Annotated in this window: 77 protein-coding genes, 1 tRNA gene and 1 pseudogene; 36 read left to right on the forward strand and 43 right to left on the reverse strand. The window is 71.6% G+C overall.

Annotation, left to right across the window (positions count from 1 at the left end):
- The 18 genes from SMA5143A_RS33570 to SMA5143A_RS33655 all read right to left on the reverse strand — a co-directional run.
- On the reverse strand, nucleotides 1-648 hold a 648-nt coding region (locus SMA5143A_RS33570), incomplete at its 3' end, for a F0F1 ATP synthase subunit A (RefSeq protein WP_107466678.1).
- A gap of 225 nt (nucleotides 649-873) precedes the next feature.
- On the reverse strand, nucleotides 874-1,311 hold the full coding sequence (locus tag SMA5143A_RS33575) for a hypothetical protein (protein WP_107466622.1): 438 nt from the start codon (nucleotides 1,309-1,311) through the stop codon (nucleotides 874-876).
- A gap of 408 nt (nucleotides 1,312-1,719) precedes the next feature.
- The gene (locus SMA5143A_RS33580; RefSeq protein ID WP_107466623.1) at nucleotides 1,720-3,018 is read right to left on the reverse strand and encodes an MraY family glycosyltransferase; all 1,299 of its coding nucleotides are present in this window, start codon (nucleotides 3,016-3,018) and stop codon (nucleotides 1,720-1,722) included.
- A 129-nt stretch (nucleotides 3,019-3,147) separates the two neighbouring features.
- Nucleotides 3,148-4,386 (reverse strand): serine hydroxymethyltransferase, encoded by a 1,239-nt coding sequence (glyA, locus tag SMA5143A_RS33585; RefSeq protein ID WP_107466624.1) that lies wholly within the window; start codon nucleotides 4,384-4,386, stop codon nucleotides 3,148-3,150.
- A gap of 78 nt (nucleotides 4,387-4,464) precedes the next feature.
- Nucleotides 4,465-5,136 (reverse strand): arsenate reductase/protein-tyrosine-phosphatase family protein, encoded by a 672-nt coding sequence (locus SMA5143A_RS33590; protein WP_055514842.1) that lies wholly within the window; start codon nucleotides 5,134-5,136, stop codon nucleotides 4,465-4,467.
- Nucleotides 5,133-5,780, reverse strand: a complete 648-nt coding sequence (locus tag SMA5143A_RS33595; protein WP_055514844.1) for an L-threonylcarbamoyladenylate synthase — start codon at nucleotides 5,778-5,780, stop codon at nucleotides 5,133-5,135. The genes SMA5143A_RS33590 and SMA5143A_RS33595 overlap by 4 nt, the downstream gene beginning before the upstream one ends.
- A 53-nt stretch (nucleotides 5,781-5,833) precedes the next feature.
- Entirely contained in the window at nucleotides 5,834-6,673 is an 840-nt protein-coding gene (gene prmC / locus SMA5143A_RS33600; RefSeq protein WP_107466625.1) for a peptide chain release factor N(5)-glutamine methyltransferase, read from the reverse strand.
- Between the two features lie 80 nt (nucleotides 6,674-6,753).
- Entirely contained in the window at nucleotides 6,754-7,830 is a 1,077-nt protein-coding gene (gene prfA, locus SMA5143A_RS33605; RefSeq protein ID WP_099967487.1) for a peptide chain release factor 1, read from the reverse strand.
- A 98-nt stretch (nucleotides 7,831-7,928) separates the two neighbouring features.
- Nucleotides 7,929-8,150, reverse strand: a complete 222-nt coding sequence (rpmE, locus tag SMA5143A_RS33610; protein WP_055514850.1) for a 50S ribosomal protein L31 — start codon at nucleotides 8,148-8,150, stop codon at nucleotides 7,929-7,931.
- A 212-nt stretch (nucleotides 8,151-8,362) separates the two neighbouring features.
- The gene (locus SMA5143A_RS33615) at nucleotides 8,363-9,505 is read right to left on the reverse strand and encodes an LCP family protein (protein ID WP_107466626.1); all 1,143 of its coding nucleotides are present in this window, start codon (nucleotides 9,503-9,505) and stop codon (nucleotides 8,363-8,365) included.
- A gap of 212 nt (nucleotides 9,506-9,717) precedes the next feature.
- Nucleotides 9,718-11,475, reverse strand: coding sequence for a trypsin-like serine protease (locus tag SMA5143A_RS33620; RefSeq protein ID WP_181362127.1), 1,758 nt, complete (start codon nucleotides 11,473-11,475; stop codon nucleotides 9,718-9,720).
- A gap of 161 nt (nucleotides 11,476-11,636) precedes the next feature.
- On the reverse strand, nucleotides 11,637-13,655 hold the full coding sequence (gene rho / locus SMA5143A_RS33625) for a transcription termination factor Rho (protein WP_107466680.1): 2,019 nt from the start codon (nucleotides 13,653-13,655) through the stop codon (nucleotides 11,637-11,639).
- A gap of 407 nt (nucleotides 13,656-14,062) precedes the next feature.
- Nucleotides 14,063-15,016, reverse strand: coding sequence for a homoserine kinase (thrB, locus tag SMA5143A_RS33630; protein WP_107466627.1), 954 nt, complete (start codon nucleotides 15,014-15,016; stop codon nucleotides 14,063-14,065).
- A gap of 359 nt (nucleotides 15,017-15,375) precedes the next feature.
- Nucleotides 15,376-16,434: a threonine synthase gene (gene thrC, locus SMA5143A_RS33635; RefSeq protein ID WP_055514857.1), complete on the reverse strand. Its 1,059-nt coding sequence runs from the start codon at nucleotides 16,432-16,434 to the stop codon at nucleotides 15,376-15,378.
- A gap of 6 nt (nucleotides 16,435-16,440) precedes the next feature.
- On the reverse strand, nucleotides 16,441-17,730 hold the full coding sequence (locus SMA5143A_RS33640) for a homoserine dehydrogenase (RefSeq protein ID WP_055538232.1): 1,290 nt from the start codon (nucleotides 17,728-17,730) through the stop codon (nucleotides 16,441-16,443).
- Nucleotides 17,731-17,969: 239 nt separating this feature from the next.
- On the reverse strand, nucleotides 17,970-19,361 hold the full coding sequence (gene lysA, locus SMA5143A_RS33645) for a diaminopimelate decarboxylase (RefSeq protein WP_107466628.1): 1,392 nt from the start codon (nucleotides 19,359-19,361) through the stop codon (nucleotides 17,970-17,972).
- Nucleotides 19,362-19,652: 291 nt separating this feature from the next.
- The gene (nrtL, locus tag SMA5143A_RS33650) at nucleotides 19,653-21,089 is read right to left on the reverse strand and encodes an ArgS-related anticodon-binding protein NrtL (protein ID WP_107466629.1); all 1,437 of its coding nucleotides are present in this window, start codon (nucleotides 21,087-21,089) and stop codon (nucleotides 19,653-19,655) included.
- Nucleotides 21,090-21,382: 293 nt separating this feature from the next.
- Nucleotides 21,383-21,853 carry a response regulator gene (locus tag SMA5143A_RS33655; protein WP_375136577.1) on the reverse strand — a complete coding sequence of 157 codons (471 nt, stop codon included), beginning with the start codon at nucleotides 21,851-21,853 and terminating at the stop codon, nucleotides 21,383-21,385.
- 193 nt (nucleotides 21,854-22,046) lie between these two features.
- On the opposite strand from SMA5143A_RS33655, the gene SMA5143A_RS33660 reads away from it, so the two are divergent.
- From SMA5143A_RS33660 to SMA5143A_RS44235, 4 genes and pseudogenes are all read left to right on the forward strand, one after another.
- A tRNA-Arg gene (locus SMA5143A_RS33660) sits at nucleotides 22,047-22,118 on the forward strand.
- 436 nt (nucleotides 22,119-22,554) lie between these two features.
- Nucleotides 22,555-22,683 (forward strand): hypothetical protein, encoded by a 129-nt coding sequence (locus SMA5143A_RS44635; RefSeq protein WP_308812058.1) that lies wholly within the window; start codon nucleotides 22,555-22,557, stop codon nucleotides 22,681-22,683.
- A 425-nt stretch (nucleotides 22,684-23,108) separates the two neighbouring features.
- Nucleotides 23,109-23,870 carry a ZIP family metal transporter gene (locus SMA5143A_RS33675; protein ID WP_099967570.1) on the forward strand — a complete coding sequence of 254 codons (762 nt, stop codon included), beginning with the start codon at nucleotides 23,109-23,111 and terminating at the stop codon, nucleotides 23,868-23,870.
- A 26-nt stretch (nucleotides 23,871-23,896) separates the two neighbouring features.
- A pseudogene (locus SMA5143A_RS44235) lies at nucleotides 23,897-24,123 on the forward strand (molybdate ABC transporter substrate-binding protein); the annotation flags it as partial.
- 111 nt (nucleotides 24,124-24,234) lie between these two features.
- Here the strand turns inward: SMA5143A_RS44235 and SMA5143A_RS33685 are convergent.
- Entirely contained in the window at nucleotides 24,235-24,597 is a 363-nt protein-coding gene (locus SMA5143A_RS33685) for a hypothetical protein (RefSeq protein WP_107466632.1), read from the reverse strand.
- 222 nt (nucleotides 24,598-24,819) lie between these two features.
- Nucleotides 24,820-28,251: a SpoIIE family protein phosphatase gene (locus SMA5143A_RS44240; protein WP_258193880.1), complete on the reverse strand. Its 3,432-nt coding sequence runs from the start codon at nucleotides 28,249-28,251 to the stop codon at nucleotides 24,820-24,822.
- Nucleotides 28,252-28,572: 321 nt separating this feature from the next.
- Here SMA5143A_RS44240 and SMA5143A_RS33700 point away from each other — a divergent pair, with 321 nt between their 5' ends.
- Nucleotides 28,573-29,697, forward strand: coding sequence for a lysylphosphatidylglycerol synthase transmembrane domain-containing protein (locus tag SMA5143A_RS33700; protein ID WP_107466633.1), 1,125 nt, complete (start codon nucleotides 28,573-28,575; stop codon nucleotides 29,695-29,697).
- A 164-nt stretch (nucleotides 29,698-29,861) separates the two neighbouring features.
- Here the strand turns inward: SMA5143A_RS33700 and ku are convergent, their stop codons facing one another.
- Entirely contained in the window at nucleotides 29,862-30,899 is a 1,038-nt protein-coding gene (gene ku, locus SMA5143A_RS33710) for a Ku protein (protein ID WP_441349511.1), read from the reverse strand.
- 219 nt (nucleotides 30,900-31,118) lie between these two features.
- Here ku and ligD point away from each other — a divergent pair, with 219 nt between their 5' ends.
- A complete protein-coding gene (gene ligD, locus SMA5143A_RS33715; RefSeq protein ID WP_107466636.1) occupies nucleotides 31,119-32,000 on the forward strand; it encodes a non-homologous end-joining DNA ligase in 882 nt (293 codons plus the stop codon).
- Between the two features lie 61 nt (nucleotides 32,001-32,061).
- On the opposite strand, the gene SMA5143A_RS33720 is transcribed toward ligD, so the two are convergent.
- Nucleotides 32,062-32,865 carry a nuclease-related domain-containing protein gene (locus SMA5143A_RS33720; protein ID WP_107466637.1) on the reverse strand — a complete coding sequence of 268 codons (804 nt, stop codon included), beginning with the start codon at nucleotides 32,863-32,865 and terminating at the stop codon, nucleotides 32,062-32,064.
- A gap of 104 nt (nucleotides 32,866-32,969) precedes the next feature.
- Here SMA5143A_RS33720 and SMA5143A_RS33725 point away from each other — a divergent pair, with 104 nt between their 5' ends.
- From SMA5143A_RS33725 to SMA5143A_RS33755, 7 genes are all read left to right on the forward strand, one after another.
- Nucleotides 32,970-33,491 (forward strand): protein-tyrosine phosphatase family protein, encoded by a 522-nt coding sequence (locus SMA5143A_RS33725; RefSeq protein ID WP_107466638.1) that lies wholly within the window; start codon nucleotides 32,970-32,972, stop codon nucleotides 33,489-33,491.
- A 105-nt stretch (nucleotides 33,492-33,596) separates the two neighbouring features.
- The gene (locus SMA5143A_RS33730) at nucleotides 33,597-34,466 is read left to right on the forward strand and encodes a hypothetical protein (protein ID WP_107466639.1); all 870 of its coding nucleotides are present in this window, start codon (nucleotides 33,597-33,599) and stop codon (nucleotides 34,464-34,466) included.
- A complete protein-coding gene (locus tag SMA5143A_RS33735) occupies nucleotides 34,463-35,746 on the forward strand; it encodes a sensor histidine kinase (RefSeq protein ID WP_107466640.1) in 1,284 nt (427 codons plus the stop codon). Before SMA5143A_RS33730 ends, SMA5143A_RS33735 begins: the two co-directional genes overlap by 4 nt.
- Nucleotides 35,747-35,859: 113 nt before the next feature.
- Nucleotides 35,860-36,216, forward strand: coding sequence for an SH3 domain-containing protein (locus tag SMA5143A_RS33740; protein ID WP_107466641.1), 357 nt, complete (start codon nucleotides 35,860-35,862; stop codon nucleotides 36,214-36,216).
- 48 nt (nucleotides 36,217-36,264) lie between these two features.
- The gene (locus SMA5143A_RS33745) at nucleotides 36,265-37,650 is read left to right on the forward strand and encodes an FtsW/RodA/SpoVE family cell cycle protein (RefSeq protein ID WP_107466642.1); all 1,386 of its coding nucleotides are present in this window, start codon (nucleotides 36,265-36,267) and stop codon (nucleotides 37,648-37,650) included.
- Nucleotides 37,647-39,110 (forward strand): penicillin-binding transpeptidase domain-containing protein, encoded by a 1,464-nt coding sequence (locus SMA5143A_RS33750; RefSeq protein ID WP_107466643.1) that lies wholly within the window; start codon nucleotides 37,647-37,649, stop codon nucleotides 39,108-39,110. Before SMA5143A_RS33745 ends, SMA5143A_RS33750 begins: the two co-directional genes overlap by 4 nt.
- A 60-nt stretch (nucleotides 39,111-39,170) precedes the next feature.
- Nucleotides 39,171-39,680 carry a DUF3291 domain-containing protein gene (locus SMA5143A_RS33755; protein ID WP_107466644.1) on the forward strand — a complete coding sequence of 170 codons (510 nt, stop codon included), beginning with the start codon at nucleotides 39,171-39,173 and terminating at the stop codon, nucleotides 39,678-39,680.
- A 24-nt stretch (nucleotides 39,681-39,704) separates the two neighbouring features.
- Here the strand turns inward: SMA5143A_RS33755 and SMA5143A_RS33760 are convergent, their stop codons facing one another.
- Nucleotides 39,705-40,379 carry a hypothetical protein gene (locus tag SMA5143A_RS33760; RefSeq protein ID WP_107466645.1) on the reverse strand — a complete coding sequence of 225 codons (675 nt, stop codon included), beginning with the start codon at nucleotides 40,377-40,379 and terminating at the stop codon, nucleotides 39,705-39,707.
- A gap of 271 nt (nucleotides 40,380-40,650) precedes the next feature.
- On the opposite strand from SMA5143A_RS33760, the gene SMA5143A_RS33765 reads away from it, so the two are divergent.
- From SMA5143A_RS33765 to SMA5143A_RS33780, 4 genes are all read left to right on the forward strand, one after another.
- Nucleotides 40,651-41,589, forward strand: coding sequence for an AurF N-oxygenase family protein (locus tag SMA5143A_RS33765; protein WP_107466646.1), 939 nt, complete (start codon nucleotides 40,651-40,653; stop codon nucleotides 41,587-41,589).
- Nucleotides 41,590-41,799: 210 nt separating this feature from the next.
- Nucleotides 41,800-42,525 carry a TetR/AcrR family transcriptional regulator gene (locus tag SMA5143A_RS33770; RefSeq protein ID WP_107466647.1) on the forward strand — a complete coding sequence of 242 codons (726 nt, stop codon included), beginning with the start codon at nucleotides 41,800-41,802 and terminating at the stop codon, nucleotides 42,523-42,525.
- Nucleotides 42,526-42,549: 24 nt separating this feature from the next.
- A complete protein-coding gene (locus SMA5143A_RS33775; RefSeq protein WP_107466648.1) occupies nucleotides 42,550-42,855 on the forward strand; it encodes a hypothetical protein in 306 nt (101 codons plus the stop codon).
- 102 nt (nucleotides 42,856-42,957) lie between these two features.
- Complete coding sequence (locus SMA5143A_RS33780; protein WP_107466649.1) at nucleotides 42,958-44,199, forward strand: C40 family peptidase; 1,242 nt, start codon at nucleotides 42,958-42,960, stop codon at nucleotides 44,197-44,199.
- Between the two features lie 39 nt (nucleotides 44,200-44,238).
- Here SMA5143A_RS33780 and SMA5143A_RS33785 read toward each other — a convergent pair whose 3' ends face one another.
- The 5 genes from SMA5143A_RS33785 to SMA5143A_RS33805 all read right to left on the reverse strand — a co-directional run bounded on the left by SMA5143A_RS33785 (nucleotide 44,239) and on the right by SMA5143A_RS33805 (nucleotide 50,195).
- On the reverse strand, nucleotides 44,239-45,477 hold the full coding sequence (locus SMA5143A_RS33785; RefSeq protein WP_107466650.1) for a styrene monooxygenase/indole monooxygenase family protein: 1,239 nt from the start codon (nucleotides 45,475-45,477) through the stop codon (nucleotides 44,239-44,241).
- 45 nt (nucleotides 45,478-45,522) lie between these two features.
- The gene (locus tag SMA5143A_RS33790) at nucleotides 45,523-46,146 is read right to left on the reverse strand and encodes a GTP-binding protein (protein WP_258193882.1); all 624 of its coding nucleotides are present in this window, start codon (nucleotides 46,144-46,146) and stop codon (nucleotides 45,523-45,525) included.
- Nucleotides 46,147-46,261: 115 nt separating this feature from the next.
- A complete protein-coding gene (locus tag SMA5143A_RS33795) occupies nucleotides 46,262-46,666 on the reverse strand; it encodes a DUF742 domain-containing protein (protein ID WP_258193883.1) in 405 nt (134 codons plus the stop codon).
- A gap of 89 nt (nucleotides 46,667-46,755) precedes the next feature.
- Complete coding sequence (locus tag SMA5143A_RS33800; RefSeq protein WP_107466653.1) at nucleotides 46,756-47,268, reverse strand: roadblock/LC7 domain-containing protein; 513 nt, start codon at nucleotides 47,266-47,268, stop codon at nucleotides 46,756-46,758.
- Nucleotides 47,265-50,195, reverse strand: a complete 2,931-nt coding sequence (locus tag SMA5143A_RS33805) for a sensor histidine kinase (protein WP_107466654.1) — start codon at nucleotides 50,193-50,195, stop codon at nucleotides 47,265-47,267. Before SMA5143A_RS33805 ends, SMA5143A_RS33800 begins: the two co-directional genes overlap by 4 nt.
- Nucleotides 50,196-50,565: 370 nt before the next feature.
- Here SMA5143A_RS33805 and SMA5143A_RS33810 point away from each other — a divergent pair, with 370 nt between their 5' ends.
- On the forward strand, nucleotides 50,566-51,351 hold the full coding sequence (locus SMA5143A_RS33810; protein ID WP_107466655.1) for a protein phosphatase 2C domain-containing protein: 786 nt from the start codon (nucleotides 50,566-50,568) through the stop codon (nucleotides 51,349-51,351).
- A 445-nt stretch (nucleotides 51,352-51,796) separates the two neighbouring features.
- Here the strand turns inward: SMA5143A_RS33810 and SMA5143A_RS33815 are convergent, their stop codons facing one another.
- From SMA5143A_RS33815 to SMA5143A_RS33835, 4 genes are all read right to left on the reverse strand, one after another.
- Nucleotides 51,797-52,291, reverse strand: a complete 495-nt coding sequence (locus tag SMA5143A_RS33815) for a MarR family winged helix-turn-helix transcriptional regulator (protein ID WP_107466656.1) — start codon at nucleotides 52,289-52,291, stop codon at nucleotides 51,797-51,799.
- Nucleotides 52,292-52,617: 326 nt separating this feature from the next.
- Nucleotides 52,618-55,020: an endopeptidase La gene (lon, locus tag SMA5143A_RS33820; protein WP_107466657.1), complete on the reverse strand. Its 2,403-nt coding sequence runs from the start codon at nucleotides 55,018-55,020 to the stop codon at nucleotides 52,618-52,620.
- A 631-nt stretch (nucleotides 55,021-55,651) separates the two neighbouring features.
- Nucleotides 55,652-56,548 carry a rhomboid-like protein gene (locus tag SMA5143A_RS33830; protein ID WP_308812059.1) on the reverse strand — a complete coding sequence of 299 codons (897 nt, stop codon included), beginning with the start codon at nucleotides 56,546-56,548 and terminating at the stop codon, nucleotides 55,652-55,654.
- Between the two features lie 394 nt (nucleotides 56,549-56,942).
- Nucleotides 56,943-57,620 carry a TetR/AcrR family transcriptional regulator gene (locus tag SMA5143A_RS33835; RefSeq protein ID WP_107466683.1) on the reverse strand — a complete coding sequence of 226 codons (678 nt, stop codon included), beginning with the start codon at nucleotides 57,618-57,620 and terminating at the stop codon, nucleotides 56,943-56,945.
- A gap of 215 nt (nucleotides 57,621-57,835) precedes the next feature.
- Between SMA5143A_RS33835 and SMA5143A_RS33840 the strand changes: the two genes are divergently transcribed.
- The 6 genes from SMA5143A_RS33840 to SMA5143A_RS33865 all read left to right on the forward strand — a co-directional run bounded on the left by SMA5143A_RS33840 (nucleotide 57,836) and on the right by SMA5143A_RS33865 (nucleotide 67,119).
- Nucleotides 57,836-59,590, forward strand: coding sequence for a glycoside hydrolase family 3 protein (locus SMA5143A_RS33840; protein ID WP_107466658.1), 1,755 nt, complete (start codon nucleotides 57,836-57,838; stop codon nucleotides 59,588-59,590).
- 102 nt (nucleotides 59,591-59,692) lie between these two features.
- Entirely contained in the window at nucleotides 59,693-60,367 is a 675-nt protein-coding gene (locus SMA5143A_RS33845; protein WP_107466659.1) for a spermidine synthase, read from the forward strand.
- Between the two features lie 131 nt (nucleotides 60,368-60,498).
- Nucleotides 60,499-61,236 (forward strand): response regulator transcription factor, encoded by a 738-nt coding sequence (locus SMA5143A_RS33850; protein WP_055513578.1) that lies wholly within the window; start codon nucleotides 60,499-60,501, stop codon nucleotides 61,234-61,236.
- Nucleotides 61,237-61,292: 56 nt separating this feature from the next.
- Entirely contained in the window at nucleotides 61,293-62,435 is a 1,143-nt protein-coding gene (locus SMA5143A_RS33855; RefSeq protein WP_258193881.1) for a HAMP domain-containing sensor histidine kinase, read from the forward strand.
- Between the two features lie 613 nt (nucleotides 62,436-63,048).
- Complete coding sequence (locus tag SMA5143A_RS33860; protein ID WP_107466685.1) at nucleotides 63,049-66,852, forward strand: multifunctional oxoglutarate decarboxylase/oxoglutarate dehydrogenase thiamine pyrophosphate-binding subunit/dihydrolipoyllysine-residue succinyltransferase subunit; 3,804 nt, start codon at nucleotides 63,049-63,051, stop codon at nucleotides 66,850-66,852.
- A gap of 87 nt (nucleotides 66,853-66,939) precedes the next feature.
- Nucleotides 66,940-67,119, forward strand: coding sequence for a DUF6104 family protein (locus tag SMA5143A_RS33865; RefSeq protein WP_003992906.1), 180 nt, complete (start codon nucleotides 66,940-66,942; stop codon nucleotides 67,117-67,119).
- A gap of 37 nt (nucleotides 67,120-67,156) precedes the next feature.
- On the opposite strand, the gene SMA5143A_RS33870 is transcribed toward SMA5143A_RS33865, so the two are convergent.
- Nucleotides 67,157-68,008: a hypothetical protein gene (locus tag SMA5143A_RS33870; RefSeq protein WP_107466660.1), complete on the reverse strand. Its 852-nt coding sequence runs from the start codon at nucleotides 68,006-68,008 to the stop codon at nucleotides 67,157-67,159.
- Nucleotides 68,009-68,258: 250 nt separating this feature from the next.
- Between SMA5143A_RS33870 and SMA5143A_RS33875 the strand changes: the two genes are divergently transcribed.
- Together SMA5143A_RS33875 and SMA5143A_RS33880 are read left to right on the forward strand one after the other, a co-directional pair.
- Nucleotides 68,259-69,458 (forward strand): DUF4097 family beta strand repeat-containing protein, encoded by a 1,200-nt coding sequence (locus SMA5143A_RS33875; protein WP_107466661.1) that lies wholly within the window; start codon nucleotides 68,259-68,261, stop codon nucleotides 69,456-69,458.
- 1 nt (nucleotide 69,459) lies between these two features.
- A complete protein-coding gene (locus SMA5143A_RS33880) occupies nucleotides 69,460-70,680 on the forward strand; it encodes a PadR family transcriptional regulator (RefSeq protein WP_107466662.1) in 1,221 nt (406 codons plus the stop codon).
- A 66-nt stretch (nucleotides 70,681-70,746) separates the two neighbouring features.
- Here the strand turns inward: SMA5143A_RS33880 and SMA5143A_RS33885 are convergent, their stop codons facing one another.
- From SMA5143A_RS33885 to SMA5143A_RS33900, 4 genes are all read right to left on the reverse strand, one after another.
- Nucleotides 70,747-71,436 carry a Clp protease N-terminal domain-containing protein gene (locus SMA5143A_RS33885; protein ID WP_107466663.1) on the reverse strand — a complete coding sequence of 230 codons (690 nt, stop codon included), beginning with the start codon at nucleotides 71,434-71,436 and terminating at the stop codon, nucleotides 70,747-70,749.
- Nucleotides 71,436-71,645 carry an HTH domain-containing protein gene (locus SMA5143A_RS33890; RefSeq protein ID WP_055513588.1) on the reverse strand — a complete coding sequence of 70 codons (210 nt, stop codon included), beginning with the start codon at nucleotides 71,643-71,645 and terminating at the stop codon, nucleotides 71,436-71,438. Before SMA5143A_RS33890 ends, SMA5143A_RS33885 begins: the two co-directional genes overlap by 1 nt.
- 110 nt (nucleotides 71,646-71,755) lie before the next feature.
- Nucleotides 71,756-72,721 (reverse strand): zinc-binding dehydrogenase, encoded by a 966-nt coding sequence (locus SMA5143A_RS33895; RefSeq protein ID WP_107466664.1) that lies wholly within the window; start codon nucleotides 72,719-72,721, stop codon nucleotides 71,756-71,758.
- A gap of 284 nt (nucleotides 72,722-73,005) precedes the next feature.
- Nucleotides 73,006-74,256 (reverse strand): NAD(P)-dependent malic enzyme, encoded by a 1,251-nt coding sequence (locus SMA5143A_RS33900; protein WP_107466665.1) that lies wholly within the window; start codon nucleotides 74,254-74,256, stop codon nucleotides 73,006-73,008.
- A gap of 609 nt (nucleotides 74,257-74,865) precedes the next feature.
- Here SMA5143A_RS33900 and SMA5143A_RS33905 point away from each other — a divergent pair.
- The 3 genes from SMA5143A_RS33905 to SMA5143A_RS33915 are packed head-to-tail and all read left to right on the forward strand — an operon-like array spanning nucleotide 74,866 to nucleotide 77,564.
- Entirely contained in the window at nucleotides 74,866-75,834 is a 969-nt protein-coding gene (locus tag SMA5143A_RS33905; RefSeq protein WP_107466666.1) for an ABC transporter substrate-binding protein, read from the forward strand.
- A 30-nt stretch (nucleotides 75,835-75,864) separates the two neighbouring features.
- Nucleotides 75,865-76,806: an amino acid ABC transporter permease gene (locus SMA5143A_RS33910; protein WP_107466667.1), complete on the forward strand. Its 942-nt coding sequence runs from the start codon at nucleotides 75,865-75,867 to the stop codon at nucleotides 76,804-76,806.
- Nucleotides 76,803-77,564, forward strand: coding sequence for an amino acid ABC transporter ATP-binding protein (locus SMA5143A_RS33915; RefSeq protein WP_107466668.1), 762 nt, complete (start codon nucleotides 76,803-76,805; stop codon nucleotides 77,562-77,564). The genes SMA5143A_RS33910 and SMA5143A_RS33915 overlap by 4 nt, the downstream gene beginning before the upstream one ends.
- Nucleotides 77,565-77,682: 118 nt before the next feature.
- Here SMA5143A_RS33915 and SMA5143A_RS33920 read toward each other — a convergent pair whose 3' ends face one another.
- Nucleotides 77,683-78,465, reverse strand: a complete 783-nt coding sequence (locus tag SMA5143A_RS33920) for a class I SAM-dependent methyltransferase (protein WP_107466669.1) — start codon at nucleotides 78,463-78,465, stop codon at nucleotides 77,683-77,685.
- A gap of 111 nt (nucleotides 78,466-78,576) precedes the next feature.
- Here SMA5143A_RS33920 and SMA5143A_RS33925 point away from each other — a divergent pair, with 111 nt between their 5' ends.
- On the forward strand, nucleotides 78,577-79,206 hold the full coding sequence (locus SMA5143A_RS33925; protein ID WP_055513600.1) for a CGNR zinc finger domain-containing protein: 630 nt from the start codon (nucleotides 78,577-78,579) through the stop codon (nucleotides 79,204-79,206).
- On the opposite strand, the gene sodX is transcribed toward SMA5143A_RS33925, so the two are convergent.
- A complete protein-coding gene (sodX, locus tag SMA5143A_RS33930; RefSeq protein WP_107466670.1) occupies nucleotides 79,110-79,544 on the reverse strand; it encodes a nickel-type superoxide dismutase maturation protease in 435 nt (144 codons plus the stop codon). The genes SMA5143A_RS33925 and sodX overlap by 97 nt on opposite strands.
- Nucleotides 79,545-79,690: 146 nt before the next feature.
- On the opposite strand from sodX, the gene sodN reads away from it, so the two are divergent.
- Nucleotides 79,691-80,086 (forward strand): superoxide dismutase, Ni, encoded by a 396-nt coding sequence (gene sodN / locus SMA5143A_RS33935; RefSeq protein WP_007491258.1) that lies wholly within the window; start codon nucleotides 79,691-79,693, stop codon nucleotides 80,084-80,086.
- 162 nt (nucleotides 80,087-80,248) lie between these two features.
- Here the strand turns inward: sodN and SMA5143A_RS33940 are convergent, their stop codons facing one another.
- From SMA5143A_RS33940 to SMA5143A_RS33955, 4 genes are all read right to left on the reverse strand, one after another.
- Complete coding sequence (locus tag SMA5143A_RS33940) at nucleotides 80,249-81,328, reverse strand: hypothetical protein (protein ID WP_146193991.1); 1,080 nt, start codon at nucleotides 81,326-81,328, stop codon at nucleotides 80,249-80,251.
- Nucleotides 81,325-81,870, reverse strand: coding sequence for an RNA polymerase sigma factor (locus SMA5143A_RS33945; RefSeq protein WP_146193992.1), 546 nt, complete (start codon nucleotides 81,868-81,870; stop codon nucleotides 81,325-81,327). Before SMA5143A_RS33945 ends, SMA5143A_RS33940 begins: the two co-directional genes overlap by 4 nt.
- Before the next feature lie 97 nt (nucleotides 81,871-81,967).
- On the reverse strand, nucleotides 81,968-83,440 hold the full coding sequence (locus SMA5143A_RS33950; protein WP_181362130.1) for an FG-GAP repeat domain-containing protein: 1,473 nt from the start codon (nucleotides 83,438-83,440) through the stop codon (nucleotides 81,968-81,970).
- Nucleotides 83,441-83,628: 188 nt separating this feature from the next.
- A complete protein-coding gene (locus SMA5143A_RS33955) occupies nucleotides 83,629-84,993 on the reverse strand; it encodes a mucin-1 (RefSeq protein WP_107466674.1) in 1,365 nt (454 codons plus the stop codon).
- Between the two features lie 188 nt (nucleotides 84,994-85,181).
- On the opposite strand from SMA5143A_RS33955, the gene SMA5143A_RS33960 reads away from it, so the two are divergent.
- From SMA5143A_RS33960 to SMA5143A_RS33980, 5 genes are all read left to right on the forward strand, one after another.
- Nucleotides 85,182-86,201, forward strand: a complete 1,020-nt coding sequence (locus SMA5143A_RS33960) for a LacI family DNA-binding transcriptional regulator (protein ID WP_107466686.1) — start codon at nucleotides 85,182-85,184, stop codon at nucleotides 86,199-86,201.
- A gap of 89 nt (nucleotides 86,202-86,290) precedes the next feature.
- On the forward strand, nucleotides 86,291-87,646 hold the full coding sequence (locus SMA5143A_RS33965) for an ABC transporter substrate-binding protein (protein ID WP_107466675.1): 1,356 nt from the start codon (nucleotides 86,291-86,293) through the stop codon (nucleotides 87,644-87,646).
- 77 nt (nucleotides 87,647-87,723) lie between these two features.
- Nucleotides 87,724-88,719: a carbohydrate ABC transporter permease gene (locus SMA5143A_RS33970; protein ID WP_107466676.1), complete on the forward strand. Its 996-nt coding sequence runs from the start codon at nucleotides 87,724-87,726 to the stop codon at nucleotides 88,717-88,719.
- Between the two features lie 7 nt (nucleotides 88,720-88,726).
- Nucleotides 88,727-89,587 carry a carbohydrate ABC transporter permease gene (locus SMA5143A_RS33975; RefSeq protein ID WP_107466677.1) on the forward strand — a complete coding sequence of 287 codons (861 nt, stop codon included), beginning with the start codon at nucleotides 88,727-88,729 and terminating at the stop codon, nucleotides 89,585-89,587.
- 93 nt (nucleotides 89,588-89,680) lie between these two features.
- A complete protein-coding gene (locus SMA5143A_RS33980; protein WP_055522800.1) occupies nucleotides 89,681-90,106 on the forward strand; it encodes a helix-turn-helix transcriptional regulator in 426 nt (141 codons plus the stop codon).
- The last annotated feature ends 18 nt before the right edge of the window (nucleotides 90,107-90,124 follow it).

Consider the following 90,124-nt stretch of genomic DNA (forward strand, 5'->3'; position numbering starts at 1 on the left):
CAGCAGCAGCGTGTGGCCGGCGAACATGTTCGCGAACAGACGCACGGCGTGGGTGAAGGGCCGGACGATGAGGTTCGAGAAGAGCTCGATCGTCATCGACAGCGGGAGCACTCCGCCCAGCGACTTGTCGTAGCCGGTGAAGTTCTTGAAGGCACCGACGAAGCCGTGCCGCTTGAAGGTCAGCGAGACCCACAGGACATAGACGATCCCGGCCAGGACGGCGGGATACGAGATGATCGCGGTGACCGGGAACTGGGCGATCGGGATGATCGACCAGACGTTCATGATCCAGACGAAGAAGAAGAGGGAGACGACGAGCGGAACGTACTTCTCGCCTTCCTTCTTTCCGAGCGTCTCGTAGACGACGCCGCGTCGCACGAAGTCGTAACCCGCTTCGGCCACCATCTGGAGCTTGCCCGGGACGACCTTCGGCTTGGCGAAGGCGGCCCAGAAGAAGCCCACGATGATGATCGAGCCGAGCAGCGCCAGCAGCATCGTCTTGTTGAAGTAGACGGCGTCGTCCTGGTGGCCCAAGAGGGGCTCGAAGAGGAACGAGTGCAGGCCCGGAGCGACATCGGCGAAGCCACAGCCGTCGAAAATGTGGCAGTCGGTCTCGAAGGCGAGCACCTGCGTCGGATCAGCACTCACCGCGGGCTCCTTCAGCGTGGCGCATGGGTACGGCAACCTCGTTGTGTCGGCGCGGCGCGCAGCCGCGGGTCGGCACTGGACTGGTGTTACGGATGTGGGGGCGGCTGTGGGGCATCGAGCCTCGCACTAGGGCAGGCGTCAGCTCGATCGCCCGCGCCCGCGATGCCGCAGTTGGCACCGGACGATAGCAGGATCTCCTGCGGTCACTTATCCCGCCCCTACCCCTCACGACGAGTGCCCCGATTTTTCGGGCTTGTTGCCCGTGGAGGAATCGGGTTCGACGTAGAGGACCTTGGCCTTCATGTGGGCGCGCGTCTGTGCGCCGATCCACACGAGGGTGGTGGCGACGAGCGTGAACGCGAAGGCGCGAGGGTGGAAGAGCGTGGTGTTCTTGAACGCTGCCAGGAAGATGAACAGCAGCAGAATTTGTGCCGCGTAGAGCATCAGGCCCATCGCCTGGAACAGATGAGGAAGCGATTTGGCAGTGCGCTGCAGAACGTAGAGCCCGATTCCCATGAAGAGGATCGTGATCACCGCGGCGACAATGGCGCCGACCGCCCCCTTGCCCCCGACGACCGCACCGCTGATGACTGCGGCGATCGCGCCGGCGGCAGCCGTGGGCACGGCGGCCTGAAGGAGGATCCGGGCGTCATTGGACGGCATGGCGGCAACTCCGCTTACTAAGGGGGCAGGTGTCGTCATGGACGAGCGTAGACCCCGGGGGCGAGCGGAATTCTCACGCCGCTGGACCGTCGCACTGCGGTCCTTCGGCTCCATCCGGGGTTCTCGTGAACCGTATCACAAACTATTTGATGAGGTCTTTACCTGAATGGTGTGCACGACGTCACACATGAGAGTGAACCCGCCCGTCTGTGCAAAATCAGCGCCGACTTGTCTGGTATAAGGACGGTTTGCCCTCCCAGCTTCTTGCATGCCATCGGCAAAGGCTTAGTCAGATTCTTACCTTGGCGTCAGCGGCGTGCGGACCACCGCCCCCCGCACGACGGACGGCCGGAGGGCCCCGAGCAGGACGTCGTTCGGGGCCCTCCGGCCGTCGGAGGACTCAGGGCGTCAGCGTCGCGCGCCCGCCGGGCTCGGCTCCTCGTCCTTGGTCCGGCTGCCGATCGCCGTCGCCCCGTTGAGGGACGGCGTCCAGTCCGTGACCGTCGCGGCGGGTTCCGCGGTGGTCTGCGCGGCGGCGCGACGGCGGCGGTAGCGGGGCGGGACGAAGGACTCGGCCCAGCGGGGCGCGCGGGGCGTGAAGCGGGGCAGCAGCAGCAGGAAGAGGCCGACGCCGCTGAGGGCGGCGATGCCCAGGACGATCCACATGGACGCCGCGTTCACGGTGTAGGCGAGGGCGCCGAAGGCGATGACCGCGGACCAGAAGTACATGATCAGCACGGCCCGGCTGTGGGAGTGGCCGATCTCCAGCAGCCGGTGGTGCAGATGGCCCCGGTCGGCGGCGAACGGCGACTGACCGCGCCAGGTGCGGCGCACGATCGCGAGGATCAGGTCGGCCGCCGGGATCGCGATGATGGTCAGCGGCATCAGCAGCGGGATGTAGACCGGCACCAACTGGTACACGGTGTCGCGCTCGGAGCGGGAGAACAGCTCCAGCACATCGGGATCGACCTGCCCGGTGATGGAGATCGCGCCCGCGGCCAGCACCAGACCGATCAGCATCGACCCGGAGTCGCCCATGAAGATCCGCGCCGGATGCATGTTGTGCGGCAGGAAGCCCAGGCACATGCCCATCAGGACGGCCGCGAAGAGGGTGGCGGGGGCCGCGGCCTCGATGCCGTAGCTGTACCAGAGGCGGTAGGCGTACATGAAGAACGCCGCCGAGGCGATGCACACCATGCCGGCCGCGAGACCGTCGAGCCCGTCGACGAAGTTCACCGCGTTGATCGTGATGACGACCAGGGCGACCGTCAGCAGGGTGCCCTGCCACTGGGTCAGCGCGACGATCCCGACGCCCGGCACGGGCAGCCACAGGATCGTCAGACCCTGCATGACCATCACGCCCGCGGCGATCATCTGCCCGCCGAGCTTGATCAGCGCGTCGATCTCGAACTTGTCGTCCAGCACGCCGATCAGCCAGATCAGCGCGGCCCCGGACAGCAGCGCGCGCGGTTCGTTGGAGTCCGCGAAGACCTCGCTGAGGTTGGTCAGGTGGTCGGCGACCAGCAGACCGGCGCACAGCCCGAAGAACATCGCGATGCCGCCGAGGCGGGGCGTCGGCTCACGGTGGACGTCGCGCGCACGGATCTCCGGCATGGCTCCGGCCACGATCGCGAACTTCCGCACCGGCCCTGTCAGCAGGTACGTCACCGCGGCCGTGATGCAGAGCGTCAGGAGGTATTCACGCACGGGCTTCCCCACAGGTCTCGCTGGCCATCTCAGCCCCACACCCTAGCGATGCATGCATATGGTTGGGGACTTCCGGGTAGCGACGATGGTTGCACGTGATGCTGTGTGCAGGGGTGCGTCTACCCCACCTCAGCGCGGATACGGCGGAAATCTTCCGGCCAGGTCCCGTACTTCTTCACGCGTCCGCTTGCCCTCGCCGCCGTCCCTGAGCGCCCGTGCGAAGAGCCCGGCGAGGTGCGTCATCTCGGCCTCGCCCATGCCCTGCGTGGTCAGCGCGGCCGTGCCGAGCCGCAGGCCACGGGCGTCGCCGTGCGGCAGCGCACAGCAGTCCAGCACGATCCCGGCCGCCGCGAGCCGGCCGCGGGCGGTGCGGCCGTCGACCCCGAGCGGCGCGGGATCGACGGCGAGGAGATGGGTGTCCGTGCCGCCGGTCACCACGACGAGCCCCTCGCGGGCGAGGCCCTCGGCCAGGACGCGGGCGTTGGCGACCACCTGATGGGCGTACCCGGTGAACGCCGGAGTTGCCGCCTCCCCGAACGCGACGGCCTTCGCGGCGACGGAGTGCATCTGCGCCCCGCCCTGGGTGAAGGGGAACACCGCCCGGTCCACTCGCTCGGCCAGCTCGCTCCCGCACAGCAGCATCCCGCCGCGCGGCCCCCGCAGCACCTTGTGCGTGGTGGCGCAGACGATGTCCGCGTACGGCACCGGATTGGGCGCCGCTCCCCCGGCCACCAGCCCGATGGGGTGCGCGGCGTCGGCGATCAGGAAGGCCCCGACCTCGTCGGCGACCTCCCGGAAGAACGCGTAGTCGAGATGACGGGGGTAGGAGATGGAGCCGCACACGATGGCCTTGGGACGGCGCGTACGGGCGAGGGTGCGCACCTGTTCGCGGTCGATGAGGCCCGACTCGGCCTCGACGCCGTAGCCGACGAAGTCGAACCAGCGGCCGGAGAAGTTCGCCGGCGACCCGTGGGTGAGGTGGCCGCCGAAGTGCAGGCCCATCGCCAGCACGGTGTCACCGGGGCGCAGCAGGGCCGCGTAGGCGGCCAGGACGGCCGAGGAGCCCGAGTGGGCCTGGACGTTGGCGTGTTCGGCGCCGAACAGCGCCTTGGCCCGCTCCACGGCGAGCCGCTCGGCGACGTCGACCATCTCGCAGCCGCCGTGGTAGCGGGTGCCCGGATAGCCCTCCGCGTACTTGTTGGCCAGCGGCGACCCGAGGGCCGCGAGCACCGCGGGCGAGGTGAAGTTCTCGGCGGCGACGAGCTGGAGCGTCGTCGCCTGCCGATCGAGCTCGCCGAGGAGGATGTCGGCCAGTTCGGGGTCCTGCCGTCGCAGGACATCGGCCTCTAGGACAGGGGTGACCGACATGGTGGGCTCCGGGCGTCGACGGTGACGTACGACCAATGTAGGCCCGTGTGTCCGGGGACGCCCGGTGTCGTCCCCCGCTTACGCCCGGGCGGGCACCCCCGTCAGCGCGGTCACCACCGGATCCAGCGCCTGGTGTATCTCGTCGCCCACCGAACGGAAGAACGGCAGGGGGGCGCCGTACGGGTCATGGACCTCGTCCGCGTCGGCCGTGGGGGCGAGGAGCCACCCGCGTAGAGCGGCGGCGGCACGCACCAGCGCTCGCGCCCGGACGACCATGCCCTCCTCCAGCGGCGGCAGGGTGGCCGGGTCTATCGCCCGGACGAGGCGGGTGAACTCCTTCAGGGTGAAGGTGCGCAGGCCCGCCGAATGGCCCATCGAGATGACCTGGGCCCGGTGGTCGCGGGTGGCGGTCAGCACGAGGTCGGCCATGATCACGTGCTCGTCCAGCAGTTCCCGCCCGGTGAAGCCGGAGGCGTCCGCGCCGAAGTCGGCGAGGACGGCCTCCGCGTTGGCCTCCATGGGCGCGCCCTCGTGTCCCCAGGTCCCGGCGCTCTCGACGATCAGTCCGCCGCCCAGCGGGTCCCCGAGCCGGTCCGCCAGGGCATGGCGGGTCAGCCGCTCGGTGATCGGCGAGCGGCACACGTTGCCGGTGCTGACGTGGAGGATGCGGAAGGTGTCACGCGGCAGACCCGTGAAGGTCCGTGTCTCTTCCCCGTCCCATATGCCACGCCCCGCGTCAGGGGCCGTCAATTCGCCACCTCGAGGTCGGGTACGACCTTGCGCAGCTCCTCCGCCGACAGGGCGCCCGCACGCAGCAGCACCGGCACCTTGCCCGTGACGTCGACGATGGACGACGGCACGTTCCCGGGGGTGGGGCCGCCGTCGAGGTAGACGGAGACGGAGTCGCCCAGCATCGCCTCGGCGGCGTCGCAGTTCTCCGGCGCCGGGTGGCCGGTCAGGTTGGCCGAGGAGACGGCCATGGGGCCGACCTCGGTGAGCAGCTCGATGGCGACGGGGTGCAGCGGCATCCGGACGGCGACCGTGCCGCGGGTGTCGCCGAGGTCCCACTGGAGCGACGGCTGGTGCTTGGCGACGAGGGTGAGCGCGCCCGGCCAGAAGGCGTCGACGAGCTCCCAGGCCATTTCGGAGAAGTCGGTGACGAGGCCGTGCAGGGTGTTCGGGGAGCCGATGAGGACGGGGGTGGGCATGTTGCGGCCCCGGCCCTTGGCCTCCAGCAGGTCGGCGACGGCCTCCGAGGTGAAGGCGTCGGCGCCGATGCCGTAGACGGTGTCCGTGGGCAGCACCACGAGCTCGCCCCGGCGGACGGCGGACGCGGCCTCGCGCAGACCGGTGGCGCGGTCGGTCGCGTCGTTGGTGTCGTATCGCCGTGCCATCTAGCGGGCCTCCTCGTACACGTACTGCTGGGGGGTGGTGGGGGGCGTGCTCATCAGGGCAGCGCCTTGCGTGCGGTCGCGAACCGCGGCCGGTTGTTGAGGTCCGGGTGGTCGGCCGCGTCGGCCCAGCCCCGTTCCTCGGTGAAGATCCAGGGCACCTGGCCGCCCTGGGTGTCGGCGTGCTCGACGACGACGACACCGCCGGGGCGCAGCAGCCGGTGCGCGGTGCGTTCGAGGCCGCGGATCAGATCCAGGCCGTCCTCCCCTGAGAACAGGGCGAGTTCGGGATCGTAGTCGCGGGCCTCCGGTGCCACGTACTCCCACTCCGTGAGCGGGATGTACGGCGGGTTGGAGATGACCAGGTCGACCTGGCCGTCGAGGTCGCGGAAGGCGTCGAGGGCGTTGCCCTGGCGCAGGTCGACCCGGGAGCCCGCCACGTTCTTGCGGGTCCACACGAGGGCGTCCTCGGACAGCTCCACGGCGTGCACGCGGGAGCGCGGCACCTCCTGGGCGAGGGCGAGCGCGATGGCGCCGGAGCCGGTGCACAGGTCGACGATGCAGGGCTCGACGACGTCCATCGCGCGGACGGCGTCTATGGCCCACCCGACGACGGACTCGGTCTCCGGGCGGGGCACGAACACCCCTGGCCCCACCTGCAGTTCGAGGTAGCGGAAGTAGGCGCGTCCGGTGATGTGCTGGAGCGGCTCACGCTGCTCGCGCCGGGCGATGACCTCCCAGTACCGGGCGTCGAAGTCGGAGTCCTTGACGGAGTGCAGCTCGCCCCGCTTCACGCCGTGCACGAACGCGGCGAGCTCCTCCGCGTCGTTGCGCGGCGAGGGCACGCCGGCGTCGGCCAGACGCTGGGTGGCCTGGGCCACTTCCGCGAGCAGCACGCCGCGGGGGTTGGGGGGCCGCCCCCCAGGATGATGCTGCACGCAAGTCCTCCGGTCGTGCTCGTCGTACTCGTACGGGCCTACGCGGCTGCCAGCTTCGCTGCCGAGTCCGCGTCGACGCATGCCTGGATCACCGCGTCGAGGTCGCCGTCCAGGACCTGGTCCAGGTTGTACGCCTTGAAGCCGACACGGTGGTCCGAGATGCGGTTCTCCGGGAAGTTGTACGTACGGATCTTCTCGGAGCGGTCGACGGTACGGACCTGGCTGCGGCGGGCGTCGGCGGCCTCCTTCTCCGCCTCCTCCTGCGCCGCGGCGAGCAGCCTGGAGCGCAGGATACGCATCGCCTGCTCCTTGTTCTGCAGCTGGCTCTTCTCGTTCTGGCAGGAGGCGACGACTCCGGTGGGAATGTGCGTGATGCGCACGGCGGAGTCGGTGGTGTTGACGGACTGCCCGCCGGGCCCGGAGGACCGGTAGACGTCGATGCGGAGGTCGTTGGGGTTGATCTCGACGTCGATCTCCTCGGCCTCCGGGGTCACGAGGACACCGGCGGCGGAGGTGTGGATGCGGCCCTGGGACTCGGTGGCGGGGACGCGCTGGACGCGGTGCACTCCGCCCTCGTACTTCAGCCGGGCCCAGACGCCCTGGCCGGGCTCGGTGGCACCCTGGCCGCCCTTGGTCTTCACGGCGACCTGGACGTCCTTGTAGCCGCCCAGCTCGGACTCGGTGGCGTCGATGATCTCGGTCTTCCAGCCGACGCGCTCGGCGTACCGCAGGTACATGCGCAGGAGGTCACCGGCGAACAGGGCGGACTCGTCGCCGCCCGCGCCGGCCTTGATCTCCAGGATGACGTCCTTGTCGTCGCTGGGGTCGCGCGGGACGAGCAGGAGACGCAGCTTCTCCGTCAGCTCCTCGCGCTGCTTCTCCAGCTCCTTGACCTCGGCGGCGAAGTCCGGGTCGTCCGCGGCGAGTTCGCGGGCCGTCTCGATGTCGTCACCGGTCTGCCTCCAGGAGCGGTACGTGCCGACGATCGGGGTCAGCTCCGCGTACCGCTTGTTCAGCTTGCGCGCGTTGGCCTGGTCGGCGTGGACCGACGGGTCGGCGAGCTTCTTCTCCAGATCGGCGTGTTCCCCGACCAGTTCCTGGACCGCCTCGAACATCTCCGGCTCCCTGTACGACGTGATAAGTGGGCTGCACCGCAAAACGCCGGTCCCGGAAGCCCCCGACGGGGGCACCGAGGACCGGCGCTGTGGGCTCGCTACTTCTTGGCAGCGGCAGCCTTGCCGAAGCGGGCCTCGAAGCGGGCCACGCGGCCACCGGTGTCGAGGATCTTCTGCTTGCCCGTGTAGAACGGGTGGCACTCGGAGCAGACCTCGGCACGGATGGTGCCGCTCTCGATCGTGCTACGGGTGGTGAACGACGCGCCACAGGTGCAGCTGACCTGCGTCTCGACGTACTGGGGGTGGATGTCGCGCTTCAAGGTGTCTCCTAGTTTCGGGAGGGCGCCGGGTCGCTGCCGCGGGATGCGAGAGCGTGAACCGGAGCCGACGTACCAGTCTGCCAGGACTGGCCGCATCTCCCAAAACCAGGGGGTGCGGACATGTATTCCCGGGAGCGCCCCCGGGGGTGCCTCGGGAGCACCGTGGGCGGCTGCGGCGCCGTCGTGGCTGGTCGCGCCGTTCCCCGCGCCCTTCAGTTCCCGGCGCTGACGACGTCCCCGGCCGTTCCCGTCGCCGTGCCCTTCGTCGCCGACTTCGGGATGGGCTTGTCGGCCTTGAGGGCGGCCCACACCCGCTTCGACTTGTCCTCGTCGACGAGGACGCGGTTGGGGTCGGCGGGGTCGTACTGGACCGGCATGGTGACCATGGTCATGTTCTTGGCGCTGATGCCCTTGAGGCCGCCCGCGAAGGAGGCCAGGTCCTTGACGTCGTCGAGGTCGGAGTCGGTGGTGACGGCGTCCGTGGCGGTGTCGGCGAGGTCGTAGAGCTTCTTCGGGTTGCTGAAGATGCCGACCTCCTTGACCTGCTTCAGGAGCGCCTTGATGAACGCCTGCTGGAGCTGGATGCGGCCGAGGTCGGAGCCGTCGCCGACGCCGTGCCGGGTGCGGACCAGTCCGAGGGCCTGCTTGCCGGTGAGGGTGTGCTCTCCGGCCTTGAGGTTCAGATGGCTGTCGGGGTCCTTGATGTCCTTGGTCGTGGTGATGTCGACCCCGCCGAGGACGTTGATGAGCTTCTCGAAGCCCGCGAAGTCGACCTCGAGGTAGTGGTCCATGCGGATGCCGGTCATGGACTCGACGGTCTTCACCGCGCACGCGGCGCCACCGGTGGAGTACGCCGAGTTGAACATCGCCAGTCGCGCCGCCGGGTACGTCTTGCCGTGGGTGTCGGTGCACTCGGGCCGCTCCACCAGGGTGTCCCTGGGTATGGAGACCACGCTGGCCTTCTTGTGGCCCTCGTAGACGTGCACGATCATCGCGGTGTCGGAGCGGGCGCTGCCGTCGTCGACGCCGCCGCCCAGCTTCTTGTTGCTGCCGGCGCGGGTGTCGGAGCCGAGGACGAGGATGTCCTGCGAGCCGTTGTCGACGTCGAGGGGCCGGTCGGTGCCGAGGGCCTGGTTGATGTCGACGCTCTTGAGGTTGCCGTTGAGCTTGAAGTACAGGTAGCCGACTCCGGTGCCGCCCAGCACCAGGACACCCGCGGCGGTCCAGACGACGGCGAGCGCCGCTCTGCTGTGCCCCTCGCGGGGTTTGCGGCGGCGGCCCTTGGGCGCGCGGTGACGGCCGGCGGTGCCGGACGCGTCCTGCGTGGCGGGATCCAGTGTGCTCTCGGCGGACATGCGCTCCTCGTCCTCTTTCCCGGTCGGTTACCCCCTGCGTTCAGGCCCAGGCCTGCTTGGGTCGGATGTGGCCGTACCGCTCATGGTCACTCCGATCGGTCAGACGGAGTAATTCGGGAAAGGGTTGCACAACGAACGGTGCCCATCGCGCAAAGAGCGATGGGCACCGGGTGTGCCGGATGAGCCCGGTGGGACCGGGCTCACCTGGTGTTTCAGCCGAGCAGGTCGTACTGGGCGTAGCTGGTTCCGACGGAGACCCGTGTGCTGAAGATCTCGCTCGTGGCCTTCGAGGTGCCCTTGTAGAGGTACAGCGTGCCGCCGCTGGTGCGGGCCAGCAGGTCCGCGCGGCCGTCGCCGCTCACGTCACCGGGAGTGATGAGCGTGTTGTACGAGCTCCAGTCGGAGCGGACCTTGATCTTGGTGGCGAAGGCGCCCGTGCCGGCCTTGCCGGTGCCCTTGAACAGGTAGATGTTCGAGCCGGTCTTGGTGCGCGCGATCAGGTCGGCCTTGCCGTCACCGGTGAAGTCGCCGTGACCGAGCACCGCGTTGTACGAGTTCCAGCCCGTGCTCACCTGGACGCGGGTCCCGAAGGTGCCGTTGCCCTTGCCCGGGTAGATCCACAGGGCGCCCGCCGAGTCGACCGAGAGCAGGTCGGGCAGGGCGTCGCCGGTGACGTCGCCGGGGGTGACGATCCGGGTGCGGGTCGCCCAGTTGTCGAAGATCTGCGTGGTCGTCCAGGTGCTGGACGACGCCGTGCGCCGGCGCCAGAAGACATCACCGTCGGAGGCACGGCGCAGGACGTAGTCCTGGTAGCCGTCCCGGTTCAGGTCGGTCTGCTGGACGAGGTTGTAGCCCTGCCAGCTGCCCTCGGCGGTCAGCGCCTTGCGGTCGGCGAGCGCGGAGCCCGTGGAGGCGCGGACATAGCCCGAGCCGGTCTCCGTGTTGCGCAGGAAGACGTCGGCCTTGCCGTCCCGGCTGATGTCGGTGTCGTCGACGCGCGGGTAGGCGGCGCCGACGTACTTGCTGACCTTCGCGAAGACCGGGTACGCGCCCTTCTTCACGCAGTTCACGACGCCCCACGAGACGACGCCGATGACCTTGCCGCCCACGACGAGCGGGCCGCCGGAGTCGCCGTTGCAGCTGGCGGTGGTGGTGGCGTCGGAGCCGCCGGCGGGCTTGCCCGCGCAGAACATGTTGCCCTTGACGAAGTAGCTGCCCCAGGTGTTCCCGCAGGTCGTGTCGCTGACGACGGGCAGCGTGGCCGTCTTCAGCTTCTCCGAGATGTCGTCGCTGGCGGAGCTGGTACGGCCCCAGCCGTAGACCTTCGCGCTGGTGCCCGCCGCGTACGAGGACGTGTCGGTCGACGTCGTCATCCTGATCGGCGTGGCGGTGACCGGCTTGGCCAGCGTGAGGACGGCGACGTCGTTGTTGATCGTGTCCTCGTTGTACGAGGAGTGGTTCCACTGGCGGGACACCTTCGTGGCCTCGCCACCGTGGTAGTCCATCCCCACCAGCTTGCCGTCGCTGTCGTAGACGGCCGTGGGCAGCTGGTCGGTGCCGGTGACGACGGAACCCCACTTGGCCCAGTCGTACTGGCTCTTGTCGACGCAGTGGGCCGCGGTGAGGATCTTCGTCGGCGAGACGACCGAGCCGCCGCAGAAGAAGCCGAAGTCCGCGGTCTTGTCGTAGTACCAGAGCTGCGCCATCCAGGGCGCCGTGCCGATGGTGGTCTCGGAACCACCGATGATCTTGGCGTCCGGCTTCAGGCCGTCCGCGTCGGTGCTCGAAGACGACTCGTTCGTCGACGTCGACGGCTTCGCCGCCGTCTCACCGACGGTGTCGTCCGCCGCCATCGCGTGGGCGATCCGCACGTCCAGCTCGTCGCTCCCCGACGAGCCGACTGCGTTGGCCGCACCGGCCGATGACAGGAGCAGCGCCCCGGCTATCGCGGTGGCGACAGCTCCGGACATAGGTATGGCCACTCAAGTCCCCCCTGAGAACTCAAGAATCAAAACAAGACAGAAGAACCGTGATCGTACACGTGTCCCATACAAAGACCGGGGCCACCCTCACGAAGGAGGGTGGCCCCGGTTCTGCTCTGTCGTGGAGCAGTCGTGAACTACTGGTCGGGCTAGTCGCCGTTGCCCGGCGTCGGCGTCGTCTTCTGAATCTGCATCAGGAACTCGATGTTCGACTTCGTCTGCTTCATCTTGTCCAGCAGCAGCTCGATGGCCTGCTGCTGGTCCAGTGCGTGCAGCACCCGGCGCAGCTTCCAGACGACCGCGAGCTCCTCGTTGCCGAGCAGGATCTCTTCCTTGCGGGTACCGGACGCGTCCACGTCCACCGCGGGGAAGATGCGCTTGTCGGCGAGCTTCCGGTCGAGCTTGAGCTCCATGTTGCCGGTGCCCTTGAACTCCTCGAAGATCACCTCGTCCATGCGGGACCCGGTGTCCACCAGCGCGGTGGCGAGGATGGTCAGCGAGCCGCCGTCCTCGATGTTGCGGGCCGCACCGAAGAAGCGCTTCGGCGGGTACAGGGCGGTCGAGTCGACACCACCGGACAGGATGCGGCCGGAGGCCGGCGCGGCCAGGTTGTACGCACGGCCCAGACGCGTGATCGAGTCGAGCAGCACGACGACGTCGTGACCCAGCTCCACCAGGCGCTTGGCGCGCTCGATGGCGAGCTCGGCGACGGTGGTGTGGTCCTCGGCCGGACGGTCGAAGGTCGAGGAGATGACCTCGCCCTTGACCGACCGCTGCATGTCGGTGACCTCTTCCGGACGCTCGTCGACGAGGACGACCATCAGGTGGCACTCGGGGTTGTTGTGCGTGATCGCGTTGGCGATCGCCTGCATGATCATGGTCTTGCCGGTCTTCGGCGGGGCCACGATCAGACCGCGCTGGCCCTTACCGATCGGCGACACGAGGTCGATGATGCGGGTGGTGAGCACGCCCGGGTCCGTCTCCAGACGGAGGCGGTCCTGCGGGTACAGCGGGGTCAGCTTGTTGAACTCCGGGCGGCCGCGGCCGTGTTCGGGCGCCATGCCGTTGACGGAGTCCAGGCGGACCAGCGCGTTGAACTTCTCACGGCGCTCGCCCTCCTTGGGCTGACGGACCGCACCGGTGATGTGGTCGCCCTTGCGCAGGCCGTTCTTGCGGACCTGCGCGAGGGAGACGTACACGTCGTTCGGGCCCGGCAGGTAGCCGGAGGTGCGGATGAACGCGTAGTTGTCGAGGATGTCCAGGATGCCCGCGACGGGGATCAGGACGTCGTCCTCGGCGAGCTGCGGCTCGGCCGCGCCCATGTCGTCACGGCCACGACGGCCACGGCGGTCGCGGTAGCGGCCGCGACGGCCACGGCGGCCGCCCTCGAAGTCGTCGTCGTCCTGAGGACCGTTGTCGCGCTGGCGGTCCTGGCGGCCGCCGCTCTGCTGCTGGCCCTGCTGCTGGCCGCGGTCGCGCTGCTGCTGACCGCCGCCGCCCTGCTGCTCGTCGCCCTTGCCCCGGCGGTCGCCGCGGTCACGGTCGCGGCCACGCTCACGCCGGTCACGGCGGCCCTGGCGACCGTCGGCGTCGGCGGCGTCGCCCTTGGCCTCGGCCTGCGGCTGGGCCGGCGTCTCGGCCTTGGGCTCGGCCTTCGCCTCGGCGGTGACCGTCTCGGGGCTGCCCGCGTCGGCGGTGGCCCGGCGACGGCGGCGCTCGGTGGGCGCCTCGTCCCCGCCGGCCGGCTGGCCGGGGATCTCGATCTGCTGCTGGGCGACGGCCTTCTCGGTCTTGTCGACCTTCTCGGCGGGCGCCTCGGCCTTCTTGGCGGCCTTCTCGGCCGGGGCGGCGTCCTCGCCCGTGCGTGCCTTCGAGGTGGTCCGGCGCTTGGGCTTGGTCTCGGTGGCGGCCTCGGCCTTGGGAGCCGCGGCACCCCCTCCGGCCTGCGCCTCCTTGATGACCTCGATCAGCTGGCTCTTGCGCATCCGCGCGGTGCCCCTGATGCCGAGGCCGGATGCGACCTGCTGCAGCTCGGCCAGCACCATGCCCTCGAGGCCGGTGCCGCGGCGCCGCCTGGAGCCGGCACCGCTGGCAGGCGCGGCGTCCGTGGCGGGCGCGGCAGCGGTCTCCTCGACACGTGCGCCCATCAGATCGGTGGTGTCGCTCACGAAGGGTCCTTCCCTGGAGCGGACGTCGGCCTTCTGGCTCGGCGACCGGTTGTGCTGTCCGGCTTCGGCCCTGTTCGGGTGGACCGTGCCGGGGCGGTGGTCCGCCAAAGCGGCGGAGGAAAATTTGCTGGTGATTCGGCGCTTACGGGGCCGTGGCACTCGGTGTCTGTGTCACGCGGCTCGGTCACGCCGGTTCCGGAGCCTGCTCGGCAGACCGCTCAGTGCCTGCGTACGGCGTACAGCTTGACGTACGAAGCACAGTGCGGCTTGGGAGACTCCCGGAAGAATGGTTGTCCCGGACGGGGACGATAAGCACCATGCCATGGCTGGGGCAGGTGCAGACTTGAGGTTAACACTACCGGATCCAACAAACATTCCCCCTCTCGAAATCCGGCAACCGTACGCCCCTATGCGTCGCCGGTGTCGGCGCCGCTATCGGCGACGGTGGTGGTGAGCGGCAGGACGCACGCCCCTCGGGCGTCGAGATCCAGCCGGTTGGCGGCCCATTCCGCGCCCGCGAGGTGGGCCACCTTGTCGGCGCTGGCCTCGTCGGCCAGGGCCAGGACCGTGGGTCCGGCACCGGAGATGACCGCCGGGACGCCGTCGGCCCGAAGTCGCTCGACCAGGGCCGCGCTCTCCGGCATGGCGGGCGCCCGGTACTCCTGGTGCAGCCGGTCCTCGGTGGCGGGCAGCAGCAGCTCGGGACGCCTGGTCAGGGCCTCCACGAGCAGGGCGGCGCGGCCGGCGTTGGTGGCGGCGTCGACGTGCGGGACGGTGCGCGGGAGCAGTCCGCGCGCCGTCTCGGTGAGCACCGGCTTTCCGGGGACGAAAACCACCGGAACGATGGAATCGGCGGGATCCATCCTGATGGCTCGCGCGGAGCCGCCCTCCATCCAGGAGAGCGTGAAGCCGCCGAGGAGGCAGGCCGCGACGTTGTCGGGGTGTCCCTCGATCTCGGTGGCGAGTTCGAGCAGGGCGGCGTCGTCGAGCCGGTTCTCCCCGCCTATGGTCACGGCGCGGGCGGCGACGATGCCGGCGCAGATGGCGGCGGAGGAGGAGCCGAGGCCGCGGCCGTGCGGAATGCGGTTGGCGCAGACGATCTCCAGGCCCCGCGGCTGGCCGCCCAGCAGGTCGAAGGCGGTGCGCAGGGAGCGGACGAGCAGATGCCGCTCGTCGCGCGGGAGGGTCTCGCTGCCCTCCCCGGCGATGTCGACGTGCAGGCCGGAGTCGGCCACCCGGACGACCACGTCGTCGTAGAGCCCCAGCGACAGACCGAGGGCGTCGAAGCCCGGGCCGAGGTTGGCGCTGGTGGCGGGGACGCGCACCCGTACGGCGGCGGCGCGGAACGCTGGACCGGCCATCGCTCGATGACTCTCCTTGAGCTGCGTGATTGACGATTGTCGAATGACATTCGATGACGTACGCGGGAACCCGGCGGCCGTCGGCGGACGGCGCGGCGCCGCACCCTTGCGGGGCATATGCAGCGGGCGGGTTCGGTACAGCCTATCGAAGGTGGGTTCTGTGGCGACATAGGGCGCACAGGAGGCGCACGATGCGTGTCGTAAGCCCCCTGTGCACCCCCTGTCGGGTCCTGTCAGGGTTATCCCCCGGGAAACGGCGTCTACGCGCGACTCACTGGCCGTTTCGCGCCGTTGCCCGGACGGCTGGTGCCGTGACCGAAAGGGTTTGCGCGAGCCGGTGAACCTTGCCGGTCACGGCCCTAGGCGAGACCGAGGCGCTCGGCCGCCGTCGCCGCGTCGACGGGGACGGTGACGGGCTGCGGGGCGCCCGCGACGGCCCAGTCGGGGTCCTTCAGGCCGTTGCCGGTGACCGTGCAGACGATGGTCTGGCCCGGGTCGACCTTGCCGTTCTCGGCGGCCTTGAGCAGACCGGCCACGGACGCGGCGGAGGCGGGCTCCACGAAGACACCCTCCTGCGCGGCCAACAGCCGGTAGGCGCGCAGGATCTCACGGTCCGTCACCTCGTCGATGGCACCGCCGGACTCGTCCCGCGCGGCGAGCGCGTACTGCCAGGACGCGGGGTTGCCGATGCGGATCGCGGTGGCGATGGTCGAGGGGTCCTTGACGACCTCGCCGCGCACGATCGGCGCGGAGCCGGACGCCTGGAAGCCCCACATGCGGGGCGTCCGCGCGGCGATGCCGTCGGCGGCGTACTCCTTGTAGCCCTTCCAGTAGGCCGTGATGTTGCCCGCGTTGCCCACCGGCAGGACATGGATGTCGGGGGCGTCGCCGAGCATGTCCACGATCTCGAAGGCGGCGGTCTTCTGCCCCTCGATACGCACCGGGTTGACGGAATTCACCAGCGCCACGGGGTAGTTGTCGCTCAGTTCACGCGCGAGGGTGAGGCAGTCGTCGAAGTTGCCGTCGACCTGGAGGATCTTCGCGCCGTGCACCAGGGCCTGGCCCATCTTGCCGAGCGCGATCTTGCCCTGGGGCACCAGCACGGCGGAGACCATGCCCGCGCGGACGGCGTAGGCGGCCGCGGAGGCCGACGTGTTGCCCGTGGAGGCACAGATGACGGCCTTCGCGCCCTCCTCCTTCGCCCGGGTGATGGCCATCGTCATACCGCGGTCCTTGAAGGACCCGGTGGGGTTGGCTCCCTCCACCTTGAGGTGGACCTCGCAGCCCGTGCGCTCGGAGAGCACCTGCGCGGGGACGAGGGGCGTGCCGCCCTCGCGGAGCGTCACGACCGGCGTGCTGTCGGAGACGGGCAGCCGGTCCCGGTACTCCTCGATGATTCCGCGCCACTGGTGGGTCATTGCTGGTTACTCTCCTTCAACCCGCATGATGCTGGCGACACCCCGCACGGTGTCGAGGTTGCGCAGCGCCTCGACGGTCCCGTTGAGGGAGGCGTCGGACGCTCGGTGGGTGACGACGACGAGGGAGGCCTCGCCGTTGTTGCCCTGCTGGCGAACGGTATCGATCGACACCCCGTGCTCGGCGAACACGGTCGCCACCTGGGCGAGAACACCTGGTTTGTCCGCCACATCGAGGCTGATGTGGTAGCGCGTGACGACCTCGCCCATGGGCGAGACCCGCAGGGCGGCATACGCGGACTCACCGGGTCCGGTGGCGCCCGCGAGCCGGTTGCGACAGACGGCCACGAGGTCGCCGAGGACGGCGGAGGCCGTGGGCGAGCCGCCCGCTCCGGGGCCGTAGAACATCAGCTGCCCCGCGGCGTCCGACTCCACGAACACGGCGTTGTACGCGCCGCGTACGGAGGCCAGCGGGTGGGTCAGCGGGATCATCGCGGGATGCACGCGCGCCGTGACGGAGCCACCGTCCGCGGCCCGCTCGCAGATGGCGAGCAGCTTGATGGTGCAGCCCATGTTCTTGGCGGAGGCGAAGTCGGCGGCGGTGACCTCGGTCATGCCCTCGCGGTACACGTCGTCGAGCCGTACCCGCGAGTGGAAGGCGATCCCGGCGAGGATCGCGGCCTTGGCGGCGGCGTCGAAACCCTCGACGTCGGCGGTCGGGTCGGCCTCGGCGTAGCCGAGCGCGGTGGCCTCGTCCAGGGCCTCCTGGTACCCGGCGCCCGTGGAATCCATCTTGTCGAGGATGAAATTGGTGGTGCCGTTGACAATGCCCATCACCCGGTTGATCTTGTCCCCGGCGAGCGACTCGCGCAGCGGGCGGATCAGCGGAATGGCGCCGGCGACGGCGGCCTCGTAGTAGAGGTCCTTGCCCGCCTCCTCGGCGACCGCGTGCAGGGCGGCGCCGTCCTGGGCGAGGAGCGCCTTGTTGGCGGAGACCACGGAGGCGCCGTGCTCGATCGCGGTGGTGATGAGGGAGCGGGCGGGCTCGATACCGCCGATGACCTCGACGACGACGTCGATGTCTCCCCGTTTGACGAGGGCGGTGGCGTCGGTGGTGACGAGGGCAGGGTCGATGCCCTCACGGACCTTCGAGGGCCGGCGCACGGCCACGCCCGCGAGTTCGACGGGGGCCCCGATCCGGGCGGCGAGGTCGTCGGCGTGCGTCGTCATGATGCGCGCCACCTCTGAGCCGACAACCCCACAGCCCAGCAGCGCCACCTTCAGTGGACGCGTACGCATCATCCGACCTCGTTTCCTCATACCGAATACGGTGGAACCAGTCTCACTCACCGGACGGGAGTTTCTATCCCTCGTCCGGATCGTGAGACATCTATTTCATTTTCGCGGGGCCGTAGGACGGAGATCTTTCGGCCCCGCAATTCCCGGCATTCATTATCCGCCCCGTAGCGAACCCGGCCGGACGCGCGTCACCCGACGTCGAGGCGGAAGTGGACGCGCGTCACCCGGATCCTCCTCCGTCAGCCGACGTCGAGGCGGAGCAGATCGTCCTCCGTCTCCCGTCGGACGATCACCCGGGCCTCCCCGTCCTTGACCGCGACGACGGGCGGGCGCAGTACGTGGTTGTAGTTGCTCGCCATGGAACGGCAGTACGCGCCGGTCGCCGGCACGGCGATCAGGTCACCCGGTGCCAGGTCGGCCGGCAGGAACGCGTCCTTCACCACGATGTCACCGCTCTCGCAGTGCTTGCCGACCACCCGCGCGAGCATCGGCTCGGCGTCGGACGTGCGGGACACCAGCGCGACGCTGTACTCGGCGTCGTACAGTGCGGTCCGGATGTTGTCCGACATGCCGCCGTCGACCGAGACGTACGTCCGCAGCCCGTCCAGCGGCTTGATGGTGCCGACCTCGTAGAGCGTGAAGGCGGTCGGCCCGACGATGGCCCGCCCCGGCTCGACGGAGATCCTCGGTGTACGCAGCCGGGCGCCCTCGCACTCCCGCGTGACGATCTCCGTGAGCGCCTTGGCGATCTCGTGCGGCTCCCGGGGGTCGTCGGCGCTGGTGTAGGCGATACCGAGCCCGCCGCCGAGGTCGATCTCGGGCAGCTCGACGCCGTGCTCGTCGCGGATGTCCTTGAGCAGCCCGACGACGCGGTGGGCGGCGACCTCGAAGCCGGAGGTGTCGAAGATCTGGGACCCGATGTGCGAGTGGATCCCGATGAGCTCCAGCCCGTCCAGCTTCAGCGCCCGCCGTACGGCCTCGGCGGCCTGCCCCCCGGCGAGCGGGATGCCGAACTTCTGGTCCTCGTGCGCGGTGGCGATGAACTCATGGGTGTGCGCCTCGACGCCGACGGTCACCCGGATCTGCACGCGCTGCCGCTTGCCGAGCTCCTGGGCGATGTGCGCGACCCGCACGATCTCCTGGAAGGAGTCGAGGACGATACGGCCGACGCCGGCCTCGACGGCCCGGCGGATCTCCTCCGTGGACTTGTTGTTGCCGTGGAAGGCGATGCGGTCGGCGGGCATACCGGCGGACAGGGCGGTGGCGAGCTCGCCGCCGGAGCAGACGTCGAGGTTGAGCCCCTCCTCGTGCAGCCAGCGCACGACCGCGCGCGACAGGAACGCCTTGCCGGCGTAGAACACGTCGGCGTCCGGCCCGAACGCGGTGCGCCAGGCGCGGGCGCGGGCGCGGAAGTCGGTCTCGTCGAGGAAGTAGGCGGGCGTGCCGAACTCTTCGGCCAGCGCCTTCACGTCGACCCCGCCGACGCGGACGACACCGTCGTCCCCGCGGTCGACGGTCTGGGCCCACACCTTCGGATCGAGCGTGTTCAGATCGGCGGGCGGGGCGCTGTAGTGCCCCTCCGGCAGCACATCGGCGTGACGGGGCCCGGCGGGGTGTGCGGAACGGCTCATGACTGGTCTGACTCTCTTTACCTATTGGGACTCTGTGCGTGCTCACGGGCCCGGGGCTTTGGTGCCTGGCTTGGGCTCAGTCCTGGGCTTTCGGCTGGTCTTAGGGCTTGGGCTTTTGGCCTGGGCCGTCGACCTGGGATTTTGACCGGGCCGGAGGCTTGGGACCGGTGGACCCAATGACGGGACCACTGGAACCAATGACTTGGGACCGAGGGCTTGGAACCAATGACTTGGGACCGAGGACTTGGGACCGAGGGCTTGGGACCGAGGGCTTGGGACCGATGGGCTCGCTCAGAGGTATTCGGGTGCGTCGATGCCGAGCAGGGACAGGCCGCCGGCCAGCACCGTCCCGGCGGCTTCGGCAAGCGCCAGCCGGGCCCGGTGGGCGGCCGAGGGTTTCTCTTCGCCGCGCGGCAGCACCGTGTGCTGGAAGGCCAGCAGGGCGTCGGCGGTGACGACCAGGTGCCGGGCGAGACGGTCGGGCGTTCGATGGGTCGCGGCGCGGAGAAGGACGTGGGGGTACTCGGAGATCGCGGTGAGGAGGGGGGTGGTGGGGTCGGAGACGGGTACGACGTCCGGGGTCGTGAAGGCCGGGGCGCCCGGGTCCGTGAAGGGTGCGGCGATGACGCTGTGGTCGCCGCGGGCGGCGACCGCGCTGGTGGCGAGGCCGAGGCCGGCCGACGCGATGGCGTCGAGGTGGCCGGGGGTACCGGTGAAGCCGAGGGTGGCGGCGTTGCGGGTGAGTGCGCGGGCTCGGGCGTGGGCGTAACGGACGCGGAAGAGGGGGTTGCTGGCCCGCTGCGCGAGAAGGTCGGCGGTGATCCTGGGCCGGTCGTGGGCGGCGGGGTGCAGCAGGGCCCAGCGGAGGGCGTCGGGGCCGAGGGGCGCGGGGTCCTCGGGGGCGGGGACGGGCCGGAGGTCGATGGGCTCGGGGGCGTTGCCTTGCCGGTCCGGGCGAATGGCGTCCGGCCTGGGGCCGGGCTCACTGGCGTCGGCGGTCCGGGGCCCCGCGTTCCCGTCGGCGACGCGGACTTCTTCCAGGGCCCGATCCTGGGGGGAGGGGAGGTCGTCACTCCCCCGAGGCTCGGCCAGGTCGGTGTGCACCTCTGATGCGTCGGATGCGTCGGATGTATCGGACGTGTCGGAGCCGAGGGGCGGACGCTCGCCGGGCGCCCCCAACGCCCCCGCCGCCCCCGCCGCCCCTGGCGCACCCGGCGTATGAGACTCCACCCCCGGGGTGGTGACCTGCGGCCTGACGTGATGGACCTCGACCCGGCCCCCCTGGCTGGCGACGATCCGCCCCACCGCGTCGGCGACGACCTCCGCGCGGATGTCGTACGGGATGCGCAGCCGGAGCACCTGCCCGGCGAGGGCGTCGCTGTGGCCGTAGGGAAGGCCGTGACCCCGCCGATCGAGGACGTCCCGCACGAGGGAGGCGACGGCGTTCCGATCGAGGTGGATGTTGAGGAACCCGGGCCCGGTGATCTCGACGGCGGCGACACCCTCGGTCCGGCTGAGGTGGGGCCGAAGGATCTCGGCGACCTGCAGAGGCGGCCGCCCGGCGGGCCGGGCCAGTTGCAGGGCGATGTTGGTGGCGTAGTCCCCACTGCCGCCGGGTCCGGGCGGGGTGACGACCGCCCGTGCGGGTACGGCCACGCTCAGCTCCCCTTGATCCACAGCACGGCGCACCGCGTGCAACACGGTGCGGGAGAGCTCGACGGGGGTCACGGGGACAAGCGTATGGGAGGAGGGGGGTGGGTATGCGAGCAGGTTTCCCGTGTGGTCCGGGATGTGGACACCCGTGGATGGCTGGGCAAGCGACGCGGCCGCGCGGAGGGACGGAACCAGGGGTGGGTGCGGGGTCCCGCCGCAGAAGCCCTGCCGCATAGGGATCGCCGGGCCAGAGGGCCAGGCTGGAACCGACTCGGGAGCCATACCGGGAACCGAGGCCGAGGACGGACGAAGAAACGGCCAGGCCGACCGGGACCAGGACAGGACGACGAGGCCCGCCGAACCGACAGTCAGCTACCGGACCGTCCGGCACACTCCGCGCCCTCGCCCCCGCCCCCACCACTCGTGCCGCCGACGTTGCCCCCCGCACCGGTGTCCATGCCGAACTGAACGGAGGGATCGGACTCCCCTCGCTCGACCAACTGCCTGACAAGGGCCACGAGTTCGTTGGGTTCGAAGGGCTTGGCGAGGAAGGCGTCGACGCCGACGTCGAGCCCGGCTTCGACCTCGTACTGGGTACAGGCACTGACGATGGCGAGGGGCAGCCGCTGGGTACGGGAGTCACTGCGGAGCCGGGCGGCGGTACGGAGACCGTCGAGCCGGGGCATCACGACGTCGAGGGTGATCACGTCGGGTCGAACGTGATGGACGACATCCAGACACTCGGCACCATCGGCCGCGGTCACCACCTCGAAGCCCTCCAGCTCGAGGTTGACCCTGATCAGCTGCCGGATGACCTTGTTGTCGTCCACAACAAGCACCCGACCGGACACGCCTGGCACAACTCGAGAGTAGGTCCGCACGCACCGCCGCGTCCGGGTTTTCCCCACTTCCGCCCCCTGCGGGCGACCTCCCCCAGCTCAACCCCTCTCCCACACCCCAATAACCGTTCATGACCTGCCCCAGGGAGCTGGTAGGGTTCTACCCGTCGCCGCCAAACAAGGCGCCCGACACGCCCCCGTAGCTCAGGGGATAGAGCAACGGCCTCCGGAGCCGTGTGCGCAGGTTCGAATCCTGCCGGGGGCACCTTGTATGAGGTGCCCAAAGACCCCGTCACCAGCGGAAACGCTGAGGCCGGGGTCTTCGTGTTTGTGCGGCGGGCGTGATCCGGTGCCGCCTTGAGGGAACGCTGCCCGTGTCACGCGAGTCATGGTCCTGGTGTGACCTTCGCCCGGTCCTGCCTCAGGTCGTCTAGGGTCTGTCGTTTGGATCATGCAGACTCGGGCTACGGGCACCAATGGCTGCCGGTGAGCGGGGCTTGGTGCGTGCAGCTGCAAGGCGGAGGAGGGAGTCAACGCGGAGCGTTGGCAACCGACGACAACGCCGCAGATGCGCGTGCCAAGCCCCGCGGCCCAGGCGTGATCCAAACGACAGCCCTAGGTCCGGTCTTGTCCGCTTGGTCGTCGTCCTCGCGTCGTGGGCCATGCCATGGGGCAGGGGGCCGCTGCTAGGTTTGCCCGCCATGCGTTCACGTGAGTATGACCTCGATTTCCGTGACCGGGCCGGGCGACTGCGGGCCTGGGGGATCGGGCTACTGGTCGTGGCGACGCTTCAGTGGGTCTGGTGTGTCCTGCTGCTGGTCACGCCCTAGACGGTCGACGAGAAGCCCGACGACCCTTACCCCGCGGAGTGCGAGCCGCGGTTGTTCACCGATCGCGGTACGGCCAACGGCGGCGTGTATCGGGGGGATTGGTGTCAGAACGAGCGCGATTGGCCTGAAGCCCTGGCTGTGCTCGGGCTGTCCGTGCCGGTATCGGTGGCCGGTGTGGCTCTCTTCACCAGCGGAAGTGTGAGTATCCGGATGAGCGCCCACGCCGAGGCCATGCGCGAACTCGACAAGTACGCCGACACACGCTCACGGAGCACAGCGCGCAGTGTCACGGGGGGCACGGCTACACGCCCGTCCGTCTCCGAGTGAGTCCAGCCTGGGCGGACCGACCTCTTCGTTGAGTTGAGAGACGGTGACGCGTTCTCGGTGTCTGTAGATCTTCCCTCTTGCTCGGGTACTCGGGCGGCATGAGTGACGTGTTGTTGGCTGGCGTTTGGGGGCTGGTGGCGGGGGCCGCCCTGTTGGTGGGGGCCCTCGTGGGGTTCGCCGTGCGTGTGCCGCAGAAGGTTATTGCCGGGGTGATGGCCTTTGGGGCCGGGGTGTTGATCTCGGCGGTGTCCTTCGAGTTGGTGGGGGAGGCCTACGAGGAGGCCGGGCTTGCTCCTGCTGCCGTGGGGGCATTGGTGGGGGCGCTGGCCTATACCGGGGGGAATGTATGGCTCGCCCGGCGTGGGGCCCGGCATCGTAAGCGGTCCGGGTATCGGCGGGCGCAGGCGCAGCCGTCCGAGGGCGAGCAGGGCGGGTCCGGGATGGCGCTGGCCCTGGGTGCGCTGTTGGACGGGGTGCCCGAGTCCGCGGTGATCGGGGTGAGCCTGCTGGATGGTGGTGCCGTCAGTCTTGTGACCGTCGCCGCGGTGTTCATCAGCAACGTTCCCGAAGGGCTGTCCAGTGCGGCGGGGATGAAGAAGGCCGGCCGTGGTCGTGGCTATGTCTTCGGGGTGTGGGGAGCGATCGCCGCCGCCAGTATGGTCTCGGCGGTTCTCGGCTATGCCGTGGTCGGTTCCTTCTCGCCCGCCGTGATCGCCGGCGTGACCGCTGTGGCCGCGGGAGCGATCCTCGCGATGATCGCCGACACCATGATTCCCGAGGCGTTCGATGACGCCCATCTGGCTGTCGGGCTGATCACTGTGAGTGGGTTTCTGGTTTCCTTCGCTCTCTCCCACCTGTGAGCTCGGGCCATCTGTGAGCGAAGATCGTGACGGACGCGGGGGCGTGCCGTCGGGGCGCCCGTGACGTTCATACGGAATCAATCCCGAGGGGATCTCCTCCCCGACGGACCTCGCCAGGAGCGGACTCAAGGTCGTGCTGTACGACAAGGAGGTGCCCTGCGGTGCCGCCGCTCAGAAGGCCCTCGACGCGAGCGGGCTCCGGGTCACACCCGTCTCCTATGAGCAGGACGTCAAGGCCGCACTCACCAAGGTCGGTGAGGGGGCGGGAGGTTCCACGACTCCGGCTCCGGTGCCGGGGCCGCTCCCTGGGCCACGGTCAAGGCGACGCAGACGCGCGCCTACCCGGTCTGAGCCACCACCGGCGTCATCCGGCTCCGCGCCGGTGGGGCGGGGTGAAGACGTACAGGTCGAGGATGGGTGGCATCGGGGCCACCCCCGGGCCGCCCGCGCGTACCCAGGCGACGATGTCCTCGGTCGCGTCGGGGTCGTTGACGAGGCCGAGCCAGACCGGGCGGGCGCCGGCGGCGCGGCCGGCGGCGGAGGGCTGGACGACGACCACGTTGGCCTGGTCGCACACGTCCAGGCAGGTGGAGACGCGGGTGGGGACCGTCTGCCGGAGCCGGGCGGACTGGGCCTCGTGGTCGACACCGGGGAGCTTCGACGTGCCGCAGCAGCAGTCGCGGCAGACGACGACCCGGCTGGGTGCGGGAGGCGGCGGCGTGGTCACGGACCGACCCGGATGATCTTCACTTCGGCGAGTCTACTGGGCGTCCACGGGCCGCGGTTCGGCCTTCCGCCGTCGTCCGCCGTCGTCCGCCGTCGTCCCTCTGTCCGCCGTCGTCCCTGTGTCCGCCGTCGTCCACGGCGGGCAGGGCGGCCCCCTGTCACCCGTCGTCCCTCTGGCGGGCGGCCCGCACTTGGGCGGCCGGCACTTGGCGCTGACGTCGGGTCACGGCAGCGGCTGCTCCGCCCAGATGATCTTGCCTTCGGGGGTGTAGCGGGTTCCCCAGCGTTCGGTGAGCTGGGCGACCAGGAAGAGGCCGCGGCCGCCCTCGTCCTCGGTGCGGGCGCGGCGCAGCCGGGGTGAGGTGCCGCTTCCGTCGAAGACCTCGTAGATCAGGGCACGGTCGCGCAGCAGGCGGAGCTGGACGGGGCCGGTGGCGTGGCGGATGGCGTTGGTGACCAGCTCGCTGACGATGAGTTCGGTCGTGAAGGCCAGGTCGTCCAGGCCCCAGGCGGTCAGCTGCCTGGTGGCGGCGACGCGGGCGCGGGAGACGATCGCCGGGTCGCCGGGCAGCTCCCACTGGGCGACCCGTTCCGCGCCGAGCGCGTGCGTGCGGGCGACGAGCAGGGCCACGTCGTCGCACGGCCGGGTCGGGAGCAGCGCGTCGAGGATCGCGTCGCAGGTGTCCTCCGGGGTCCGGTCGGCGCCGGACAGGACGGAACGGAGCCGTTCCAGGCCGGTGTCGATGTCCCGGTGCCGGTCCTCGACCAGGCCATCGGTGTAGAGGACCATGCGGCTGCCCTCGGCCAGTTCCAGCTCGACCGTCTCGAACGGCATGCCGCCGAGGCCGAGCGGCGGACCGGACGGCAGGTCGACGAGGTCCACATGGCCGCCGGGGCCGACGATCGCCGGCAGGGGGTGCCCGGCGCGGGCGAGGGTGCAGTGCCGGGAGACGGGGTCGTAGACCGCGTAGAGGCAGGTCGCGCCGATGATGCCGGAGTCCTCGTGGGTGTTCTCCACCGCCCAGCCCTCGCCCCGGTCGAGGCGGGCGACCAAATCGTCGAGGTGGGTGAGGAGGTCGTCGGGGGGCAGGTCCAGGGAGGAGAAGTTGTGGACGGCGGTGCGCAGCCGGCCCATGGTCGCGGCGGCGTGCAGGCCGTGGCCGACCACGTCCCCGACGACCAGCGCGACGCGGGCGCCGGAGAGCGGGATGACGTCGAACCAGTCGCCGCCGACGCCCGCCTGCGCGGGCAGATAGCGGTACGCGACCTCGACCGCGCTCTGTTCGGGGCGGCCCCGGGGCAGCAGGCTGCGCTGGAGGGCGAGGGCGGTGTTGTGCTCGCGGGTGTAGCGGCGGGCGTTGTCCACGCAGATCGCCGCGCGGCCGGCCAGTTCCTGGGCGAGCGACAGATCGTCGTCCTCGAACGGGGCGGGCTGCCGTGAGCGGTAGAAGCTGACCACGCCGAGGGTCGTGCCGCGGGCCCGCAGCGGCACGGTGATCAGGGAGTGGATGCCGGCCGCGAGCGCGCGTTCGAGGCGGGCGGGGTCCTGGGCGAGCCAGCCGCCCGCCTCGGCGAGGACGGGTTCGAGCACCGAGCGGCCGGTCTCCCAGCTGCGGGCCTGCGGGGTGGTGGCGACGTACTGGACGCGGTCGCCGGCCTCGTACAGATGCGAGTCGCGGTGGACGGCGCCCAGCGCGACCCGGCGCAGTGCCATCCCCTCCCCCAGTGGTTCGGGCTCGTCGCCCAGGAGGACGGAGTCGGGCAGGTCCACGGCGGCGAAGTCGGCGAACCTCGGCACCGCGACCTCCGTCAGCTCCTCGGCGGTACGAGTCACGTCCAGCGTCGTGCCGATACGGATCCCGGCGTCGTGCAGCAGCTCCAGCCGACGGCGCGCGAGCACCGCCAGCCGGCCGACCCCGGGTTCGCCCACGAGCAGCAGCCAGGCGTCGGCTACGGGGGCGCCGCTGGGCCCGGCTGACGCGTCGCCGCCGGTCCCGGGCGATGGGGCGGGGGCGGGGGCGGGCCGCGTAGCCGCCGGTGGGGGCTGCGGGGAGGGTGGGGCGACCGCGGGCAGGACGACGGCGGGGCGGGGCGAGGCCGCCGGGTGGGAGGGCTGGGCGGCGGGAGGTGGAGCGGGGGGTGCGGTGGGGGTGGCGGCCGGAGTGGGTGGGGCGGGCGGGGAGGTGGTGGCCGGGGCGGTGGGCGCGGCCTGGGTGGTGGGCGCGGCTGAGGACGTGGGGGCGGTCGCGTCCGGCGGCGCTATGGGTGCGGCCTCCTCAGTCGGTGTGGTGGGGGTCGGCGGGGCAACGCCCGGCGGCGTGACCGGAGCCGTCGGCGAGGTGGGCGAGGTCGTCGGCGACCCCGGGGGCGGCATCGGCGAGGTCGGCGAGGTCGAGCCCGTCTCCGCCCACGGCGACACGGTCGGGGTGCCCCGCCCACTCGGTGTCACCGGCTCAACCGGCGGCGTCGGCCCCATCGGCGTCACCGACGGCACCGACGGCGTCAATCCCGGCGTCACCGGAGGCGAGACAGGCGACGTCGATGTCGGCGTCACCGGAGGCGAGACGGGCGGCGTCAGCGTCGGCGTCACCAACTGCACCAACGGCACGGGCCGTGTCGACGCCCTCGCCTCCCCCACCTCTGCCCCCTCCCCTGCCTCCCCCGCCTCCCCCATCTCCGCCCCCACCCCCTCCGCCGCTCCCGTCGGCGCCGTTCGTTCCATGTGCCGTAGTCGGGGCCCGCCTTGGACCCGGGCCTCGACGACGACGCCGGTCTCGCCCGACGCGCCCATCACCGGGCGGCGCAGGAGGGTGGCTACGCGGCCACCGGGGAGGGTCACCTGGTCGAGGGTGAGGTGGGGGGAGGCGATGAGTTCCTCGGCCTTCTCGCGGAGGACGGCCAGGTCGACGCGGCCGAGGGTCTCGGCTCCGTGGCCGTACGGCCCCCGCGTCCGGGCGGGGCCGTCGGGCTGGCGGGGCCACGGCTCGGAGGGCGGCGCGGCCCGGCGGTACGCGGCGAGCAGGGCCCGCTCCCGGTCGGTGGCCTGTTCCAGCAGGCGGGCCTCGATGTCGTGGGCGGTCTCCCGGACGAGGCGCAGCATGGCGGGGTCGCCGTCGTCGCGGAGGCAGGTGAGGTCGAGGATGGCCTCGATACGGCCGCTGAGCGGATCGCGGACGGGAGCGCCGGCGCAGGCGAACGGGGAGAGACAGTCGGCGAAGTGCTCGCGGCCGAGGACGTACACCGGCCCGCGTTCGGCGAGGGCGGTGCCGACGCCGTTGGTGCCCGCGGCGGCCTCCGAGGCACAGAAGCCGGGGGCGAAGTTCACCTCGTCGAGACGGCTGAGGAGCCGGCGGTCGCCGCCGTGCCGCTGGACCACGCGGGCCTGGCCGTCGCAGAGCACGATGGTCATGCTCACGTTGGAGAGGGAGGCGGTGAGCCGGGAGAGCACCGGGTCGGCCGCGTGGAGGAAGGGGTCCTCCAGGGCGAGATCGGGTGCGTAGGGGATCAGCAGCCGGTCGGGTTCGAGGCCCGCGGAACGGCAGCGTTTCCAGGAGTCGAGCACCGGGTCGCGCACCTCCGTGTCGACCCGCGCACCGGCGAGGAACCGCTCGTGCGCGTCGACGAGCCCACCGATGTCGTCCCATGCGACGGACAACGGGATCACTTCCCTCGCCCGGAGGTCTCCCCGTCGCTCGCCGCCACTCGGCGCGCGCCCCGAGGACCCGCCAAGCGATACAACCCTAGACCTCGCGTGACACGAATCACAACATCGTTCCCACAAGGGCACGGGAGAATACAAAACGCCTGTACGGACGCCTGACGGTGGCTCCGGCGGCGGTGGGAATTCGGTTCCCCCACATGTGAGCGTCACATCCGAAGGGAACGCTCCTGTCATCCCCCTCGTTCTTGTCACGCCTTGCCTCCGCCGGTCCGGTCCCCGTCCGCCCGGCGGCGACACGGAAGGACGACGTGCCCTTTGTATCCGCTTCCGCTCGACGCGCCGCCCCCCGCGCGGCCCGCCGCCACTGACCCCGAGCCCGAGCCCCCCTGCTCCACGCTCGCCCTCCCCAAGAAACTCCCCGCGAACCTCCCCACGAGCCTCTCCACGAACCTCCGGAGCCGCCTCCCCAGCGGACTCCGCCGACTCGTCCCCACCCGATCCACCACCACCGCGCGCCGGTTGCGGCTCACGCTCACCCTGCTGCCGCTGCTGCTGCTCGGGGTGTGGGCCGCGGTCGACTGGCGCACCGTGTACGGCGGCGCCACCCGGCTGGTCTCGGCCGACCCGCGGTGGCTGCTGGCCGGGGTCCTCTTCACCGCCCTGTGCTCCGTGGCCGCCGCGTTCGTCCGGCAGGGCGCGGTGCCCGAGCGGCTGCCGCCGGGGCGGCTGATCGCGACCCAGTTCGCGGCCGGCGCGGCGGGCCAGGCGCTGCCGGGCAACATCGGCGCGCACGCGGTCGTCCTGCGCTTCCTGCGCGGCCAGGGCATACCCCTGCCCCGGGCCACGGCCTCCCTCGCCCTGTACTCGGCGGTGAAGCCGGTCGCCAAGACGCTGGTGATCCTCGCGTTCCTGGTCGCCTTCCCCGGCACCCTCAAGGTGACCGAGCTGCTCCCGAAGGGCGAGACGCTGGCCCTGGCCGGCGCGATCACCGGGGTCAGCGTGGCCGCCGTGGTCACCCTGATCACGACCGTACGGCCGCTGCGGCAGCCGCTCATCGGGGGGCTGCGGACCGCGCTGACCGACACGCGGGTCGTGCACAGCCGGCCCGTCCGGGCCCTCGCGCTGTGGGGCGGGGCCGCCGCGTTCCCGTTGTGCCAGGGCGCGGTCGTCGCCTCCGTCGGGACCTCCCTCGGGCTGCCGCTGTCCTGGATCCAGATGGTCTTCGCCTACCTCGTCGCCAGCACCGCCGCCGGTGCGGTGCCCGCGCCGGGCGGCCTCGGCCCGATGGACGCGGCCCTCGTCTTCACCCTGGTCGCCTTCGGCGCGCCGGCGACGGTCGCCACGACCACGGTCATCGGCTACCGGGTCCTGACGGTGTGGCTGCCCCTGCTCCCCGGCACGCTGGTGCTCTCGGCGCTGGTACGGGCGAAGGTGCTGTGAGGGCCTGAGCGCCCGGCTGGAGAGCTGACGGCCGCCGCCACGTGCCACACGGCGCCCGCCTCCCGCCACACAGCACCCGGCACCCGGCACACAGCACCCGGCTCCCGGCTCCCGGCTCCCGCCACGCAGCACCCGGCTCCCGGTAATCGGTGCCCGCCGGTGTCTCAGGCCGGGCGCTTGCGGGGCGTCGTCTTCTTGGCCGGGGTCTTCTTCGCGGTGCTCTTCGCCGTCGTGGACTTCTTCGCCGTGGACTTCTTCGCCGTCGTCTTCTTGGCGCCCTGGGCGCTCCGTGTCCCCTGGGACGACTTCGACGTGGACTTCCTGGCGGAGGCGGCCGACGGCGCCGACTTCTTCGCCGTGGCCGTGGACTTCTTGCCGGCGGGTTCCTTCGGGGTGCGCATGGGGGTCACGGCGGCGACGTCCTCGCCGCGGGACTCCTTGGCGGCGCGGACGCTGTTCTCCAGGGCCGCCATCAGGTCGAGCACCTTGCCGCCCGTCTCCGGGGCGGGCGCGGTCGGCGGCTCCTCGCCGGAGGCCTTCGCGGCGATGAGTTCCTCGACCGCCTCGCGGTAGTCGTCGTGCAGCTCGTTGAGGTCGACCTCGCCGAGGGTCTCCATGAGGGCGTCGGCGAGATCGAGTTCCTTGTCGCGGACGGTGACGCCGGCGTCGGGCGCGACCCCCTCCGTGGTACGGATCTCGTCGGGCCAGAGCAGCCCGTGCATGGCGAGCACGTCCTCCACCACCCGGAGCATCCCGAGCCGTTCGCGCCCGCGCAGGGCGAACTTGCAGATGGCGACCTTCCCGCTGCGCTTGAGCGCCTCCCGCAGCAGGGTGTACGGCTTGGCGGCCGGCACACCGTTCGGCGCCAGGTAGTACGCGGCGTCCACCTGGAGCGGGTCGACCTTCTCGGCCGGGACGAAGCCCTCGATCTCGATGGTCTTGGCGGTCGGGATCGGCAGCGACGCGAGGTCCTCGTCCGTGATCGGGATCATCGTCCCGTCGGCGTCCTCGTACGCCTTGCCGATCTCCCCCTGCGCCACCTCGCGCTCCTCCAGCTCGCACACCTTGCGGTAGCGGATACGGCCGCCGTCCTCGGTGTGGATCTGCCGGAAGGAGACGGAGTGGCTCTCGGTGGCGTTCACGAGCTTGATCGGGATGCTGACCAGACCGAAGGAGATGGCGCCGTTCCAGATGGATCGCACGAGCAGCACACCCCTTTCGGATTGGTTTCCACCGAATCATCCACACCGTATCCCCGGCCGGTCACCCCTGCCCGCCGACCGGTCACCCCACCCGGCCCGACCGGGCACCCCACCCGACTCGACCGGTCGCCCCGCCCGTTCGCCGGTCGCCCCACCCGCCTACTGATCGCCGACCTCCAGGCAAGGCACTATGCCCCACTCTCGTGCGATTCTCGTTGCATGACGCCGATCACCGAGGTGGAGGGGCACCGGGTCGCCCTGTCGAATCTGGAGAAGGTCCTCCATCCGGCGACCGGCTTCACCAAGGGCGAGCTGCTGCACTACTACGCCACCACCGCGGACGCCCTCCTCCCCCATCTGCGGGGCCGGCCGGTGTCGTTCCTCCGCTACCCGGACGGCCCCGGCGGCCAGCAGTTCTTCGCCAAGAACGTGCCGCCGGGCACCCCCGAGTGGGTCACGACCGCCGAGGTGCGGCGCATGGAGGGGCCGTCCCGGATGGTGCTGGTGCAGGACCTGGCCAGCCTGATGTGGGCGTCGAACCTCGTCACCGAGTTCCACACGCCCCAGTGGACCGTGGACTCGCCCGACGAGGCCGACCGGATCGTGTTCGACCTGGATCCGGGGCCGCCCGCGAGCGTCGTGGAGTGCTGCGAGGTCGCATGCTGGCTGCGGGAGCGGCTGGCGGCCGACGGGATCGAGGTTCTCGCCAAGACGTCCGGATCGAAGGGGCTGCATCTGCTGGGCGCGGTGCGCGGGGCGTCGTCCGAGCGGGTGACGGAGTACGCCAAGGAGCTGGCCGTGGAGGCGGAGCAGGCGCTGCCCCGCCGGGTCGTCCACCGGATGACGCGCAGCCTGCGCCCCGGGAAGGTGTTCGTGGACTGGAGCCAGAACGCCGCCCGCAAGACCACGGCCGCCCCGTACACCCTGCGGGCCCGCACCGAGCCGACCGTGTCGGCGCCCGTCACCTGGACCGAGGTGGAGGAGTGCTCCTCCCCCGGCCGGCTGGTCTTCCGGGCTCCCGACATCGCGCCCCGCCTCCAGGACTACGGCGACCTGCTGGCCCCCCTGCTCGACCCGGCCGCCGCCCGTCCACTGCCCTGACGGTCCGCCTTCCCGGTGAGCCCCCGTCCCGGCCCTGTCCGTCGACGGACGGTCCGGGCGGTCAGGCCCTCGTCCAGGTGCCGCGGTCCCTGGCCGTCGCGTACAGGGCCTCGATGTCGGCCGGTTTGAGCACACCTCCGGTGCGGGCGAGGCCGGGGAGGTCGGCGTCGGTCAGGACGCGGGCCTCGCGCGGGGGCGCGCCGACGCGCAGGCCGGCGGGTTCGACGAGGGCGAGGACGGGGTGGACCTCGGCGGTGAGGGCGTAGGCGGCCCGGTCGGCGTCGGCGCGGAGCCGGCGCAGCAGGGGGCGCGGCTCGTGGCGGCCGAGGGCGACGAGGGGGTCGGAGACGGTGACGCGCTGCCTGCGGGCGTAGAGGGAGCGGACGCAGTACAGGCCACCGGGGCCGATCACCAGGTGGTGGATGCGGTCCCCGCCGGGCAGCGGCACCGAGTGCAGGGTGCGCCAGCCCGCGCCCTCCAGCCCGTCGAGCAGCGCCCCGATCGTCTGTTCCGCCGTGAGGGCCCGGCGGCGCGGGTCGGGGCGCAGCCGGTGCGGCGGTCCGGGGTCGCGGTCGAGGTCGACGAGCAGGGCCTCGCCGGGGCGGTTGGGGGCGAGGTCGTCGTCGGGGTGCAGGGTCAGCCGGGCCAGCTCGGCGGCGGTGGGCACGGGTGGCGGGCCCACCGTGACCGGTCCGGCGACGAAGGGGTGGAGGGCGGCGAGCACGTCCGCTCTCGACTCCTCGCTCAGGAGGTTCACCCGGCCCGTGTCTCGGTCGTACCAGGCGACGTTGCTCCCGTCGGTCCGGCACACGTACAGGCGCTCCTGTCCGTGCCGCCGGGTCGGTATGACGCGCAGTCCGTTCATGCACCATCACCCCCGACCATGGGAACAGGCAGGGTGCTCCATCGGCAAGAACCCGGATACCTTTGGGGGGACGACCCGTCGTCAGGGGCTTGGGGAGGCCGCCGTTGCCGCCGCGCAGAAAGCAACCCGACGTTCCGGCTCCGCTCGAACCGTGGAGCGAGATCGTGCCCGGCCTGTGGATGGGCGGGCACGAGTTCGCGGGGCGGACCGGCACCGGAGAAGTCGAAGTCGCCGTCGTGGGCGATGAGTTCGATCTCGTGCTGTCCCTGCTGCGGCTCCCCGGGTACGGGCCGGGGGACGGCGTCGAGCACCATGTGTGGCCGATCCCGGACGGACCGCTCGACGGGACGCAGCTGGCGGGCGTGATGCGGCTGGCGCAGGCCGCGTGCGACGCGCTGGAGGACGGCCGGAAGGTCCTCGTCCGCTGCTTCCACGGCTACAACCGGTCCGGTCTGGTCGTCGCGCACGCGCTGGTCCGCGACGGGCACTCCGCCGAGGAGGCGATCCGGCTGATCCGCACCCGCCGCTCGCCGTGGGCGCTGCACAACGAGCTGTTCGTGGAGTATCTGCACACCGGCCTGCCGACCGTGCGCCTCCTGGAGGAGCTGGAGGAACTCGCCGAGTAGGGTCCGTCGTCCGGATCACGCCGACCGCAGGCGGCCCTGAGGGCGGATCGAGCCACGCATAAGGTGTACGGGACCGAAAGTCGTCCTTCCGCATCCAGGAGTCCCGTGTTCCGCAGCCGGTCCGCGCGCGCGGCCGTCGGCGCCGCGTTCGTCGCGGCCGTCGTCGTGCCGTTGACGGGCTGCGGCGACTCCGGGGCTCTGGTGAGCGCGGGCGCGACGCCCACCGCGAACGGCCCGACCCGGCTGTGGCCGGGGCAGCCGCCCGCCTCCTCCCCCGCCTACGACTTCGGCGAGGCCGACACCGAGGTGGTCAAGGGGGTCACCGCGCCCGGCGGCGACCTCCGGAAGGTGGACCCGGTGGCGGTCGTGCGCGCGGAGATCGCCGCGCACCCGGACGTGTACGCGCCCTCCACCGGGCCGTACCGCGGAACGGTCCGGCGCATGGCCGACTGCGGGCCGGGCGGCGACCGGGAGGAGTGCCCCGTCCTGGAGGCCTACTACCGGGACCTCACCGGCGACGGGCACGACGACCTGGTGCTGGGCTTCCGGCTGCTGCCGGGCAACCAGACGGCCGTGCGGATGTACACCTTGCGCAAGGGCCGGCTGGTGCAGGTGCTGGCCAACGACGACGCGGTGATCGCGGTGGAACTGGCCGGCCGTACGGTGATCATCCGGTCGCCCGCGGCGATCGAGGGTTACGAGTACCGCACCCAGTGGAACTGGGACGACGAGCAGCGGGCGATGCTGCTCACCCGGGACGAGATCCTCCGGGTCGGGGGGTCGGCGGGGCCGTCCGGGAGCCCCGCCTCTTCGCGTGCGCCGTCCGCGTCGCCGTCCCGGTCGTCGTCCGCGTCGTCACCCACATCGTCCACCTCGTCCTCGCTGTCCACCTCGTCCTCGCTGTCCTTGTCGTTCTCGTCACCCTTGTCGTTCTTGTCGTCCTCGTCGTCCGTCCTGCCGGCGGAGGGCCCATGAAGTCCGGCGGAGGGCTCGGGACGCGCGCCCCGGGGAGGCGACCGGGGCTGCGTCGGCGGGCCGCCTCGCTCACCTGGAAGGCGCTGGCCTTCATCACCGTCATGTGCTGCGGTCTGGCCGCGCTGCTCGGTGCCCTCGTGCATGTCTCCGTGACCAACCAGACGGTCAGCGACGCCCGCTCACGGGCCCTCGGCCGGCTGGAGAGCGCGACCCGGGCGTACGAGGCGGGGAACCGGCTCCCGCCGGACGCCGAGGTCGATCCGCCGGGGCTGCCGCGGTCGCTGCGCGCGCTGGCGGAGAGCGGGCGGCGCGGCACGATGGTCGGCGTCGTCGACGGCCACCCCACGATGTGGGCGGCGACCCCCGCCGACGGCCGCGCGCTCGCCGTACGGCTCGACTACGCGCAGAGCGCGGACACGATCGAGGCGCTCGACCGGGCCATCCTGGGCTCGTCGGCGCTGGCGATCGGGGTGACGCTGACGCTGGGCGCGCTCGGCGTCACCCGGGTCACCCGACGGCTGCGCACGACCTCCCAGGTGGCGCGGCGGATCAGCGCGGGCGACCTGGACGCCCGGGTCGGTGATCCCCGGACGACGGATCCGGCGCGGTACCGGGACGAGGTGGCGGCGGTGGCCGCGGCGCTGGACACGATGGCGTCGACGCTCCAGCGGAAGCTGCTCAGCGAGCAGCGGTTCACGGCGGACGTGGCGCACGAGCTGCGGACGCCGCTGACGGGACTGCACGCGGCGGCCGAACTGCTGCCGCCGGGGCGGCCGACGGAGCTGGTGCGGGACCGGGTGGCCGCGTTGCGGACACTGACCGAGGACCTGCTGGAGATCTCCCGCCTGGAGACGGGGAGCGAGCGGCTGGACCTGGAGGACGTCCGGTTGGGCGTGCTGGCGGAGCGGGTGGCCGCGCACGCCGGTGCCGGCACGCAGGTGTGCGTCGTCGAGGACAGCTGTGTGGAGACCGACCGGCGACGGCTGGAGCGGGTGTTGGGGAACCTGGTGGCCAACGCGCACCGCCACGGGGCGCCTCCCGTGGTGCTCACCGTGGACGGGCCGGTGGTGACCGTGCGGGACCACGGGAACGGGTTCCCGGAGTACCTCGTCGCCGACGGGCCGCAGCGGTTCCGCACGGAGGGCTCCGCCAAGGGGCACGGGCTGGGGCTGACGATCGCCGTGGGGCAGGCGGAGGTGCTGGGGGCGGAGCTGGAGTTCTCGAACGCCTCCGACGGGGGCGCGAGGGCCGCGTTGCGGCTGCCCAAGAGCGAGGACTGACAGCTCCTCAGAGTGCGGCGCTGCTCCGATGGCCCAACGCAGAAGGCGTCCTGCTCCCCCTCCTCCTAACGTGGCGATTAGTCAGCTTCGCCCCCTTTCTGGAGGAGCATCACATGTCCCTGCGGATTCTGCTCATGCGATTCGGCATAGCCGCCGCCGGTGGCGCTCTCGTGGCGCTCGCGGCCACCACCCCCGCCGCCGCCGACGACGAACGGGGCCTCGCCGGCCCCACCAAGAAGACCGTCAAGGGGCAGGTCACGGCCCGCTCCGGACTGATCCTGCGCAGCGCGCCGAACCGCGGTGGCGCGGTCATCCGGGTCGCGCCGTACGGCGAGATCGTCTCCATCTTCTGCCGGACCACGGGCCAGAGCATCGACGGCAACCGCTACTGGTACCTGCTCACCGACGGCACCTGGGCCTGGGGGTCGGCCCGCTACATCGACGCGCGGAAGACGCCACGCTGGTGCTGAGTTGAGCGACACGGCGCACAAGACATTCCATTTGGGTAAGTTCCGGACATGACCACCAAGGCCGGAACGACCCTGGCGGCGGGTCCGGCGGACCCGTCCCCGCCCGCCGTTCGCCTCCCCCGGCGCAGAGGCGTCGAGTTCAGCCTCGTCGTCATGGCCGTCCTGCTCTCCGTGTACGGCTACTGCGCCGTCGGCCTCGCGAAGAACGGCACCGTCCCGCCCGGCGCCGCCGATTACGGCGCCGGGCTCGGCGTGCTCGCGCTGCTGGCCCATCTGGCGGTGCGGCTGCGGGCGCGGTACGCCGATCCGCTGCTGCTGCCGATCGCGGTGCTGCTGAACGGGCTGGGACTGGTGCTGATCCACCGGCTGGACCTGGAGACCCCGGCCGACCAGGCGGCACCCGCCCAGCTGAACTGGTCGGCACTGGGCATCGGGCTGTTCATCGTGGTCATGGTCCTGCTGCGGGACCACCGGGTGCTCCAGCGGTACGCGTACGTCTCGGTGGTGGGCGCGCTGGTGCTGCTGGCGCTGCCGATCCTCTTCCCGCCCGTGAACGGTGCCCGGATCTGGGTGCGGATCGCCGGATTCTCCCTCCAGCCCGGCGAGTTCGCGAAGGTGCTGCTGGCGCTGTTCTTCGCCAGCTATCTCGCGGCCAACCGCAACGCGCTGGCGTACGCCGGGCGACAGATCTGGCGGTTCAAGCGCCTCCAGTTGCCGACGGGGCGGGTGCTCGGGCCGATCGTCACGATCTGGCTGCTGAGCGTCGGGGTGCTGGTCCTGGAGCGGGACCTGGGCACCTCGCTGCTGTTCTTCGGCCTGTTCGTCATCCTGCTGTACGTCGCCACGGGCCGTACCGGCTGGATCGCGGTGGGACTGCTGCTCGCGGGGGTGGGCGCGGTGGCCGTCGGCTGGCTGGAACCGCATGTGCACGTCCGGGTGGAGGACTGGCTGCACCCGTTCGCGTCCATCGAGGCGGGCCACGGTCCCAACCAACTCGCGCAGTCGCTCTTCGCGTTCGCGGCCGGGGGGCTGCTCGGCACCGGGCTGGGTCTCGGCGAGTCGATCCTGATCGGCTTCGCCGCCAAGTCGGACTTCATCCTGGCCACGGCGGGCGAGGAGCTGGGCCTGGTCGGGCTGTCGGCGATCTTCCTGCTCTACGCCCTGCTGGTGGAGCGCGGCTACCGCGCCGGTCTCGCCCTGCGCGACCCCTTCGGGCGGCTGCTCGCCATCGGTCTGGCCTCGATCATCGCCCTCCAGGTCTTCGTGATCGCGGGCGGCGTGACCGGGCTGATCCCGCTGACCGGCATGGCCATGCCCTTCCTGGCCCAGGGCGGCTCCTCGGTCGTCACCAACTGGATCATCGTGGCCCTGCTGATGCGGCTGAGCGACTCGGCCCGCCGGCAGTACGAGGGCCCGGAAGGGAAGGGCGCGTGACCAAGTACATCCGCCGTGCCGCCGCGCTGTGCGCCCTGCTGCTCGTCGCCCTCCTGGTCAACGCCACCCGCGTGCAGGTCCTCCAGGCCCGTGCCTACGACGCCAATCCCGCCAACCGCCGCCCCGAGATCGCCCGTTGGAGCCAGCCGCGGGGGAACATCCTGGTCGGCGGCCGGCCCGTCACCGGTTCGAAGGACACGGGAGAGCAGCTCCGCTACGAACGGACCTACCGGGACGGCCCGTTGTACGCGCCGGTCACGGGCTTCGCCTCGCAGGTGTACGGGACGACGCTGCTGGAGCACGCCGAGAACCCCCTCCTCGACGGCAGTGACCCGATGCTGTCCTTCCTGCCGCTGTGGAACGACATCACCCGCGACCAGAACGCCGGCGGCGAGGTCGTCACCACCGTCGACGCGGCGGCGCAACGGGCGGCCTACCGGGGGCTGGGCACCCGCCGGGGCGCGGTCGTGGCCCTCGAACCGGCCACCGGGCGCGTCCTGACGCTGGTGTCCCGCCCCTCGTACGACCCCGGACTGCTCTCCGGGAACGGCCCCTCGGTGGCGCGGGCCTGGGCACGGCTCAACGGGGACGAGGGCAAGCCCATGCTCAACCGGGCGGTGCGGCAGACCTATCCGCCGGGCTCCACCTTCAAGGTGGTGACGGCCGCCGCCGCGCTGGACGCCGGGGTCGTCGAGGATGTCGACGCCCCGACCCGCTCGCCCGCCCCCTACACCCTGCCGGGCACCACCACCTCCCTCGCGAACGAGGTCGAGGGCTGCGAGAACGCCTCGCTGCGGTACGCCTTCGAGTGGTCCTGCAACACGGTGTTCGCGAAACTCGGTGTGGACGTCGGCCTCGGCCCCATGAGGGACACGGCCCGCGCCTTCGGCTTCAACGACTCGGGGGTGCGCATCCCGTTCTCCGTGGCGCCGAGCAGCTTCGACACCCACATGGACCGGGCCCAGCTCGCCCTGTCCTCCATCGGCCAGTTCGACACCCGGGCCACGCCGCTACAGATGGCGATGGTCACGGCGGCCGTCGCCAACGGGGGCACCGTCAGGTCGCCGTACCTCATCGAGCGCACCACCACGGCCGACGGCCGCACCGTCTCCACCGTCGGCACCCGGACCTTCCGCCAGGCGATGACCTCGACGACCGCGAGACGGCTGCGCGAACTGATGCTCGGGGTCGTCACCGACGGCACCGGCGGCAAGGCCCGTATCCGGGGCGCCGCCGTCGGCGGCAAGACCGGCACCGCCCAGCACGGCCTCGGCAACTCCGGCACCCCGTACGCCTGGTTCATCGGCTGGGCCCAGTCCCATGACGCACTGGAGCCCGAAGTGGCCGTGGCGGTGGTGGTCGAGGACGCGGACGCGGTACGGGGCGAGATCAGCGGCGGCGGGGACGCCGCCCCGATCGCACGGGACGTGATGAGGGCGGTACTGAAGAGGGCCGGGTGAGTGTCCGCCTGCTGAGATAACGGGTGTCTCCCGCGAGACGCCCGACCTATCGTCCGGTTCATGACCGCCGTCGCGTACGAACTCGCCCAGGTGAACATCGCCCGCCTGAAAGCCCCCCTCGATTCGCCCCTGCTGAAGGACTTCGTCGACGCGCTGGACCCCGTGAACGCCGTGGCGGACGCCGCCCCCGGCTTCGTCTGGCGTCTGCAGAGCGAGTCGGGCAACGCCACGGACGTCCCCGTCCTCGGGGACGCGTGGCTGATCGTCAATCTGACGTCGTGGCAGGACATCGACGCCCTGACCACGTTCATGTACCAGGGGCGGCACCGGGAGCTGCTGGCCCGCCGCAGGGAGTGGTTCGAGCGGCCGACGGAGGCGGTCACCGCCCTGTGGTGGGTGCCGGCCGGCCACCGCCCCTCCGTCGCCGAGGCGGAGGAACGGCTCCTGCACCTCAGGGCGCACGGCCCGACGCCGTACGCCTTCACCCTGCGGACGACGTTCCCGGCGGGCCCGGCGGAGCCGCACGGGGGGCCGGCCACCGAGCCGGAAGCCGGGGTCACCGTCGGCTGACGCCGCCGCGACCGGGGGCGGGGGTCAGCGGATCGGCCGACGCATGTCGTCCCGCACCCGCAGGGTCGGCTCGGCGCTCGCCTCCAGGTCCACCTTGTCCGGGTCCTCGCTGGTCAGCGCGGGGTCGACCACCAGGACCATCACCCCGGTGTCGCCGTCGTTCCAGGCGCACTGCGGACCCACCGTCCGCGCCCCGAGGTCCTGCCGGGCGAGAAGCCGGCAGGTCACGGTGGTGTCGGAACCGGAGGGACGGAAGTCGCGGGGCGGCACGGCGATCTCGGTGCCGTCGGCCCCGGCGGCACGCTCCAGCATCGTGTCGCGCGCCCCGCCGGGGTCCGCGAAGCGGCCGTACAGGCCCGAGATCGACAACTGCCCGCCACGGTTCACCGGTGTGTACGTGGCGACGGCCGCCTCGACGTCCCGGCCGCCCAGGGTGCGCCCGGCGTCCCGCGCGAAGGCACCGTCGGACGCGTCGGAGTAGTCCCGCTCCAGCTCGTACGCGCCGTCCAGGAGCTTCGGGGGCAGCGTCAGCCGGTACTCGGCGTCCGGGTAGGCGGCGTCGGAGCCGCCCTGGAGGACCACGAACGCGGCCCCGCCCACCGCCAGCAGGGCGACGGCCCCGCCCACGAACCCGAGGACGAGCCCGATCCGGCGCCCGCGCGCGGGCGGGGACGGCGGGGGCAGGGGCGGAGGAGGCATGGACACCCCGGGCAAGCTACTCAGCCGCCGGCCCGCGCAGGAGACCCCGGCGTCTTCCCCGAGCGCCTCTTCACCGACAGTTCCGGCCGCGTTCGCTCCGCCGTCGCCGCATGCGCCCGACCGGTCCGCCGACGCCGCGCGGACCCCACCGGTAGACGTGTCGTCAACAAGTCTCGCGCAGGGGATTGACGCTCTTGCTGACAAGTAGTCTCATAAGCGATGACCGCCGGTAACTGACCGAAAATCCCCGTACGACGAGGTGGGAACAGCCATGACGACGGTGACCTCGGTGTCCGAGGCGGAGGTGCTCCGTGACGCCCTCGGCCTGCTCAAGGACCGTGAGCAGGTGGCCGAGCGCCTGCTCGCCTCCTCGGCGAAGCACTCCTTCGACCCGGACAAGGAGCTGGACTGGGACGCGCCCTTCGAGCCGGGGAAGTGGTTCTGGCCGCCCGAGCTGGTGTCGCTGTACGGGACGCCGATGTGGCGGCGGATGTCGGAGGAGCAGCGGATCGCCCTGTCCCAGCACGAGGCGGCCGCGCTGGCCTCGCTCGGCATCTGGTTCGAGATCATCCTCATGCAGCTGCTCGTACGGCACATCTACGACAAGGCGGCGACCAGCGCGCATGTGCGCTACGCGCTGACCGAGATCGAGGACGAGTGCCGGCACTCGAAGATGTTCGCCCGGCTGATCAGCAAGGGCCAAACCCCGTACTACCCGGTGAGCCGTACGCACCAGAACCTGGGGCGGGTCTTCAAGACGATCTCCACGACCCCCGGGTCCTTCACGGCGACCCTCCTCGGGGAGGAGATCCTCGACTGGATGCAGCGACTGACGTTCCCGGACGAGCGGGTCCAGCCGCTCGTCCGCGGGGTGACCCGGATCCATGTGGTCGAGGAGGCCCGGCACGTGCGGTACGCCCGCGAGGAGCTGCGCCGGCAGATGGTGACGGCGCCCCGGCTGTCCCGCAGCTTCACGCGGGTCACCTCCGGTGAGTTCGCCCGGGTCTTCTCCGTGGCGTTCATCAATCCCGACGTCTACACCAACGTCGGCCTCGACCAGCGCGAGGCGCTCGCGCAGGTCCGCGCGAGCGCGCACCGGCGGGACATCATGCAGACGGGGGCGCGCCGGCTGACGGACTTCCTGGACGACATCGGGGTGCTCCGGGGTGTGGGGCGGCGGATGTGGAAGTCCTCGGGGCTGCTGGGGTAGGCGGTAGGGCGCCGCATGACTCGGGGGCACGGGTTCGTCGACGACTGAGGGTGAGTGGGGGCCTCCCGAAAAGCACGGGGCGCAGCCCCGGGCGCGTTTCAGGGGCGCGGGGAACTGCGCGAGAAACCACGACGAACCCGCACCCGCCAACGCACCCCCGGCCCCGTGCTGGAACGCGCCCGACCCCCGTCACACGACTACCCTGCCGGTATGACGTCCGAGGCCCCCACCCGCGCGTACCGCCGCCTGAGCGTCGAGGAGCGGCGCAGTCAGCTCCTCGACGCGGCCCTGGAACTCTTCGCGCACAACGCCCCGGAGGACGTCTCCCTCGACGACGTCGCGGAGGCGGCCGGGGTCTCCCGCCCCCTCGTCTACCGCTACTTCCCCGGCGGCAAGCAGCAGCTCTACGAGGCCGCCCTCCGCTCGGCCGCCGAGGAGCTGGAGCACTGCTTCGACGAGCCCGCCGAGGGCCCCCTGACCGCCCGGCTGTCCCGCGCCCTCGACCGGTATCTGACCTTCGTCGCCGGGCACGACGCCGGTTTCAGCGCCCTGCTCCAGGGCGGCAGCGTCGTGGAGACGTCACGGGCGACGGCCATCGTGGACGGTGTGCGGCGGGCCGCCGCGGAGCACATCCTGCGGCATCTGGAGGTCGCGGAGCCCGACCTCCGGCTGCGGATGACGGTCCGGATGTGGATCACCGCCGTGGAGGCCGCCTCCCTCATCTGGCTCGACGAGGGCAAGCAGCCGGACGTGGCGGAGCTGCGGGACTGGCTCGTGGAGCAGTTCGTCGCCTGTGTCATCGTCACCGCCGGCCGGGACCCGCAGACCGCGGCCGCCGTGCGCGGCGCCCTCGCGATGGAGGCCGCGGAGGGTGCCGTCGGCGCTCTGGCCCGCCGGGTCCTGCCCGTGGTCGGCGACGCCGCCCACCTGCTGTGACACCGGTCCTGTGACACTGGTCGGGTGAAGACACAGGACACCCCTTTCGTCGGCGGCCCCCTGGACGGGCGCGTCCTGCCGGTGCTGCTCGGCATCACCGGGCACCCGCCGAAGACGTACCGGGTCCCCGTGCCCGATCCGGCGGGCGGACCCGACACGGTGCTCGTGTACCGCAGGGTCGACGCCGGGCGGGGCGGGTTCATGCAGCAGCTGTGGACGTACGAGTACGCGCCGGACGCGGACCCGGGCCGGGGCCCGAAGTGGCCGTGGTCGGGGCCGCGACGGCAATCCGCCACGCCGCCCGAGCGGCCGCCGTCCCCCGACGAGTGACCTCCGCGGGCCGGACGGCCCACCCGGCGCGCGCCCGCCCGCGGCTCCTCCCATCCTGCCGGTGCGAGATGGACGGCCCATCCGCGCACCGGAGGTGATGACGTGTCAGGAAAGGTCCTGCGCCTGGTCCGTACGGCGACGGCCACGGCGGTCGCGGCGGGCACACTCCTCACGACGGCACCCGTCCAGGCCGCGGCGGCCCCGCTGCCACCGCCGCCGGGCGACTCGGCCGGACCCGCGCCCGACAGCGACATCGCCGTACCCACCGCCGACGACGACACCGCCGGGGCCACCGCCGACGACGACACCGCCGCCGGCGACGCCCGCTCGGTGGCCGGGCTCCTCGCCGATCTGCGGCGGCTGTTCCAGGAGGCGGAGGAGGCCACGGAGGCATACAACGCCACCGAGGAGGAGTTGCGGAAGCAGCGGGCGGAGGTGGCGCGACTCGACCGGCGGCTCAGCGCGGCCCGGCTCTCCCTGCACGACAGCCGGGGCGCCGCGGGGCGGCTGGCCCGCCAGCAGTACCAGAACAGCACCACCGACCTCTCCCCGTACGTGCGGCTCCTCCTCGCCCGCGATCCGAACCGCGCGCTGGAGCAGGGCCATGTGATCGGCCAGGTCGCCCAGGAGCGCGCGCAGACCGTGGAGCGGATGACCGGCAGCGAGCGGACCACGGACGCCCTCGCCCGCCGGGCCCGCGCCGCCCTCGACCGCCGGCTCACCCTCACCGAACGCCGCCAGGAGGTACGCGACGCGGTACGCAGCCGTCTCGGCGAGGTCGAGCGGCTCCTCGCCTCCCTCACCGCCGAGCAGCTCGCCGGGATCGAACGCCTGGACAGGGACACGACGGCCGAGGCCCAGCGCAGGCTCGTCGCCTCCGGCGCGCTGAGTTCTGTCCGGCCGCCGACCCGCACCGGGGCGAAGGCGCTGCGCTACGCGGTCGCCCAGATCGGCAAGCCGTACAAGTGGGGCGCCGAGGGCCCGAAGGCGTACGACTGCTCGGGGCTGACCTCCCGTGCCTGGTCGCACGCCGGACGCCGCATTCCCCGCACCAGCCAGGCCCAGTGGGCCCGCCTCCCGCGCATCCCCCTCACCAAGCTGCGCCCCGGTGACCTGGTCCTGTACTACCCGAAGGCCACCCATGTCGCGCTCTACCTCGGCAAGGGCCTGGTCGTGCAGGCCCCCCGCCCCGGTACCACCATCAAGGTCTCCCCGATCGCCGCCCACCCCCTCCTCGGTGCCGTACGCCCCGATCCCAAGGCCAAACCCCTGAAACGGTTCGACCTCCCGAAGCTCCCGAGGGCGGCGAAGAAGGGCTCGGACACGGGCTACAACGTGTGGTGAGGGAGGAGCGGCCCCGGCCCGGGGTCGCTGCCGCGGCGCTCAGCCGCCCGCGACCTCCGACAGGTACGCCTCGGTCTTCTCCGCCTCGAAGAAGTAGTTCTCGAAGTCCGCCGGGTCGTCGAAGCCGTTCGCGAAGCGATCGGCCACACGGGGCAGGGCGCCGGCCGCGCCGATGAGGGTCAGCACGTGCTCCGGAGGCTCCCCGAGCATCGCGTTCGACCACTTCGTCGCCGGGCCCGCCGTCTGCGTCCAGAACCGTTCGAACGTACGCCGCATCCACGCCTCGTCGAACTCCGCGTCCCCGTGGTCCAGGATGGCCCGCAGATACGCCGCCGCGCACTTGGACGCCGTGTTGGCGCCCTGCCCGGTGAGTGGATCGTTGGCCACGACCACGTCGGCGACGCCGAAGGCGAGCCCGCCGCCGGGCAGACGGGCGACCGGCTGCCGCACGACGGGGGTGTACCGGCCGGCCAGTACCCCGCCGGCGTCGGTGAGTTCGACCCGGCCGGTCCGCGCGTGCTCCCACGGGACGAACCGCTCCATGAGGTCCAGGGTCAGGGCGAGGTGCTCGGCCGGGTCGGTGACGCCCTGGAAGACGTCCGCCGGACCGCCGGGCACCCCCTCCCAGAAGAGCAGGTCCGCCCGCCCGGACGTGGTCAGCGTGGAGGTGACGAAGAGTTCACCTACGCCGGGCACCAGGTTGCAGCGGGCCACCTCGTGGTCGGGGTGCTCGGAGCGGGGCTCCAGGCCGTGGACGTACGCCGCCGCGAGGGAACGCTGCGGCCGGGTGAACGGCGAACGGGCGGCGTCGCGGGCGAACATGGAGACCAGCTCGCCCTTGCCCGCGGCGACCAGGACCAGGTCGTAGACCCGGGCGAAGTAGTCGAGGTCGGAGACGGCCGCGCCGTGGACGACCAGTTGGCCGCCCCGCTGGGCGAACGTGTCCAGCCAGTCGGCCATCTTCACCCGCTGGTCGACGGACTGGGCGTAGCCGTCGAGCCGCCCGACCCAGTCGACGAGCCGCTCGGCGCCGGGGCCGGAGACGGAGACACCGATGCCCGTCATCCTCGGCGCCTGGGACTCCCAGAAGTTCAGCCCGAGGTCCCGCTCGTGCTGGAGGGCGGTGTGGAACATGCACTGCGTCGACATGACCCGCCCGTGCCGGATCTCGTCCGCCGTACGGTTGGACATCAGCGTGACCTCGTACCCGTGCGACTGGAGGCCGAGGGCGAGCTGGAGCCCGGACTGGCCGGCTCCGACGACGAGTATCTTCCGCATCCGGACTGGTCTCCTACGCCTCTGTGCCCCGCGCCCCCGCCGGGGCTACTCGGGGCTGACGGATATCGCGTGGCCGCAGAGCGCGAGCAGGGTCTCCAGCACCGAGGCCCGGTTCCGCGCGTCCATGATCATGACAGGTACATGGGCGGGCACGGTCAGCGCGTCCCGTACGTCCTCCGGCTCGTAGCGGTCGCTGTCGTCGAACTCGTTGACGGCGACGATGTACGGCAGGCCGCAGCTCTCGAAGTAGTCGAGCGCGGGGAAGCAGTCGGTGAGACGGCGGGTGTCGGCGAGGACGATGGCGCCGATCGCGCCGCGCACCAGGTCGTCCCACATGAACCAGAACCGCTCCTGGCCGGGCGTGCCGAACAGGTAGAGGACGAGGTCGTCGTCGAGGGTGATGCGGCCGTAGTCCATGGCCACGGTGGTGGTGATCTTCTCCGGGGTCGCGGAGAGGTCGTCCGTGGCGGCGCTGGCCTCGGTCATCAGGGCCTCGGTGCGCAGCGGGGTGATCTCGGAGACCGCGCCGACGAGGGTGGTCTTGCCGACGCCGAAGCCGCCCGCCACCACGATCTTGGTGGCGATGGGGGCGCGGGACAGGTCCGCCTGCCAGGGTTTCAGGTCCTCCTCGGGCTCCGGCTCGTACCGGGGCGCGGGCGCCCCGGCCAGGCGGTCGAGACCGCGGGAGGCGGCCCGGGCGAAGCCGCCGGGCCGGGGGGCGTCGACGGTGACGCCCGGGGTGACGCCGGGCGAGGCGTCGGGGGTGACGCCAGGCGAGGCGGCGTCAGAGACTGCGGAGTCCACTCAGCACCCTTTCCAGCAGAGCGCGGTCCGGCTGTCCCGGGCCGTGACCTGTTCCGTACACACGGATCTTTCCCTGGTCCGCGAGATCGCTGAGGAGGACGCGGACCACGCCGAGCGGCATCTTGAGCAGCGCGGCGATCTCCGCCACCGTCCGCATACGGCGGCAGAGTTCGACGATGGCCCGCACCTCGGGCATCACCTTGCCGGTGGGGGAACCTCCGCCGCCGGACGTGTGGGCGGTGGGCCCGTCCGGCTCCGGCCTGTCGGCCGGGGCCTCGAGTACGGCGACGAAGGTCTCGACGAGCAGCACATGACCGAAGCGGGTGCGGCCGCCCGTCAGGGAGTAGGGGCGTACGCGGGCGGGTTTGCGGTCCCCGCCGCGCATCGGGAGTCTTTTGTGGGCACTCCGCTGCGGGCCCGGCTTCCTCGCCGAGCCCGGCTTGGGGGCGCGCGCCCTCGTCTTCTTGGCGCCGCTCATCGCCTGCTCCCGGCCGCCTCGATCTCCTCGGCCTCCAGGGACTTGCGCAGTTCGCTGCGGAGTTCGGGCGTGAGGACGTGTCCGGCACGGCCGACGAAGAGGGCCATGTGGTACGCGACGACGCTCATGTCGCAGTCCGCGGAGCCATGGACGCCGAGCAGCGAGCCGTCGCTGATCGACATCACGAAGAGGCTGCCCTCGTCCATCGCGACCATCGTCTGCTTGACCCCGCCGAACTCCATCAGCTTGGCGGCGCCGATGGTGAGGCTGCCGATGCCGGAGACGATGGTGGCGAGGTCGGCGGCGGAGCCCCGGGGGCCCTGGGGCCGTTCGCCATGGGCCTCGCGGGCCTCGGCGTTGCGGCCGGGGTCGGAGGAGAGCAGCAGCAGACCGTCGGAGGAGACCACCGCGACCGACAGCAGTCCCGGCACCTCCTCGACGAGGTTGGTCAGCAGCCAGTGCAGGTTGCGGGCTTCACTGCTCAAGCCGAAGGTACTGGGCGCGGTCAACTGCTTGCCTCCTCGGAAGTGCCCCCCGTGGTGTCAACTGCCTCTGTCCGGTACTCCTGTGGCTCGGGTGCCCGTGTCTCGCCCGACTGCTCGGCGATCTCCGCCTCGACGTCACGGCGTCCCTCCCTGGCCCCCTGGTGGAATCCGCCGAGCCGACGCCTGAGCTCCTCGGCGTTCACGCCCCCCGCGCGCGGCTTGGGCACCGTGGGCACGGGCGCGGTGATCCGGGGCGTGCGCTTGGGCAGGCCCTTGTCGGTCACGCGCGGGGCCCTCGCCGAGGTGCGCGCCGCGTCCCCCTCGTCGGCGGCGCGCTCATGGGTGTCGGGGCCGATGGGGTACGGGTCGTCGGCGTCCTCGTCGGCGTCCTGCTCCGGGACCACGGGAGCGAACAGCTCCATGGTGGTCTCGGAGACGGACTCCGTCGGGGCCCCCGGCGGGTCCTCCCGTACGTTGTCGTCCTCGTCCCCGGCCGTGTCCGCGTTCCCCGCGCGGAGGGCCGTGTCGGTGTCCGTGGCCGTGTCCGCGTTCCCCGCGCGGACGGCCGCGTCCGTGTCTGTGGTCGCGTCCCCGTCCGAGGCGGGTGCGGTGTCCTCGTCGTCCGCCGTGCTTGCCGCGTTCCGCGCGCGTCCGGCGGTGCGGGCGGCGTCCCGGGCGAGCAGCGCCCGTTCCGCGGCCTCGATCAGCGGGTCGCCGTCGCCCTCGGGTTCGCGGACGGCGACGGTACGGGCGGGCAGGGCGCCGTCGTTGGTCTCGGCGGCGATGCCGGGCAGCGACAGCACGGGCCCGGCGGTGGGCGCCGGCCCGGTGGCGGGCGGGGCCGGTGTCGTGGCCAGCAGCGTCGTGGGCAGGACGACGACCGCGGCTGTGCCGCCCGAGGTCTGCTCCTGGAGCTGGACCCGGGTGCCGAGCCGGTGGGCGAGGCGGGCCACCACGTAGAGGCCGAGGCCGAGGTCCTCGCCGTCCTCCTGGTCGTGGGGGGCGTCGGGGTCGAAGTCGGTGAGGCGGGCGTTGAGCTTGGCGAGCCGGTCGGCGGGGATGCCGATGCCGCCGTCCTGGACGGAGACGGTGACCTCGCCGTTCTCCGTCAGCCGGCCGGAGACCTCGACGCTCATCTCCGGCGGCGAGAACGTCGTGCCGTTCTCCAGGAGTTCGGCGAGGAGGTGGCTGAGGTCGTCGGCGGCGAACCCGGCGATCTGCGCGCTCGGCGGCAGCGCGGCGATACGGACCCGCTCGTAGCGCTCGATCTCGCTGACCGCGGCGCGCACGACGTCGACCAGCGGGACGGCTCCGGCGTGGTGCTGGATGTGCTCGTGGCCGGCGAGGACGAGGAGGTTCTCGCTGTGGCGGCGCATCACGGTCGCGAAGTGGTCGAGCTTGAAGAGGGTGGCGAGCCGGTCGGGGTCCTGCTCGCGCTCCTCCAGGGACTCGATGACGGCGAGCTGCCGTTCGACGAGGCCGAGGGTACGCAGGGCGAGGTTGACGAACGTGCCGTTGATGCTGTGCTGGATCCTGCCCAGGTGGGCGCCGGCCTCGGCGAGTTCGGCGCGCAGCCGATCGCGTTCGTCGGCCATGGTCTGGCGCTGGCCGATGAGGTGCTTGCGGTCGCCCTCCAGGGGAGCGAGGCGCTCGTGCAGGGCGAGGGCGTGTGCGTGGAGCGCGTTGACCGAGCGGACGACTTGGGCGAACTCGTCGTTGCGGCCGGTGAACTTGACGGGTTCCTCGGCCAGGGGGTCGCCGGCGACGCGGGCGGAGCCGATGCGCAGCACCGCGAGCGGGCGGGTGAGCGAGCGGGCCATGCCGGTGGCGACACCGACGGCGAGGAGCATCAGCGCGCCGAGGAGGGCGACCCGGATCTCCAGCGCGGTGACGTCGTCGTCGCGCAGTTGGGCGAGGTCCTTGGTGCGCCGGTCGTAGAGAGAGGACTCGGCGCCGCGCATCAGGTCGACGCGGGCGGAGAGCGCGGCGTCGACCTTGGCGGCGCTGGTGGTCTTCTCGTCGTCGGAGAGGGTGGGCCGGTCGGTGAGGCGCGTGAGGTACTTGTCGGCGGTGTCGGCCTCGGGGCCGGTGACCGTGGCGTCGTAGGAGGAGCGGGCACTGGTGGGCGCGGTCTCGCGGAAGTGGGCGAGGGCGGCGTCGGAGCGGACGCGGGCCTGCTGGGCGGCGGCGCCGAGGGCGTCGCGCTGCTTGTCGTCGGCGGCGGAGGAGCCGGTCGTGGTGGTGGGCAGTCCGGTGACCGGGTCGATGACGGTCTGCGTGGTGCTCGGGACGCTGAGCGCGGCGACGAGCAGCCCACGGGCGGCGGCGGCCTGCTGGACGGCGGTGTCCAGCTCGGCGAGGGCGTACGCCCCACCGCCCGCGCGGGGCGGCAGCTGCTGGGCGAGTTCCTCGGCGAGCGCGTGGAGTTCGGCGACGACGGCGGTGTACGCCTGGTGCGCTTCGAGAGCGGTGCTCTTGCCGGAGAGCGCCGCTTTCCGTACGGCGGCGATGGACCGGATGTCCTCGCGCAGCGCGGGGGAGGTGTCACTGTCGGCGCTCAGCTCCGCGACCTGGCGGTCGACACGGACGGCGCGCTGCTCGTCGGGGGCGGCCGACTTGGGCCGTCCGGCGGCGATGTACGCGGTGACCTCGTCACGCTCGTCGGCGAGCGCGTGGGCGAGGGTGAGTGTCTCCTGGGTCTGCTCGGCGAGCGTGACCAGGGACTGGGTGTCGTGCAGTTGCTCCGAGGCGGCGAGGACCGAGGGCGATCCGGCGCCCGCGATGGCGGCGGCCACGACGGCCACGGCGATGATGAGCCGGTTGCGTACGTGCGCCTTGCGCCCGGTGCCGACGGTGGGGGCCTGCTGCGCCGTCCCCTGCTGGTTCGGGGAGGCCGCGGAGGCCTTCGAAGCTGCCTTCTTGCCTGCGCGCCGAGGCCGCGTCTTCTGCACCGGTGCTCGCATTCCTGACTCGTGTACCCATGGGCCCGGGTGACGTTCCGTCAACTTGTGAGCGTCCCCCCGGTACGGCTCCCGACCCTCCCAGTGCCGGTGGGTGGTGGTCCCGCATCATCAGTCCCGCCACCCGAAGGAGTGAACATCGCCGGGGAGTTGGCGGGCAAGTTCCCCCGGCTCGTGCCGATGTCCCGCCCGGTCGGCCGGTTGGACGTCGGCGACGCGCTTTGGCAGTATTCGCCGCCGCGCTTCCCCAGCCACGATCATTCCATGCCAAACCCGGCGCCCGAGTGGGAGGGTCCGCGTCGTACGGCGACCATTGTCGGCCTTTCGCGGATCTTGTGGAGGGCTCGTGCAGACTGGCCGAATGCGTACGGAACTCGTCTCTGAGCCCGGCCATCCCTCCCGCCCCAACGAGGACTTCGCGTCGGTCGCGCTTCCCGCCGGGGGACAGGGCGGTGCCGTGGTCCTCCTCGACGGCGTGACACCACCGCCCGCCGACTACGGCTGTCGACATTCGGTCGCATGGTTCACCTCCCGCCTCGGCGGCGCACTGATCGAACTGTCCCTTTCGGAACGGGATTCACCCCTGGCCGCGGTCCTTGCGCAGGGCATCTCCCGTACCGCCCGGGCGCACGCCCAAACCTGTGACCTTTCTCACCCGAGAACCCCACAGGCCACAGTGGTTCTGGCGCGGTGGTCGGCGCGGACGCTGGAGTACCTGGTCCTCTCCGACTCCGCGCTGCTGTTCGAGGGGCCGGACGGGCTGGTGACGACGGTGCTGGACGACCGTCTGTCCCGGCTCCCGCGGGCCTCCCTCGCCACCGCCGCGATCGCCGACTCGACGGTCCGCAACAAGGAGGGCGGCTTCTGGACGGCGGCGGCGGATCCGGCCGTCGCCGAGCGCGCCGTCACGGGGGCCGTACCGCGCGAACGAGTGCGTTCCGTGGCCGCCTTGACCGACGGGGCGACCCGCTGGGTGGACATGTTCCGCGAGGGCGGCTGGGAGGACTGCTTCACGTACCTGCGCAAGGAGGGCGCGGCCGCCCTGGTGGAACGGGTCCGGGACCTGGAGGCCGCCGACACCGAACGCCGCTTCCTCGGCCGGGCGAAGACCCACGACGACGCGAGCGTGGTGTTCGCGGAGCTGTGAGGGAGCGGAAAGGTGCGGTCACGCGCAGGTGCGCGGGCACGGACCGGTGCGCGGGCACGCGCGGGCACGGGACGGTGCGGGCACGGGCCGGTGATCCATGGCGCCCCGAAGCCGGCGCAGCCGGGGTGCCGGGAGCCGTGGTGAGGCGCGGTCACCCGGCGCGGCGCGCCATTCGCGGCGTCAGCCGTCGGCGCCCCGGTTCAGCTGGTGCAGCACGCGCGGGCACGGGCCGGTACGCGGGCACGGACCGTGCAAGGGCACGCGCAGGTGCGCGGGCACGGACCGTGCAAGGGCGAGCGCAGGTGCGCGGGCACGGACCCGTGTGCGGCACGGATCGCTGTGCGGGCACGGACCGGTGATCCATGGCGCCCCGAAGCCGGCGCAGCCGGGGTGCCGGGAGCCGTGGTGAGGCGCGGTCACCCGGCGCGGCGCGCCATTCGCGGCGTCAGCCGTCGGCGCCCCGGTTCAGCTGGTGCAGCAGCCGTGCGAGTTGGGCCACCTCGTCCCGGTCCCAGTCGGCCAGCTGGCGTACGTATGCCACCCGCCGGGCGTCGCGCACCGCGCGGAACCGGGCCCGTCCCTCGTCCGTGAGGTGGACGAGCCAGGCGCGGCCGTCGGCCGGGTCGGGTTCGCGGGCGATGAGGCCGAGGTGTTCGAGGGCGCGCAGCTGACGGGACATCGTGGCCTTGCCGACGCCGATGTACGCGGCCAGCTCCGTGGCGCGCAGCCGTCCCGTCTCGTCGAGCCGGGCGAGGAGGCCGTACGCGGCGGACTCCAGGTCCGGGTGGACCGCCCGGGCCATCTCGCCGGACTTGGCGCGGGCGCGCCGCAGCAGGACCGTCAGTTCCCGCTCCAGCGCGAGGAACGCCTGGTCCATGCCACCGGCCGGCATCCCGGGCCCGATGTCGCCCCGGCCGCCGTTTCCGCCCTCGTCCTGCACGTCAGCGCTCCTGATCCCGGTTCCACGTCGCCGAAGAGTTGCCGAAAGTTTCCGCCGCGGACCGCCGTCGCGGGCGGCGCCGTAAGTATTCCGCAGGTGGGCGGTGACGCGGACCGCCGGGAACACGCGCGCGACGGGCCACACCCGCGGCGGTCCGCCCAAGGGAGAGGCCCGGGCCTCCCTCACGGGACCCGGGCCTTCCCTCGTCCGGCGGATGTCCGTCACGTCACCGCCGGAGCTTCGCGGGGCCGCCCCTGTGCCGGGCGGCCGTGCCGTCGTGCCGTCGTGCTGTCGTGCTGTCGTGCCTGTCGAGCTGTCGAGCGAGGTCAGGCGGCCGTCGGGACCGCCACCTCCGCGGGGGCGAGGGCCAGTTCCAGCACCTGTCGGACGTCGGTGACGGCGTGGACCTCCAGCTTGTCGAGGACCTCGGCGGGGACGTCGTCCAGATCGGCCTCGTTGCGCTTGGGGATGATCACCGTGGTGACCCCGGCCCGGTGCGCGGCGAGCAGCTTCTGCTTGACGCCGCCGATGGGCAGGACCCGCCCGGTGAGCGAGACCTCACCGGTCATCGCCACGTCCGTGCGGACCAGCCGGCCGGACAGCAGCGAGGCCAGGGCCGTCGTCATGGTGACACCGGCGCTCGGTCCGTCCTTGGGCACCGCGCCCGCCGGGAAGTGGATGTGCACGCCCCGGTCCTTCAGATCGGCGACGGGCAGCTCCAGTTCGGCGCCGTGCGAGCGCAGGAAGGAGAGCGCGATCTGCGCGGACTCCTTCATCACGTCGCCCAGCTGCCCGGTGAGCGTCAGCCCCGCCGCGCCCGTCTCCGGGTCCGCCAGCGACGCCTCGACATAGAGGACGTCGCCGCCGGCGCCGGTGACCGCGAGCCCCGTCGCCACTCCGGGGACGGCCGTGCGCCGCTCCGCCGGGTCCTGGGCGGACTCGGGCACGTGGTGCGGGCGCCCGATCAGTGCGCGCAGGTCGGCGTCGGTGACGGTGAACGGCAGCTCCCGCTCGCCCAGTTCGTGCTGGGCGGCCACCTTGCGCAGCAGCCGGGCGACCGACCGCTCCAGGTTGCGCACCCCGGCCTCGCGGGTGTACTCGCCGGCGAGCTTGCGCAGCGCGCTCTCGTCGAGGGTGACCTCGTCGGCGTCGAGGCCGGCCCGCTCCAGCTGCCGCGGCAGCAGGTGGTCCCGGGCGATGACGACCTTCTCGTCCTCCGTGTAGCCGTCCAGCCGGACGAGTTCCATACGGTCGAGCAGCGCGTCGGGGATCGCCTCCAGGACGTTCGCCGTGGCGAGGAAGACGACGTCGCTCAGGTCCAGCTCGACCTCCAGGTAGTGGTCCCGGAAGGTGTGGTTCTGGGCGGGGTCGAGGACTTCGAGCAGCGCTGCGGCCGGGTCGCCCCGGAAGTCGGAGCCGACCTTGTCGATCTCGTCGAGCAGGACGACCGGGTTCATCGACCCCGCCTCCTTGATGGCGCGGACGATCCGGCCGGGCAGCGCGCCCACGTACGTACGCCGGTGGCCGCGGATCTCCGCCTCGTCCCGTACGCCGCCGAGGGCGACCCGGACGAACTTGCGCCCCATGGCGTGGGCCACGGACTCGCCGAGGCTGGTCTTGCCGACGCCGGGCGGCCCGACGAGGGCGAGCACGGCACCGCCGCGCCGGCCGCCGACGACACCGAGCCCGCGGTCGGAACGCCGCTTACGCACGGCGAGGTACTCGGTGATGCGCTCCTTCACGTCCTCCAGGCCGGCGTGCTCGGCGTCGAGGACACCCTTGGCACCCTGGATGTCGTAGGCGTCCTCGGTCCGCTCGTTCCACGGCAGTTCGAGCACGGTGTCGAGCCAGGTGCGGATCCAGCCGCCCTCGGGGGACTGGTCGCTGGACCGTTCGAGCTTGTCGACCTCCTTGAGCGCGGCCTCCCTGACCTTCTCGGGCAGGTCGGCGGCCTCGACCCGGGCGCGGTAGTCGTCGGACTCCTCGCCCTCCTTCTCGCCGTTCAGTTCGCGCAGTTCCTTGCGGACGGCTTCGAGCTGACGCCGCAGCAGGAACTCCCGCTGCTGCTTGTCGACGCCCTCCTGGACGTCCTTGGCGATGGTCTCGGCGACGTCCTGCTCGGCGAGGTGGTCGCGGAGCTGCTGGGTGGCGAGCTTCAGCCGGGCGATCGGGTCGGCCGTCTCCAGCAGCAGCACCTTCTGCTCGGTCGTCAGGAACGGCGAGTAGCCGGAGTTGTCGGCCAGCGCGGAGACGTCGTCGATCGCCTGCACACGGTCGACGACCTGCCAGGCGCCGCGCTTGCGCAGCCAACTGCTGGCCAGGGCCTTGTACTCGGTGACCAGTTCGGCGACATGGCCGGGCAGCGGCTCCGGCACACTCTCCTCGACCCGGGTGCCCTCGACCCACAGTGCGGCCCCGGGCCCGGTGGTCCCGGCCCCGATCTTCACTCGGCCGCGTCCCCGGATCAGCGCGCCCGGGTCGCCGTCGGCGAGCCGGCCCACCTGCTCGACGGTGCCGAGCACACCCGTGGCCGCGTACGCGCCGTCGATCCGCGGCACCAGCAGCACCCTCGGCTTGCCGCGTTCCGCACGCGCCGCCGCCTGGGCGGCCTCCACCGCGGCCCGTACATCCGTGTCATTGAGGTCCAGCGGCACCACCATGCCGGGCAGCACGACCTCGTCGTCGAGCGGCAGTACGGGCAGGGTGAGCGGTGCGGACGTCGAAGCCATGATCTCTCCCTCGGCATTCAAGTTGAGCTATGCCGACTCAATGCACATGAGCCCGTGGATGTTCCCCGAGGGCCGGGTCGTTCGCTGTGGGCGATCAGGGACGGGACGACGCACGGGCGGCCACCCCCTGAAACAACCCCGCACAGGCAAGAGCGCCGGGTCGCCTCGCGAGGACCGATGACGACGTCGAGGAGGAGGCGGTCCGGAAGGTGGCCGGCGCGGTCACCGGGGCCGGAGTGTGGCTCAAGGTCTGCGCCGCCGCGTCGAGAGTCGCCCCCTGCCTGGGCGAGGGCCGGGGGGACCCCGAGCCGGGCCGGCCGATGACCGCAGCCCTGGGGACGCCGGAGGGCCCGGCCGTCACCGCCCCGGAGGGCTACCGCCGACGCACCTGGGTCCGGGGCGGCTTGATCCGCACGATGGTCGCCGCACCGGACGGCTCGTGGGCCTCGCGGCCGGATCGCCCCGACCGGGCGGACCGCGGTCGTCGACCAGATGGAGACCTCCGCGTCCCACCGCCGCCGGGGCCTCGGCACGCTCGTCGTGCGCACCCTGACCCTGGGCGACGTCCGAGGAGGGCGCGGAGGTCGGCGTGCCGAGCGGGGGGCGCCCCCTCCCCCGCGCAGGGCTCAGGTCAGCTGGGCCGGACCTTCACCGGGCGCGCCGGGCCCTGGGGTGGGACCGCGTCACGGGCCGTCGCCGCGCGCCGCCACCGCCGTACCACCGGCCACGTGGCGACGCCGATCGCGAGGGCGACCAGATGGCCCCAGTTGGTCATCGGGTCCGTGAACGCCGTCAGGTCCTCCAGGAGCATCCAGCCGAAGGCGAGCAGCAGCGGCCAGCGCGACCACCACGGCAGCACGGCGGCCAGCGCGCCCACGCTCGCCGCCACGCCGAAGCTGATCCCGTAGTCGAGGCGGTGGAGGGAACTGCCGGGCAGCGAGCCGGTCAGGACGGCGACCCCGACCGGGATCTCGGTGGCGAGGGTGGCGAGGCCATGCCCCAGCAGGAAGACCATGGCCGTGCGCCGGCCGCCGATCCGGCGCTCCAGCGCGGTCAGCACCAGCACGAAGCCGAGCGCGTACGGCGACGCCACCCCGCCGGCGATCCACAGCGCGCTCGCGACGAGCACCGGCACCGGGGCGCCCACGAGGTGCGCGACGTCCGTACTGAAGCCCTGGTGGAGGGCGTGGACGACGGCCGGGTCCGCGTACTCGGTGACGAGCGAGGTCAGCAGCAGGACGGCCAGGTACCAGAAGGTGAAGGGCGTGCCGGTGGGGGTGGGGAGCAGCCGCCAGGGGCGCGGAAGGGAGCGGTGTGCAGGAGTGGGACGTGTACGGCGACCGAGGGCGAGCCGGCCGCTCCGGCCCCGGCACCCCGAGGACGCGCCCCGCTCACGACCGAGCCCTGACGGCTTCGGCAGCCGCGCCCGCTCGGCACCGGGTCCCAGCGGCCCGGCCGGTCCCGACTGCTCGACGGCACCGGCTCCCAGCGGCCCGGCCAGTCCCGACTCGACGGCACCGGCTCCCAGCGGCCTGGCCAGTCCCGACTGCTCGACGGCACCGGGCCCCAGCGACTCCGCCAGCCCTGCCCGCTCGGCACCGGGACCCAGCGACTCGGCCAAACCCGCCCGCTCGACACCAAGCCCCAGCGGCCCCGGCGGTCCCGCCCGCTCGACACCGGGACCCGACGGGTCGGTCTCTCCCCCGCCCCGTACCGGCGTCACCACGCCCGGCTGGCGTGGGATTCCGTTCAGGAACGGCCCGGCAGCCGACGGTGTCACGTCGGTCCGGTCCGGCCCTGTCCCGGTCTCCACGCCATCCAAGATGAAGCGCTCCCTCCGTTTGGCTCCACCTTCGGCATCCCGGCGCCCTCTGTCTGTGACCTGCGCCACGTTCGCCGGGATTCACAGCAATCCGACAACCTCACCCGTCCGTCGAGAGCACCCGCAGCACCCGCTCCACGTACGCCCGGAACCGTCCCGCCAGGTCGAACCCCCGCGGGTCCAGCACCCATTGGATCCGGAGCCCGTCCAGCACGGCGGCCACCTCCTGCGCGACGGCGTCGGCGACGGCATCCGTGTCCGGCCGCAGTTCACCGGCGTGCGCCGCCCGCCGCAGCACCCCCGACATGACCTCCATCAGTTCGGCGTACCGGTGGGCGAAGTACCCGTGGGCGGGATGCCCGGGGTCGCCCGCCTCCGCCGCCAGAACGTTGAACATGCGGGTCTGCCCCACCCGCGCGCTGTCGTGCTCGACGAGCCGCACGAGCATCGAGAACATCTCCGCCGCCGACGCGAAGTCGTACGCGAGGAACCCCTCCCGCTCGCTCGCGTCGGCGCGTTCCAGCACCTGGAGGAGGAGGCCCTCCTTGGAGGGGAAGTGGTGCAGCAGGCCACCCTGGGTGATGCCGACGTCCTTGGCGATGCGGGCGAGGGAGGAGGCGTGGAAGCCCCATCGGGCGAAGTGGTCGACGGCCGTGTCGAGGATGCGCTGCCGTCGTTCGTCGCCGACGGCGTACGAGCCGCGGGGCGTCCGGGCGGCGGGCGGCGTCCGTCTGCCGGGTTCGTCGGCAGACCCCTCGGGCGTCCGGTTCCGCGCCATGCCCGCCACCCTAGCCCTCACCCTGCGACCTCGGCGGACGGCGCGAACCGCCGGTTACACGAGTCACGCGCCCTGTCGATCAAGCGGTTGGCCCGGTGATTCTGGCCACGTGACCAAAACCTAGTACCCACTCGGTTTTGCTGCTTCCCTGAACGGGCGCCTGTGCCCCGTCACCCCCCCACGCACCTCCGTACCCCACGTACAAGGACTGCCGGATGCCCACGCCCGACTACCGCGACCCGAACCTCCCCGTCGAGGAACGGGTGGAGGACCTGCTGGCCCGGATGACGCTCGCGGAGAAGGCCGGGCAGCTCTTCCACACCCCGCTCGCGATGAACGAGGACGGCACGCCTGCCGAAGGGGGCGGCTCCCTTCCGTACGGCACCACCGCGCTGGTGACGGAGGGTCATCTGACCCACGTGCAGCTCGTGGGCCGGTACGGCGTGCGGGAGACGGCGGAATGGGTCAACCGGCTCCAGGCGCTCGCCGCGGACACCCGGCTCGGCATCCCGGTCACCCTCTCCACCGACCCGCGCCACTCGTACACCGACCAGCGGGGCGCGTCCTTCGCCACCGCCCCGTTCTCCGCCTGGCCCGCGCCGTCGGGCCTCGCCGCCATCGGCGACGCCGAGCTGGTGGAGCGGTTCGGCGACACCGTCCGGCGCGAGTATCTGGCGGTGGGCTTCCGGGTCGCCGTCCACCCCGTGGTCCGCGCCGGTCACGACCTCGCCACCGGGCACGGTGGTGCCGACCTGTCCGGCGCCTTCGGCTCGTCCGCCGAACGGACGGGCGACCTCGTCCGGGCGTACGTGCGCGGCCTCCAGGGGCCACGGCTCGGTCCCCGCTCCGTCGCCGCCATGTTCACGCACGTCCCCGGCGGCGACCGGTCCCTCGCGCCGGTCGAGTCGGCCGTCGACGCCGGGTGCTCGCGCCTGATGCCTCATCCCGCCCGGCCGACCGCGACCAGGACCGGGCACGGGTCCGGGGAGCCGGCCGACGTCGGCTTCGTCGGCGACGGCGACGGCGACGCCTTCGGCCTCGGCTTCGGCTTCGGCTTCGACCGGAACGCCCTGACCGGCCCGCTCCCCGAACGCCTCGGCTTCGACGGCATCGTCTGCACCGCCCCCGGTCTGCTCACCGGCCCCGCGATCCCGGGCGAACCGCACGGGGAACGGGGCGCCGAACACCTCTCCCTCGCCGAGCGCGCGGCGAGGGCCCTGGACGCGGGCGCCGACCAGTTCGGCGGCGAAGGGCGCCCCGACGTCGTCGTGGAACTGGTGCGGTCCGGCCGGATCCCCGAGGAGCGCGTCGACGCCTCCGTACGCCGGTTACTGCGCGAGAAGTTCCGGCTCGGCCTCTTCGAGAGGCGCTACGTCGACCCGGACCGGGCCGAGGAGACCGTGGGCGCGGCCGATTTCACCGCCCTCGGCGCCACCGCCCAGCGCCGCTCCCTCACGATCCTCACCAACCACTCCCTGCTGCCCCTCACCGACCGCCCGAACCTGTACGTCGACGGTGTCGGCGCGCAGACGGCGTCCCTGTACGGCAATGTCGTCGCCGATCCGGCCCACGCCGACGTCGCCGTACTGCGGCTGCGGACACCGCACGGGGAACGGCCGGACCCCGCCGGGCCGTCCCTCTCCGGGGTGTCCCCGGCGTCCCCGGCGTCCGGTGCGGAGCGGCTGCGGGAGGTCCTCGCGCTGCTGGACGCCGTCCCCACCCTGGTCTGCGTCACCCTGGAACAGCCCTTCGTGCTCCCGGAGATCGCGGCGAGGGCGGCCGCGCTCGTCGTCGACTACGGGGCGTCCGACCCGGCGTTGCTCGACGTGGCCTTCGGCCGGGCGCGGGCCGAGGGGCGGCTCCCCTTCGAACTCCGGCGTCCCACGGCCTCGATGGAGGAGTCCGGGCCGGACGCGTCGAACTCCACCGGGACGCCCCTCTTCCCGTACGGGCACGGTCTGGAGATCTGAGCACGCCCCGTCGCGGCGGGCGGACGCTCCGAACACGTCAAGCCCCGCCGGGGCGGTCGTAATTCAGCCGACGTCGCGTGCGGGACGCGTAAGGATGGGGGGATGACCACCACCGACGTCCCCGAAGTCATCGACCGGCGCGAGGGCCCCTACGGCGAGGTAGTCCTGCGGCGGCACGGGGAGCTGTTGCAGATCATCGCCAACGGGTGCTTCCTGATGGACACCTCCGACGGGCGCTCGGAGCGACTGCTGGTCGACGCCGCCCTCGACGCGCTGACCGGGCGTTTTCAGCCGAGTGTGCTCATCGGCGGCCTGGGCGTGGGCTTCTCGCTCGCACACGCCGCAGCGAACCCGAGTTGGGGCGCGATCACCGTCGTGGAACGCGAACCGGCCGTCATCGACTGGCACCGCGCGGGGCCCCTGGCCGACCTGTCCGCGCAGGCGCTCGCCGACCCGCGGACGCGGATCGTGGAAGCCGATCTCGTCGAGTACGTCAATGAGACTTGCGCCACGTTCGACGCGCTCTGCCTGGACATCGACAACGGGCCCGACTGGACCGTCTCCGACAGCAACGAAAACCTGTACTCACCGGCTGGATTGGCAAGCTGCGCAAGGGTGTTGAACCCCGGCGGAGTACTGGCCGTGTGGTCGGCACAGCCTTCCCCGGAATTCGAGGAAACCTTGGGGAATGCCGGGTTCCATCAGGTGCGTACCGAAGAGATCCCCGTTGCCCGAGGAGTTCCGGACGTGGTGCACCTCGCGGTCCGACCTGGATAGCCCTGGCGTGGTGACTGCCCGTACCCTGCTTGCCTGGCGCCGATCATTCAAGCGTCAATCGCAGTCATGCGCAGCCATGCGTAGTCAAGGGATCACCCCACGGATTCCGGAAAGCAACTCAGGGGCGGGCGATGGAGCAGACACACACCTCCCACAACGGCACGACGGCGACCCCGGGCGCACAGCGCCGGGTGCTCGTGGTCGAGGACGACCCGACGATCGTCGACGCCATCGCGGCCCGCCTGCGCGCCGAGGGTTTCGTCGTACAGACCGCGTCCGACGGCCCCGCGGCCGTGGACACGGCGGAGGCCTGGCAGCCCGACCTGCTGATCCTCGACATCATGCTGCCCGGCTTCGACGGCCTGGAGGTGTGCAGGCGCGTCCAGGCCCAGCGGCCCGTCCCCGTGCTGATGCTCACCGCGCGGGACGACGAGACGGACATGCTGGTCGGGCTCGGCGTCGGCGCCGACGACTACATGACCAAGCCGTTCTCCATGCGTGAACTGGCCGCGCGCGTCCATGTGCTGCTGCGCCGCGTGGAGCGGGCCGCGCTGGCCGCCACCACCCCGCGCTCGGGCATCCTGCGCCTCGGTGAACTGGAGATCGACCACGCGCAGCGCCGTGTCCGGGTGCGCAGCGAGGACGTTCACCTGACCCCCACCGAGTTCGACCTGCTCGTATGTCTCGCGAACACGCCGCGTGCCGTACTCTCGCGCGAACAGCTGCTCGCCGAGGTCTGGGACTGGGCGGACGCGTCCGGGACGCGCACCGTCGACAGCCACATCAAGGCGCTGCGGCGGAAGATCGGCGCGGAGCGGATCCGCACGGTGCACGGAGTCGGGTACGCCCTGGAGACCCCGACCCCCTGAGCCGCGTCCGCACGACGCGCCTCGTACTCGCGTAGGCACAGGGGACTGGTGGCGATATGAGCGGAGTCGGTGACCCACGGCCGGGGAGCCTCGGTGACACGCGGTCACGGAGGGTCGCGGGGCCGCTGAGCGGACTGCGTCCCTTCTCGATCAAGACGAAACTGGGCACGCTCGTCGTCGTCTCCGTCCTGATCACCACGGGTCTGTCGATGATCGCCGTGCACACCAAGACGGAGCTGCGCTTCATCACGGTGTTCTCGATGATCGCCACACTGTTGATTACGCAGTTCGTGGCGCATTCGCTCACCGCTCCGCTGGACGAGATGAACGCGGTCGCCCGGTCCATCTCGCGCGGCGACTACACCCGGCGGGTCAGCGAGAACCGCCGGGACGAGCTGGGCGACCTGGCCCACACCATCAACCTGATGGCCGACGAGCTGGAGGCCCAGGACCGGCAGCGCAAGGAGCTCGTGGCGAACGTCTCCCACGAGCTCCGCACGCCCATCGCGGGCCTCAGGGCGGTGCTGGAGAACATCGTGGACGGCATCGCGACCGCCGACCCCGAGACGATGCGTACGGCGCTGAAGCAGACGGAGCGGCTGGGCCGGCTCGTGGAGACGCTGTTGGACCTCTCCCGTCTCGACCACGGCGTCGTCCCGCTCCGCAAGCGCCGTTTCGAGGTGTGGCCGTATCTGTCCGGGGTCCTCAAGGAGACCCAGATGGTGGCCAGCGCGCGTGGGGGCATGGCCTCCGGTTCCGGCAGCCACACCCGCAAGGACGTCCACCTCCATCTCGACGTCCACCCCCCGGAGCTGACGGCGCACGCCGACCCCGAGCGCATCCACCAGGTGGTCGCCAACCTCATCGACAACGCGGTCAAGCACAGCCCCCCGCACGGCCGTGTCACCGTCAAGGCCCGCCGCGGGTCCACACCGGAGTCCCTGACCCTCGAAGTGCTGGACGAGGGCCCCGGCATCCCGGAGTCCGAGTGGCACCGCGTCTTCGAACGCTTCAACCGCGGTGCGGTGAGCCGACCGCACGGCCCCGGCAGCGACGGCGGCACCGGCCTCGGCCTGGCCATCGCCCGCTGGGCCGTGGACCTCCACGGCGGCCGCATCGGCGTCGCCGAGTCCCCCAAGGGCTGCCGCATCCAGGTGGCTCTGCCGGGAGCGCCGCCCGCCCGCTCCCCCCAGCCGTAGGGCTCCGCCGCAACAGAGTTCGTGTGGTGAGGTGGTCGGCCGACCGCGGCGCCGCCGTGGTCGCTCGCGCAGTTCCCCGCGCCCTTGACGGCATGGGTCGCGCCCGGCGCCGTCAAGGGGCGCGGGGAACTGCGCGACAAGCCACAGCGCGCCCGCGGGACACACGCACCGATCGCCCCACGATCGCGGGGGCCCGGGGCGGCAGCCCCGAAGCCGGTACCCACCTTCCCGTGGCCGAATCCCCTCACCCTTGCCAGATTTCGCTCATCCTCCCAGGGCTTACATATCTGCCAAGTTGACGTAAAGTTCGAACCGGAGCCACAAGATCCACGATCGATCCGCGTCGACGGACACGTGTGATCAGGTGCGTTCAGCCGGTCGGCCGCGCGTTCATCGCCGCAGGCCCCGCCGGACGCATGCCCGATCTGTGCCCACCGCACCCATTCCGGACCGGAACCCCGCTTGTTTCCCGCCATTTCCAGCCCCGAAACACGCATTCCGATGTGACTTACGCGACGATGACGGGGCTCGACCTGACCTTCCCGGCCACGGAGGCGTAGCCTTTATTCCCGCTGTCCATCACCTTGTGAAGCGGAAGAGGGCGGTTGCCGCCGTGTCGCCACAGTCCCCCAGTAACTCGAGCATCTCGACCGACGCAGACCAAGCGGGTAAGAACCCCGCCGCGGCCTTCGGTCCGAACGAGTGGCTCGTCGACGAGATCTATCAGCAGTACCTCCAGGACCCGAACTCGGTAGACCGAGCCTGGTGGGACTTCTTCGCCGACTACAAGCCGGGGGCTGCCGCCGCCTCGGCTCCGGCGGGTACTGCGGCGAAGGGGGCCCCGGCGACCACCACGCCCGCGGCGCCCGCCGCCCCGGCCCAGGCCGCCCCCGCGGCTCCGGCCGCGCCCGCTCCGGCCGCTCCGAAGCCCGCCGCCGCTGCCCCGGCCCCGGCCGCCGCGAAGCCCGCGGCCGCCGCGCCGGCGAAGCCGGCCGCCGCCCCCGCGAAGCAGGCCGCGCCGGCCGCTCCCGCCGAGGGGCCGGAGCTGATCACGCTGCGCGGCCCGGCCGCCGCCGTCGCGAAGAACATGAACGCGTCGCTGGAGCTGCCCACGGCCACGTCCGTGCGCGCCGTCCCGGTGAAGCTGCTCTTCGACAACCGCATCGTCATCAACAACCACCTGAAGCGCGCCCGGGGCGGGAAGATCTCCTTCACGCACCTGATCGGCTACGCGATGGTGCAGGCCATCAAGACGATGCCGTCGATGAACTGGCACTACGCGGAGAAGGACGGGAAGCCCACCCTCGTCAAGCCGCCGCACGTCAACTTCGGCCTCGCCATCGACCTGGTGAAGCCCAACGGCGACCGCCAGCTGGTCGTCGCGGGCATCAAGAAGGCCGAGACGCTGAACTTCTTCGAGTTCTGGCAGGCCTACGAGGACATCGTCCGCCGCGCCCGTGACGGCAAGCTGACGATGGACGACTTCACCGGTGTCACGGTCTCCCTGACCAACCCCGGCGGCCTCGGCACCGTCCACTCCGTGCCCCGCCTGATGCCCGGCCAGTCGGTCATCATGGGCGTCGGCTCCATGGACTACCCGGCCGAGTTCCAGGGCACGTCCCAGGACACCCTGAACAAGCTGGGCATCTCCAAGGTCATGACGCTGACCTCGACGTACGACCACCGGGTCATCCAGGGCGCCGCCTCCGGCGAGTTCCTGCGGATCGTCGCGAACTTCCTCCTCGGCGAGAACGGCTTCTACGACGACATCTTCGAGGCCCTGCGCATCCCCTACGAGCCGGTCCGCTGGCTCAAGGACATCGACGCCAGCCACGACGACGACGTCACCAAGGCCGCCCGCGTCTTCGAGCTGATCCACTCCTACCGGGTCCGCGGCCACGTCATGGCCGACACCGACCCGCTGGAGTACCGCCAGCGCAAGCACCCCGACCTCGACATCACCGAGCACGGGCTCACCCTGTGGGACCTGGAGCGCGAGTTCGCGGTCGGCGGCTTCGCCGGCAAGTCCCTGATGAAGCTCCGCGACATCCTCGGCGTCCTGCGTGACTCGTACTGCCGTACGACCGGCATCGAGTTCATGCACATCCAGGACCCGAAGCAGCGCAAGTGGATCCAGGACCGCATCGAGCGCCCGCACACCAAGCCGGAGCGCGAGGAGCAGCTGCGCATCCTGCGCCGGCTGAACGCGGCGGAGGCCTTCGAGACCTTCCTGCAGACGAAGTACGTCGGCCAGAAGCGCTTCTCCCTGGAGGGCGGCGAGTCCGTCATCCCGCTGCTCGACGCGGTCATCGACAGCGCCGCCGAGTCGCGCCTGGACGAGGTCGTCATCGGCATGGCCCACCGCGGCCGCCTGAACGTCCTCGCGAACATCGTCGGCAAGTCGTACGCGCAGATCTTCCGCGAGTTCGAGGGCAACCTCGACCCGAAGTCGATGCACGGCTCCGGCGACGTGAAGTACCACCTGGGCGCCGAGGGCACCTTCACCGGCCTCGACGGCGAGCAGATCAAGGTCTCCCTGGTCGCGAACCCCTCGCACCTGGAGGCGGTGGACCCGGTCCTGGAGGGCGTCGCCCGCGCCAAGCAGGACATCATCAACAAGGGCGGCACGGACTTCACCGTCCTGCCGGTGGCCCTCCACGGCGACGCGGCCTTCGCGGGCCAGGGCGTGGTGGCCGAGACCCTGAACATGTCGCAGCTGCGCGGCTACCGCACCGGCGGCACGGTCCACATCGTCATCAACAACCAGGTCGGCTTCACCGCGGCCCCCGAGTCCTCCCGCTCGTCGATGTACGCGACGGACGTGGCGAGGATGATCGAGGCCCCGATCTTCCACGTGAACGGCGACGACCCGGAGGCCGTGGTCCGCGTCGCGCGGCTCGCCTTCGAGTTCCGTCAGGCGTTCAACAAGGACGTGGTGATCGACCTCATCTGCTACCGCCGCCGCGGTCACAACGAGTCGGACAACCCGGCCTTCACCCAGCCGCTGATGTACGACCTGATCGACAAGAAGCGCTCGGTGCGCAAGCTCTACACCGAGTCCCTCATCGGTCGTGGCGACATCACCCTGGAAGAGGCCGAGCAGGCGCTCCAGGACTACCAGGGCCAGCTGGAGAAGGTCTTCACCGAGGTCCGCGAGGCGACGTCGCAGCCGGCGTCCGCCCCGTCCCACGACCCGCAGGACGGCTTCCCCGTCTCGGTGAACACCTCGGTCACGGCCGAGGTCGTCAAGCGCATCGCCGAGTCCCAGGTCAACGTCCCGGACCACATCACCGCCCACCCGCGTCTGCTGCCGCAGCTCCAGCGCCGGGCGTCGATGGTCGAGGACGGCACCATCGACTGGGGCATGGGCGAGACCCTCGCCATCGGCTCCCTCCTGCTGGAGGGCACCCCGGTCCGGCTCGCCGGTCAGGACTCGCAGCGCGGCACCTTCGGCCAGCGTCACGCGGTGATCATCGACCGTGAGACGGGCGAGGAGTTCACGCCGCTGATGTACCTCTCCGAGGACCAGGCGCGCCTGAACGTCTACAACTCGCTCCTGTCCGAGTACGCGGCGATGGGCTTCGAGTACGGCTACTCGCTGGCCCGCCCCGACGCGCTCGTGATGTGGGAGGCGCAGTTCGGCGACTTCGTCAACGGCGCCCAGACGGTCGTGGACGAGTTCATCTCGTCGGCGGAGCAGAAGTGGAGCCAGACCTCCGGCGTCGTCCTGCTCCTCCCGCACGGCTACGAGGGCCAGGGCCCGGACCACTCCTCGGCCCGCCCCGAGCGGTTCCTCCAGCTCTGCGCGCAGAACAACATGACGGTCGCCATGCCGACCCTCCCGTCGAACTACTTCCACCTCCTGCGGTGGCAGGTGCACAACCCGCACCACAAGCCGCTGGTGGTCTTCACCCCGAAGTCGATGCTGCGTCTGAAGGCCGCCGCGTCGAAGGCGGAGGAGTTCACGACGGGCGAGTTCCGCCCGGTCATCGGCGACGACTCGGTCGACCCGGCCGCCGTCAAGAAGGTCGTGTTCTGCGCCGGCAAGGTCTACTACGACCTGGAGGCCGAGCGGCAGAAGCGCGGCGCCACGGACCCCTCGGCCGCCGAGACGGCGATCATCCGCCTCGAGCGCCTCTACCCGCTGCCGGGTGCCGAGGTCCAGGCGGAGATCAAGAAGTACCCGAACGCCGAGAAGTACCTGTGGGCGCAGGAGGAGCCGGCGAACCAGGGCGCGTGGCCCTTCATCGCCCTCAACCTGATCGACCACCTGGACCTGGCGGTCGGCGCCGACGTCCCGCACGGCGAGCGTCTGCGCCGCATCTCCCGCCCGCACGGCTCGTCCCCCGCCGTGGGGTCGGCCAAGCGGCACCAGGCGGAGCAGGAGCAGCTCGTGCGTGAGGTGTTCGAGGCGTAAGCACCCTCGACGGCATCCGTACGCGGCCGGGCCGCACCCCTTCCGAGGGGTGCGGCCCGGCCGTTTTCCCGCACTTATCCTTGACCCATGTACTTCACGGACCGTGGCATCGAGGAACTGGAGAAGCGGCGCGGCGAGGAGGAGGTCACCTTCGAGTGGCTCGCCGAGCAGCTGCGGACCTTCGTGGACCTGAACCCGGACTTCGAGGTGCCGGTCGAGCGGCTGGCGACCTGGCTGGCACGCCTGGACGACGAGGACGACGAGTAGGTCCCCCGGTCAGTCGCGGGCGAGTCGCGGGGCGGGGTCAGTCGTGGGGGCGGGAGAGGTCGTACATCAGGCCGAGGGCGCCGTGGGCGACCAGGAGGGCGCCCGCCGCGGTCCAGCCGCCGCTGCGGCGGCGCAGGCCCCAGGCCGTCAGGGGCAGGCCCACGAGGAGCTGCGCGGCGGCGAGCCCGCGGGCGCGTGACGTGCCCGCCCAGGGCAGCCAGGGGCCGAGACGGCCGCGTTCGAGCGCGTCGAGTTCCATACGGACGGCTCCGCGCCAGCCGGTCCATTCGATGCGCTGGGCGTCGGGCTGGACGCGGGCGACCTCCCGGAGACGGTCCGCGGGTTCACCAGGAGTGAGACCGGCCGGGAGGGCCACACCCGCCCGGGCCAGGACCGCGAGCAGGCCCAGCAGCCGGGCGCGGGCGTCCGCCGACGGGTCCGCCTTGGTGAGGTCGTAGAGGGGCTGCGCGTCGAGGACCGGGTCCAGGCCCAGGCGCGCGGCGAACGTGCGCATCGCCTCGTCCTCGCCGACCGGGGTGCCGTTGGCGAGCCATACGTAGCCGACGGTGCGGCGGAAACCCGCGGCCAGGGTGTAGCCGCCGCGGTCCGCGTCCCACCACAGGGCCAGGACGGGCCAGGGAGCGCCGACGGCGAGCGCGGTGGCCCAACCGGTCAGCACCCGGTCGACAGGCTCCCCTCCCTGCAGCCAGGGCTTTCCCTCGGGCACGAGGGCGCTCCACCCGGCGCCGGCCGAGGTGAGCAGCATCCGCTCCCCGAGGAGCTGCGCGACAGGGGCGACGGTCTCCCGGTCCGCGCGGCAGAGCAGCAGCGCACCGGCCGCGGGCGCGGGTCGGGGGCGCGGGGATCCCGGTGTGCTTTCCGTCGACATGCCCCCCACGCTAGGGCGATTTGCCCAGGTTCATACTGCGGGATCACCAGAACGGGTGTCTTGACTTCCGACGGGCGCGATATATCGTGAATGACGTGAGACGCGATATGGCGCGTTGCACAGTCCTGTTCCGTCTGTCATGGGGTCCGTCCGCCATGAGATCCGACTGTCGCGAGATCGGTCTGTCGTGAGGGTCGGTTCTCGTGAGGCCGGTCCGTCATGAGGTCGGCTTGTCATTGGGGGTCAGCACATGTCCGAGTGGTCCGTCGCCGAGCCACGGAAGCTCACCTTCGACGAACCGGTGACGGCGCTCCAGGTGCGCGTCGTCAACGGAACGGTGAACGTCGTGGGCACCGACGAGAGTTCCACCCGACTGGAGGTGTCGGACCTTGAGGGCCCGCCCCTGACGGTGACGCAGAAGGACGGCACGCTGACCGTGGCGTACGAGGACCTGCCGTGGAAGAGCTTCCTGAAGTGGCTCGACCGCAAGGGCTGGCGCCGCACCGCGCTGGTCTCCCTCGCCGTTCCGGCGGGCACCCGCGTCGAGGTGGGCGCGGTCGGCGCCACGGCCGTCATCTCGGGTGTGGACGGGCGGACGGAGGTGAAGGGCATCTCCGGCGACACCACCCTGGTCGGCCTGTCGGGCCCCGTCCGGGCGACCACGGTCTCCGGGAACGTGGAGGCGCAGGCCCTCACCGGGGATCTCCGCCTGAGTTCCGTCTCCGGTGACCTGACCGTCATCGAGGGGTCCTGCCCGACTCTGAAGGCCGACTCGGTGAGCGGCTCGATCATCCTGGACCTCGACCCGGTGGGGGGACCGACCGAGGTCGGCCTCACCAGCGTCTCGGGGGAGATCGCCATCCGCCTCCCCCACCCCGCCGACGCCGAGATCGAGGCCAACACCGCCAGCGGCACCATCTCCAACGCCTTCGAGGACCTCCGTGTCAGCGGCCCCTGGGGCGCCCACAAGATCACCGGCCGCCTCGGCCAGGGGAACGGCCGCCTGAAGGCCACGACCATCTCCGGCTCCATCGCGCTCCTGCGCAGGCCCCCGGCGGAGGACGAGCCCTGGGACGAGGGCGAGAGCACGGCCAAGGGGGGCAGCGCCTCCGGGACGGCCGGTGCCGGTGCCGGTGCCGGGGGCGACGGATCGGTGGGCGTCGACGCCAGGGGCCATGGACCGGCGGGCGCCGATGCCGGGGCCGAGGGGCTGACGGGTGCCGGGGCCGGCATACCGGTGGACGGTGGCGCGACCGCCGGCGAGGCCGGACCGGACACCCCGCCGACCGAGCCGTCCGACGCCGTGACCGACAATGCGACTGCCGATGCCACCGCCGAGCCGTCCGAAGCCCCCGTGGGCCACCCGGTGCCCGACGGCACCACCGGCTCCTCGTCCGACGGCCCCGCCGACGGCACGAGCCCCAGCACGACCGACAAGAAGGTGCTCTGACATGCCTCCCGTCTTCGCCCACGGACGCCTGCGGTTGTATCTGCTGAAGCTGCTGGACGAGGCGCCACGCCACGGCTACGAGGTGATCCGACTGCTGGAGGAACGCTTCCAGGGCCTGTACGCGCCCTCCGCCGGCACCGTCTACCCCCGCCTCGCCAAGCTGGAGGCGGAGGGCCTGGTCACCCACACCACCGAGGGCGGCCGGAAGGTGTACGCGATCACCGACGCGGGTCGTGCCGAACTGGCCGACCGCAGCGGAGAACTGGCCGACCTGGAGCTGGAGATCCGCGAGTCGGTGGCGGAGCTGGCCGCCGAGATCCGGGCCGACGTACGGGGCGCGGCGGGCGACCTGCGCCGCGAGATGCGGGCCGCTGCCTCCGCGGCACGCCAGGCACCGGGGGCCGACCCCGGGGAGCACGGGCCGCTCGGGGAGTTCGGGGAGCAGGCCGACAAGGAGGCGTGGCGCGCGGCGAAGGAGGAGATGCGCCGCGTCAAGCAGGAGTGGAAGGAGCAGGCCCGGCGCGCCAAGGACGAGAGCCGCCGCGCCCGCGAGGAGGCCCAGCGGGCCCGCCGCCAGGCCAAGGAGGCGCAGGAACGGGCGCGCACCCAGGCCCAGGAGGAGCTCCAGCGCATCGCCAAGCGAGTCCAGGACCATGTGCAGGACCACTTCTCCCGCGGCGACTGGCCGACCGGGGTCCGCGAAGGACTGACGGAACTGGTTAAGGAGTTCGGCGAGTTCGGGAAGGACTTCGGAAAGGAGTTCGGCAAGGACCTCGGCTTCGGGCGCCCGGGCGGGGGGTCCGGCCAGGACACGGCGGGGGCGACCGGCACGGGCTCGGGCACCGGCTCGGGCACGGGGCCCGGTACGGCGCCGGGCGGGCCCGCCAGGACGACGGAGGCGGAGGCCGGAACGGGCACGCGGGCCGGCGTGAGCGATGACGTGAGTGCGGGCGGGGCGAGGGGCGACTCCGGCGTCTGGGAGCCGGACTACTCGACCACACCGGAGGAGTTCCCGGGCGCCTATGAACCCTCCTGGGTGCACGAGGCTCCCACGGGCGACCCGGCCCGCGATCTCGACCGGCTCCTGGACCGCTTCCGCGACGACATCCGCGACGCGGCCCGCGACCACGGGGTGACGGAGGACCAGCTCCGTGACGCCCGCCGCCACCTGTCGACGGCGGCGGCCCACATCGGAGCGGCACTGCGGGCGGCCAAGGGGTAACGGCAGGAACAGGCGAGAACGACGGGGAGGCGAGGCCCACACCGCGCGGCGGGCCTCTCCCCGCGGTCAGCTCGCCCTGGCCTCCCCCGCCCCGTACAGCACCCGTTCCAGGGACTCGTAGGTCACTCCATGGTCGGCGAGGACCTCGGCGGGGACTCCGGGGCGGGTGGTGAGGGCGAGCAGCATGTGCTCGTCGCCGATGTGGCGGTCACTGTGGGCCTGGGCGATACGGAGGGAGCGGGTGAGCACCTCCTTGGCGTCGCGGGTGAAGGGCCGGTGGCCCGAGCGACGAGCCCGCCCGCTCCTGCCGCCGCGCCCACCACCCCACGGGCCGAACCGTTCGCCGCCCCATCCACCGCCGCCGTCACCGTCACCAGCACCTCCGACCTCACCACTGGCCTCACGGTCGGCACCCCTGCCGTCCCGGCGGCGCCCCGGCTCCAACGCGCCCGCGCCATGGGCCTCCTCGACGCGGGAGACGATCTTTGCGAGGTCGATACCGAGGTCGGACAGGGCGTCCGCGTCGGCGCGGGTGAGGCCGCCCCGTCGCCGTGCGGCGGTGAGGGCCTGTTCGACGGAGCCCCGGTTGTCGGCCAGGCCCAGCGAGGCGAGGGCGAACGAGGCACGGCTGGCGCGGCGGTCCAGCAGGGCGAGCAGAAGGTGCTCCTCGGTCACCTTGTCGGCGCTGGAGCGTTCCGCGTGGTCGACCGCGCCGAGGACCACGGCACGGGCATCCTTCGTGAACCGTTCGAACATCAATGCCTCCCGTACTTCTTGTGCACGGCCTGCCTGCTCACACCGAGTTCCGTGGCGATCTCCTGCCACGACCAGCCCTGATTGCGCGCACTGCGCACCTGTACCGACTCCAGTTGTTCCAGCAGCCGGCGCAGCGCGGCGACGGCCCGCAACCCGATTCGGGGGTCGCGGTCGCCGGCCCGCTCGGCGAGATCCGTTGCTTCGGTCATAGCGTCAACTTACGTTGACATGAAGTCGCCGTCAACGTTGGTTGACATGCCGAAGGCCGGCCCGAGGAGCCGGGCCGGCCGTGGTGTCGCTCGCTCAGCGGGGCGAGCCGTCAGGGGGTGGTGAGCACGATCTTGCCGAAGAGGTCGCCGGACTCCAGGCGTTCGAAGCCCTCGCGGGCACGGTCGAGGGGGAGCACCTCGTCGATGACGGGGCGCACGCCCGTCGCGGCACAGAACGAGAGGAGGTCCTCCAACTCGTCCTTGGTGCCCATGGTGGAGCCGACGACCTTCAGTTCGAGGAAGAAGATACGGGTGAGTTCGGCGTGGGAGGGGCGATCGCCGCTGGTGGCACCGGAGATGACGAGCGTGCCGCCGGGGCGGAGCGACTTCACCGAGTGGGACCAGGTGGCGGCGCCGACGGTCTCGATGACCGCGTCGACGCGCTCCGGCAGCCGGGCGCCCGACTCCAGCGCCTCGACCGCGCCGAGTTCCAGGGCCCGCTTGCGCTTCGCCTCGTCCCGGCTGGTGGCGTAGACCCGCAGACCGGCCGCCTTCCCCAGCACGATCGCGGCGGTGGCGACACCACCGCCCGCGCCCTGGACGAGCACGGAGTCACCCGGACGGACGCCGGCGTTGGTGAACAGCATGCGGTAGGCCGTCAGCCAGGCGGTGGGGAGGCAGGCGGCCTCCGCGAAGGAGAGTTCCGCGGGCTTGGGGAGGACGTTCCAGGTGGGGACGGTGACCAGTTCGGCGAAGGTGCCCTGGTAGCGCTCGGTGAGGATCGAGCGGGGCTCCCTGGGGCCGACACCGTGGCCGCTCTGGCCGATCACCGAGTGCAGGACGACCTCGTTGCCGTCCTCGTCGACGCCGGCGGCGTCGCAGCCGAGGATCATCGGCAGCTTGTCCTCGGCGAGGCCGACACCACGCAGGGACCACAGGTCGTGGTGGTTCAGCGAGGCGGCCTTCACCTTGACGGTGGTCCAGCCGGGCCTGGACTCCGGGGCCGGGCGGTCGCCCAACTCCAGTCCGTTGAGCGGGTTGTCACGGTCGATACGGGCGGCGTAGGCAGCGAACATGGGCCTGACCATAGGTGTACGCCGCACCCGATGGAACCGATCAACGCTGTGACACGCGTCCCGCGCGGGACTGCGCCCCGTGCTTTTCCTGGAGGGCGGGCCGCAGGCCCGACCCTCCAGGGGCGCGGGGAACTGCGCGACAAGCCCCCACCCACCCGCACCCGCCGACGAACCCGCACCCCCGACCCACTAGGCACCCAAATCCGCCCCCAGCAAGAAGGCGGCCCCGCCCCCACACGGGGACAGGGCCGCCAAACGCACTCGCACTCGCACTCGCACCCGCCTCAGCGGCGAGCGACCCCCTCGGCCCGCGCGGCCGCGGCCACCGCCGCCGTCACCGCGGGAGCGACCCGCTCGTCGAACGGGGACGGGATGACGTAGTCCGCGGCGAGGTCGTCGCCCACGACCGACGCCAGCGCCTCCGCCGCCGCGATCTTCATCCCCTCCGTGATCCGCGACGCCCGCACCTGGAGCGCCCCGGCGAAGATGCCGGGGAAGGCGAGGACGTTGTTGATCTGGTTGGGGTAGTCGGAGCGCCCGGTCGCGACGACCGCCGCGTACTTGTGGGCGACATCCGGGTGCACCTCGGGGTTGGGGTTGGCCATGGCGAAGACGAACGCGCCCTCCGCCATCGAGGCCACCGCCTCCTCCGCGACCGTGCCGCCGGAGACACCGATGAAGACGTCGGCCCCGGCGAGCGCGTCCTCCAGGGAGCCCGTGATCCCGGCCTTGTTGGTGAACCCGGCCACCTCGCGCTTGACGTCCGTCAGGTCCTCGCGGTCCGCGGAGATGATGCCCTTGCGGTCGGCCAGGGCGACGTCACCGATGCCCGCCTCGACCAGCATCTTCGCGATGGCCACACCGGCCGCGCCGGCACCCGAGATGACCGCCCGGAGCTGACCGATCTCCCGCCCGCTGAGCCGCGCGGCGTTCCGCAGGGCCGCCAGCGTCACGACCGCCGTTCCGTGCTGGTCGTCGTGGAAGACCGGGATGTCCAGGCGCTCCTGGAGCCGCTTCTCGATCTCGAAGCAGCGGGGCGCCGAGATGTCCTCCAGGTTCACGCCGCCGAAGGACGGGGCGAGCCGGACGACGGTCTCGACGATCTCGTCGACGTCCGTGCAGGCGAGCGCGATCGGCACCGCGTCGACACCGCCGAACTGCTTGAACAGGATCGCCTTGCCCTCCATCACGGGGAGGGAGGCCTCGGGGCCGATGTCGCCGAGGCCGAGGACGGCCGTACCGTCCGTCACGACCGCGACGACGGAGGACTTCCAGGTGTAGTCGTCGACCAGCTCGGGACGCTCGGCGATGGCGGTGCACACCCGCGCGACGCCCGGCGTGTAAGCGAGGGACAGGTCGCCCTTGTCGCGGATCGGCACCGTGCTCTGCACGGCCATCTTGCCGCCGCGGTGCAGCGCGAAGGCGGGGTCGAAGGAATCGGGGGCGCCCAGGGAATCGAGGGGCTCCCCGTTGCCTTCCTGGCCCGTACTGCCTTCGCTGCTGTCGGTGCGAGGATTGACAATCTCCGCTGCCACTTTTGTTTACCCCTTAAGTCTTCAAGGTTTGAGGGTGACCGCTCCCGGTTCGGGAGTGGGCGGGCACCGCGTAAGGCCCAGGTCAACCGGTACGTACGGCGACACGTATGGGCTCAGACGCGACGGGCGCGCCGCACACGCGCCCTGGGCCCCGGATGAGGGGTGTAAGGAACCTTCTTACCGGACGGACGGTGCCGACGACGAGTCCAGACCCGTTCATACCTTGAAGGTCACAACTCGAAGGTCATTTGCGGCCCAATCGGGGCGCGGTGACTCGTCGACGAATGACGGGACAAGTCGGACCAATCCCGGACAGGCCCCATACGGCCACGTGTGCGGGGTGCACGGCCGACCGCATCCTGAGATGCACCGAAGATCTTCCGGCCGGAAGGGAAAAATTCCGCACAAGATCCGGCGTGATCGCACGGTCCACAGCGGTTCGTAGGTCATTCGGGGGTCACCCGTTATCCGATTTTGACATAGCGGGTCATCTGAATGCACATGCCCGAATGGCAAGATGCCGTAATCACACGAGGTCGCGACACTCGAAGAAGCGTGTCATCCATCGACCTGTCGGCAACTCCACCCATCCCGCCGGAGGAACCCACCATGACCGCAAGCACCACCAGTCGTACGACCGGCCTGCGCTCCCGGACAGCCGCGGTCGGAGCGATCGCGGTCGTGGGCGCCCTGCTGCTCACCGGCTGCGGTGACCAGACCAAGGACGGCAACGGCAACGACTCGGGCAGCACCAAGGCCGGTTCGGCCCCGCTGGCCGACAAGCTCCCCGCGAGCATCCGCGACAAGGGTGTCATCCGCGTCGGCTCGGACATCGCGTACGCGCCCGTGGAGTACAAGGACAACGCGGGCAAGGTCGTCGGCATCGACCCCGACATCGCCGCCGCACTGGGCAAGCAGCTCGGCGTCGAGTTCAAATTCGAGAACGCCACCTTCGACACCCTCATCGGTGGTCTGGCGTCCAAGCGGTACGACATCGCCATGTCGGCCATGACGGACACCAAGGACCGTCAGGAGGGCATCGACGCCGACACCGGCAAGAAGGTCGGCGCCGGCGTGGACTTCGTCGACTACTTCACCGCCGGTGTGTCGCTGTACACCAACAAGGGCGACGACAAGGGCATCAAGACCTGGGACGACCTCTGCGGCAAGACGATCGCCGTGCAGCGCAACACGTTCTCGCACGACCTCGCCAAGGAGCAGGCGGCGAAGTGCAAGAAGGACGGCGGCAAGACCCTCAAGATCGAGGACTTCGCCACCAACCCCGAGGCCGAGACCCGGATGCGCTCCAAGGGCGCCGATGTCGTCTCCGCCGACTACCCGGTCGCCGCGTACTCGGTGAAGACCTCGGGCGGTGGCAAGTACTTCCAGATCGTCGGCGACCAGGTCGAGGCCGGCCCCTACGGCATCGCCGTCGCCAAGGACAGCACCGAGCTGCGCGACGCGCTGCAGGCCGCGGTCCAGGCGATCATCGACAACGGCGAGTACAAGAAGATCATCAGCAAGTGGGGCGTCGAGGACGGCGCCGTCACCGAGGCCAAGGTCAACGGCGGCTCCTGATCTTCGTCTCGGCACTGAAAGGCACCACCCGTGACTGTTGACGTCAACAAGACGGACGGTCCCGAGGACACGCCCCCCGCCGGTCCGGAGGCCATCAAGGCCATTCCGGTCCGGCACCCGGGGCGCTATGTCTCCGCGGCCATCGCGCTCGCTGTCCTGGGCGCGATCGTCTACGCCTTCGCGCAGGCGAAGAAGATCAACTGGGGCGCCGTCCCCGACTACTTCTTCGACGACCGCATCATCGAGGGCGTTCTGAACACCCTGCTGCTCACCGTGCTGTCCATGGTGATCGGCATCGTCGGCGGCATCCTGCTCGCCGTCATGCGGCTGTCGAAGAACCCGGTGACCTCGTCGGTCGCGTGGTTCTACATCTGGTTCTTCCGCGGCACGCCCGTCCTGGTCCAGCTGTTCGTCTGGTTCAACCTGGGCCTGGTCTTCGAGTACATCAACCTCGGTCCGATCTACAAGGACTACTGGTCCTCGTTCATGACGCCGCTGCTGACGGCGCTGCTGGGCCTCGGCCTCAACGAGGCCGCGTACATGGCGGAGATCTGCCGCGCCGGTCTGCTGTCGGTCGACGAGGGCCAGACGGAGGCGTCGCACGCGCTCGGTATGAGCCACGCGAAGACGCTGCGCCGGATCGTCATCCCGCAGGCGATGCGCGTGATCGTGCCGCCCACCGGCAACGAGGTCATCAACATGCTGAAGACCACGTCGCTCGTCTCGACGGTGCAGTACGTGGACCTGCTCAAGGCGGCCCAGGACATCGGCCAGAACGCGGGCTCCATCGTGGAGATGCTGTTCCTCGCCGCCGCCTGGTACCTGATCCTGACCAGCATCTTCAGTGTCGGCCAGTACTACCTGGAGCGGTACTACGCGAAGGGCTCGACCCGATCCCTCCCGCCGACGCCGATCCAGCGCTTCAAGGCGGCCGTTCGGCCCGCGCGCCGCCCGAAGGGAGTCTCGGCATGACCGCCATGGTGAAGGCCGAGGGCATCCACAAGTCCTTCGGTCCCGTCCAGGTCCTCAAGGGCATCGACCTGGAGGTGCAGACGGGTGAGGTGTTCTGTCTCATCGGCCCGTCCGGCTCCGGCAAGTCGACGTTCCTGAGGTGCATCAACCACCTCGAGAAGATCAACGCCGGCCGGCTGTACGTCGACGGCGAGCTGGTCGGCTACCGCCAGAAGGGCGACAAGCTGTACGAGCTCAAGGACAGCGAGGTCGCGCTGAAGCGCCGGGACATCGGCATGGTGTTCCAGCGGTTCAACCTGTTCCCGCACATGACCGCCACCGAGAACGTCATGGAGGCGCCGGTCCAGGTCAAGGGCGTCAGCAAGGCCCTGGCCCGCGAGCGCGCCCGGGAACTGCTGGAGCGGGTCGGCCTCGGCGACAAGGCGGGCAACTACCCCTCGCAGCTCTCCGGCGGCCAGCAGCAGCGCGTGGCGATCGCCCGCGCGCTGGCGATGGAGCCGAAGCTGATGCTGTTCGACGAGCCGACCTCGGCGCTCGACCCGGAGCTGGTCGGTGATGTCCTCGACGTCATGCGCGACCTCGCCGAGTCCGGCATGACGATGGTCGTCGTCACCCACGAGATGGGCTTCGCCCGCGAGGTCGGCGACAGCCTGGTCTTCATGGACGGCGGTGTGGTGGTCGAGTCCGGCAACCCGCGCGACGTGCTCACGAACCCGCGGGAGGAGCGCACCCAGTCGTTCCTGTCCAAGGTGCTGTAGCCGGCGGGGCCGAGCCGGACACGGTTACGTGCGAAGGGGCGGTACGGATCTCCCGTACCGCCCCTTCCCGTGCGGGAACCGCTCCGGGGCCTCCCGTGCGGAAGCCGCCTCGGCGGGTCTACTTCACGGCGAGCAGCAGGGTGTCCGAGGGCGAGCACCAGACGGGGCGGGCCTCCGCGAAGCCCTTCTCGCGCAGGACGCGGGCGTGCCACGCCGGGGAGGGCATGTCGCCGTCGGCGTGTTCGCCGTAGATCTCGAAACGGCGGGCCGTCGGCGCGGCGAGTACCGGGTCCTGGGCGGCGAGCTGCCACCATTCGGCCCAGTCGACGACGCCGTTCGCCTTGGCTTGATCCATACCCGCGTGGCGGTGCGCGCGCTCCGCCGCGTTGATCCGGGGCGTGGTCTCGTCGATCATGTGGTCCGCGTTCATGAAGACACCGCCGTCGCGGACGAGCTCCGCGACCTGACCGTAGAGGGCGGCGAGGGGTTCGCTGTGCAGCCAGTGCAGGGCTGTGGCCGTCAGCACGGCGTCGTACGTGTCGTACGGCAGCTGGGTGGGCCAGTCGGGGTCGGTGAGGTCGGCGGTGACGAAGGTGACGCGGCGGTCGCCCTCGAAGGTGCCCTCGGCGATGGTGAGCAGCGCGGGGTCGAGGTCGACGCCGGTGCTGACGGCCTCGGGGAACCGCGCGAACAGCCGGGACGTGATGGATCCCGTACCGCAGGCGAGGTCGAGGACGCGGGGCTCGGGGCCGACGAGGGCCTCGACCATGTCGAGCATGACCCGGAACCGCTCCTCGCGGTCCGGCATGTACCACTCCTGCTGCCGGTCCCAGCTGCGCTGCCAGGCCCCCCAGTCGGTGCCGTAGGAGGTTCCGCTGCCGGTGCCGGCGGTCGTTGTCATGGGAGCCCCTTCTCGCGGTACGCCGTAATGCCCGTCGTAATACCCTGAAAGCACGATCAGCTGTTACCTGACCCGCACCACGACGATAGAGTGCCCCCGTAAGGACTACAAGTGGAACTGGCCTATTACTCGGATTACGCCGTGCGCCTCGTGAACAGCGAGGAACCGCTCCGGGGCAAGGACACGCTCACCTCGGTGGAGGCCGTCCGCGACCTCTTCGGGGTCAACCGGTCGGCGGCCCGGCGGGCGACGGACGCCGACGTCACCCGGTTCCGGTCGGTGCGGGCGCGGCTGCGCTCGGTCTTCGAGGCGGCGGACGGCGGCGACGAGACGCTCGCCGTGGACCTGCTGAACTCGCTGCTGCTGGAGTTCCCGGTGAGCCCGCAGATTTCCGGCCATGACTTCCGGGACGACGACGGCCGCCCGCTGTGGCACATGCACCTGGCGGACCACCCCTCGAACGCGACGGCCGGCTATGCCGCGATCGCCGCGATGGGGCTCGCCTTCCACCTCACCGAGTACGGCGTGGACCGGCTCGGCCTGTGCGAGGCGGCGCCGTGCCGCAACGCCTACCTCGACACCTCCACCAACCGTTCCCGGCGCTACTGCTCGGACCGCTGCGCGACCCGCGCCAACGTGGCGGCCTACCGCGCCCGCAAACGCCTGGAGGCGGACCGGTCGCAGAACACCGGCCGGGCCGCCGAGAACGCCCAGCGGGCCACCGCGAACGGCGAACGCTGACCGTCCGGCCGGGGCCGGTAGCGGAACCGGACCCTGCCGAGCACGAGTTCGTCGGGGACGGTCCCGTAGTCCGTGGAGTCCCCGCCCGCGTACGCGTTGTCCGCGAGGACCCACCAGCCGCCGTCCCGCCGCTCGGCGACCCGCTTGACGACGAGGAGGTCCTGCTGGAAGGGATGGCGCAGCACGACCACGTCACCGATCCTCAGCCGCGCCCCGTAGTGGACGAGCAGCCGGTCGCCGTGGTGCAGCGTCGGCACCATCGACGGTCCCGTCACCTCGGCCACCCCCCAGGGCAGAACGGCCCCCGCCCGCTCGCTCTCCTGCGCCGGCTCCGGCATCCCTCGGCACCTCCCCGGTTCGATCCTCCACCAGTCCCAGTCTGACCCCGGACTTTTGTCCTAAGCCCATGGGGGCACTCGCGAAAACCTCTCTCGCAGGGAGTAATGTCCCACCTGAGAAGACGATCACGAGGAAGGAATGCTCCATGCTTTCCCGCCTGTTTGCCCCCAAGGTCAAGGTCAGCGCGCACTGCGACCTGCCCTGCGGCGTGTACGACCCGGCCCAGGCCCGCATCGAGGCGGAGTCGGTGAAGGCCGTGCAGGAGAAGATGGCCGCCAACGACGACCCGCACTTCCAGGCTCGCGCGACCGTCATCAAGGAGCAGCGCGCCGAGCTCGCCAAGCACCACGTGTCGGTCCTGTGGAGCGACTACTTCAAGCCCCCGCACTTCGAGAAGTACCCGGAGCTGCACCAGCTGGTCAACGACGCCCTGAAGGCCCTCTCGGCCGCCAAGGGCTCCACCGACCCGGCGACGGGCCAGAAGGCGCTCGACTACATCGCCCAGATCGACAAGATCTTCTGGGAGACCAAGAAGGCCTGATCCTGGGCCAGGCTGTCAGGCCGTACGACCTGTGGTTCCGCGGGTCCTGTCGGCCACCCGTCCGCACCCGGTCCGCCGGCCGCCGACCACGGCGTCCATGGCGGTCCGGGTGCGGTCGCGTTCGGCGGGCCGCGGGCCGACTGCGGTCGGGGGCGGCGCCGTTCAGACCGTGCTCCGGGTGTCCGTCACCGTTCCCCGCGCCAGGGTCTCGCTGACCGTGATCGTGCCGGGCACGGCGATCCTCAGGCTCAACGGGTCGCCCAGCAGCGCCTCCTCGCCGCCGATGGGGTAGCCGGTCGCCGGGTCGACGAGCAGCGAGTCCCTGAAGAGGGCCTTCCGGTGCCCGCTCCCCTGGGTGATCGCGAGGGCCTGCCGTCCGTGCCAGGTGGTGGTCCTCGACACCTGCACATCGGTCCGCCTCGCGAGGACCTGGAGCGCCGCCGCGCGCAGCGCGGGCTCGACCGTGCCGCCCGAGGCCCGCCCGGCCGCGTCCAGCATGGCCGAGACGCCCCAGATCAGCCTCCCTCCCTCCCAGTTGACCTTTCGCAGCTGGGCGAGCAGCCGATCGGGGTCGGTCGAGAAGGGAAGCAGCGCCTGCCATTCGGAGTCGGGCGCGAAGTACCCGGGACCGTGCCGCTCGTCCCGGACGCCCTCGCCCTCGACCAGCCCCGCCGCGCGGGCGTCCCGTTCCTGGTCCGGATTCGGGAAGTACGGTTCGCCGTACGCCTGACGCTCCCGTCCCGCCCCGTCCGACGTCCTGATCCACTGCTCGGTCACCGTCGGCACCGCGGCGTTGGCGACGCCACCGGGCACGTCACCGGCGGAGTTCAGCCACCAGCCCCAGCTCTTGAGGTAGAGGTACGGGCCCCGCACGGCATCGGGAGCGAGCCCGCGCACCTTCTCCGCCAGCTCGGCCAGCACGTCGTGCGACGAGGTCCCCGCGATCGTCCGCAGCGTCAGCACCGGCGGCGTCACGAGGGCCTGTGCCTCCCCGCCCGCGCCGAGCCACCGGGCCGGCTCGCCGGAGGCCGCGACCGCGGTGGCCGTGGCCACGACACCGCCGGCCAGCAGAACCCGCCTGCGGGACAGGCCCGTTCGCGCCCGGGGTGCCGGCGAAGCCCCGGTGGCCAGGAGCGCCGCCAGTTCCCGCTCGGCACGGGCCGGGAGGGCGTCGTCGCGCCCGAAGCCGGTCTGCGGATCGGGAGGCATCAGCTCCCGCACCCTCCTGAGATCCCCCTTCACCGCGTCCTCCCCTCCACTGGCAGCCTGTCGTCCGGAAGCCGGGCCTCGTCCGCGGCCACCGCCGCCTCCAGCAGCCGGCGGGCGCGGTGCAGTCGGACCTTGAAGGCTCCGACGCCACACCCCATGACCTTGGCGGCGTCGCGCACGCCCAGCCCGTCCCAGGCCACGAGGAGCAGCACCTCCTGCTCCCGCTCCGGCAGCCGGTCCAGCACACCCCGCGCGCCGAGCCGCCGCAGGACCTCCTCCTCGGCCGCCGGTTCGGCCCCGGCCTCGTGGTCGGCGCGGATGCGGTCGTCGAGCCGGTCGGCCCGGTCCCGGGCGCGTACGGCGTTGGCGGCGACGCGGCGGGCGATGCCGTACAGCCAGGGCAGTTCCCCGCCGCGCAGTTCGTTCCGGTTCCGCCATGCCGCGAGGAACACCTCGGCCGCGGCGTCCTCGGCGGCGGCCGGGGGCAGGCGCCTGCGCAGGAACCTGAGCACGGGCAGGTATGTCCGCCGGTAGACCTCCTCGAACCGCCCGGGATCGTCCATCGGTCCGCTCACACCCGCCCCTCCCCCTGCGCGATGGCTCCACCTTGTTTGTGTCCGGCACGGCGCGAGAGTTACAGGAGAGGGGACCGGGCAGGGGGATCGGTGGGCGTCAGAGGATGTCCGTGGCTGTGAAGTGCCGCTGGTAGGTCATTCCTCGGTCGGTGCCGCGCAGTACCCAGAACGCGTCCAGGTCGCGCTTCTTGGCGTCCAGGAAGCCGGGGGCGCCGACGACCACGTCCAGGTGGTGGTCGCCGTCGGTGTCGAGGAGCGGGCCGACGACGGTGATGCGGTTACGGGTCGGGCCCCGGCCCTCGGCGGGGGTGTCGCTGCCGGGGACCCCGGGGGTGTCCAGGGTCACCGCCCGGACCGCGTCCGCGCTGGCCGCCCGGAGGTCGGGGACCAGCCAGACGACGCCGTTGCTGTCGTTGGCGCCGGTCGCCGAGGTGACCAGATCGGCCCGGCCGTCACCGGTGACGTCGCCGAGGGCGGTGCCGCCCATGCCGCCGTACTGCGGGGCGTCCCTCAGTCCCGGCGGGGAGAGCGTGGTCATGCCGCCCCGCTTGCCGGTCTCGGGTCCGGAGCGGGTGCTCAGCGTGTATCCGGCGCTCAGTTGCTTCCGGTACGCGAAGAAGCCCGCCGAGTACAGGTCGTCGATGCCGTCACCGTCCACGTCCCCCGACTGCCCCTCCAGGCCGAGGTCGGGTCCCTCGCGGCGCTCGGCGAGCCTCAGCCCTCCCGGGCCGCCCCGCAGATAGTGAAGGCCGCTGACGCCCACCTCGCCGTCGCCTTCATTGTCAGGATCGGTCCAGTGGAACCAGAGCGCGAGGTCGGTGGCCCGGTCGCCGTCGAAGTCGCCGGCCAGGGAGCGCGCCGGGATCGAGTCGGTCGGGCGGCCGTCGCGGAGCTTCTGGACGCGGGCGGGTGCGCCTTCGCGCCGGACGGGGCCGAACCACACGGTGCCCTCCGGACCGTTGGCGCCGCCGGGGAGGAACAGGTCGGCGTGGCCGTCCCCGTCGAAGTCACCGGTGGCCGTGGGGCTCGTCGGCGCCCCGGTGAGCGGCCGCGGATCGGTCACGCCGCGCGGACCGCCCCACAGCACGGTGGGCCCGCCGGTCCGCGGGGCGCGCACGAGGTCGGTGTAGCCGTCGTGGTCCAGGTCGGTGCGCAGCAGCCGCGTCTCGTCGGGCGCGGTGCTTGGGGGCGGCCCCGGGGCCACGGTGCGTCGACGCGGATCCAGCCCCTTCGCCGAGCCGTAGACCACGACCAGGCTGCCGCCGGTGATCACCGCGGCGAAGTCGTCGTAGCCGTCGCCGTTGAGGTCCTCGGGCCGGGGGTTGCGTGAGGGTTTCCCGGCGGGCGGCCGTTCGGCCCTGACACCGGACGGGGACCGCCCGTCCGTACGGCTCGCACCGGCCTCCGGGCTCCGCTCCCCGCCGCCGGCACCCGCGTCCGGACGCTGGGCGGAGTCGCAGCCGGTCACCAGCAGCGCGGCGGCCAGCGCGGCGGCCAGCGCGGCAGCGGCCGATCCCCGGATGCGCCGGTTCGACCGGGCGGATCGATCACCACCGGTCGCGTCCGCCACCGGCCGCGCCCTCCGCGGTGTCTGCGTCAGCCGCTCCACGGGACCTCACACGTTCACCTCGACACCACCCACCGGAACACAGACTGGACTGCCGAGGGGGCGAAAAGGTTGCCGCGCGGGTGGGGCGGGCCGCCTCCTCGCGGGGGGCGACGCGGGCCGTGTCTGCGCGTCCCGAGGCGTACCAACCGTCACCCCTCCACCCCTGCACCCCCCGGCCCCGGCCAGATCGCCGACGCGTCGTCGCGGGTCGGGTCGGGGAGGTGGACGGGGCGGGTCGGGATCAATTGGCGGACGCCGTCGGTGGTCGCCGTCCAGGGCGCGGGGTGGCCGGAGTAGCACAGGGTCGTCAGGGCGAAGACGTCGTCGGCGTAGACCTCCACGTACTCGCCGACCGTCAGGATCCGTAGGCGGGCCGGAGGGTGGGACAGGACGGTCTCGTCCAGGGTGGTGCCGTCGGGGCCGGTCGCCCGGAGGTTCTTGCCGTCGCAGCCGATGGTGAGGGCCGGCCGGGCGGAGCCCGGGGCGTCGGTGCGCAGCATGATCTCCACGGGGCGGTCGGACACGGGGACGTCGCCGACGGCGTGCAGGAGGGAGCCGTCCGTCTCCGCGCCCAGCCAGCGGTCCAGGCCCGGCCACCACTCCAGGCGGGGAGCCGAGTCCTCGGAGACCACGAGGGACTTCGGCTGGGCCAGCATGCCCCGGCAGCGGTCGCCCGTGTCGGTGAGGCCGACCCGGCGGGGGGTGGTGTGGAGGACGACGCGGGAGCCGTCGGGCGCGGGGATGACGCGGGGCGCGTAGGCACCCGTGGGGCCGAGGTGACCTCGGTGGGTCCAGGGGCCGCGGAGGGTGGGCGCCGTCCAGGAGTCGAAGCCCCGGGTCGCGCCGACGGAGCCGAGGAGCAGCCAACTGCCGTCGTCGAGGCGCTCCAGGACCGGGCATTCGAGTTCGTCGATGTCGCCGGGTGAGAGCAGCGGCGGGTGGACGGTCCAGTGCTCCAGGTCGGGCGAGGTGGCCAGGGCCACGCAGCCGCTGACCTCGACCGGGAGCGAGGCGTCGCTCGCGCAGATCACCATCGCCCAGCCGTCGCCCTCGTCGTCCCTCACCACGAACGGGTCGCGCCAGCCCATGCGGTCGGCGGTGCGGTACCAGCGGGGGTCCGCCTCGACGACGGGCCCGGTGCCGTGGCGGCGCCAGCCGGTGCCGTCGGTGCGGTCGGAGTACGCGAGGCCGACCGACTGCAACGGCCAGCCCTCGGGGGTCAGTCCACTCACGCCCGTGTAGAACATCGCCATCCCGGAGCCGTGCCGGAAGGGGTGCATCGTCCACACCGCCTGCTGGTCGAAGCGGCCCGGCAGCCCGTTGCCGAACGCGGTCCCCCGCGGCCGCCAGTCGACCAGGTCGGGCGAGGTGGCCCTGCCGTAGGAGGTCTCCATCCTCAGGTGGTCGAACTCGGTGGTCCACGGCCCCTGGAGGTGCAGCACCGCGTAGGTCCCGTCGTCGTCGCGGAGCAGGGCGAAGTCGTTCACGCAGAGGCCGGGCGGGGCGTATCGCATGCACAGTTCCTGTCGACTCGCAGCGCCCAAACGCGTGCGCTGACCATGGACCTTCTAGGTCTCGCTTGAGAATCGGCCCAAGTAAAACTGAACGCAAACGCTTGCGCAACAACCAGGTCGGGTTTACGGTCACGTCACTCACAGCTCACACCGCCGTGAAGACGTGCAACCGACGGGAGAAGTCCGCCGTGACCGTCAGCATCACCGATGTCGCCCGCGCCGCCGGGGTCTCGGCGTCCACCGTGTCCCGCGCGCTGCGTGGCCGGCCGGGCGTGTCGGACGAGGTCCGCGCGCAGATCGCGGCCGTCGCCGAGCAACTCGGCTACACGGCCTCCCGTTCGGCGTCCAGCCTGGCCAGCGGGCGCACCTTCACCATCGGGGTCGTCGCCCCGTACATAGGCCGGTGGTTCTTCGGCACGGTCCTCGACGCGGCCGAGCAGGTGTTCAGCGCCGCCGGGTACGACGTGCTGCTCTACAACCTGGGGTCGGCGGAGGCGCGCAAGCGTTTCTTCACGAAGATGCCGGTCCGCAAGCGCGTGGACGCGGTGCTGTCGCTGCTGATCCCGGACGAGGAGGAGTCGGCCGCGCTGCGTTCGCTCGGTGTGCCGCTGGCCTCTACGGTGGGCGGCGCGCGGCCCGGCTTCACGGTGGTCGGCATCGACGACCGGGCGGGCGCGGAGAGTGCCGTACGGCATCTGGTGAACCTCGGCCACCGGCGGATCGGCATGATCTCCGGAGCCAGCGGGCCCCTGCACTGGACCACTCCCGTCGACCGTCGGGCCGCCTATCTGCACGTCCTCGCCGAGGCCGGAATCGAGCCCGACCCGGCGCTGGAGGCGGACGGCGACTACACGGTGGAGGGCGGTGAGCGGGCGATGACCGAGTTGCTGGCCGCCAGCCGGCCGCCGACCGCGGTGTTCGCGCAGTCCGACGAGATGGCGATGGGCGCGTTGCGCGCGCTGCGGCGCCATCGGCTGCGGGTGCCCGAGGACGTGTCCGTGGTCGGCTTCGACGACCACGAACTCGCCGACGTGGTCGGGCTGACGACCGTGGCGCAGCCGGTCGCCGGGCAGGGCGCGGAGGCCGCGCGCCTGTTGCTGCGGCAGCTCGACGAGCAGGAGGCCGTGCCGCGGGGCCGGGTGGAGATGCCCATCCGCCTCGTCCTCCGCGAGACCACGGCACCGCCGCGCCCACGCGGACCGCAGTGACCTCTTCCCGGCCCCACACCACCGCTCCCCACTTCCAGAACCCGCCACCCCCGCACCCCGCACCCTCGTCCCGCACGGAGGCACAGTCCATGAGTTCCATCAACCGCTCGACCAGCAGCAGGCTCCGCCGTACGGCCTCCACGGGCCTGGCGCTCGTGCTTCCCCTGGCGGCGCTGGCCGCGTGCGGCGGGGGCGGCGGGTCCGACGCCTCGGCCGAGGCCGGCAGCGGTGAGGGCACGATCAGCGTCTGGGCCCACCAGGGCCAGAAGAGCGAGGCGGCCGCGCTGCAGAACGCGGTGAAGTCCTTCAACTCCTCGCAGGACAAGGTCAAGGTCGAGCTGAAGCTGATACCGGAGACCGACTACACCAAGACCATCACCGCGACCGACGCCTCCGAGCTGCCGGACGTCATGGAGTTCGACGGTCCGACCATGGCGAACTTCGTCTACAACAAGAAGCTCGCCGCGATCGACGACTTCGTCTCCACGAAGACCCTGTCCAACGCCACCGACGCCAGCAAGGCGCAGGGCGAGATAGCGGGCAAGCACTACGGGCTCGGCATGTTCGACTCGGGTCTCGGCATGTACGGCAGCAAGAAGCTGCTGGACGCGGCCGGGGTGAAGTACCCGAAGGGCGTCGACGACGCGTGGACGGCGGACGAGTTCGACGCCGCGCTGAAGGCGCTGAAGGCGAAGGACTCCGACGGCAAGGTCCTCGACATCCAGGAGGGCAACGGACTCGCCAACGAGTGGGGCACCTACGGCTTCGCCCCGATCGTCTGGTCGGCCGGCGGCGCCCTCCTCAAGGACGGCAAGGCGCAGGGCGCCCTCGACTCCCCGGCCGCGGTGTCGGCCCTGAAGACCTTCCAGTCCTGGAAGGGCACCGTCGACCCCAACACCGACGGCAACGCCTTCGCCAAGGGCCGTGTCGCGCTCAGCTGGGTCGGCCACTGGATGTACCCCGCGTACAGCGAGGCCCTCGGCGACGACCTGGTCGTGCTGCCGCTGCCCGACTTCGGTGACGGCCCCAAGACCGGGCAGGGCTCGTGGTCCTGGGGCATCGGGGCCGACTCCAAGAACGCCAAGGCCGCCGGCGCGTTCATGGACTTCCTCCTCGACGACGCCAACGTCACCGCGATGACCAAGGCCAACGGCGCGCCCCCGGCCACCAAGTCCGCCCTCGCCGCGAGCGAGCTGTACAAGCAGGGCGGCCCGCTCCAGCTCTTCGCCGACCAGCTCGCCAAGCCGTGCGGCGACAGCGACATCAGCAAGTCCTGCGTCGCCGTCACCCGCCCGGTGACCGCCGGATACCCGGTCGTCACGGAGAAGTTCAGCCAGGCCCTGAACGCGATCTACGGCGGCAGTGACCCGAAGGACGCCCTGTCCAAGGCCGCCGCCTCCATCGACCGGGACTTCTCGGACAACGCCGGTTACGAGATCCCGTAAGCACGCGCCCTGTCGGACCCATCGACCGGGGCGGGCGCGCCCCTCGCGGCCGCCCGCCCCGCCGGGAAGAGGACCCCGTGAAAACCGTGGAACCCGCGCACACCGCGCCGTCCGGCCGGGACCGGGCGCCGGATCTGTCCCCCGCCCCCGCCCCACCCGCTCGCCCCGCCGGCCGCGGCCGGGAGTGGCTGCACGGACTGCTGATGTCCGCGCCCGCCGTCGTCGGCCTGATCGCCTTCGTCGGCGTGCCCTTCTGCTACGCCGTGGTGCTCTCCTTCTACAACGTGCGCCTCGGCTCCCCGCTGGAGCCCACCTTCTTCGGCGTCGAGCAGTACCGGCGACTGTTCACCGACCCCGATCTGTCCGGCCCCTTCCTGCGGGCCCTGCTGAACAACCTGACCTTCGCCGTCGTCGTCGTACCGCTCCAGACGGGTCTGGCGCTCGGCCTCGCGATCCTGCTCAACCGCAAACTAGAGGCGATCGGTCTCTTCCGGTCCTTCTTCTTCATGCCGGTCGTCTTCCCGATGGCGCTGGTCGCGGTGATCTGGCGGCTGATCCTCGCCCGCAGCGAGCAGGGCATGCTCAACTCCGCCCTGGACGCGGTGAGTTTCGGCAACTGGGGCGCGTTCGACTGGCTGGGCGACGGGCTCACCGCGATGGCCTCGGTCATCGTGCTGTCGGTGTGGCAGGGCGTCGGCTTCCAGATGGTGATCCTGCTCGCCGGGCTCCAGCAGATACCGGACGAGCGCTACGAGGCCGCCCAGCTCGACCGGGCCTCCCGCTGGCAGCAGTTCCGGCACGTCACGCTGCCCGGCATCCGGGGCACCCTCGTGTTCGTCGCGCTGCTCACGTCGGTGCTGTCGTTCCGGGTGTTCGACCAGGTGTACGTGCTGGTCAAGGGAGGCGGCCTCGACGAGGACGCGGCCCGCACGGTGATGTACGAGGCCGTGACGACCGCCTTCGACCAGAACAACATCGGCCAGGCGTCCGCGATCACCGTCGTGTTCTTCCTGATCGTCGTCGTCCTGACCCTGATCCAGCGCCGTATCGTCCGGCCCGACAACGAGGACTGACTCAGCCATGAGTACGAGCACCGCCACCGGTCTCTCCCGAGGGCCCCTGCGCCGTTTCCTCGACTACGCCGTCCTCTCGGTCCTGGCGTTCGTCTTCGCGCTGCCCGTCCTGTACCTCCTCCTCGGCAGCCTCAAGCCGTCCGACGAGGTGCTGAACGGCCTGTCCGGCTTCCTCCCGACCCATCTGTCCTTCGACAACTACGCCGCCGTCCTGGACAACCTGAACTCCGACAGCACCGGCTACTTCTGGCAGTTCATGGGCGTCTCGCTGCTGCTGGCCTTCGTGGTCGTCACGGGCGGCCTGTTCGTCAACTCGATGGCGGCGTACGGGCTCTCCCGGCTCAGGTGGCGGGGCAGGGAGGCCGTGTTCACCCTGGTCCTGCTGCTGATGCTGGTGCCGTTCGAGTCGGTGGCCGTGCCGCTGTTCTACCTGTTCAACGACCAGCGGAACACGCTCTTCATCCAGGCGCTGCCGTTCCTCGCCAACGCCTTCTCGATCTACCAGTTCCACACGTTCTTCCGCACGATCCCGCCGAGCATCGAGGAGGCGGCCCGGCTGGACGGGGCCGGCCCCTGGCGCACGTTCTTCGCGATCATCGTCCCGATGTCGAAGCCGGCCTTCGCCTCGGTCGCGATCCTGACGTTCCTCACCCAGTGGGGTTCGTTCCTGTGGCCGGTGCTGATGGTCTCCGACCCGTCGGTACGGCCGTTGCCGCTGGAGATGAGCGTCTTCCAGGGCCAGCAGCCGCCCGACTGGGGCCAGATCCTCGCCTTCGGCGTCCTCCTCGTCCTGCCCGTCCTGATCGTCTTCGCCTTCTTCCAGCGCTGGTTCGTCCAGGGCGTGGCCAGCTCCGCCGTGAAGGGGTGAGCGTCGCCGCCGTGCTCGTGGATCAGCCGGGATCGGCCGGCGGACATCTCGAGCGGCCGCCCGCTTGTCGGTGGTGGGTGTCATCCTGGGGACATGAACCGGGATGATCTGGTGCGGCTGCGGCGGGCGCGGGACCGCATGGACCGCGAGTACGCGGAACCGCTGGACATCGACGCCCTCGCGCGCACCGCGCTGATGTCCCCCGGCCACTTCCAGCGCAGCTTCCGCGCGGCCTACGGGGAGACGCCGTACGCGTATCTGATGACCCGCCGCATCGAGCGCGCGAAGGCGTTGCTGCGCCGGGGGGACCTCACGGTGACCGAGGTGTGCCTGGCGGTGGGCTGTACGTCGCTCGGCTCGTTCAGCTCCCGCTTCACGGAGCTGGTGGGCGAGACGCCGAGCGCCTACCGGGCCCGTCCGCACGAGTCGGGGGCCGCGATCCCGGCATGTGTGGCGAAGCGGCTGACACGGCCCTCCCGGCACCGCATACGCACGGCGGAACCGGACGAGGCACCCTAGAAGGCTGATGAAGATCTT

The organism is Streptomyces sp. MA5143a (genome assembly GCF_900290235.1).
In the GTDB taxonomy this organism is placed as follows: domain Bacteria; phylum Actinomycetota; class Actinomycetes; order Streptomycetales; family Streptomycetaceae; genus Streptomyces.

What these genes read in the sequence shown, in the direction of transcription:
- SMA5143A_RS33575 (WP_107466622.1), bottom strand. Translation starts at nt 1,311, where the DNA reads ATGCCGTCCAATGACGCCCGGATCCTCCTTCAGGCCGCCGTGCCCACG.
- glyA (WP_107466624.1), bottom strand. Translation starts at nt 4,386, where the DNA reads ATGTCGGTCACCCCTGTCCTAGAGGCCGATGTCCTGCGACGGCAGGAC.
- SMA5143A_RS33595 (WP_055514844.1), bottom strand. Translation starts at nt 5,780, where the DNA reads ATGGCACGGCGATACGACACCAACGACGCGACCGACCGCGCCACCGGT.
- prfA (WP_099967487.1), bottom strand. Translation starts at nt 7,830, where the DNA reads ATGTTCGAGGCGGTCCAGGAACTGGTCGGGGAACACGCCGATCTGGAG.
- SMA5143A_RS33615 (WP_107466626.1), bottom strand. Translation starts at nt 9,505, where the DNA reads ATGTCCGCCGAGAGCACACTGGATCCCGCCACGCAGGACGCGTCCGGC.
- SMA5143A_RS33620 (WP_181362127.1), bottom strand. Translation starts at nt 11,475, where the DNA reads ATGTCCGGAGCTGTCGCCACCGCGATAGCCGGGGCGCTGCTCCTGTCA.
- thrB (WP_107466627.1), bottom strand. Translation starts at nt 15,016, where the DNA reads ATGGCCGGTCCAGCGTTCCGCGCCGCCGCCGTACGGGTGCGCGTCCCC.
- thrC (WP_055514857.1), bottom strand. Translation starts at nt 16,434, where the DNA reads ATGACCCACCAGTGGCGCGGAATCATCGAGGAGTACCGGGACCGGCTG.
- SMA5143A_RS33640 (WP_055538232.1), bottom strand. Translation starts at nt 17,730, where the DNA reads ATGCGTACGCGTCCACTGAAGGTGGCGCTGCTGGGCTGTGGGGTTGTC.
- lysA (WP_107466628.1), bottom strand. Translation starts at nt 19,361, where the DNA reads ATGAGCCGTTCCGCACACCCCGCCGGGCCCCGTCACGCCGATGTGCTG.
- SMA5143A_RS44635 (WP_308812058.1), top strand. Translation starts at nt 22,555, where the DNA reads ATGCGTTCACGTGAGTATGACCTCGATTTCCGTGACCGGGCCGGGCGA.
- SMA5143A_RS33675 (WP_099967570.1), top strand. Translation starts at nt 23,109, where the DNA reads ATGAGTGACGTGTTGTTGGCTGGCGTTTGGGGGCTGGTGGCGGGGGCC.
- ligD (WP_107466636.1), top strand. Translation starts at nt 31,119, where the DNA reads ATGACGCCGATCACCGAGGTGGAGGGGCACCGGGTCGCCCTGTCGAAT.
- SMA5143A_RS33720 (WP_107466637.1), bottom strand. Translation starts at nt 32,865, where the DNA reads ATGAACGGACTGCGCGTCATACCGACCCGGCGGCACGGACAGGAGCGC.
- SMA5143A_RS33735 (WP_107466640.1), top strand. Translation starts at nt 34,463, where the DNA reads ATGAAGTCCGGCGGAGGGCTCGGGACGCGCGCCCCGGGGAGGCGACCG.
- SMA5143A_RS33740 (WP_107466641.1), top strand. Translation starts at nt 35,860, where the DNA reads ATGTCCCTGCGGATTCTGCTCATGCGATTCGGCATAGCCGCCGCCGGT.
- SMA5143A_RS33745 (WP_107466642.1), top strand. Translation starts at nt 36,265, where the DNA reads ATGACCACCAAGGCCGGAACGACCCTGGCGGCGGGTCCGGCGGACCCG.
- SMA5143A_RS33755 (WP_107466644.1), top strand. Translation starts at nt 39,171, where the DNA reads ATGACCGCCGTCGCGTACGAACTCGCCCAGGTGAACATCGCCCGCCTG.
- SMA5143A_RS33760 (WP_107466645.1), bottom strand. Translation starts at nt 40,379, where the DNA reads ATGCCTCCTCCGCCCCTGCCCCCGCCGTCCCCGCCCGCGCGCGGGCGC.
- SMA5143A_RS33765 (WP_107466646.1), top strand. Translation starts at nt 40,651, where the DNA reads ATGACGACGGTGACCTCGGTGTCCGAGGCGGAGGTGCTCCGTGACGCC.
- SMA5143A_RS33770 (WP_107466647.1), top strand. Translation starts at nt 41,800, where the DNA reads ATGACGTCCGAGGCCCCCACCCGCGCGTACCGCCGCCTGAGCGTCGAG.
- SMA5143A_RS33785 (WP_107466650.1), bottom strand. Translation starts at nt 45,477, where the DNA reads ATGCGGAAGATACTCGTCGTCGGAGCCGGCCAGTCCGGGCTCCAGCTC.
- SMA5143A_RS33795 (WP_258193883.1), bottom strand. Translation starts at nt 46,666, where the DNA reads ATGCGCGGCGGGGACCGCAAACCCGCCCGCGTACGCCCCTACTCCCTG.
- SMA5143A_RS33810 (WP_107466655.1), top strand. Translation starts at nt 50,566, where the DNA reads ATGCGTACGGAACTCGTCTCTGAGCCCGGCCATCCCTCCCGCCCCAAC.
- lon (WP_107466657.1), bottom strand. Translation starts at nt 55,020, where the DNA reads ATGGCTTCGACGTCCGCACCGCTCACCCTGCCCGTACTGCCGCTCGAC.
- SMA5143A_RS33835 (WP_107466683.1), bottom strand. Translation starts at nt 57,620, where the DNA reads ATGGCGCGGAACCGGACGCCCGAGGGGTCTGCCGACGAACCCGGCAGA.
- SMA5143A_RS33840 (WP_107466658.1), top strand. Translation starts at nt 57,836, where the DNA reads ATGCCCACGCCCGACTACCGCGACCCGAACCTCCCCGTCGAGGAACGG.
- SMA5143A_RS33845 (WP_107466659.1), top strand. Translation starts at nt 59,693, where the DNA reads ATGACCACCACCGACGTCCCCGAAGTCATCGACCGGCGCGAGGGCCCC.
- SMA5143A_RS33850 (WP_055513578.1), top strand. Translation starts at nt 60,499, where the DNA reads ATGGAGCAGACACACACCTCCCACAACGGCACGACGGCGACCCCGGGC.
- SMA5143A_RS33855 (WP_258193881.1), top strand. Translation starts at nt 61,293, where the DNA reads ATGAGCGGAGTCGGTGACCCACGGCCGGGGAGCCTCGGTGACACGCGG.
- SMA5143A_RS33865 (WP_003992906.1), top strand. Translation starts at nt 66,940, where the DNA reads ATGTACTTCACGGACCGTGGCATCGAGGAACTGGAGAAGCGGCGCGGC.
- SMA5143A_RS33870 (WP_107466660.1), bottom strand. Translation starts at nt 68,008, where the DNA reads ATGTCGACGGAAAGCACACCGGGATCCCCGCGCCCCCGACCCGCGCCC.
- SMA5143A_RS33875 (WP_107466661.1), top strand. Translation starts at nt 68,259, where the DNA reads ATGTCCGAGTGGTCCGTCGCCGAGCCACGGAAGCTCACCTTCGACGAA.
- SMA5143A_RS33880 (WP_107466662.1), top strand. Translation starts at nt 69,460, where the DNA reads ATGCCTCCCGTCTTCGCCCACGGACGCCTGCGGTTGTATCTGCTGAAG.
- SMA5143A_RS33885 (WP_107466663.1), bottom strand. Translation starts at nt 71,436, where the DNA reads ATGTTCGAACGGTTCACGAAGGATGCCCGTGCCGTGGTCCTCGGCGCG.
- SMA5143A_RS33890 (WP_055513588.1), bottom strand. Translation starts at nt 71,645, where the DNA reads ATGACCGAAGCAACGGATCTCGCCGAGCGGGCCGGCGACCGCGACCCC.
- SMA5143A_RS33895 (WP_107466664.1), bottom strand. Translation starts at nt 72,721, where the DNA reads ATGTTCGCTGCCTACGCCGCCCGTATCGACCGTGACAACCCGCTCAAC.
- SMA5143A_RS33905 (WP_107466666.1), top strand. Translation starts at nt 74,866, where the DNA reads ATGACCGCAAGCACCACCAGTCGTACGACCGGCCTGCGCTCCCGGACA.
- SMA5143A_RS33915 (WP_107466668.1), top strand. Translation starts at nt 76,803, where the DNA reads ATGACCGCCATGGTGAAGGCCGAGGGCATCCACAAGTCCTTCGGTCCC.
- SMA5143A_RS33920 (WP_107466669.1), bottom strand. Translation starts at nt 78,465, where the DNA reads ATGACAACGACCGCCGGCACCGGCAGCGGAACCTCCTACGGCACCGAC.
- sodX (WP_107466670.1), bottom strand. Translation starts at nt 79,544, where the DNA reads ATGCCGGAGCCGGCGCAGGAGAGCGAGCGGGCGGGGGCCGTTCTGCCC.
- sodN (WP_007491258.1), top strand. Translation starts at nt 79,691, where the DNA reads ATGCTTTCCCGCCTGTTTGCCCCCAAGGTCAAGGTCAGCGCGCACTGC.
- SMA5143A_RS33955 (WP_107466674.1), bottom strand. Translation starts at nt 84,993, where the DNA reads ATGCGATACGCCCCGCCCGGCCTCTGCGTGAACGACTTCGCCCTGCTC.
- SMA5143A_RS33965 (WP_107466675.1), top strand. Translation starts at nt 86,291, where the DNA reads ATGAGTTCCATCAACCGCTCGACCAGCAGCAGGCTCCGCCGTACGGCC.
- SMA5143A_RS33975 (WP_107466677.1), top strand. Translation starts at nt 88,727, where the DNA reads ATGAGTACGAGCACCGCCACCGGTCTCTCCCGAGGGCCCCTGCGCCGT.
- SMA5143A_RS33980 (WP_055522800.1), top strand. Translation starts at nt 89,681, where the DNA reads ATGAACCGGGATGATCTGGTGCGGCTGCGGCGGGCGCGGGACCGCATG.